The following is a 108,497-nucleotide window of genomic DNA, read 5'->3' as shown; positions in this document are numbered from 1 at the left end:
GCGGACAGATCATGCCACCCATTATGGGAGCTGGTGCCTTTGTCATGGCAAGCTTCACTGGCGTGTCCTACCTAACAATCGCAGCGGTATCGGTATTGCCCGCGCTGATTTATTTTATGTCCATCGCATTCTATGTGCGGATCACCGCAAAACGGCTTGAGCTTGCGCCCGATCCTGGCCCCGAGAAGTCACTAGGACAGGTGTTGCGCGAGAACGGAATCGCCTTTTTCGGTCCGCTTGGGGTGCTTGTGAGCCTTATGATCTGGGGATTTACCCCGTCCTATGCGGCTGGGTTCGCGATCGTGTCCGTAGTCGTCTTCTCATGGGTCACACCTCGCCCCATGGGCCCCATGGCAATACTGGAGAGCCTTGCACTGGGCACACGTAACATGGTGCTGACCGCCGTCTTGCTTGTTGCCATCGGAGTGGTTATCGCCGCTGTCACCATCAGCGGTGTAGGTAATACCTTTTCACTGATGATCGGCGCGTGGGCGAATAATTCCGTCCTGATCGCAATCGGCTTGATCGCGCTGGCCTCGCTGGTGCTGGGGATGGGCTTGCCTGTGACCGCGGCATATATCGTCGTCGCCACACTATCTGCGCCTGCGCTTGCCGATATGATTACCCGCATCGAGGTTATAAATGCCATCGCTGCAGGTGCTGTCCCCGAGAATATGCAGGCCATCCTCGCGATGGGTGCGCCGCAATATGCTGCTGAAATCGGTCTGCCCATGGCTCGTAGTCAGGCCGAGATAGTTTTTGAAGCCGCACCGCTAGAGATGCGGCGGACCATTGTTGAAAGCATACTCAGCCGCGACCTGGTCATAGCCGCCCTTCTAACTGCGCACATGATCATCTACTGGCTCAGTCAAGACAGCTCTGTCACGCCGCCGGTCTGCCTGACGGCCTTTGCCGCCGCCGCGATCGCCGGGAGCCGCCCGATGGCTACCGGCGTAACCGCATGGAAAATGGCCAAGGCCCTGTATATCGTACCGCTGATGTTTGCCTTCACGCCGCTTCTGACCGGGTCGCTATTCGAAAAACTACAAGTCACTGTCCTCACGTTGGCAGCACTTTATTGTATTGCGGCAGCCTTTGAGGGGCATATGGAAAACGCGGTTGGTGTGATGCAACGCATCTTGCTGGCCGGACTTTGTGGGGCGCTGATCTGGCCCGATCTTGACCCCATGTTCCAATGGACAGCCTTCGCGGTCTTTTTGGGGCTTTTGTTGTTTAACATTCGTAAAGCTAGCAAACCAGCGCGCGCTCCACTTCAGGCTGATCGGTCGTAAAACTGCGCCGCAGAGGCAGCTTTAGCTACGCATGACCTGACTATGTGCAATTCTATGCTGCACTTTGCCTGAGCGGCAGCTTTGGAAAAATGACGTACTACATGCCGAAAGGCAGCTGTGGGCCGACTGCCGCCGCTCGAGAATGGCATGGAGATCGGCCGCTTGCGTGAAATACTATATAAAATGAGGTAAATTCGTAAGTCACTTTTCGCCTCTGCGACAGTCTTGCATCAGCTGCGAAAGATCTGTGCGCGATGCAGCGCCCGGTAGAATGGTCGCTCTTGATTGCTGCCTATCAGAGGCGGTATCGCGGCGAGATCTTCCGAAAAGCCACACGACCGGCGTTGTTGCATGGATCCTACGGTTTCTGTTAGGAGGCCGTTTCCCTGATCGATTGGATAGCGTTGATGCCGCATAAATTCAATGACGGCCGCCGGCACAAGTTCGAGAAGAAGCGGTACCGCATTACGAACTGGGCTGGCTATAACGAAAGCCTGCGTCGGCGGGGCGATGTAACAATTTGGCTAAGCCCCGAGGTTGAAGCTGCATGGCGTGCAGAGCGCCGCAAGACACGGGGTGGCCAGCCAGTTTATTCTGACCTGTCTATTGTGACCTGCCTGACACTTGGCATCGTTTACAACCAGCCGCTGCGCCAGACCGAAGGGTTTGTAGGCAGCCTTGTGAAGCTCATGGGGCTGGATTTGCTGGTGCCCGACTACTCGACCCTGTCACGTCGCGGGGCCGGTTTGATCTTGCCGATGAAAGCGCGCGCGTCGACGGATGGCCCGATTCATCTTGTCGTAGATAGCACGGGCCTGAAGATATTTGGCGAAGGCGAGTGGCTGGAAAACAAGCACAAAACAAAGGCCAAACGCAAATCCTGGCGCAAGCTGCATCTTGGGCTGGACCTTGTCACCGGCGAAATTGCCTGCTCTGAACTGACCACCGATGATGTGGGTGATCCGACCGCCTTGCCAGAGCTTCTGGATCAGATTGACGGGGACGTGACACGCTTCATCGCCGACGGCGCCTATGACGGCGACCCGACCAGCGACTTGCTCGTGAAGCTGTTTGGGGTTGATGTCGAGATCACTATTCCGCCTCCCAAGACTGCAGTTCTCAGCGCCGAGGCTGTGGGCAATCCAACGCTGCGCGACCAGCGCATTGCCGCAATACGCACAGGCGGGCGTATGGCCTGGCAGGTGAGCAGCGGATACAATCAGCGCAGCCGCGGTGAAACACAAATGGGTCGCTGGAAGATGGTCATCGGCCCCAAGCTGAAAGCGCGCAGCTTTCCCAACCAGAAAACAGAAGCCAAGATCGGCACCCACATTCTGAACAAGATGACCGAACTTGGCCGTGCCAAGTTCGAAGTCGTCGCTTGACCAAATGAGCGGGTAAGGGCAAACTCAAACCATCGTAGGTCCGTGCAACAAGGCCGCCGCAAGGTGCTGAGCTGGCGGCTGTCCAATACTATGGATGCCGGGTTCTGCGTCGAGGCCTTGAAGGAGGCACTGGCCACCTATGGCCCGCCCGAAATTTTCAATTCGGACCAGGGCAGCCAGTTCACCAGCACCGATTTCACCGACGTTTTGAAAGACGCAAAGGTGAAGATTTCGATGGATGGGCGCGGCCGCTGGATCGACAACCGCATGATCGAACGACTGTGGCGGTCCTTGAAATACGAATGCGTCTTCTTGAACACCTTCGAAACTGGCCGGGAGGCGCGCCAGGGGATCGGCACCTGGATCGCTTATTACAATGAAGAACGCCCGCATTCATCCCACGGCCTGATGACCCCGGACGAAGTTTATGATAATCGCAAACCAAACATGAAACTTGCCGCGTGATAGGAAACCCATGCCAGAGCGCTGCGCGGCATAAAACTGGTCGAAAAACCAGGACCACCTCTGCCCCTCGATCAAGGACACCAGAAGAGCGTTGCGCCGGGTATCGCGGAGAGCGGTGAGGGATTGCGCAGCAAGCCCGGCCAGCCGCTTCAGCAGCCGCAGGTCTGTGGCCGTGAAGCTCCCCGTTTGGAGACACCCCAGCAAAAGCGCTCCAGCGGCCTCGCCTGAGATATTAAGAGGCACAATAATCGTCGAGGCGTAGTCCGTGATGCGGCCGGGAAACACCTTGCCCGGGGCGATCAATTGAAGCGTGCTTAGGCGCCGCGGTCGCACAATCAGACTGTTGGGGACCGGCAGCCCCAGACCGATATGTTCAGGTCGCGCCGAGGCCGTGATGCGCACCTCCGACCCCGAAGCCTGCAAGTAACAGGCATCAAAAACGCCAAAGGCACGTTGCAAGGTATTCAAAAAATCCTGTAACGCTTCTGCCGCGCTTGTTTTGCCCGAAAACACCGCCATAGCCTCTGACAGGATGGACTGTTGCCGCAGGGCGGCAGCTTCCCTTGCCCTAAGTTCTTCGGTTTCCGCAAGGGCGGCGCGAACCGCTTCGCTCTCGCGCATCAACCGCCTGTTGGCGGTGTAGAGTTCCCTTGCCTTGTCTTCGAGCAGGCTTTCGGCCTCTTGCCGGGCGCGACGTTCGCGATCAAACCGCGCGCGCGAAACCACTGCTTTTGGCCCATCTTCCGTCATGCATCGCGACGAATGTGGATGCGAAAGGTCGCCACTGTGCGCCCGTCCTCTGACCGGTCGCGCCGGGAAACGCAGGCGGATTCGCCGAAGTGATCGGTGCAGGATTCTATCAACCCATGACAGAACTCGGCCAAGGCACGCGGTGAGCGATAGGTCATGTCAAGTCTACCAGGACCATCACGCCGCGTGTTAAACGTCGGCAGATCGGCATCGGGATAAAGCTTTCGCACCTCGACATGGATGTCGTCTTCTATTGCCTCGAGCATGTCCAGACTGCCCTCTCGACCTTCGAAGAACTGCGGATAGTGGCGGGCGAAGCTTTGCATCATCCAATGACCAAACAGCCGCTGCAAAGCAGCCGCAGACAGTCCGCTATTCGCAGAAAAGCCACCAATCAGGTTAAACAACTCTTCGCAGGGATAGTTGCCGACCGATGTATAGGCTCCGCCCGACGGCAGATCTAGCGCCTCAATAACGCGATCAACTGCCTCTTCACCAAAGCTGTCCTCGGCCATGGCCAGAAGTTCGGTGAACATGATGCCTTTCATACCCTACCTCGCGATGACTGTGCAGGAGATCATAAGGTTGCCGTGTTCCGCCACGCCGCCCGTTGGGACACCCTGCTCTCCGAATGTGAATACCCCGATCCATGGCGCATCGCCAAGTGCAGTGTTCACGCCTGCACAAACGTCCTCCATCCGGTTCTTCACTGCCAGCATGCAACCGCCGCAATAGACGACAAAAGCGCCTGAAATATCCGTTCGGGCATTGTTGCGGGCCTGCCCCGCGATCCGGCCAGCGCGTGCGACCAAACTGTCGGACGTGCCCTGCATCTGCCAGATCCGATCTCCCTCGCTCAAATCCGCGAAAAGGTCGAGCGATCCGTCCGGGTTTGCCACCGCAGGATGGGCCAGCAGGTGAAACGGCACCCCGGCCACCTCACGGGTGACCCGCCCAAGCGGCCAGAGTGTTGCATCCGACAGGATCGAGACCGGCGCGTCGGTGACCATCGGGACGGCACCATCGGTCCAGCGGTGATAAACGGCGGACGCGGGCGCGCCGTCGATCTCGATCAACCGGCGGCCTTTGATGGCGGTGACGAGACCGCTCTTGCCGGTAGGGGCATAACCACTTTGATAAAATGAGGTGATCGGACGAGACGGGAACAGGACCGACACCACGACGCCATCACCATGAACGCCTTCGGGCCCGAATTGGGCCCAGGCACCGCTCACGTCATTATCGGCTGCACTTCCGCCGACAATGAGCGTGTCCAGCCCGACCACAGCGCGCACGCCTTCCAACACCTGTTCCTCGCGGCCAGGCGCGACCGTCAGCCAGACCATCTCTGGCACCTCGCCAAGCCGGTCGGCAGAGGCCAGCGCGGCCTGGGTCGCGCGGGTTGCAGCCGCACGGGCATCCTCACCCAAATCGGCTGAGCCCGTACCATAGCTGCCATCGGCATCCCAGACAGCCAGCCCGGCGACACCGCCGCCACTGTCGATGTTCAAACCGTCCTGCGTCATGATCCCGAGGCAAGATGATCCACCATGCAGCGCGTCACAACCAAGGCGCGCCTTGGCCAATACCTGCAGGGCGTCAGCTGGGGTGCCGACCCCGAAATGCAGCGCTACAAAGTCGGGCGCGCCACGATTGATCACGCCCAGACCGTCTGCAATCTCGGCGATGGCGTCTTTAGCCGAGTCTCCGCGCGACTGGGCTGTCTTGATGAACATATACCTCTCCTGTTTTTCACAGAATATAGCAATACAACCGGCCACGACCAGCGCGCAGCCGGACAGGAAACCAATCCTAAAGGATAGGTCCGGACAACACGGCAAGATGGCACAGACCTGTTTGTGCTCAGCGAAATTGATCCCCCGCTACTCGGCAGCGATGGCAAAGGGTGTCGGATGTTCGGCCACCTTTTGTGTCAAACGGTGTTCTTGCACCTCCAGCAAAACCAACGGCGCATTGTCGGGATTGCGTATCTGCGCCGCAACGCCCTGCTGACGCGAGACGCTGGTGCCTTTCGTTAGCGCCACGACCTCATTGGGGAACGAAACGAAAGCCCGGCCAGCAAGCACGGTCCAGCGCGTCTCAGGCGCCGAGGCTGGCACGGTCTTCTCTGTGCTCTGCGTGATCTGGACGCAGCGGCTGGCATACTGCATCCCCTCGGCTTCGGTCCGCGACCATTGATCTGCATCTGTGACAAACCCCTCGGCCTGTGCAGCCTCACGTGCCTTGAGGCGTGCGACTGCCTCCTTCACATCCTGCGCTCGGTCGCGGTGCGCGATCAGCACCGTGTCGCCCATTGCCACAGCGACGATATCGGTCAGGCCTACGCCCACGAGTTCCAGGCCGCTCACTTCACTGCGCAGCAGGCTGTCGTGACAGTCGATGGCTGTCACATCCCCATCGATGATAACTCCGCTTTCATCGCTGCTGCCTTCACGCCAAATCGCATTCCAATCACCCAGATCCGACCATCCTGCGGAAAACGGGACAACACAGAGGTTATCCGCCCGCTCCATCACCGCATAATCGACAGAGATATCCTCTGCCCGCGCCCAAGGGCCGGATGCGAGCCGCACAATGCCGTGCCGATGCGTCGCATCAGCCAATGCACAGCGCACGGGCAACATCAGGCCGCGCGCATGTGTTTCAAAGGCGGTGATCAGTGTTTGGGCTGACGCGAGGAAAATACCGGCGTTCCACAGATAACGGCCAGCGGCCAGCATCTGTTCCGCTCGCGCCGCATGGGGCTTTTCAACAAATCCTGCAAGCGACATCGGGCGCGGTGCGAAATCATCCGGCACCTCCGTCATTTCCAGCCACCCATAGCCGGTTTCCGCACGCGTCGGACATATGCCGAAGGTGACGATCTGTCCGTTGCGGGCCGGGCCCGCCCCGACCATAACGGCATCACGAAAGGCGCGTGCATCGGGGATCGCATGATCGGACGGTGCGATGAGCAGCAATGCGTCAGGGTCTGTTGCGGCCAAATGCAGCGCTGCGGCAAGAATGGCGGGTGCCGTGTTTCGCGCACTCGGCTCCACCAGAAAATCCGCTGGCACGACACCCGCCGCCACGGCCTGATCGCACGCCATACCGAGATAGGCCTCGGACGTTACGACCATGGGCGCCTCCCATCCAGGTCCTGACAGGCGCGTCAGCGCGGCTTGATAGAGCGTGTCTTGACCGAGAAGTCGGGTGAATTGTTTTGGCATGGCCTTGCGTGAGACGGGCCAGAGGCGGGTTCCGGATCCGCCGCACAGAAGCACTGGTGTAATCTGGGTCATGATTGTCGCCTTTCGGGGCTGATACCAAGTCTCGCGAAATCTGACTCTTCTGAGGGTTTTGGGATTCCCAAATCTATGAAGATCTGACTCAATGGCGTCAGATTTTCTGGGGAGGGCCTCTCTATGGGCGCAGCGCTCGCGTTACGGACAGACTACGACGGCATGAAGTTGAGAGAACTTGCGCGAAAGACAAAGGATGCCAACCAAGCCCGCAGGCTTTTGGCGCTGGCGGAGATCTATGATGGCGGTCGGCGCAGCGATGCTGCTCGGATTGGTGGTGTTGGCCTACAAATTGTCCGTGACTGGGTGGAGCGGTTTAATGCCCGCGGGCCTGACGGCTTGATCAACGGCAAAGCTCCTGGTCAGCAGTCTAAGCTTAACGATGAGCAGCGCAGGGCGCTTGCTGCAATTGTTGAGAGCGGTCCGACCTTATCGGTCCATGGGGTCGTCCGCTGGCGCCTGAGTGATCTGAGGAAATGGATTGCAGACACATTTGGGATTTCACTTCACGAGACGTCGATAAGCCGGGAACTCAGGGCGCTTGGTTATGTCAAACTCACAGCACGCCCGCGCCATCACGCGCAAGATACAGCCGCACTGGAGGACTTTAAAAAAAAGGGTTTGCAGCCGCAGTAGCAAAGCTCCGCGCACGGCTCCTGCAAGGCACTGTGATCGAAGTCTGGTTCCAAGATGAAGCGCGTGTCGGCCAGAAAAACAAGATCACGCGCCGATGGGCGAAGCGCGGTACGCGACCTTCCGCCCCACATGATCAGCGCACGAGTTCAAGCTACATCTTTGGAGCGATTTGCCCAGCCCTCGGGAAAGCTGCAGGTCTTGTGCTGCCAGCGTGCAATACCGAAGCGATGGCCCTGCATCTTGCTGAAATCTCCCAAACTGTCGCACCCAAAGCACATGGGGCTGTGCTCGTGGATCAAGCCGCATGGCACATGACTGACAAGCTGGTCATTCCGGACAACATCACCATCATCCCGATCCCCGCAAAATGCCCAGAACTCAATCCAGTCGAAAACATCTGGCAATTCATGCGAGACAACTGGCTATCAAACCTCATCTTCGAAACCTATGAAGACATCGTAGATCATTGCTGCAAGGCTTGGAACAAATTGGTCAGCATGCCCGACACAATCACCTCCATTGGAACCCGCGACTGGGCTCAAGAGTTCTGATCAATGCTGATTGGTATGAGTGTCGATCTGCACTCACCCTCGCATGGGACACGGCAACATCGCGAGGGCGCGGCAGGATGGACCGTTGGTGCGTCGGGACAAGCGCCCATCCGTCCGGATAGTTCGACCAATCCGACAGGGCGGTTCGACGTCCTGCTGCGGGTCTGTGCCAATGCATCGATTTCCGGCACCAAGAGTTATCAAAACCATACCAACGGAAAAACGACATGACCCTTCATGATCCCCAATCATTTATTCCCATGCATTGCTTCAAAGCTTACGACATTCGTGGACGCCTTGGCGACGAGTTGAACGATGGCATTGCCCGACGGGTCGGGAGGGCCTTTGCCGGGGTTCTGGCCGCGCGCCGGGTTGTTGTGGGGCGTGATTGTCGAGCATCGTCCTGTGCATTGCAGGCGGCGGTGATCGAGGGGTTGCTCGAAGCAGGCGTGGAAGTGCTCGACCTGGGGCTGTGCGGCACGGAAGAAATGTACTTTGCCACCAGCCATTTCGATGCATGCGGGGGGATTGAGGTCACCGCCTCTCACAATCCGATGGACTACAATGGCATGAAGATGGTCGGGCGCGGCTCTGCACCGCTGGATCCCGACACTGACATGAGAGCGATCCGGCATCTGGCGGAAACCGGAGCCTTCGCCACGCTACGCTCTGGAGGACACGTGATCGTCGCCAAGGATACAAGGTCCGCCTATGTCGAACGGGTTCTGTCTTTCGTCGATATTGCCGCACTGCGCCCGCTTAAGATTGTGGTCAATGCCGGCAACGGTGCGGCAGGTCCGACATTTGACGCGATCGCCGAAGACCTGAACGCGCGCAGCGCACCTTTCGATTTCATACGCTTGCACCATGCGCCCGACGGCCAGTTTCCCAATGGAATACCCAACCCTCTTTTGCCAGAGAACCAGCCAGTTACGGCAAATGCCGTGGTCGCCCATAAGGCGGATTTCGGTGTTGCTTGGGATGGTGATTTCGACCGGTGCTTTCTGTTCGATCACGAAGGCAACTTCGTGCCAGGGGAATACGTCGTTGGCCTTCTGGCGCGTATCTTTCTGGCAAAGGAACCGGGGACAACCATCATTCATGACCCGCGCGTGGTCTGGAATACTCTGGACGTGATCTCGCAAAGCGGTGGAAAGGCGCAGGTGTCGCGCACCGGTCACGCTTTTCTGAAGCAGGCGCTGCGCGATACTGGTGCGGTTTATGGTGGCGAGATGAGCGCGCATCACTACTTTCGCGATTTCATGGCCTGCGACAGCGGAATGATTCCCTGGCTCATGATCGCCGAACTGATCGGGCGCACGGGGCGCAGCCTTGCTGATCTGGTGACAGCAGCGCGCGTGTCTTTTCCGTCCTCGGGTGAGATCAACTTCCGCGTTACAGACCCCGCAGCCGCGATGCGACGCGTCGAGAACGCTCTTGTCGCTGATGCCGAGGAGGTCGATCGGCTTGACGGGCTATCGCTCAGTTTCGCCGACTGGCGGTTGAACCTGCGCATGTCCAACACCGAACCATTGCTCCGCCTCAATGTCGAAAGGCGCGGAAATGCCAATGCACTCAAGCTGCATATCGCGCAAATCAAGGCGCTGATCGAGGGCTAATACCAAGTCTCGCGAAATCTGACTCTTCTGAGGGTTTTGGGATTCCCAAATCTATGAAGATCTGACTCAATGGCGTCAGATTTTCTGGGGAGGGCCTCTCTATGGGCGCAGCGCTCGCGTTACGGACAGACTACGACGGCATGAAGTTGAGAGAACTTGCGCGAAAGACAAAGGATGCCAACCAAGCCCGCAGGCTTTTGGCGCTGGCGGAGATCTATGATGGCGGTCGGCGCAGCGATGCTGCTCGGATTGGTGGTGTTGGCCTACAAATTGTCCGTGACTGGGTGGAGCGGTTTAATGCCCGCGGGCCTGACGGCTTGATCAACGGCAAAGCTCCTGGTCAGCAGTCTAAGCTTAACGATGAGCAGCGCAGGGCGCTTGCTGCAATTGTTGAGAGCGGTCCGACCTTATCGGTCCATGGGGTCGTCCGCTGGCGCCTGAGTGATCTGAGGAAATGGATTGCAGACACATTTGGGATTTCACTTCACGAGACGTCGATAAGCCGGGAACTCAGGGCGCTTGGTTATGTCAAACTCACAGCACGCCCGCGCCATCACGCGCAAGATACAGCCGCACTGGAGGACTTTAAAAAAAAGGGTTTGCAGCCGCAGTAGCAAAGCTCCGCGCACGGCTCCTGCAAGGCACTGTGATCGAAGTCTGGTTCCAAGATGAAGCGCGTGTCGGCCAGAAAAACAAGATCACGCGCCGATGGGCGAAGCGCGGTACGCGACCTTCCGCCCCACATGATCAGCGCACGAGTTCAAGCTACATCTTTGGAGCGATTTGCCCAGCCCTCGGGAAAGCTGCAGGTCTTGTGCTGCCAGCGTGCAATACCGAAGCGATGGCCCTGCATCTTGCTGAAATCTCCCAAACTGTCGCACCCAAAGCACATGGGGCTGTGCTCGTGGATCAAGCCGCATGGCACATGACTGACAAGCTGGTCATTCCGGACAACATCACCATCATCCCGATCCCCGCAAAATGCCCAGAACTCAATCCAGTCGAAAACATCTGGCAATTCATGCGAGACAACTGGCTATCAAACCTCATCTTCGAAACCTATGAAGACATCGTAGATCATTGCTGCAAGGCTTGGAACAAATTGGTCAGCATGCCCGACACAATCACCTCCATTGGAACCCGCGACTGGGCTCAAGAGTTCTGATCAATGCTGATTGGTATAACCTATCCTTTCGGATTGGTTGCCTGATCCTTCCCCTCCAGCACGCATCCCTCTGCGGCGCAGCATGTTTATCGGACACCTGATAGAACCTCAGTGAGAGAAAATCAGGAGAAACGGCCCGATGACACGCCAGCAGCATCGCCAGAACGGCGGCCAGGACGCGGCCAAAGGGCCAGACAGCGTTCCGGCCACGGATGCGCTTGGTGGTGTTCATATCGCGCATGAGCGTCCCGCGCCCGAGACAGAGCCGCATGTCATTGCCCCGCTGATCTTGGCGCTGGCCGACGGCACCAGGCTGGTGGCGCGCAACTGGTGGCTCGGCGGCATCTCTGACGCGGTCCTTGCCGGACATGATCTGGCCGGTGCCAGGATGGAAATCCCGTTTCAGGGCATCGACGTGGGTTTCCCAGTTGCGCTCGAGGCTGTGGACGATGACGGCCCGTGGTTGTTCAAGAACCTCACCGGCCGCCAACGCGAGGCATTGGGGCTGTTCTATCAGAACCTCCTCACCGGAAAGATGGCCACGACGGGAGAGATGATCACCGCACTGGACACCCCTGTCGACTTAATTCCGATGGGCGAGACGGCGCAGGAACAGGCCGCGGGCCAGGCGCTGGCCAAACCCAGGCTGCTGCGTGTCATGTTCAATATCATTTGGTATGTCGGGCTTTTCTGCCTTCTCGTTGGCTTCTTGGGATCGTTTGCCTGGTCCCGCATCGAGGGCATCCCCCTGTCACATGCACGGGTTTATGCCGAGCGGCAGGAATTGCGCGCCCCTCGCGAAGGCTATCTGCAAAGGGCCGCTTCTGCCCAAAGGCACGTTGCCGAGGGCACGATACTGGCCCGCCTGCAGGATCCCGAGGTCGAGGCTGCGCTGGAAGATGTCCAATCCCGGATTGACGTGCTGGACGCCCGCATCACCGAGGGGCGAGAGCGCCTCACCCTTCACTTATCCATGCGTGAGGCGGTTCGCGAGACGCTCGGAAGGCTTTACTCCGATGCCGCCATGGCACGTTTCGATGCCGGTATTTCGATCCGCCCGGGCGACTACAACGATCAGCGGACAAGGTTGGAACAGGAACTGCGCGGCTTCGAGACCGATCTGGCCCGTGCAGTCTCGGAGATGCGCACCCTGCGTCAGCAGCGCACTTCAATGCAGATAACGTCCCCGACCGGGGGTCTTGTCGCCGAATGGTTAGCGGCAGATGGCCAGTATATGCGCATGGGTGATACGCTCGCGATCTACGAGACGTATGCGCCGAGGGTCATTCGGGGGTGGCTTGACGATCGGAGGGGCGGTTCGGTCAGGCCGGGCATGCGGGCCGAGATCAGGCTGCCAGAACGCGATCCGGAAACCCGGATCACCGGTCGCGTCACCACGGTAGAGGCCGGTGCGAACCCCGCCGAGCCGGATCGTTTCGGCCTCATTGTGACCATCGAGGCGGTAGGGCTGGATGCAGATGAAACCCGCGCGAGACTGCGCTTCAATGCGCCGACGGAGGTGGTCGTGAAACGTGGACTTCTGGCGCGCTGGTTCGGAACAGGGGGCTGATATGGACGCCCCACATGGCGACTACGCCTTTGCAAAGCATCTGACCGCGTGGCTGCGCGAACTTGGCGGCCCCGCGCCGCACGGGCTGGCCAAATGGACGCCAGCCTTCCTTGTGAACTACGCAGCCCTCTGGGGCTTGATCCTCGGGGTGGCGGTCCTGATGCCCAACCGGTTTTTCAAGCCGGACTTGCTCAGCATCACGATCACCCTTGGCACGCTGGGATTCTGGCGCTTCGGATGGTGGTTCACCCACGCGGTGCGCGCCGAAATCTATCGCCGCATAACCTGGCCGCCGATGCGGCGCCGGGCGCAGGCGCTCTGGGCGTCAGGCTGGCGCCCGCGCCGACTGCACATCCAGATGACAACCTATTACGAGGAACCGGCGATCACCCGCGCCGTCATCGGCTCGATCCTCAGCCAGGTGCGCCGCGAAGGTATCCCCACCTCTCTTTGGATCGGGACGGGCTCGGCCTATGACGAACTGGTCATACGCGACTATGTGGAAACCCACGGCGCAGACCTGCCAGCGGGCCTGATGGACCTGACCTTCGTGCGCCAGAACCAGCCCGGCAAGCGCATGGCCATCGGCCTGATCCTGCGCGGCATGTCGCGGCGAGGGGTAGATCCGGACGATCTGGTGATCTTCATGGACGGCGACGCCGTCTATGGCGGCGATGTGATGGAAAAGACCCTGTCAATGTTCGGCGCCGACCCAGAGCTGCAGGCGCTGACCACGGATGAAGAAGTCATGTGCTATGGCCCGCGCTGGATCGGGGCGTGGCTGGAAATGCGCTTCGCCCAGCGACGGCTTGCAATGCAGAGCCATGCCCTTGCCGGTCGTGTGCTGACCCTGACGGGCCGCATGAGTGTCTTTCGTGCCCGCTACATCGTTGACGAGAAATTCATCCGCACGATCGAGGCCGACCATCTGGATCACTGGCTTTGGGGCCGGTTCCGCTTTCTGTCAGGCGACGACAAATCGACATGGTACCATCTGCTTTCGAAGCGCGCAAAGATGACCTATGTGCCCGACGCCACAGTCTACACGATCGAGGTCATCAAGGGGTCGGGGATGGAGCGGATGGTGCAGAACTTCCGCCGTTGGTCGGGCAATATGCTTCGCAATGGCGCGCGTGCGATAGCACTCGGACCCCGTGCGATGCCGTTCTTCATCTGGTGGTGCATCGTCGATCAGAGGATCGCCATGTGGACGATGATGGTCAGCCCCTTGCTTGCAGTCTTTGCCACGATGATAGACCCAATTTATTTCTGGAATGTTCTGATCTGGTTGGTGGCGTCGCGGCTGGTTCTGTCAACCGTGCTCTACACCTACGCCCGCAAGCCTGATCTGACCTGGCCCTTCATCCTGTATTTCAACCAATTCATCAACGCGGGTGTGAAGATCTACATGATCTTTCACCTGTCAAAACAGAAATGGTCGAATCGCGGCAATCAGAGCGCCGGCGAAGGCACCGGTTGGAAGGAACGTTTCGCTCTCTTTCAACTTTTCACCGTGGCATCCGTTTTCGTGACCGGCCTCGCGGTCTATGCAGGTGTTCTGCCGTCGCCCTGAGTATAATGGCAACTTGTGCAAGTGCGACATCACGGCCCATTTTCGATGGGTTCTGTCGCAAATATTTCGTTCATGCGGGTAGCACGGCATGATGCTGCGCTGTAGGAGTTGATTTCACTGTGATAATTGGACGGTAACGATGATTGACTTCAAGGGCGCACATTACCCGAAATCGGTGGTCTTGTTCGCAGTGTTTTTCTATCTACGCTACCCTGTGTCCTATCGTGACCTCGAAGAGATAATGCAGGAGCGCGGTGTCGATGTTGACCACGCAACCTTGAACCGTTGGGTGGTCAAGTACTCCCCATTGATTGCGTCAAAAGCTCAGGCGAAAAAGCGCCCGACGGCCATCTCATGGCGGATGGATGAAACCTATATCAAGGTTAAGGGCAAGTGGATGTATCACTACCGCGCGGTGGATCGGAACGGCCAAACCCTTGATTTCATGTTATCTGAGCGGCGTGACAAGCCGGCGGCGCGGCGCTTCTTCCGGCGTGCAATCGGCAACAACGGCATCCCCGACCGCATCGTTATCGACAAAAGTGGGGCAAATCTGGCGGGCCTGGAAGCCGTGAATGTGACCCTCAAATTCACAGTAACTGGGCAGACCATCAAGATCCTGCAGGTCAAATACCTGAACAATATCCTCGAGCAGGACCACCGGTTCATCAAGCGCATCACAGGTCGAATGCTCGGCTTCAAGGCATTCCATTCGGCGTCTGCTACGCTTGAAGGAATCGAGACCGCGCATATGATCCGTAAGGGACAATTCGGCGCCAACGGCATGACCGCATTCCAGCAGTTCGCCCAGCTCGCAGCATAATTATGTCCAGCGCCAGCCTGATCTCAACCTGACTGAAAATTTGCGACAGAACCTTTCCCCTATGAACGCACTGTCGAGGAGGTTAGCATCACCCGGCGTGTGCGCAGGTATAGGCGGGAGATGTGAAATGGCTCATGTGATAATTCGCGGAAACAACGGCTGTCGCCATGAGGTCGATTTTGAGGATGACCAGATTACCGTCGAAGTATTTGTCAATGATCATAACGTGGAACTCGTCATCGAGGCGCTAGATGAAGACCGCCCCTGGCAGAAAAAACGCTTCGCGTTGGTCAACTTACCTCGTTCTGAATTCGATAGGGCCATGGCCGAAACAGCACGTAAAGGCAAATCGGCGATCAAGGTCGTTGAGTGAACGATAGGGCGAGCACCACGGAAGTTCTGGCCGGTCTGGTGGAGCGGGTGACATTCCACAATTCCGAGAACGGGTTCTGCGTTCTGCGCGTGAAGGCGCGGGGGCACCAGGATCTGGTGACCACCGTGGGCCATGCCGCGATGATCTCGGCGGGCGAATGGATCACGGCGTCTGGCATGTGGCTGAACGACCGCACCCACGGGCTGCAGTTCAAGGCGCATTTCCTGAAGACCTCCGCCCCTTCGACGGTGGACGGCATCGAGAAATACCTCGGCTCCGGCATGATCCGTGGGATCGGGCCCGTCTATGCCAAGCGGCTGGTCAAGGCCTTCGGCAAGGATGTGTTCGACATCATCGAGGCCATGCCCGAGCGGCTCCGCGAAGTCACGGGCATCGGCCCCATGCGTGCGAGCAAGATTACCGCCGGATGGGCGGATCAGAAGGTGATCCGCGAGATCATGGTCTTTCTGCATCAGCATGGCGTGGGCACAGCGCGCGCAGTGCGGATCTTCAAGACCTATGGCACAGACGCCGTGCAGGTGATGAGCGAGAACCCATATCGGCTGGCAAAGGATATCCGGGGGATAGGTTTCCGCACAGCCGACCTGATCGCCGAGAAGCTGGGCATCGAGAAGACTGCGATGATCCGCGTGCGCGCGGGAATTTCCTTTGCCCTGAGTGAAGCCATGGGCGACGGTCATTGTGGCCTGCCCCGGGCAGAGTTGATCGGGCTGGCAGGCAAACTTCTCGAAGTTCCTGCACCTTTGATCGAGAGCGCGCTACAAGAGGAACTGGCCGAAGAGACCGTGACAGCCGATCGTGTGGGCGAGACCGACTGTATATTCCTAACCGGGCTTTATCACGCCGAGCGGAATATTTCCGATCATGTGAAGCGCATCCGTTCAGGCGCCCTGCCCTGGCCTGAGATCGATGCGGACAAAGCCCTGCCATGGATCGAGCAGAAGACCAGCCTCACCCTTGCTGCCAGCCAAGCCGAGGCGATCCGGCTGGCGCTGCGCTCAAAACTCATGGTGATCACCGGCGGTCCCGGTGTCGGCAAGACCACGATCGTGAATTCGATCCTGCGCATCCTCGCAGCCAAGGCCGTGAAGCTGTTGCTCTGCGCGCCTACGGGCCGCGCGGCCAAGCGTATGACTGAGGCCACCGGGATGGAGGCCAAGACCATCCACCGGCTTCTCGAATTCGACCCGAAGGCCTTCGGCTTCAAGCGCAACGAGGAGAACCCGCTCGACTGTGACCTGCTGGTCATCGACGAGAGTTCGATGGTCGACGTGCTTTTGATGCAGTCGCTCCTTAAGGCCGTGCCCAGCACAGCTGCACTGCTGATCGTTGGCGATATCGACCAGTTGCCCTCGGTAGGACCTGGCCAGGCGCTGGCCGACATTATCGGCTCGGGCGCAGTGCCTGTGGTGCGCCTGACCGAAGTGTTCCGGCAGGCGGTGCAGAGCAAGATCATCACCACGGCGCATGCCATCAACTCGGGGCAGCTGCCCGATCTTGGCAAGCCCGATGGGGAGGCGGATTTCTATTTCGTGCCGGCCGCGGATCCCGAGCAGGCCGTGCCGCGCATTGTCGAGCTGGTGGCCAAGCGCATCCCGCAGCGTTTCGGCTTCGATCCGATCAAAGACATCCAGGTCCTCTGCCCCATGAACCGCGGCGGTGTCGGGGCGCGCTCGCTCAACATCGAGTTGCAGGCCGCGCTAAACCCGGCTGGAGAGAAAAAGGTAGAGCGCTTCGGCTGGACATTTGCGCCAGGCGACAAGGTCATGCAGATCGAGAACGACTATGACAAGGACGTCTATAACGGCGACATCGGCATGATCGAGGATGTCGATTTCGACGATGGTGAGGTTGCCGTTAATTTCGATGGCCGCACCGTGACCTTCGTCTTTGGCGAACTCGACACGCTGATTCCAGCCTATGCGGCCACTATCCACAAGAGCCAGGGATCGGAATATCCTGCGGTGGTTATCCCTGTCATGACCCAGCACTACGCCATGCTGCAGCGTAATCTGATCTACACCGGCGTCACGCGCGGCAAGAAGCTCGTTGTCCTCGTTGGCCAGAAGAAGGCGGTGGCAATCGCCGTGAAGAACGTTTCAGGGCGACAGCGCTGGTCGAAGCTGAACGAGTGGCTGGCATGATGAAACGTGCAAAACCAATCACATCACTTCTTCTCCCCGGCTTCACCTTTTGGCGCAATTTGAGTATCAGGAGGGCAAGATCAAAAGGACGTGGCATGAATAAAGAAGAGAAACGGCTGGATCGTTTGAATGAACTCCTGCATGCGCTGCCGGTCGATAACATGGCCATGACGCTCAGCGAACTCGACGGCTATATTACCGGCATTCTGGCTTGTCCTGAGATGATACCGCCATCGGAATGGCTCCCAGATGTATGGGGCGAAACCAGTGAGGCACATTTCGCCGATCAAGAGGCAGCGGAAGAAACGATCGGCGCCGTGATGACGCATCACAATTCCGTGGCGGAAGCCATGACCCGCTCACTCTTGATCGAGCCGATCTACGAGGTGGACCCAAACAGCGATGAGACGTTCTGGGAGCCTTGGATAGATGGGTTCACACGCGCGATGGAATTGCGGCCGGCTGCATGGGAAAACCTGTTCGACAGTGCCGATGAAGAAACTCAAACCACGATGATCTTCCTGAGGACGCTGCAGGACATTTACACCGGTAAGAGCAAGTTCACGGAAGACGAGATAGATGAAATCGACATTGAGGCACCCGACCTGATTCCGAACTGTGTCGCATCGATCCTGCACCAATCGCGCCCTGAACTGGCTGGCACGGTAGCTGCCAATCTTTCTGGCATGCCGCACAGGGCAGTACCCCGCCCCGGTCGGAACGATCCTTGCTCATGCGGATCAGGCCGCAAGTACAAGCTCTGCTGTGGCCGGAATTGAAAAATACTGAATTCAGGTTGCCGTTCTGCTCAAATCGAGCGTTCTCCTACCTACCACAAGGTTCCCAATGTGCGACTGAGAGACAATTAGCAGAGCAGGATCTGGCGGACATTCGTCAAAGGGGAAAAATCCTTCGCGGTTGCAGCATGATCGACGCGAAGGGCGGAAAGCCGACTGTGACCTTGCAGCAATGCAGTTGCAGCATCTTGAGAAAGCGGCCAGTCGCCTCCCCTCCGCCCCCCACCCCACAACAGCCGCAGTTGGCATGGAGCGGAGTTTGCAAAGTCGCGCGTCATTGCCGCGGTGCTCGGCCTTTCCAGAAAGTCCGCCAGCCGCATGGCGATGCTTCGAAGCTGCCGTTCGGGCTTTGCGCAGCATAATGCCGTTGGGTGGTGTTGTGGCGGGCGTAGCAATTATGCTGATTTTAATGCCAGAAGTCGTCAAGGTGATCAGATCGCGCTATTTGGCAAGCCCGGCCGAACTAGTCAGTTGATTGTGGCGCGGATGGTGATCGTCGCGGTTGTGTTCGCGTTGAGAACGCCATCCTCGATAAGCACCTGACAGCTTGGACTGGGGCAGCCGGGTGTGGTGAGCGTAGGTGGTCCGTCCCAATTGCTGCCCAGTTCAGCGGCCACAAAAGTTAGGTGGTTGGGCAATGTATCGGACAGCGTAATGGTCTCAGCCGCGACCGGGCCGGTATTTTCGACCGTGATCTCATATTCAATACAGGCACCGGGGATCGCGGCAGGCAATGCAGGCTCTGCCGGGGCGGTTGCGTTGAAATCATCGCAATCGCTGCCATCCTCGGAAAAGACCGAAACGGTTTTCGAGGCCTCCAGCACCGCCACCCCTAGCAGGGTGATCGTGACGGTATCGGTATGGGTTAGTTCGAACGCGTCCGTGACTGTCAGCTCAAAGGTAAGGATTTCGGACGGCGCACCATTCGCAGGCTGTGGGGGCGTGAAGCTGGGGCTGATTTCTGAAGCGTCGGACAAGGTCACGGATGTGCCCACAGTCTGCGCCCATTGATAGCTGACAATGTTCCCCTCAACGGTCGGTCCGTCGGGATCGGTCGTTCCACTACCGTCCAGCGTGAAGGGCTGAAAGGCCACCGCTGTCGCATCTGCACCCGCATCAGCCGTGGGTCGCGTGTTGATCAAGTAGCGCACCACGACTATGCCAGAACCGCCCGCGCCGGAGCGCGCAACATTACTCAGCCCCCCGGCACCACCGCCGCCTTTACCGTCAACACCGTCGATCGCACCCTCACCGCCGCCGCCGCCGCTCCCCCCGTCACCGCGAGGTGGACTAATCGCTGTGGCGTTGTTCCCGGTGCTGGTCGGCCCAGAGCCTGCACCGCCGCCGGCATAGAAAACTTCGTTGCCGGTTATGGAAGAGGCCAGGCCATCACCACCATTCGCAGCTGTGGCAGTATTGGGGGGCGAACCACCAGGCGCCCCGGCGCCGCCACCACCACCACCGCTTGGCGGACTTGCTGTGCCGCCATCATTACCTTGGTTCTGCGTTCCAGAAACATCACCCACGAGGACAACCGTGGTTGAGATAGTGCCTTGGCCCCCGCCTGACCCACCTGAGGTTGGCCCACCCCCATTGCCGCCGCCAGTGTTGCCTGAACCGCCGCTCCCACCGCCAATTGCCGTGAAGCCAAAAGCGCTTGAGTTTTCGCCGCTATTTCCGGCTGTGTGATTCGCAAAGATGGAAGCACCACCCTGCCCAACGGTAATCGCGTAAGAAACATCCGAAAGGGCGTTGATGCTCCCTTCCAGCATCCCCCCGGCGCCACCGCCGCCACCGCCGCCAAAGGGGCCAGCGCTACCACCGCTGCCGCCGCCGCCAACGATAAGATAATCGACATCCTGCAAGGGTTCTAGCGGCTCGAAATCACCGCTTTCAGTGAATACGTGTACGCAGTATTGGTTATCGCCAACTGTAATAAGAGATATGTCATCACCGCCAGTGGCAAAGTCCTCTGTACAAACAGCATCGGCCGCGGCGTTTTGCGGCAGCAGCAGGATGACACTGGTCAGCAATGCTGCAACGGTTGAGAATGACCCGACTGCGTTCATTTAAACATCCCCCGCAGGCTGTCAGCATCGAATTTCATGCGAAATTGCACGAATGGACCTGTGTCGGTGTGACCAAGCGCCGAGAAATCGGGATCGTGGAAGCCCGTGAAATTATAGCCCAGCGACAGCCAGCCATTCTCGAACGGCGTCAGCCCCAGTGACACACCCGCGCTATGCGACACCCGCCCGGTGCGCGCGGCATGCATGACGCTGCCATGCAGACCAATGTCGAATGTCTCGGACAGGTCGCGGCGATATTCCGCGCCCACAAGGTTCATCCAGTCCGTGACCGTGCCTGTGCGCAGTTTGGCCCGGTCATGTTTCAGCCCGTAGCGCAGGTTCAGAAATTCCGTGTCTGACAGGTACTGAGAGCGGTAAACCGAGGCAATCGCCGTGGTGCTGTCGATCCCGCCCTGCGAGCGTTGGCGCAATTCGCCCTGCAACAGCGTGATCGGATCGCGCGGGCCAGCCCGATGCGCGGCAGAGGCCAGTAGTTTCAGATCATGCCGCCAGTTTGCGCCACTGTTGCGGGTCAGACCAAGAAAGGCTTCAGCGCCCGCGCTCCAGTCCTCGGAGAGTTCGCCATCCATGCGAAAGCGCAGATTGGCGGTCTGGGCGTTGCGGGTGCGCCGCCATTCACTGTCCAGCCCCGCGCCCCAGCTGTCCTGCTCATAGCGCAGGCCACCACGCAGCGCGATGAAGCTTTCCGCAATATAGGGGTTGCCGATGGACTGGCCCATCGGCACGCCCGCCGCGCCCAGATCCCACTGGATATCGCCGCCCAGATAGGCGCTCAGCCCCTCATCAAGCGTGTAATCATGGTCCGCGCCCAGAAACAGCGCCTGCCCCTGCCGCTGGCCATTCCCGGCCCAGGACAGCGCCGTGCGGTAGCTGCGCCCCTCTTTCGGGGTGAATTCGGCGCCGAATGTGGCGCGGCGCGCCTCGATCCCGGTGGCGCGCTGGCTTTCGACCTCGAATGTGCCGAAGACCTCCCAGCGTTCGGTCAGCGCATAGCCAAAGCTCAGTTCCAGCTTGTCGCCCGCCCGCGCGCCATCGGGGCGCAGCGACACTTCCGTGCCAAGCGCTTGTGTCAGGCGGCCATCCTCGGACTGGCCCGTGCCGCGATAGACCAGTCGCAAATCGCGCGTTTGGTCGGCACCGCGGCCATGGATGCCGCGAAAGCCCAGCGACTGGGTGGTGCGTTCGCGCGCGCGGGTCAGGAGCACTTCGCCATCGCGTTTGCGCGTGGCATTGACGCGGTCATTTTCCGCTGTGGCGCGGCCCTCGATGAACCAGCCCTCGGATGGGGTGTCGGGATCGGCCCAGATCTGATGGCGCAGGCTGATCCCCGCCACAGTCGTATCAATCGCGCTATCGGATGCCGTCAGGCTGACATGCCCGCGCTGGCGGCGCAGATAGGCCGCAACCTGCGTGCCCTCGCGCTCGAACTCGGCGCGCACTTCGCTGCGCAGGCCGGTATCGGTATGGGCCGCGAAATTGCGCCGCGCATAAAGCACCTCGGCGCTGAGTGTCAGCTCATCTGTGGCCTTGTAGCTGAGATCAAACCCCATCAGCGTGATATTCAGGCTTTGGCCTTCGACCCGGCGGGCATGGACGGCAGTCGCCCCTGCACGCAGGCGGGGTGACAATTCGGCCTCGGCGCGGATACCCGCGATCAGCGCATTGCGCAGATCGGCATCGGCCTCGTAATCGATGACCAGCACATGGCGGTTCAGATCGGGCGTGAAGGCCGGGATGGGGCGGCGCAGGAAGATCTGGCCAGTCTGGTAGCTGAGCACATAATCCGTGCCCGCGACCAATATGCGGCTTTCCAGCTCCTCGGAGGTATCAAAGCGCGAGACCGTGACCAGCCGCACCGTCTGCGAATGCGGGATCACATCCGCGCGGCTAAGCTGATAGGGGCCGATCGTGCCATTCAGGGCTATGCGATCCTCAACCAGCCGGTTTGATGTCTGCGCGGCAAAGGCCATGACGCGCCAGTCCTCATCTTCAAACACCGCGCGCGCGCCTGTGACCTGCTGGTTGATCGCAATCCCGCCTGCATTCAGATTGGTGTTGAAATCCCCGATCAGGAATTCCGCCCCTTCCTTGCGCAGCCGCAGATAGAGCGGGAAGCGGCTTTGCGCGGCATTGCCCTGTGTGGAACGGTCGCCATAGACGATGTAATCGGCATCCGGGTCGATGCCGTAGAAATCGTCGCCATCCTGCGCGCTGTCATAGCGCAGCGTGAGCAACCATTCGCCCTTGATCACCCCTTCGGCAAAGAGCGCCACACGGCCAGAGAGCGCATTACCGATCTCGCCATCGCGGCGCATGTGCTCGCGGACGCGTTTATGCGCAAGTGTGCCTTCGGCCAGGCCCACCAGCACCCAGGGGCGATTTGCAGCAGAGATCGGCACCCGCAGGCTGAGATCGCGCCCTGTGGCGGGAACCGAGATGCGCGCCGTGCCCCCTTCGAGCACCGGGGCAAGCGCCACTTTGATGATCCCGTCATCCTCCACCGTGGCGGTGATGCGCGCTTGTGGCGCACGCTCGGATGCCGGGGAAGAGCGCCGCACCGGCCCTGTGGGTGCAAAGCCGAAAGGCTGTTCCACGCTGACAGTGACCTGCGTGCCGGGGCGGATCGGGATGCCGGAAGGGTCGGTCAGGCGCATGGTGACCTGCGGCTCGCTGCGCCCGTCGCTCTCCAATGTGCTGGCTGCGCGCACCAGTTCCAGCTGCGCGGGCCGCAACCCGTAAAGCACTTCGCGCGTGCTGGCATGCTGCGTCTGGCCGTCCGCATTGGTGATGCGCAGCGAGAGCGCATTGCGCCCCTCGCTGATCCGCACGGCGCGGTAGCGGATCATTTCCCAGCGGCCATCAGAGGACCGGATCGATGGTTCGCGCCGGATGCCCGGCACGGCTTCGTCATTGACCAGAAGCTCGGACGGGCTGCCTGCCGGGCGCAGATAGACCACATCGATGGCCTCTGACCGGGGCAGATGGCGCGCCGCCGGGGCCAGAAAGCCCGCGCCATGACGCGCAGCATTCCGGTCAAGCCAGTCCTGATCGAAGCGCAGCAGGGCCGATTGTTCAGGCTGTGCGGGTGGTTCAGGCTCGAAGAGGCTTTCGTCCTCTTCGTCGAATTCCAGATAAAACTCGACCCGTCCCATCATGCCGGGGCGCAATTCCACGAATTGCGAAATCGCACTGCCCGCGCTGCGGGTCGAGGCATAGCACAGCACCGGCCGCGCACCGGGCGGCAGGGTGGTCACATCCATCTGCACCACGCGCGGGCGGCGATAGATGTCGCGAAACGTGAAGCGCCCGTCACTGTCGGTGATTGCATATTCGCCGTTTTCCAACAGAACGCGGATGCCTGACAGATCATAGCCCGGATTTGGCCCATCACAGCCGCCTGCGCTGATCTGGCCAAGGATGGCCACCTGATCCAGCCGGAACGCATCGCGCACGCGCAAGACATGATCGTCGCGCATCCAGCGCGTGCCGGCCGTGCGGATTTCGCTGACCGAGCGCAGGTTGTCGCCCGGCTGTGCCGGTGGCACCACCTGCGCGCCATAAGTGATGGTCATGGTCTGCCCCGCAGCCACGGCAGGCAGATCATAGCGCAGCCGTTGCCCACCCGACAGAATTTGCGGAGTCACGGGCTGGCCATCGACCAGCAGCGTGCCGGACAGATAGGCCACCCCGTTCGGCAATGTATCGAAAATCGTCAGCACACCGGATTCAGAGGGGGTGACGGTCACGGTATATTCAAAAAATTCACCAATCGACGCATCTCCATGGGATGCCGTGCGGGTGATCTGGGCAAGCGCCAGAGCATCCATCGGAATATCAATGCGCAAGGGCGGGCCGGGCACCACATTGAACCTCTCCAGCCGAGAGCCGTCCACGATGACAGGCGCTATGTCCAGCTGGTCCAGATCCGCATCGCTGACCTGCGACGGGGCGCCATGCGTGTCGAAATCGCTCTGCGTGATCTCGATGCGATATGTCCCCGGCGCGACGTAAGGAAAGCGGTATTCACCAGGGGCAAAGTCATAGACCCGCCCGGAACTGTCGCTGACCTGCCCGCCCGTGACCAGCGTGGCCGGATAATCTGCCACCATGTCATCACCGAAGACAGTCGCAGGGGCACCGGTGGCCATGTCGATCAGCGTCAGCTCGATCCCGCTGAGTGGCGCGCCACTCTGGCTGTCAAAGACCAGCCCGAACGGGTCGATCGGGCCAACGCCGACATCGACTTCCAGATTGTTGATCGTGTTGGTGGTTTCCTCATATTGCGCGGTGATGACCGAAAATGCCTGTGTCGCAAGCTGCCCGTCGCCGCGGGGCGAGGTGTCATCGGTGGTGTTGATCCAGGCTGTGAAGATGCCGGTATCGGGGCCGGTTTCATAAAAGCGTAGCTCTTCGCGGTCGCCGGTCACCGCGTCGGTCAGGGTGACGACCACGGTTTCGACCGCATTCGGGTCCATGTTCAGCCCGGCATCTTCCAGCGTGAAGAAGACCGGCACACCCAGCCGGATACGGTCGGTGCGGAACACGCGCAGGGGCTGGCTGCGGTCAATGGGGGTGGGATCACCGGTCAGGGTCGAGCGGTCCACAGGTTCGGGCAGTGAATCAAACGCGTTTTGCCAGTAATCGCCTGCAGGAAAGAGGATGTTCTCGAACGGGCCATCGGTCAGGCCCTTGTCCAGCTCCCATGCGGTCAGCACGGCATCGGTCCGGGGCGGGCGGGCGACGGTAAAGCTGGCCTCGGGGGCAAGCCCTGCGCCCTGATCGATCCCGCCTGCCTGCCATGTGACATGGGCGGTGTTCAGCACCTCCGTCCCCATCGGCGTCTGCGCCGCGGCCATGCCGAGCGAGACCGTAGCGGCGCCAAGCGCGCCTATGGCAACTGAAAGCAAACGAAACATGGGACAAGGCCGATCAGTGCTGGATACAGGCGGCGCGCGGCGAACAAGGTGCCGCGCGCCGGGGGGCGTCAGTCGATGGTGACGCGGATGGTGAAGGATTTCGTTTCACCGGCTGCAAGCGTGGCCAACTCTGCGATGATGGACGTCACAGGTGTTCCATTCTCCGTAATCGTGAAGTCGTTTGGCGTGTGACCTGCATAAGTCGTGTTGGCCGGAATAACATCTGTGATCTCGAGTGTGCCTGCGGCCGTTCCCCCATTCTCGGTGCTGTCATTCCTTATTTCGATTGTGTATTCGAGACAGGCTCCCGGGATGGCCGCTAGGGGCGATCCGGTTGCGGTACCACCTGCGGCACAATCAAACGTACTGCCCGGCAGGTTTTCGTCCAGAACCACAACTGTCTTTTCTGCTACAATAACAGGCGCCGTGATCAGGATTCGGGTCTCGTCAGCGGCCTTGCCGTTGGTTGCTGGGTCGATCTCGCTTGATGTGCGCGTCGAGTCCGAGGCAGCATCTACAAAAACCGTGTTCACACCCGTCAGGCCTTGCGAACGATCCTCTACCACAGGCGTGTTGCCGACAGCGGTGGTCGCTGTCGCGGTCACGATGAAATCATCAAGCTGCCCGTCCGTGGCGCCGATTGGAACATTCGCAATGATCAAAACATAATACTCCTCGCCGGCGTTCAGATCACCTGCACTAAGGCCGTCGGTCACATTGTAAACCGTCCCGCCAGCAACAGTCCCGTCCGTGCTGATCATGACGTAATATTCGCCCTCGGTTGTCGTCGCCGTTTCGCTGTAGGTTAACCCACCTGCGACACCGATATTCCCGCCGTCAACAACGCCGATCACGAAGCCTTGAGTGTCGTTGCCCTCGTTCTGAACCCGATATGACAGGGTGACTTCTTGCCCAGGCACAGCGTTGAAGACGCCGCTGCCGGTCAGGGCGGCCACGACGACATCAACCTTGCGGTCAACATTGAATGTAACCGATGCCGCATCGTTCTGCGTTACGGCATCTGTATTTGCACCGCTGTTGTAGGTCAGGTCAATTGTGTTGGTCACAACTGTATTCGGCGCTGTCTGCGCCATCGCGCCGCCCGCGAACACGGCCAGCGCCGTGCTCAGGGCAAGAGTTCTGAAGGGATTGGGGATCATGGGGATACTCCTCATTTACACGAAGACGCTGTCCAAATCAGCGCAGGGTTACGGTATATTCGACGCTGAATTCCTCGGCAGGCGGCAGTTCCGGCAGTGTCAGCCGCAGCGCGCGCAAGTCATCGAGATCGGCATTCATGACAGTTTCGCCCTCAATTTCGACGAAAATGGGGCTAAAGCTCGTTAATTCTTCGGAACCGGCCCATTCCACGACCAGCCCCTCGGGGCCGATGAAGCTGTCGGGGTCCAGCAGCAATTCGGCGGCGACCTGCACGCCAAGCTGCAGGTTCACCGCGGGTTCTGCGGTCGGGTTGTCGACCGTGATGACATAAAGCACCTGATCACCGGGGGTGACGACACTGTCATCGAGCGCGATGCGCTGCATGACGGGCGCGCCCGCTTCATCCAGCACCAGCGCGCCGGTTTCGGTGCGTTCCGGTTCCAGTGTGAAGCCTGCAAGCGCGACCTGCACAGTTTCGGGGGTGTCAGGCTGGTCCTGCGCGGCCAGCGCCAGAGGAAACAGGCCTGCGGCCACAAGGATGGGGACCGACCATTTCTGACCGGAGGACAGGAAAGTGAGTGGCATAAACGCCTCCATAAGCACGTCGCCGCCAAAGCGGGGACAAGCACGGTCAATTCTGTCGGAGGCCTGCTCAAGCCTCTTATATTTTTTAGCCAAAAAAAAGATTATAATTTAATCTCTTTCGAGACTATAGTTGAAAAACCATAACGATCAGACTGGAGTTTCATGTGACAAATTGGCTACAGTATGCAGGCAGCACCCTGACGGGGCTGCTTGCGCTCTGCCTTGCGCTGATGCCGCCGTTTCCAGCCCATGCGCGCGATGGGCAGACCAGTTTCGCGGCCAATGATGTCGAATTCCTGAACCTGATGGGCAATCTGGAAGGACCGCGCGGTTTCGGCACGATTTCGGATTTCGCCCCTGCCCTGCCGGATCGCCCGCTGACCGAAATGACGCTGGCCGAAGTGCTGGACTATCAGCGCGAGATCCGTGCGCTTGGTACGATCTCCTCTGCCGTGGGGCGCTATCAGTTCATCTATCTGACATTGCGCGATCTGGTCGAGACCCACGGGATTTCGGACAGTCTGGTCTTTGATGGCGAGGTGCAGACCTATCTGGCGCGCTTCCTGATGCATCAATGCGGTTTTTTCGACCACGCGACACCCAATGTGCAACTGGCCAATTGCCTGGCAGGAGTCTGGGCTGCGTTGCCGCTGGTCAGCGGGCCAGAGCGCGGGCAATCCGCCTATGCGGCCGATGGGGTTAACAAGGCCTTCACCACGCCTGAAACCGTGCTCGATGTTCTGGGCCGTCGGTTCGAATGGTGACGGCAGCTCAAAGTGGCGCCAGCAGTAACCCTGCGCAACGAGGCGAATGAACCAGCCCCTTGGCCTGCACCAAGTACGTCAAGAGCAATGTCCTCGACTCGCCGCGCTTCCAGATTCGATTCCTTGCTTCTTATGCCCGTCCATGGGGCATAGCGACCGGCCGCTTCTTCTAAATGAAGCGGCGCAGCAATTTGTTCCCCTAACATCAACGTCGACCACTCGCTTCATGGCGCATCCCGTGTGACCATCCACAATGAGGCTGGTGTTGTCACATGCAGCGCAATTCCTGAGCGACCGCTTTGATGAACGACTATGTAGAAGGCCGACCGGCGGCTTAGGGCCGGGTGTGTCGATGGTCGACCTCGAAGAGTCGGCGGGCCATGCTGCACCGCCGCAGGGCGGCTTCGAGGCCGTTTCCCTGATCGATTGGATAGCGTTGATGCCGCATAAATTCAATGCTGGCCGCCGGCACAAGTTCGCGAAGAAGCGGTACCGCATTACGAACTGGGCTGGCTATAACGAAAGCCTGCGTCGGCGGGGCGATGTAACAATTTGGCTAAGCCCCGAGGTTGAAGCTGCATGGCGTGCAGAGCGCCGCAAGACACGGGGTGGCCAGCCAGTTCATTCTGACCTGTCTATTGGACCTGCCTGACACTTGGCATCGTTTACAACCAGCCGCTGCGCCAGACCGAAGGGTTTGTAGGCAGCCTTGTGAAGCTGATGGGGCTGGATTTGCTGGTGCCCGACTACTCGACCCTGTCACGTCGCGGGGCCGGTTTGATCTTGCCAATGAAAGCGCGCGCGTCGACGGATGGCCCTATCCACTTGGTGGTAGATAGCACGGGCCTGAAGATCTTTGGCGAAGGCGAGTGGCTGGAAAACAAGCACAAAACAAAGGCCAAACGCAAATCCTGGCGCAAGCTGCATCTTGGGCTGGACCTTGTCACCGGCGAAATTGCCTGCTCTGAACTGACCACCGATGATGTGGGTGATCCCACCGCCTTGCCAGAGCTTCTGGATCAGATTGACGGGGACGTGACACGCTTCATCGCCGACGGCGCCTATGACGGCGACCCGACCAGCGACTTGCTCGTGAAGCTGTTTGGGGTTGATGTCGAGATCACTATTCCGCCTCCCAAGACTGCGGTTCTCAGCGCCGAGGCTGTGGGCAATCCAACGCTGCGCGACCAGCGCATTGCCGCAATACGCACAGGCGGGCGTATGGCCTGGCAGGTGAGCAGCGGATACAATCAGCGCAGCCGCGGTGAAACACAAATGGGGCGCTGGAAAATGGTCATCGGCCCCAAACTGAAAGCGCGCAGCTTTCCCAACCAGAAAACCGAAGCCAAGATCGGCACCCACATTCTGAACAAGATGACCGAACTTGGCCGTGCCAAGTTCGAGGTCGTCTCTTGACCAAATGAGCGGGTAAGGGCAAACTCAAACCATCGTAGGTCCGTGCAACAACGCCCGCTTTATACCAAGTCTCGCGAAATCTGACTCTTCTGAGGGTTTTGGGATTCCCAAATCTATGAAGATCTGACTCAATGGCGTCAGATTTTCTGGGGAGGGCCTCTCTATGGGCGCAGCGCTCGCGTTACGGACAGACTACGACGGCATGAAGTTGAGAGAACTTGCGCGAAAGACAAAGGATGCCAACCAAGCCCGCAGGCTTTTGGCGCTGGCGGAGATCTATGATGGCGGTCGGCGCAGCGATGCTGCTCGGATTGGTGGTGTTGGCCTACAAATTGTCCGTGACTGGGTGGAGCGGTTTAATGCCCGCGGGCCTGACGGCTTGATCAACGGCAAAGCTCCTGGTCAGCAGTCTAAGCTTAACGATGAGCAGCGCAGGGCGCTTGCTGCAATTGTTGAGAGCGGTCCGACCTTATCGGTCCATGGGGTCGTCCGCTGGCGCCTGAGTGATCTGAGGAAATGGATTGCAGACACATTTGGGATTTCACTTCACGAGACGTCGATAAGCCGGGAACTCAGGGCGCTTGGTTATGTCAAACTCACAGCACGCCCGCGCCATCACGCGCAAGATACAGCCGCACTGGAGGACTTTAAAAAAAAGGGTTTGCAGCCGCAGTAGCAAAGCTCCGCGCACGGCTCCTGCAAGGCACTGTGATCGAAGTCTGGTTCCAAGATGAAGCGCGTGTCGGCCAGAAAAACAAGATCACGCGCCGATGGGCGAAGCGCGGTACGCGACCTTCCGCCCCACATGATCAGCGCACGAGTTCAAGCTACATCTTTGGAGCGATTTGCCCAGCCCTCGGGAAAGCTGCAGGTCTTGTGCTGCCAGCGTGCAATACCGAAGCGATGGCCCTGCATCTTGCTGAAATCTCCCAAACTGTCGCACCCAAAGCACATGGGGCTGTGCTCGTGGATCAAGCCGCATGGCACATGACTGACAAGCTGGTCATTCCGGACAACATCACCATCATCCCGATCCCCGCAAAATGCCCAGAACTCAATCCAGTCGAAAACATCTGGCAATTCATGCGAGACAACTGGCTATCAAACCTCATCTTCGAAACCTATGAAGACATCGTAGATCATTGCTGCAAGGCTTGGAACAAATTGGTCAGCATGCCCGACACAATCACCTCCATTGGAACCCGCGACTGGGCTCAAGAGTTCTGATCAATGCTGATTGGTATTAACCCTTCGAAGAGCCTTGACTAATTTGCCAAGGTGGCTATCGATGTTCAACTGAAGATTGAGTAAAGGAAGAATTTTCATGTCTAAGACAGGGTCAGTCGCCCCAAAAGAGCGAATCAATGTCAAATTTGTGCCTGCGACTGGCGGCCAGCAAGCCGAAGTCGAACTCCCGTTGAAAATGGTTGTTTTGGGGGATTTTTCTGGTCGCCCGGATGATTCGCCAGTAGAAACACGGCGAGCCGTAGAAATTGATAAAAATACCTTTGGCAGCGTGATGCGTGAAATGGGTCTGGAGCGCAGCTTTGAGGTGAAAAATGTATTAGCCGAAGATGACCCAGATGCAACGCTGCGCGCTTTGCTGAAATTTGATACGCTTCAGGATTTTTCGCCCGACTCGATTGCGCAGCAGGTGCCGGAACTTCGCAAGCTTGTTGAGCTTCGTGAGGCGTTGACCGCTTTGAAGGGGCCGCTGGGAAATATGCCGTCTTTCCGCAAGGCGTTGGAAGAGCTTGTGGACGATCCCGTGCGACGGCAAGAATTGCTGAAGGAAGTCGGTGAAATCCGCGATGCAAAAGATGGCCAGGACGAATAGGGATCTGGTATTTATGTGTAACCTGTTGATATAAGGATATGAAAGTGGACACCAAGACGTTTGTGGGTGCAGAAGAGATTGTGGCTGAGCATTCGCTGCTCGATCAGATTATGGCGAAATCCAACCTCAAGCCTGCCGATGACGGGTATGACGTAGCCCGCAAGGGTGTGCAGGCATTTATCGCGGAGATACTTGAGGACAACGTCACAGGGGAACCAGTTAACAAGGCCCGCGTAGACAGAATGATTGCGGAGCTTGACAGTAAAATCTCGGAGCAAATGGACGAAATTTTGCATGCGCCGGAGCTTCAGGAACTCGAGGCAACTTGGCGCGGCTTGAAACTTCTTGTGGATCGGACTGATTTTCGTGAGAATATCAAAATCGAGCTGATATCTGCGAGCAAGGAAGAGGTGCTTGAGGACTTCGAGCTTTCGCCGGAAGTACCCCAATCCGGTCTTTACAAGCATGTTTATGCTGCTGGCTATGGGCAATTCGGAGGCCAGCCAGTTGGAGCGATGATTGGGCTTTATCAGTTCAACGCATCTTCGCCGGATCTTAAGTTGCTACAATACTGTGCCGCGGTCGGTGCAATGGCACATGCGCCTTTTATTTCGTCGGCGAGCCCGCAATTTTACGGCGTAGAGAGCTTCCCGCAACTAGCAGAAATTAAAGAACTTTCGGCGATTTTTGAAGGTCCCAAATATGCGAAATGGCGGTCCCTGCGCGAGTCTGAGGACGCCCGCTATGTTGGACTGACAGCGCCGCGTTTCCTGCTACGCAACCCTTATGATCCTATCGAAAATCCTAGCCGAAGCTTTGTTTATCGAGAAAGTGTTGAAAGCGATCACGAACACTATCTTTGGGGCAATACAGCCTTGTTAATGGCTGAGCGCATTAACGACAGCTTCGCCAAGTACCGCTGGTGCCCTAATATTATTGGCCCTCAATCGGGTGGTGCGGTCCATGACCTTCCGGTTCATGTCTATGAGTCGATGGGGCAATTGGAGCAAAAGATTCCAACCGAAGTTTTGGTCACGGATCGGCGCGAGTTCGAGATGGCTGAAGAAGGGTTCATTACGCTTACGATGCGAAAGGGATCAGATAACGCGGCCTTTTTCTCAGCGAATTCGGTCCAGAAGCCAAAGCGATTCCCCAATACGAAGGAAGGAAAAGACGCTGAGACTAACTACAAGCTTGGCACTCAGCTTCCTTATATGTTCATCATCAACCGCTTGGCGCATTATATCAAAGTGCTTCAGCGCGAGCAGATTGGTTCCTGGAAGGAACGAAACGATTTGGAACGAGAGTTGAACGCTTGGATTTCGCAATACGTGGCCGATCAGGAGAACCCGCCGTCGGATGTTCGTTCGCGCCGTCCGCTGCGGGCCGCCAAAATTGAAGTGTCTGATGTTGAGGGTGATCCTGGCTGGTATCGCGTCTCGATGGCCGTACGGCCGCATTTCAAATATATGGGTGCCAATTTTGAGCTCTCGCTTGTAGGCCGACTAGACAAAGAATAGGGAGGCTTGAATGACGGCTGGTCTTGGAGGACAGCCAGTCAGAAGCAGGAGCCAGCCCAGATCTTTATTGGAGCGCCTCAGGGCTGATGACCTGAAAGTGCCCTTGAGAAGCCAAGATGCGATTTCGGATCGAATAACTTCGATCGAATCCAACTTGTTGCGGGTTCTAAATGGCCGTGCGGGAGAAAGCGCAAGCACTCCCGGCTTCGGACTGATTGACATGAATGATGCGGCGGTAGGCTCGAGGGATCTGCTTGCAGCCATTTCACGTGATATCAGCCGCGCCATCGCCGAAGGCGAAGCGCGGGTATTTGATGTAGAAGTCATTTTTGATCGCGCCGACAACCGCGGGATGGAGCTATTGTTCTCCATTCAAGCCAAGACACTGATCTCACATCGCAATGAACAGATCAGCATTGATCTTGTGATCAGGGAGGGGCGGCATTTCGCCGCTCGATGATAAGTTGAGCCTATCGCGCTATTTTCAAGACGAACTCGATCATCTGCGTCGTTCAGGCGATGCTTTCGCGCAGCGCTTCCCTGGGCTGACCAAGTATCTGTCGTCGCGGGCCACCGACCCGGATGTGGAGCGGATGATGGAAGGCTTTGCCTTTCTGACGGCACGACTGCGTGAGAAGATCGACGATCAACTGCCAGAGGTAACACAATCGCTGCTAATGCTGCTCTGGCCGAATTTCCTTCGGCCGGTGCCTTCGATGTGCATAATGCAGCTTGATCCGATCCCAGGTGCAATTTCCGAAGTCCAGACGGTCCCTGCCGGCGCAGAGGTGCATAGTATTCCAGTTGATGGAACCGTTTGTCGCTTTCGAACAGCTTGCCGCGCAGAGATTGTGCCAATGGCCGTTGAGATGGTGCGCCATGATGTTTCAAGGGCGGCTTCTGTGGTCACGCTTCGGCTGCGGACGCTGGACGAACAGCCGGTGACGGATCTGAACCTGCGCGTGCTGCGACTCTTTCTAGGTGGTGCCTCATATTCAGCGCAGACGCTGAACCTATGGATGCACCGCTATATGCGCAAAGCAACAATGGGCACAGAGGGCTTCATGTTAGGTCTTGATGCTGAAGCAATTCGCCCGGTCGGAATTGACCGCGATGATGCCGTTCTACCTTATCCTGACAACGCGTTCATGGGCTATCGATTGCTTCAGGAATTCTACACGATACCCGAGAAATTTTCCTTTTTCGACATTGATGTTCCCAGTCTACGCTTTCTTCCCGCGCGGACAAAGGAGCTGACCTTTGTTTTTGAATTCGAACGCCCCCTGCCTCCGGATGTTCGGATAGAGGCGTCGAGTTTTCAATTGAATTGTACCCCAGCGATTAATCTTTTCAAGCACAGTTCAGAACCGATCCGACTGGATGGAAGACGTACTGAATATGCGCTTTTGCCGGCGCGCATCGAAGGTTCGGAACTCGAGATATTTGAGATCGAAGAAGTAAATGGCTGGTTACCCGCACCCGATGGACGATCAAACGGCATTTCACGGACTTATGCGCGATTCGAAAGCTTTTCGCATGAGATGGAACGCGCCGATGACCGCCACGCCGTCTATTTCCGTGAAAAGGTTTCGCAGGGTTTTGCAGGCGCGGACCTGACCCGAACGCTCAGCTTCATACGTGAGGATGAGGCGCTGGAAAACCGAACAGATGAGACCATTTCAGTGTCGCTGGAATGTACCAACGGAGTTGCGCCAACCCATCTAGGCATCGGTGATCTGAACCGGCCGATGCGCAACCTGCCCTCTTTCGTGACACCACGCAATCTGACCCGTCCTTCGCCACCTTGCTACCCGCTGGTGGATGGGTCGTTGCAATGGCAGCTGATTTCTGCGCTGTCGCTCAACTACCTGTCGCTGCAGGACGCGCCCGCATTACGCAACATTCTAATGGCTTTTGACTTCCCCGCGCGTACCAATATGCAGCGCGAACGTGGCGCCAAGCTACGGTTGGAGGGCATTGAAACCATCGCTTCGGAGCGAGTGGACCGGCTCTTCAAGGGTTTGCCTGTGCGGGGCATGCGCACCCATATAGGCATGCGCGAAAGCCACTTCGAAAGCGAAGGCGAGATGTTTCTGTTCGCGTCAGTGCTTGCCGAGTTTTTCGCACTTTACGCCACTGTGAACTCATTTCACGAGCTACTTGTTCAAGGCGTTGAAAGAGGGGAGGTATATCGATGGCAACCCCGCATCGGCAACCAACCACTGCTCTAGTTGAGAGCCTCCTCCAAGACGGGCATTCATACGCCTTTTTTCGAGTGGTCGAAATTTTGCTACGTGATCTTGGTCACGATGTTGAGGAGCGCGCGCTCGAAAAACAAGCGCCCAAAGGGCTCAGATTTCGGGTTGCGCCGCATCTGGGGTTTCCTGCCGGGGATGTCGTCTCTGTCATATGCGAGAGCGATGAAGATAAAGATGACGAAGACGCCTGCTATAATGTCTTTGTCACCTTTCTGGGGCTTCACGGCACATCCTCTCCGCTGCCATCTCATTTTTTAGAAACTGCCGCGTGGAGCAGCACAGAAGAAGGTGTGCAAACGGCTTTCAACGATTTCTTCTCAGACAGGCTAATCTGGCTATTTTATTTGATTTGGCGGAAATACCGATACTACATTCGCTATTCCCCTGACGCGACTGATCAGTTCTCGGGATGGATGTTCTCGCTAATCGGAATTGGAAGCAGTGATGCGCGCCAGCGTGGTTCTGTACCATGGTCAAGGCTTTTGACGTATTTGGGCGTAATTGCTGCACGCACTCGTTCGGCGCCTATGATTGCGGGTGTCATAGCCCATGCCTTCGGTCTAAAAGCGGTCTCGATACGCGAGCTTGAGATGCGAACCGTCATGATCCCTGAAAGCCAGCTCTGCAGCGGCGGCATCATGAACTGCACGCTTGGCGAGGATATGAGCATCGGTGATCGGATCGCAGATGTCTCGGCCAAATTCACCATCGTGGTGCGCGATCTGGATTTTAAGCGCTGCCGCGATTTCTTGCCATCGGGAAACGATTTCGAACGTCTGCGTGAATTGGTGGATTTTTTGCTCAAGGACCAGATGGCCTACGACATTGAAATGCATTTATCCGAGCGGGAAACGCCCGAATTCGAACTGGGTCACATTGACCGTGGTCGATTGGGGTGGACGACGTTTTTGGGGAGCTCCGGTCAGCAGGGTCGAACCCCGATCGTGCTTTCGGCCAGAACATGAGGGACAGAACATGAGGATCAGACTTCGGGTCGAGAATGTGACCGCTGTAGCGCCCGGGCGCAAACTTGAAGCCACTCTGAGCCAAGGCGGCGGTACTATCGGGTCCGACCCTGCGGCGGATTGGTCAATTCAGGATTCGGATGGGTCGCTGCCACTACGCGTGGTGACGATCAATGTTGTGGATGATCAATTCACGCTGGAGGCTCTTGAACCAGAGCTCGTGCGGATCAATGGTGCGCGTGCGCCGATAGAGGTCAATCGTCCTGTCATCCTGCGCGACAATGACAAGATGAACCTGGGCGGCCTTCAGGTCACGATCCGCCTCGCAACCGTGACTGCCATCGAGGACACGCCCGAGCTGGAAAGCCTTGTTTCAGAAGAAAGTGAAACCCGGGACACGCTCGTTGTGGACGGGGTCAGTCAGACGGCAAGCGAGGGGTTGGATTCTGCGCCAGCGCCAGCCGCAGACCCTCTCCACTCGCTGGACAAAACGATGACGCCAGAGCACCGCAAAAATCAGCAGACTGATCCACTCGCTGTACTCGATGAATTGGCTTCTTATGCGGATCAGAAGCTACATCATAAGCGCTCTGTCAGCCCTTCTACCCAGCAATCAGATAGTCGAAGCGAGGTAAATTCCGCCGTGACCCTTCCCCGGATTTCGAAAGACAGCTACGGATTTGAAGTAGCTCCAGACGCCGAAGCCGCAAGCATGAATGCATTCGACCATGATGACCTGCCTGTCGATCATATTGCTCTGCGCCCGCTCTCACGCGCTCTCGGCCTGTCAGTAGCTGAAGTTGATGCGCTCGAAAGCACCGAGATGCTTGCGGAAATCGGGGCCTCGCTACGCGCCGCTGTCGAGGGACTGACGCGGATTTATGCGCGCCATCAACCCGGAAATTCCGTGCGCTTTCCGCTGACCACAATGCATCTGCATGCCATCGAGGATAATCCCCTGCGCTTCTCGCGCAGCAGCCAGGAGGCGATGGAAAGCCTTTTCATCCGGCGAGGCGCTGTGCACTTGTCGGCCCCTGCAGCGATTTCCGAAAGCCTCACGCATCTGTCGCAACATCAGGACGCGACCGAAGCCGCTGTGGACGAGGCACTTTCTGCGCTTTTCGCCGCATTGCAGCCCAAAGCATTGGAGCGGCGTTTCGCCGCTTACACGCGCGACGCCGGCCCGCGCCCTGGCCCCGAGCGCGATGCTTGGTGCTGGAATATGTTCAAAGCCTATACGGAAGAACTATCTTCGCAGCGCCAACGTGGACTGCAACTGCTGTTTTGGGAGGTATTTAGCTATGAATATCAGTCTCGAATGCGTCAACTCGCCCTGAAAGAAGATGATGGAGTTACCTCGAGCCCTACGGGGTTCGAAGAATGATCCGTTTCTTTCAAAGTGTTGTCCTGTGCATGTTGCTCGCGTCCTGCGGCGCACAAGAGGCCGTGCCAAAGATAGCGAAGATCATCCTGGATCCAGGCACGCCCGTTGGACCACCGTCCAAACAGCCCAGCAAGATTGCGCTGCATGCATACGCGGCCGCCGAGGTCAACAAGGGGTTTGACGAAGCGCCCTCTCCCGTCATCGTGCGGGTGTTTGCCTTGTCTTCGGATCACCGTCTTTTCGGGTTGGATTTTTTTTCCATCGCCGCTGATGCCGCCGGCGCCCTTGGTGTGACACTTCTTGACGAGCTTGACGAAAACATGCTGGCGCCCGACAGCTACAAGATTCTCGGGCCATATGAGCTGCCGGCTCGTACGCGGCATATTGGCGTGGTCGCAGAGTATATTGATATTGATACGGTCGTCTGGCGGGATTCGATAGATGTTCAGGCGGTTGGAGCAGATGACCGTCTGCTTCTATTGCTTTTGGAAGAAGAAATTCGGCTGTTAACAGAGGATTGATGAGCATGAGCGCGCGCAACAAGATTGTCTGGTCGAATGGCCTTTTCGTCAAACCGCATCATTTCCAGCAACAAACTCGCTATTTCGAGCAGCTTGTCAATCGCACAGCGTTGGGAGCCGAGCCGCATTTCTATGGCTTCACAAGTGTCGTGCTGAATGAAGATCTTTGCGCTCTGGGGAAGGTCGAGCTTCGCCAGGCCTCTGGCATCATGCCCGATGGCACAGTGTTTGATTTCCCGTCCGAGGATATACCGCCACCCATACTGGATGTATCCGAAGGCTTCATCGCCAATCAGTTGATCTATCTCTGTGTCCCCCTGAGTTCGGATGGTGGCGTCGAGGTGCAGGATGGCGGTGGCGAGGCTGCCACGACCGCACGCTATGAGATGCTCGAACATATGGCGCGCGACAATTCAGTGCAGGCGGGTGAGCTCGCTGCACTGAAGGTGGCGCGCCTGCGTCCTGTGCTCGCGCTCGAATCCAAGGATCTATCGGGCTATGTCAAGCTGTCCGTGGGACGAATCATCGAGAAGGGCGATGATGGGGCATTGAAGATTGAAGAGCATTTTGTGCCCACGATGTTGCATCTGGCCGCAGCCCCGAAATTGTTCAAGCAGCTTTACGAACTTGCTAGCGGGGTGGAAAATCGCGCCAAGGTAATCGCGCGCCGTGTTGGCAAGCCCGATCAATCGGGAATTTCGTCGGTCACGGATTTCATGCTGCTGCAATTGCTCAACCGGCTGACACCGCAATTGCGCCATTTTGCGCGTCATTCAGCATTGCATCCGCGCGCGGTGTTCGAAGCATTGATCGGGATGGTTGGCGATTTGGCGACCTTCATGACTGAAGAGCGGCTTTGCCCGGAACTACCCGCCTATAATCACGATCGCCCTGATCAATGTTGGCCGGCTGTGCTGGATCTCTTGCGGCGTCTCATTACTCGCTCTCTCGAAACCAGCGCAGACTTCATCAAGTTGGAGCCAAAGAAGCATGGCTATTTCTTGGCTCCGATTGCTGTCCCAGACCTTATAAAGGAATGTGATTTCGTGCTGGCTGTGCGCGCCGCCGTGCCGCAAGAGCGCCTGCAACGCGATTTTACTGCACAGTCCAAGGTCGCATCCATTGGACGCATCCGCGAGCTTGTGGCGAAACAATTGCCTGGCCTGCCGCTGCGGCTTTTGCCTGTAGCACCACGCCAGCTGCCCTATCATGCGGGCTATTCTTATTTCGCAGTGGATCGCAATACCCCTGAATGGCGTCAGATGGAACGTGCCGAAGGCTTTGCCTTTCATGTCGCGGGAGATTTTCCCGGGCTGGAAATGCAATTCTGGGCCATCAAACCATAAAGGAAACGACCCATGGAAAGCAAAGTGTTCCCGGGCTGGCCGCAACCTACCGCCACCGACGCTGACAAAGCGGACGATATGCGCTTGTTGGGGGATCAGCCAAATCATCCCGAATTACTTCCCGATCTGCGTCCCGGCGGCAAAGTCGCCAAGGAACGCGGCAACGATTTCGAGATTTCAACCAATGGCACCAATAAGCTTTTGGAAGCAGCGATGCCCATGCTCGGTGCGTCGATCCGCCTACGAGGCATGCGCCGCTGCGGTTCCGTAGAGGCTTTGCATGGCCAGGTGGTTATCGAAATCCAGAGCTTTGAGCGCATGATTGAAGGTGCCGGTTATGATTCTGCAACAATGATTGCCGCACGCTACATCCTCTGTGCTGTTGTCGATGAAGCCGTACTGTCGACCCATTGGGGGGCGGATAGCATGTGGTCGGAGCGTCCGCTTTTGTCAGTTTATCACAACGAGACCTGGGGCGGCGAAAAGGTCTTTGCTATTTTGGAAAGAGTGATGGCCGAAAGCCACCGCTTTTTCGACCTGATGGAACTGATTTATTACGCGATCTCTTTAGGGTTCGAAGGTAAGTATCACGTACAGCACAACGGGCAAGCCCGGCTGGATCAGTTGCTTGAGACGATCTACAAGCACATCGAAAAGCACCGTGGCGAACCACCCAAGCGGCTGACCGAACCCGAGCCTCGGATCGCATCGGTTGCCCATCTTCTGTCGTGGCGGATGCCTTTCTGGGCTTATCTCGTGATTGCTCTGTTCGCGTTGATTATTATTCATCAGGCGTTTGACATTCCGCTTGAGCGTGAGGTGGATCGCATCCGCGAGGTTCTGAAACAAACGCTGGCTACGACCAATGGGGGAGATAACTGATGCTGAGAATTTCCAAAGAACGTATCATCGAACGGCTCAACCCGCATACTCGTCAGGCCTTGCAGCGCGCGTCCGAACTGTGCATCGAAGCTTCAGGCTATGAGGTAACAGTCAGCCATTATCTGCTGGCATTGCTTGATCAACCGTCCAATGATGTGTCGCGGATGCTGAGCAATCTCAAACGCGACCCGTCTGTCTGGGCGACGAAATTGCGCCAATCACTTGAAACAATGCGCCGCGGTGCACGGGAATTGCCGCAATTCTCGCCCATGCTGTTGGAACTTTTGCAAGATGCCTTGCTGCTTACAACCGCTGATCTTGGCGAAGATGACATTCGTACAGGCGCAGTTCTGATAGCCTGCGCTCGCAATGCAGATCGATATTGCCATTTCTACATTTTTGCAGAGTTCGAGGCGATAGATCCTGCCGCTATGACTACGGGCTTTGCTGAACTGGCGCGCGGATCGGTTGAGGGGAAGTCTCCGCGAGAAACGGCAAGAAAAGCAGAAGGCCCGGCCCTGCAATCAGAAAGCGCCTTGCAGAAATTCGGCCGCAATATCACCGACGAGGCTCGTATTGGCAAGATCGACCCGGTTTTCTGCCGCGACGCTGAAATTTCGCTGATGACAGATGTTTTGTGCCGCCGTCGCAAGAATAACCCCATTCTCGTGGGCGATCCAGGCGTCGGCAAGACCGCTGTCGCCGAGGGGCTGGCGATGAAAATTATCGAAGATGATGTGCCTGAACCGTTGAAGGGCGCGGCATTATGGGAGCTAGACCTCGGCGCGCTTCAGGCAGGCGCCTCGGTCAAGGGAGAATTCGAACGACGGCTCAAAGCGGTTCTCGACGAGGTGCTGGGCAGCGCGGAAAAGATAGTCCTGTTTATCGACGAAGCGCACACGCTTATCGGGGGTGGGGGACAGGCAGGTGGATCTGATGCTGCCAATTTGCTCAAACCTGCACTGGCCCGAGGTGAACTACGCGCCATTGCGGCAACGACATGGTCGGAATACAAAAAATACTTCGAGAAGGATGCTGCCTTGGCACGGCGATTTCAAGTTATCAAACTTGACGAGCCATCCGTCACCCAAGCTGTGACGATCTTGCAAGGGCTTCGCCCCGCCTATGAGCAATTGCATGGTGTCTATATTTCGGATGCGGCTCTGCGCGCGGCGGCTGAGCTTTCGGCGCGGTATCTGACGGGTCGGCAATTGCCCGACAAGGCATTTGATGTTCTTGACACGGCATGTGTACGCGTCGCGGCAACCCTTGCGGCGACGCCGCTTGGGCTGGATGTGCTGCGCAAAAGGATCGCGATGGAAGAGCGTGCGGCTGAAAGCGCCGCGCGCGATCGTCGAGTGGCGGCCGAAGGTGCCGAAGAAGATGGCCCGGCCCGGATCGAATCCTTGGAGCGGTTGCGCGAAGAAACAGCGGCCTTAGAGTCACGGTGGGCCGAAGAAAAGACCATCGTCGCTCAAATTTTGGAAAAGCGCCGCACCGTGACCACGCTGGATGCCGCGCCCGAAGATTTGGCCATTGATGAAGACGAGGCACCGACTGGCAACGCCGCGACAGCGCCGTGCCAGCCGATGGACCCCGCCGTCACTGATCCCGAGACCCTGCGCGCAGAGATAAGAGACCTGAGCCGCGCGCTGGCGCAATTGCGGGGAAATGATCCGCCATTGGTGAATTTCGAGGTGAACGCCGCCTCTATTGGTCAGGTTGTGTCGGACTGGACGGGGGTGCCTGCCTCCAACATGTCAGATGATGACGCCGCGCGGGTTTTGCAATTGGGTGACGAACTGCGCGCCGTGGTGCGCGGGCAGGACGACGCGCTTGCAGTGATCCATGACCGGCTCAAGGCCGCAAGGCTGGATATTGTGCGCGCCAATACTCCGCGCGGGGTGTTTCTGCTGGTCGGGCCTTCGGGCGTTGGCAAGACGGAAACGGCTGAACAGGTGGCGCGGCTGCTTTATGGCGGGCGTCAGTTTCTGACAATCATCAACATGTCAGAATATCAAGAAAAACACACCGTTTCGCGCCTGATCGGCTCGCCTCCGGGATATGTCGGCTTTGGTGAGGGCGGTGTGCTGACCGAGGCGATCCGCAAGATGCCGTATTCAGTTGTTCTGCTCGACGAAGTCGAGAAGGCTCATCCTGACATCATGAACCTGTTCTATCAGGTCTTTGACAAGGGTGTGCTCAATGATGGCGAGGGGCGTGAAATCGATTGCAAGAATGCAGTGTTTTTCATGACCTCAAATCTCGGCTCAGAAGCTCTGATGCAAAACCGTGAAACGGTCGTCGGAGCATCGATGGAGGCGCTTGAAAAGGCGCTGCGCCCACACCTGGAGGGGCATTTCAAATCGGCATTGTTGGCACGCATGCGTATCTTGTGCTTCAAACCGCTCGATCACGAAACGATACGTGCCATAATCAAACTGAAGTTGATTACACAAGCGGCAAGGCTGGCCGAAGTGCGCGGGATAGAACTGATCTGGGATAATGCAACCGAAGATCAGATTGCAGGTCTTTGCGCTCATGCCGAAAACGGCGCACGCATGACGGATCAAGTGATCGAGCGATGGATCCTACCCCCGATCGCCGAAGAAGCGCTGGAACGCACTATAAAGCTGGAACCGCTGGAGCGCATTGAAGTAACCGCCCGTGACGGTGGATTTGAGGTGACTTTTCTGCCGCAAATAGCTGAACGGGTGCATTCTGATATCGCCGCACAGGTGGCTTGAGTGATGCTTGCCGCCGCGCCCACTCGTGAGCTGGTGATTGCTTTGTGCCATATGCTGGGCGCAGGCCAGTGGGATGCGCGGCTATCGCGAGCATGTGCAGCGCTGCTTGAGGGGTTTGGCGCAACGCGCGTGGTACTGTTCCTGACCGATGCGACGGGTCAAGCAGTGGAACTCGCAACGGCGAAGGCAAAAGGTGACAGTCACTATGTCCATCCTGCGCAGCGCCTGGACATTGGCACGGGCCACGCTGGCAGCTGTCCGCTTTCACAAGCCGCGCAAACCGGGCGGACGATTGTCATGTCCGAATGCCCCCACGGATATGACCTGACTCGCATTTCAGGGCTGGTGCCAATGCCGCAGAGCGGGCAGTCGCTGATTATCCAGCCTTTGCGCGGAGCCGAGGATGCGCGATTGATCGGGCTCGCGTTGCTGGCCCTGCCCGGCCCTGCTGGTGCGTTGCCCGCATATCTGAGGCTGCTGTGTCAGACATTGGCCGACAGTCTGGGACGCGGGCACGCGTCGCAGCGGCAAGCCCGCGATTTGACCGAGGCCCAGCGACGACTCGCGATCCTGCGCGCAGATGGCCAGATCAACCGGCAAGCCCATGACCGGACAATCCAGCAAGTTTTCCCCGGCACATCGACCCCGACGCGTGTGCTTCGAAACAAGCTGATGCAGGCTGTCGGGCAAGGCACGCCACTTCTTCTTGTCGGAGCAGATGGTGCCGGAAAAGAACGTGCCGCGCGGCTTTTACATCGCCTGTCGCGCAATAGGATTGGTAATTTCATCCATGTGGATTGCGCGACAATGGCGGGGTATCAGTTGGTGCGCGAATTGTGCGGCTACAAGCGTGGCGCTGTTCCAGGGATTGAGGGTGCAAGGCGCGGACTTCTGCGTCAGGCAACCCAGGGCACACTTTATCTGGACCGGTTGCACGAAGCCGATACCGACGCTCAGGTATTTCTGGCGCGACTGGTTGAAACAAACATGTTCCGCCCACAAGGGAGTGAGCGTGATATGCCGTCGGAGGCGCGTCTGGTTTTTGCTGCAAGTCCAGCCCTGTTTGATGCGGTCGAAGCTGAGCGTTTTATGCCGACTCTGGCCTATGTGCTGCGGCGAACTCTGGTAAGCGTTCCGCGCCTGTCTGAACGCGCGGGCGATATTGCCGAGATTACGTCTGAACTGTTGGCTGAGCAGGATGATGGGCCATTCTCGATCTCTCCGGAAGGGCTGGCATTTCTGGCAACGGCCAGCTTTCCGGGCAATCTGCGCCAGTTGGAGACGCTTCTGGCTGAGGCAGCATCCCGCGCAGGCAAGAGTGATATGGCACTTGGTGATACCGAATTGCGCTTGGCTTATAATCTGCGCCCCACGACCGAGGATACAAGCTTGCCGAGCGCGACCGAAGGCCTGCGCATGGCTGTGCAACGCTTTGAACAAGATATTATTCGCCGTGCACTTATTCGCACGGGCGGCGACCGTCGCAAGGCCGCCGAAATCCTTCACCTTCCAAAAAGAACACTGGCGGAAAAATGTCTCAGATACGCACTTTGATTCCCATTTGCCTTTGGCTGGGGTTGGGAGGCGTCTTTGCTAGCGCTGTAGCGTTGGCAGACGAGCCGATGAAATCGGCGCGCGCCTGTTTCGAGATTACCAGCCGACTGGCGCGACTGGCTTGCTACGACAAGGCGTTGGGTCGACACCCTGAGCCCGGTGATTTGGGGGGTGTCACAGCTTTTGCAGAGCATGACGTGGTTTCACCGGCGTTTGATCCCATGCTCGAAGCGCAGGAATATCTAGCAGGAAGCCTGATGCTGGCGGGGGATGTCGGGCTGACATTATTAGACCGGCTAACCGGATCACCTTTGAATGCTCAGCACATCGACGATCTGATGGGCGACGAAGGTGCCTTGCTCGAATTGCAAAAAACCGCCGATCTTGTCACTTCGATTGCTGCCGATGCATCGCTTGGGACTGCTGCGGTTCTCTTGGTCGCCTGTCGCAGCGGCATTACCGAAATGGAACTGCATTGGCCCCACCAGATTGAGGGCCGACAAGCGAATATTTCCTTGCAAGCAGGTGATGCGCCGCCAAAAACGGCTGTCATGCGCATTATCCGCAACGGGCATGTTCTGCAATCGGCGCGTGGGCTTGAGGCAATTCATCTGATCCGCAGCATTGCTGGTGCGGCGCGTGTCCAGATTGCCCCTGCCGAAATGGGGCAATCCGCATTTTTCGATTTGTCCCAATTGCGTCCCGCGCTGGTCTATCAGGCGCGTATCTGTTTCTGGTCGGGGTTCTGAAATGAGAAGTATTGTCATGCGCGCAGTGAAAGTTTTGCGCAAATTCCTACGGCCTCTGCCCCTTGCAGTGGTTTTGTCCTTATGTCTTGCGGCGTTAATTTGGCTTTTTGGCGCGCGGATGACTGTATTTGGTATCACCCCATTCGGAAATGAGGTGCTGCGCGGTTGGCTGGCACTGTTTCTGACCACTCTTGGCGTGATGCTGCTTGTGGTCTGGTTTATCAGCCTCTGGCGTGAGTACAAGGCCGAGCGCAGTGAGCGGGAGGCGCGCCCATTGACACCTGAGCAGCTCGAAACTCGGGCCATGCGCCAGGTCTTTGAGCGCGCGACATCAGTGATGGCAGGACGATGGGAGGGAGCAGGCGATCCGATCAATGGCCTGCCCTGGTATCTAGTCATGGGCGCGCCCGGTAGTGGCAAGAGCACAATGATCACAGCATCCGAAATGCGTCGCCCGATTGATCATGAGCTTGCCGCCGCCACAGCCGATTTGCGCGGCAGCGGTTCAGGGACGATGCTTGAGTGGCACGTGGCAGGCTCTGAAGCAGTACTGCTGCAATTGTCAGGGAGTGCCTTCGTGGCCCCTGAGACGCGTAGCCCAATAGAGCGCCATGTCTGGGCGCGCTTCCTGAAGGAGCTTCAGCGCGTACGTCCGCGCCGGCCGCTGAACGGGGTCATTCTGGTAATCGATCTGGCGGAGTTTTGCGAAATGGATACGACGGCGCGCGACGCCTATGCGACGTCCATCCGCCGAATCACCGATGAGATTGTCCGCACGATCGATACCCAGATTACTGTGCATGTTGTATTTACCAAGCTTGATCTTGTGGCCGGTTTTCTGGATTTTTTCGAGGATGCAACCGCTGCTGAACGCGATGAGCTGTTGGGTTTTCACTTCGACGCCAATTTCAGCAAGCCTTGGCTTGAGGTTTTCGACGAGGCATATGTCGATTTTCTGGAGCGGATGCAGGCGCGTTTGGCGCTGCGGATGAAAAACCTCAAGGGCGTGCTCAGCCGGCAAGAAGCTTTTGCTTTTGCGCGTACTTTCGTTGGCTTGCGGAATCCGTTGCGGAGCTTATTGGCAACAGCGCTTGACCCGGATCGCTTTTCAACCACACCACTGTTTCGCGGCATCTATTTCGCAGCTCCCATTCAGGAAAACGCTCCCCGCAATATCTTCTTGCAGGCGGTTGGTGCGCGCTATGCCTTGCCCAGCCCGCTCTATTCAGTTCCACAAGGGGCGCCGCAGCCCTATTTCGCCGCCCAGGTTTTGCCCAGAGCTATCATGCCAGAAGGCGGGTTGGCAGGTACCTCACGACGCGAGGATCGGAGTTTCGCACGGTTTGCCATGGTTCTCGGCGCGGCTTGTGTCGCTGGGGTTGGTACGGTTTCATTGTTCTGGTTCGGAAAATATGGAGAAAACCTTGCTCGCGCATCGGTCCTGCTTGAGCAGGTGGAGGAGTATTCAAGCCAGAAAATGAAATCAGGTGGGCCACTTGAACTGGAAATGCTGAATACGATCCGCGATGCCACCAACGCCTTTGGCGAATATCGCGACATCAGTCGCCCTGAGGCGATCCTGACACTTTACAAGGGTCTTGAACTGGGACCGCTCGCGGATGAAAGTTATCGTCAGCTGCTGCATCAGCGCTTTATGGTCCAGCTGACCACATCGCTTGCATTCGATCTGCGCGATATTTGTCCGCGTGGCTCGGATGCCCAGCTCGAGATTCTGCGGGTCTTGCGGATGCTGGAGTCACCAGATCGACGAAATCTTGATACGATCCAAAGTTACTTCCGCAATCGCTGGCGTGACAACTATCCGCAAAACGCTGAAATGCAGGAACGGCTGAACTCGCATCTGGTCTATGCACTCCAGATCGAACCGCAAAACTATGAGATTAATCAAGAGCTTGTGCGTGCAGCGCAGGTCGATCTGGGCATGATGACGCCCTATCGGCGCTTTTATTCCTCAGTTCGCGCCTTGGCCGAAAGCCAGTTGCCCAATGCTGTGGAATTCCGTTCGGCGGTTGGAGCGACTTTTGATATTGTCTATCGCGCCGATCCTGCGCTTAGCCCAGAGCGCGAGGTTCTGACCACTGGGCCAGCCAATGATGAACAGCGAGATGAATGCGGTCGCATTGCGGAAAGGATCGTTCCCACCGATCCCTTCGAGATACCGCGCTTTTTTACACGCGAGCAGTATCATGGTTTTTTTGTTCCTCAGGCCAGGGCCATCGCGCAAGTGGCGCTGGACGATCTCTGGGTGCTTGGTGTGGGCGACACTGCAAGCTTCTCTGACGCCGACCTTGACCAGATCACCGAGAATTTACGTGAGCTGTATGTCGAAGATTATATTCGTGCTTGGCGACAGGCTCTGAACAGCATGCAAATTCGTCCTTTTTCCGATCTGCGCGAAGCGGGCGAAGTTCTGCGTGGGCTTTCGGGGGTAGACAGCCCCATCCGCCGCATAGCTGCGCTGGTGGCCGACAATACCGTCATCTACCCACCCGAAACAGTAGAGCCCGACATAACAACAGGCGGAGCTACTCAACTATCCTTTGACAGTGATCGCCGTGCCGGCCTGCGCATCAACGAGGACTTCCGCGCAATTCACCGGCTTTTGTTGGGTGAGGAAGGCACAACACAAACCGATATAGGCCAGATCGAAGCCGCGCTGACAGATCTTTATGAATACATAAAATCAGTTCGCGACGCGACGCGCCCCAATGCCAAGGCACTGGAACTTGCGATCGAGCGGGCGAATTTGCGCGGCGCAGACCCGATCTTTGTGGTGCAACGTCTGGCCGAGCGCACCCCGGCCCCGTTCAACACCCATCTGCGCGATGTGGCGCGCGAAAGCTGGGAGGTAATCATGGCGGCGGCTACTCAAGAGCTGAACCGCAAATGGAATGAAGAAATTTATGGCGAATTTCAGCGCCTTATTGCCGGCCGGTATCCGTTCGACCGCGACAGCCCCGACGACCTGCCTTTGCAGGATTTCGAAGATTTCTTTGGTCCAACTGGCAAGTTGGAGAGCTTTTTCCGGACCGAGCTCAAGACCTTTGTCGATGAGAATACCGGTATTCCGCGCATAATCGATGGCCAATTTCTACCCATGGATCCGGATTTCACGGCGAATTTGCGCCGCGCGATCAATATCACTCAAACTTTCTTCGACAATTCGGGCGAGCTATCTGTTCAATTCTCTGTGCAGCCTATTGGAATGAGCGCCAATCTCTCTCGCGCGCAACTGAATTTCGAAGGACAGTTGGTCATCTCGACCCATGGCGCTGCGCGGCCTGTGAGGATAGTCTGGCCAAATGCCTTGAGCGGAACACCCAGTTCCCGCATGGACCTGTCACCTCTGACGCGTTCGGGTGCATCGACAAGTCGACAATATGACGGGCCATGGTCCTGGCTCCGGCTTTACGATTCATCGCAAAAATCGGGGCTGGCGGATAACTCGGTCGATATCGCATTCAGCACGGCGAATGGCCAATCGGCACAATTCCGTATTCGCTCCGAGGGGCAGGTAAACCCGTTCTTCAACAGCCCGCTGAGCAGTTTTTCATTGCCCGCCTATCTGCGCAGTCCGGAGGATGGGTCGTGATCAGACATTGCATATTCGTGCCTGTACTTGCCGGGATCGCAATCGCTGCGGCGGGGTGCGGACGAGACATTCCGCAAGAGCGCCACAGTTACGTGCGCGAGGCCACTGCAGTAGAGATCGCGGCACTGCGCGAACGTCAAGATCCCTTGAACCGAAGCCAACGCCAGCGCCTTGAACAAGGCGAGCAGACCGAGATTCGGCGGGCGCTGCGCTTTGCCGAACTCGTTTCTTCTAGCGATACGGCATTTGCGGGGGTTGGCTTTGTCCCAGGCGGAGAGATGGGCTACGCAATTGCACGCGATGGTGCTGGCGGTCTTTTTCCCAGCACGCAAGCAACCCTTCCGCTTGAAGCGATTGCAACACGGCTTGACCGGGTCATTGCCGCAGGTCCGCGAGGACACACCCTCGTTGGCGTGACCAATGCAGGCACGCTGATGGCGTGGAACACAGAAAACACCAGCCAACAGGTAGTATTACGCCCGCAGCAGAGTACGTTTTCGCAGATTCGTACCTTTGACGTTCAAGCATTATCGGGAACGCACCGTATTGCTACCGCTGTCGAAGGGGGGCGGCTGGAAATATGGGACCTGAGATCGGGCGATCGCGTTGACATGACGCGCTTGACAGATGAGCAGCCTCGCCTGATTGCGCGTGGTTCAAGACCCGGCCAGGTGATTTTTGGCACCAATACAGGCGAGGTTCGTGTTTGGCGGGGTGGCTCGGGCTTTGGTTTGCTGTTCGCAACAAACGGACCAATTCTTGATCTCGAAATTGACCCGACGGGTCGGTTTGTTCTTGCCGCTGCCAAGGATGGCACAGTGCATCTGCGGCGCTGCTGCACTTCGGGGGCGCAGCAAGTTGCCGCCTTCCCCTTTGCTGCGCGCGAGGTGCTTTTTTCTCCTGATGGCAGCCAAGCTCTTGCGCTACCTGCGCGGGGCGCACCGCTGCTCATCGATACAGCAACAGGCGAAGCTCTACGGCTGGCGGTCGCAACGAGACTTCGCGGACATGATCCACAGTTCCTGGGTGCGCACGGGGGCTTTGCTATGCGATTGGGAACCAATGGTCTTGGCATCTGGACCTTGCCTGACCGCCTTGCCCCAGCACAGTTCCTCCCCAGAAGCGCCCCGGGACATGGCGTCGTTGCACATGCGATCTCTGTGAAGCATGATTTGGTGATACTCGGTACAGGCAGCAATCGCGTGGAGTACTGGTCGCTCTCACGCAGGGTGTATCTGAGCGATGCAGTGCATTCTGACGCCGGCATTTCTGAGATCCATGTCGACCCGAGCGGGAAGCGGGTGATGGTTGCCTTTGCAGACCGCAGGGTGATTGCATTTGATATCGACCCCGCCCAATCAAGTCCGATCCGGATACAGTCAAATGCGCGTTGAACGGTTATTCTTAGAAACCTGTGATTTTGGCGACCCAGACGCCATTCCCGAAGGTGCATTCTCGCGCCTGGAAGATGGGTTGATGAAACGTGGCACGCTTGCAGCCGATACAATCGACTGGAAGCAGATGCGTGCAGATGTGAAGGCCGTTCTGGATGCCTGCCTGCATTTGCAGGCATTCCGCTGTCTTGCTTTCGTCGCAGTGCAGAGCCGCTCGGATGCTGACCTGATAACAGCGATTAAGAGCCTGGGACGGGCTTTCATGCCAGAGGTCTGGCCTGGCTTGCACCCAACCGGCCCCAAGGCAAACCGCCGCCGCCAGCAATGGGCAATTGAAATCCTTGCCGCTATTCACGACGCATTGGAGCACAATTTTACCGCGCAGCGTGCCTTGGACCCAGCCCTTGTCACCGAAGCGCAGTTGCTGGCAAAGGCCGCGAAAAGCTCTGGTCATGATGTCGCGGCCCTTGAGGACCTCCTTGCGTCACTCCACACCGCCCAGAAACGCGAACGGAGTGCAAAGCCGGTCACGGTTCACGAGCAGCCTACCCTTCTGACCCGTGATCTTGATGCGCGTGGCCGTGCCGAGCTGCGGCGTGATCTGCGTGCCTTGGCCGAGCGCATCACCCGCTTCGAGCCTGACGCCGCGCTGGCCTATGAAATGCGGCGCTACGCCGCGTGGTTGGAGTTTCGCATCATCCCGCAGCTCAATGAAGCGGGTAATCTGGACCAACAGCCAATGCCCGCCAATATCGTTGATGAGTTCCGCGCCTATGCTGAACGTCCGAGCGATACCGCCTTGGCGCGATTGGAAGAGCGTTTGTATAACAGCCCTGACTGGTTCGAAGGCCATCAGCTCGCCGCCCGCATGGCCCAAAACCTGGGCTACTCGCAAGTTGACGCCGCGATCACGCAAGCGGCGCGTGATCGCCTCGCCGCGCTGCCGGAGCTTTTGACGCTTCACTGGGCCAATGGGACACCAGTTGTAGGCGAACCGTTAATGCCTTGGCTGCGACCATCGCAAGTAGAAAGCACAACCAAAGCAAGGCCTGAAGCTGGCGTTGACTCGCCCGAAAACCACGTCGCGCAAGCTGAAATTGAGCGAGAGCCTGACCTCGAGAGCAAGATAGCAATATTGGAGGATGTCTTGCCGCAGAGGAGTTTGGGTCGTGCCCGCGCTTTGGCCAAGCTGAATCTGGCAATGGAGCTCGCCAAGTCTGGTTTGCGTAATCATGCCATACTTTTGCTTGGCGAGATCGGGGAGGTATTGTCTGATCCGACCCTCGCAAGCTGGGACAGCGAGCTTGCCTCAGAAGTCGGCAAAAAGCTTAAGGAATTGGCACAAACGTGACAGGTTGTTGTGAGGCGGGGGTATGTGTGCGCCAGGCAGAGTTGTTAGAAGTGATTCGAATCACCTAGCGGTGTTCGTGCTATTCCCCCTATAGTTCAATGGCTAAACTACCGCCTTTTTGGGCTGTTTTTTGGGGTAGCATAATACCTGCGGGCGGAAATCCGCCCGGAGGGGTCAAAATCGGGCGGATTTTCGCCCGACCAAGCGGTCGAAAGTTTTGCAATATCGTTTTATTACAGCCGCTTACAGGATGTGCATTTTTTTGAAGATTTTTGTTGATTTTGCTCAAACTTCTGCACGACCGTTTTGGCTCAGCGTGCATCCAAACCCGCGATGCGACTGATGTAGCGTGTTTATAAGGAGACTTCCCATGCCAATGCCGGCGTATCTGACCATTGAAGGCGAAACCCAGGGCCTGATCACCCAAGGGGCGACCACATTTGATTCCATCACCAATGAATGGCAAGCAGGCCATGAAGACGAGATCATGGTGCAGGCGTTCTCACATGCGGTGATCACACCGCGCGACCCGCAGTCGGGCTCACCCACGGGCACCCGCATCCACCAGCCCTTTACCTTTACTTGCACGCTGAACAAATCGGTGCCGCTTTTGTACAACGCGCTGGTCACCGGCGAATTGCTCACCAAGGTCGAGCTGAAATGGTACCGCACCCAGGCATCCGAGCAGGTGCATTTCTTCACCACCGCGCTGGAAGAGGCTTTGATCGTCGATATCAATTGCGACATGCCACATTGCAAGGACATGACCTCCAAGGATTACACCCAGCTTGTGCAGGTCAAGATGACCTACCGCAAGATCATGTGGGATCATGTGGTCGCGGGCACATCCGGCTCTGATGACTGGCGCAATCCGATCCAGGCCTGATCCATTAGCCCCGGGGCCACGCGCGGGCATGCAGCCCAACTGCGCGGCCTCGGGGGCACAAAAGTGTCTGTAACGAGTGCCGCCCGATTACACGGGCGGCTGGGTACCCCTTCAGCCCTGTCCGTATTTCAGGCAGGGCTGAAGGATTATCTTACTTAAACCGGCCCCAATCCCTGCCAGATGGGATATTGCGGGCCCGTCTGCATTTGGAAGCGCGCCATGTTCAAACTCGAGATCACAGATGACCGCAGCCCCGAGCGGCGCAAGCCTGATCCGGTGGTCGCGCGTGAGGGGGTGTTCTCTCTGATCGAGCCCGAGGCGTTAAGCCCCGTTGAAGCCGCCCGCCCCGAGACCCTTGCCGTAGCCGCCACCAAACGCAACGCCCGCCCCGCCCGATACTGGCTGCCCGAAGATATCCTTAAATACGTAACCCGCATCTACGCTCGCTTCTCAAACCCGTTCCGTCCCAAACGTCAGGATAACCGCGACCGTACAGGCGGCCGCAAATGACATCTCTGTGGTGTGCCCTCCCTTTAACAAGCTGTGCGCGCGATGACCGCCACGCCTTTGACAGGGTGATCGAGGCGCTGCGTGCGGATTTCACAGGCGTGGCAGCCATGACCGTCAACGATGCGCATGTCCGGCGGCTTTATCAGCAAGAGGTGACACGCCTTGCCCGCGCATTGGAGCAAGACGCCATCGCAGGGCGATTGAGCTGGCAGGCAGCAGCGCAGCGGGCGCAAGCCCTGCGTAATGATGTCATGTCGTTGATGCGCGGGCGCACCTCGCCTGTCGGGCGGGCTTTGGCCGAATATATGAAGCGTAACGGTCTGACCCGCGAAACATTGCTGGCGCGGTATAGTGAACGCCTGTTTGGTCGGGGCGCATCCTTCACAAGCCTTGATGCCGCACAGCAGGCGCGTGTCCATGCCGAGATTGTTGCAGCGGCGGGTCGTGCCAATCCGCAGGTCAACGCCATGCTCGCGCGCTGGTCACAGATCGGTCGCGGTGTGATTGTGGTGTCTCTGGCGATCTCGGTCTATACTGTTGTTGTGGATGATGCCCCCGGAAAGGCCGCGCTGCGCGAAGGGGCGCTCTTGGGAGCTGGCATTGGCGGCGGGGTCGCCGGTGGCGCGGCGGCGGGGCTGTTATGTGGCCCGGGCGCGCCGCTTTGCGTGACTGTCGGGGCGTTTGTGGGCGGAGCTCTCGCGGCCTTTGGCGTGGGGGCGATGTTTTGATGCGCGATGTTACGCCGAATTTCTGGCTGGATCAGTCAGATGGGGATGAGGATACGCCCGCGATCCTGCGCAGCACGATGACCGCCATCGATCTGCCCATAACGGGACGCTACATCGACCAAGTTTGGCAGCTGGGCAACGCGCAGGAATATCTGGCCTTCGTCACCCATGGTGTGTTGCACGAAGAGCAGCTGAGCCTGTTATTGATTGGTGAGAGCAGGCTGCAAGAGCAGATTGACATTTCACAGCCCCTCGCCGGGACGCCGCCGAAAATTTCTGCCTCGGTGACACAGGATCATGCGTTGGAATTCCAATTTCCGGCGGACCGTAAATGGCGCCTGAAGGTGCGGGCGCTTCCGGCCTGGCACTGGCCTTTGCAGAGCCCCCTGATTACTCGTCAGCCCAGATGGCGCGGACGGCTAAAATTGACAGCATAGAGGAGATTTCATGAGCTTATTTGAGCAGCTTTCCAGCCTTGCGCAGCGGTTTCTGGATCAGGATCAGGATCTGGCCTTCGGGTTTGAAGCGGCGGCGGGGCGGTTCACGGTTGTGGGGTTCTCGGTGCAAGAGGCGATCAACACGCCCTTCGAGATCGTTGTGGATCTGGCCTCATTGGACCCTGATATCGATCTGGCAGCCCTGCTGGATGCGCCGGCCTGTCTGGGATTGTATAGCAAATACCAGGCCCCGCGTCATTTCCACGGGATTGTCACAGATGCCATGCGCGGCGATAGCGGGTACCGGCGCACCTTTTATACGCTGGTGCTGCGCCCGAGCCTGTCGCGGCTCGATCATGGCTCGGATTGGCGCATCTGGCAGGATATGACCGTGCCCGAAGTGGCCGCGCAATTGCTGTCCGAACAGGGCGTCACGGATGTGGATTGGCGGCTGGCTGAGACCTATCTGCCGCGCGAATATCTGACCCAGGCGGGCGAGACCAACCGCGCGTTCCTGGAGCGCATTCTGGCCGAGGAAGGGATTTTCTACGCCTTCGCCCATTCGCCCGACGGCCATAAGCTGATCGTGACCGATGCGCCGCTGGCCATGCCGATGATCGCCGATCCGGTGCTGGCCTATAATGCCAATCCCGGCGGGCAGTCGCGCGGGGTCTGGGTCAGCCGCTTCAGTCAGACCGAGCGGCTGCGCGCCTCGCATTATGCGATGGAGGATTACACGTTCCACAACCCCCCCGCCGGGATGGGCACGCTGGCCGTGGGCGAGCGGCTGGACGGGCTGAAAGGGCGCTACGAGCATTTCGCCTATCCGGGCCGCTACAAAGACCCCGCCAGCGTGGGCAACCGCTTCACCCGCCACAGGATCGAGGCTGAGCGGGTCGATGCCACCACTGGCGCGGGTGAGACGAATTGCCTGCATTTGAACGCAGCCTTCCAGATGACGCTGGCCGCCCATACTGACCCGCGCGCCAATAGCCGCCACCGGCTGCTGGCCGTGTCGCATTCGGGCCAGCAATCCGCCGCGCTGGAAGAAGACGCAGGCGACGCGCCCACGACCTATTCCGCCAGCTTCGTCACCAAGCCCGGACATCTGCCCTATCGCCCCGCAGTGCCGCGCAAACCGGTGGTGGACGGGCCGCAAATGGCCGTGGTCACCGGCCCCCCCGGAGAAGAGATTTATTGTGACAATTTTGGCCGCGTGAAGGTCCAATTCGAATGGAATCGCCACACACCTGCCGACGAGCACTCCAGCTGCTGGATCCGCGTCAGCCAGAACTGGGGCGGAGGCGGCTGGGGCCATATGGCCATCCCGCGCATTGGCCAGGAAGTCATCGTGGATTTCTTCGACGGGGATGCCGACCAACCCATCATCACCGGCCGTACCTACAACGCCCGCAACCGCCCTCCTTACAAACTGCCCGAACACAAGACCAAAATGGTGATCCGCTCCGATACCCATAAAGGCAGCGGATTCAACGAGCTCAGCTTCGAGGATGAGGCCGGGCGCGAAAACATCGCCCTGCACGCGCAAAAAGACCAGACGCTGAAGGTTCTCAACAACCGAATGAAACGTATCGACAATGATCAGATCGAAAGCGTCGGCAGCAATAAAGCCATCGAAGTAGGAAGCAATCATCAGGAGAAGATCGGCGGCAGTATGAACCTGTCGGTCGGCGGCGGCCCCCTGGGCCTGTTCGGCCTGCTGGGCGCGGTGGCGGCGGCCGGTGGTCAGGACGCATTGGCTGGGTCAGAAGCGGTCGGTAATCCGATCATCTCGAAGTTCGTCGGGGCTCTGGCCGCAGCAGGGGCCGCCGCCGAAGTCGCCACGCTGGGCGGCAATGCCGGATTCTCCGGGGCGGGCGGGAACCGGCGCGAAGCCGGGGCGGCGCAAAGCTCTGCCGGGTCGACCCTTGGATCCCTGCTGTCTTCGGTCATGCCGATGTCGGGCATCAAGACAACCATGGTCGAGAAGCTCGTCTCGGACACCATCGGCCTTGCGCGCACCGAGCAGATCGGCGCCTACAAGAACACCAGTGTGGGCCACACGATGACCGTGCATGTCGGCAAGGAGTTCATCATCAACGTCGGCAAATCCAAGTTCGTGATGGATAGCGACGGCAATGTCACGATCATCGGCACCAAGTTCAACTTTGCCGCCTCTGGCCATGTCCAGATCAACGGCAAAATCATTGATCTGAACTGAGGGCACAACGATGAGCACCCCCAAGGAAGGTAGCCGCGATATTGGCGACGGGATCATCATCTCGCTGTCGCCCGATGTCTGCCTGACGCCGGTTGGCAGCAGCACGGTTCCGGTGCCCTATTCGGTCTTCGCCTATCAGTCAGACGACGCCAATACCGCCGCAACCGTGCGCATGACCGGCAAGCGCGCGCATAACATGGGGTCGGTCGTGACCGCGACCAAGGGCGACGGGCCGGGAACGTCGGGGGGGGTAGTCTCGGGCACCGTGGGCGCGGCTTGCCACCCCAAAGGGCATTCCTCATCCGTCAATATCCAGGGGAAACCCGCAATTATGAATGGTGATGAATGGTACATGAACAACAAGAATACCGTCGGCAAACTGACCTATGTTCTGAACACCGAAACTTTTGAGGCCACGCCTGCCGTCGCGTTGTTTTTGAAACAATCCTCCGAACAAGGCAGCTTGCCGGAAGATGGTGATGCGCATGGTTGATGCCGCAATTCCTCGTCCTGCCAGGATTCCCTACCCTTCCATTGCTGAAATTCGCGATGCAATAAGTAACTATAATCGTATAGCGCGGACACCAAGTATCGGTCGGCTTTCAAGCTTGGCGGGTCGTTTGACCGGTGCAATAGGCATGACCCTGATCCCGAATCCTGCGGGCCAAAATTCTGATCTTGCAGACCCGTTTCAATGGCTTTCGACCGGGCAGCTTAACTGGGCGACAAGCGTGGCAGAGTCATTGGGCCTTTCCGGGCTCGCCCTTCAGCAGGGAATGGCGCAGATGCAACGCCACCTCGGCGATGCGCTTGGGCTGGAACAATCGCGGCAGATTGCCGAAGGTTTGTTGCAACAACAGCTGGAGTTTCAGGGCCTTCCATCACCAGAAGCACAAGCAGAAGCCAAGCGGCAGCTGGATGAGCTTCTTGCTAGGCCGAAGCCAGAACCTGAGAAAAAGCCTGGACCACCCGGACCACCAGTGGTGCCAGGGCCCGGTCCGCAAATTACGGAACGCAAAAAGGATGACCCCTGCGAAGTTGGCCCCTATTCGCGAATGTCGCGCAAATGCGCGGCACGCGGAGGGCAGGCGCATCATATCGTGCCTGATTTCACCTTGCGCGCCGGGCCCCGCCCAGCCCTCTCTGCGCTCGATCCAACCCGCCTGCCCAATGCGCCAACACTTGCGCAAGGGATGGCGATTTGTTTGACTGGGCATGCGCGCGCAACGGATCGTACTGGAGAGCACTATGCCGCGCATAGGGTTACTGATCTGGCGATAGCCGAAGCCGGTCTAGCAAACACCGCCCTCCCCGGAACGGCGACTTGGGAAGATGTTCGCAAAGCCTCGCTTGCCGGCATCAAAGCTGCCAAGCGAGACTGCTTGCCTGCAGCAACGGCCGCGATTGATGCGCAGTTTGCTGGTATGCCGGGCAATCAAGCCTTGCGCGCGGTGATAGACTACCGGACGTTGCCACAGGGAACGAGAGATTTGTTGCAAGCCGGGCACCGATTGTAATGCTGCCGAAAGGAAAATGAGATGAGAAAGAAGAAAAAGCTGAGCTTTTACACCGGGGCGGCGCTGAGCGCGGACAGCTTCGCCACTTTGGCAACCTTCGATGGCCGCGGGCATCCGGCAGAGCCGGGCGGGGATTTCAGCTTTGATACCTTTGATCGCAAGACTGGCATGTGGCGGCATGTGAGTGATGGAAAGGATCACGGCGAGGATATCGCAGCGTGGAGCCCCGGGGGGCGCCCTCAGGCTGCTGCGATTAATCGCCTTGGCGGTGTTCTATTCGATGATCTTCCCATTCGGCTGGAACAGCCTTATCCGGACGCAAGAAGCCGTGGAGCCGCGATTGGTGTAATCAACAACCGGCTTTATGCCATCGGAGATGGCGGTCATTTCTTCTGGCGTGACGCAGACACCGGCTGGACCGTCCTCGACCCTGAATTCTTCAAGGCTGATGCGTTTTCAATGTCGATAAGCAAGCTACAGAGAAAACTCGGGGGGCTGTCTCCAGACATCTCTTTCAGAGATCTCCCGTTCGAAGAGGAGCTTAGGATCTCCGACATATATGACGAATACACCGCCACCTTCTACACGATCACCGGCACCGGGCATGACAACTTGTATCTCGCCGGGCCCGATGGTCGGATGCTGCATTTCGACGGCCAGCGCATCAGCAAGCTCGACAGCGGTGTGAAAAACCCGCTGACCAGCGCGCGCATCGCGTCCGATGGCACGGTCTATGTCTGCGGTGCAAGGGGCGGATCGGTCATTCTTGCGGGCGACAGGAATCGGGGCTTTGCACCTGTGCTTCAGATGCCGGAAAGCCGGTTCTATCCCTATAAAATGGCCTTCCTCGGCCCTGACCTTTATATCGCCGATGTGTCGGAAAAGACCGGCGGGCTTTACAAGCTGACAGATGGCCAATTGACCAGGGTATTGGTGCCCGGCGCCGCCGATCCCGTCCCGGTCTGGCAGGTGGACGTGGCAGACGGAGTTCTCTGGGCGCTGGAGGCAAAGGCGCTGAACCGGTTCGACGGCACGACCTGGGACCGTTTCGAAAGCCCGTTTGTCTGATGCTGACCGACAACGCCACCCCCTTTTCCGCGATCGGCTTTGAACAATGGCACCGCGACGGGCCGACGATGGCGGTGGTTGCGGTGCGGGGCAGCTTTCTGGTCGGGCCGGGTGGCGCGCTGGAACTGGCCGAGACCCAGCAGATCGTTCTGGCCGATGAATTCGCGGGTGATCCGCAGAAGTCACCTCTGGTGCGGCTGTCCGATCTGGTGCCCTTCAAGCCCGGAACGGATGTCACATTCCTCGGTTCGGCCCATGCCCCACAGGGGCAGCCCTTGGCCTCGATCTCTGCGGCCCTGAGCATCGCAGGGCGTCGGGTGGAGATTTGCGCGACCGGACCGCGCCAGTGGCGCGCTGTGCAAGACAGCTGGATCCTGTCCGAGCCGGAACCGGTAGATGTCGTTCCGGTTTGTTACACTCTGGCCAGCGGCGGGCGGATCATCGGCGATCCGGAGGGGACGGTCGATCCGCGCAACCCCATCGGCCCGGGCCTGATTGATCCGGATGTCACCCCGAGGAACCGGGACTTTCCTGCCCCGCGTCTCTTCAACAGCCGCGATCCCCTGCATGACGATTTCGCCCGGCCGCCCCGGCCAGCCGGGCTTGGCCCGATGGCCCCCTGGTGGGCCGCGCGGCAGAACCATGCCGGAACCTATGACGATGCGTGGAAGGACAAGACCCACCCGCGGTTGCCGGCTGACTTTGACTACCGCTTTTACAATTGCGCCCATCCCTATCTGATCTTGCCCGGCCATTTGTCGGGTGGCGCGCTGCTGGAACTGGAAAACCTCAGCCCCGCGGGGCGGGAACACATTGTCCTGCCCGCCGAGGTGCCTGTCGCGCGCTTCAGCTATACCGATGGCCGCGAGGTCGAGGTCGCGTTGAACTTCTTTGGTTGCCGCCCGTGATGCAAGAGTCTTTTGACCGTTTCTGAGCGTGTGATCGATTGCGTGCTTCTTTCAGGCCTATTCTGAGCGGCGTTTCCAGAAGCCGCGGCCGGTATGGTGATCAGCGGATAGGGTCCAAATCTTGGGGAAGCGCTTTTGGCGCAAAGTTCAACTATGGTTTTCCCAATCCAGATCTATTCGATCGTTGCGCCCATTCAGGTCATTGCACTCTCACACTCCCCTTGGCACCGACGCTTGCAGGTTAAGACATGACACTCATGCCGCGCCCACCAGCGCCGGATCTCTGTAATCCTCATTCTTCGTCAGCATCGCCCAAATCTGGCGAGCCATCTTGTTCGCCAGCGTGATGCCCACCAGCATCTTCGGCTTCATGGCCACTTTCCGGCCGAGCCAGCTGTCATCTGGAATCGTATGACGCGCCCGACCAATGATCCGCGACATCGCCCCGATGATCAGAAGCCGTCGGATATCGACCTGGCCCATCTTGGATAACTTGCCCAATCTGCTCTTGCCACCAGTTGATTTTTGCAAAGGCACCAACCCCAGCCAGGCCGCGAAATCCCGCCCGCAGGAGAACTGCGCCATATCCGGCGCAAACGCCTCCATCGCCAGCGCAGTCATCGGGCCGACCCCTGGCATCGTTTGCAGACGCCGCGCCACGGCGCTTTCTTTCGCGAGTTGCCTGATCAACTTGTCCTTCGCTGTGATGCGTTCTGTCTTCTCAGCAATTTGCGCCAGCAGGTCCTGGCACTCCGTTACGACAAGAGCAGGAAGGTCGCACTCAGGCGCCTCCAACAGTTCGGCGATCCGTTTCACATGGCCAAATCCCACAGGGAATGTGTGCCCGTATTCATAGAGCGTTGAGCGCAAAGCGTTCACCAGCTCAGTGCGCTGATTTACAAGTCGTTCGCGCGCCCGAAATACGACCGCGCGTGCCTGCTGCTGTTCACTCTTCACCGTCGTGAAGTGCATCTCGGGACGCTGCGCCGCCACCACGATCGCCTCTGCGTCATTCCGGTCATTTTTATGGCGTTTTACAAACGGCTTTACGTACTGCGCCGGGATGATCCGCGCCTCGTGGCCCAGCTCCATCATTTGCCGCGCCCAGTAATGCGCGCTCCCACAGGCTTCAAAGACCACAACGCAATTCGGCGCGTCCGCCATGTAGCGCCGAAACTGCAATGGCGTCAGCTTCTTGCGATCTCTCACATGCCCTGTCATCGACGCGACGTGCAGATGAAAAACTCGCTTTGCCAAATCTACCCCGATCATTGTATCGTACATCTCGCCGTCCTTCTCTATTTCTGTGGTCTATAACACCACTCATGTTGGCACTTTGATGCCTCTCGGGGAAGGGCGGCAACCATACCATCTTGGACGGGGTCCATCTGGATTTCCGCGATGAAACCCGACGGATGGATCTGACCTGGCGTGGCTGGATCGATACGTGTCCATCCTTCTATCGGGCTGACCTGAAGCTGATGACCCGTGCCGAGATTGAGGAGGCCAAACTCCCGCAGGTCTGCGAGGAAGGATTGAAAGAGCGCGACTGACGGTCTTGTTGTGCAGCCCCTGGCGGGCGAGTTATACCAAGTCTCGCGAAATCTGACTCTTCTGAGGGTTTTGGGATTCCCAAATCTATGAAGATCTGACTCAATGGCGTCAGATTTTCTGGGGAGGGCCTCTCTATGGGCGCAGCGCTCGCGTTACGGACAGACTACGACGGCATGAAGTTGAGAGAACTTGCGCGAAAGACAAAGGATGCCAACCAAGCCCGCAGGCTTTTGGCGCTGGCGGAGATCTATGATGGCGGTCGGCGCAGCGATGCTGCTCGGATTGGTGGTGTTGGCCTACAAATTGTCCGTGACTGGGTGGAGCGGTTTAATGCCCGCGGGCCTGACGGCTTGATCAACGGCAAAGCTCCTGGTCAGCAGTCTAAGCTTAACGATGAGCAGCGCAGGGCGCTTGCTGCAATTGTTGAGAGCGGTCCGACCTTATCGGTCCATGGGGTCGTCCGCTGGCGCCTGAGTGATCTGAGGAAATGGATTGCAGACACATTTGGGATTTCACTTCACGAGACGTCGATAAGCCGGGAACTCAGGGCGCTTGGTTATGTCAAACTCACAGCACGCCCGCGCCATCACGCGCAAGATACAGCCGCACTGGAGGACTTTAAAAAAAAGGGTTTGCAGCCGCAGTAGCAAAGCTCCGCGCACGGCTCCTGCAAGGCACTGTGATCGAAGTCTGGTTCCAAGATGAAGCGCGTGTCGGCCAGAAAAACAAGATCACGCGCCGATGGGCGAAGCGCGGTACGCGACCTTCCGCCCCACATGATCAGCGCACGAGTTCAAGCTACATCTTTGGAGCGATTTGCCCAGCCCTCGGGAAAGCTGCAGGTCTTGTGCTGCCAGCGTGCAATACCGAAGCGATGGCCCTGCATCTTGCTGAAATCTCCCAAACTGTCGCACCCAAAGCACATGGGGCTGTGCTCGTGGATCAAGCCGCATGGCACATGACTGACAAGCTGGTCATTCCGGACAACATCACCATCATCCCGATCCCCGCAAAATGCCCAGAACTCAATCCAGTCGAAAACATCTGGCAATTCATGCGAGACAACTGGCTATCAAACCTCATCTTCGAAACCTATGAAGACATCGTAGATCATTGCTGCAAGGCTTGGAACAAATTGGTCAGCATGCCCGACACAATCACCTCCATTGGAACCCGCGACTGGGCTCAAGAGTTCTGATCAATGCTGATTGGTATTACTCTATGAAAACCGCAAGCATCATAGGTGCCTACCACGATTGCTGAATGACCGCTTCGGTGACGTCAGTTCGACAGGCTGAACGTCGGCAAAGGGCCGTCACCGTCGCCCAAGCCGTCCCAGTCTCGCCAGCTGTGCCAGCATCTGCGACCCCGTTCCTGGCGCGCTTGGCCCACCAACTGAGCCTGTCTGCCCCATGCCTTGCCTCACGGGCATTTGCTGCACGCCAAAGAACTGCCGCGCCCGGATGGCTGCGTATTCTGCGCCACTGGCCCCGCCGATCAGGTAGCGGTTGTAGGCTTGCTGGCTTCCCATGGCGGCGCGGGCGAAGCTGTATCCGCCGCCGAGACCGCCGGAGAGGGCGGGCATCATGATGTTGCCGGAGATCGCGCGGACGATGAAGGGTGTTGCGATGATAAAGCCCTTGGCCATGAGGACCATCATAAAGAAGGGTATGAGCGCGCCGATGTTGGAGGCGCCTTCAGGATCGCCAAGCTCGCCGATGAGAGCCGATGCAACCCCGGTGATCGTCGCGAAGACTCCCGCGATGACGATGGGATAGAGCGCAAACGAGATCAGCGCGGAGAGCCAGCGCGCAAAGTAATCCTTGGTCACCTCGAACAGGGTCAGGAAGATCATCACCGGAGCGATCCCGATCAGGAGCGCGATCATCAGGCGGGAAGCCACGAGGATGAAGGCGGCCAACCCGCCGAGGATCGAGAGCAGAAGCACACCGACGATGTCGAGCATGGCACCGGCCATCCAGTTCAACTCGGATCCAGCGGCATGGCCTTGTTGCACGGACCTATGATGGTTTGAGTTTGCCCTTACCCGCTCATTTGGTCAAGCGACGACTTCGAACTTGGCACGGCCAAGTTCGGTCATCTTGTTCAGAATGTGGGTGCCGATCTTGGCTTCTGTTTTCTGGTTGGGAAAGCTGCGCGCTTTCAGTTTGGGGCCGATGACTATCTTCCAGCGACCCATTTGTGTTTCACCGCGGCTGCGCTGATTGTATCCGCTGCTCACCTGCCAGGCCATACGCCCGCCTGTGCGTATTGCGGCAATGCGCTGGTCGCGCAGCGTTGGATTGCCCACAGCCTCGGCGCTGAGAACTGCAGTCTTGGGAGGCGGAATAGTGATCTCGACATCAACCCCAAACAGCTTCACGAGCAAGTCGCTGGTCGGGTCGCCGTCATAGGCGCCGTCGGCGATGAAGCGTGTCACGTCCCCGTCAATCTGATCCAGAAGCTCTGGCAAGGCGGTCGGATCACCCACATCATCGGTGGTCAGTTCAGAGCAGGCAATTTCGCCGGTGACAAGGTCCAGCCCAAGATGCAGCTTGCGCCAGGATTTGCGTTTGGCCTTTGTTTTGTGCTTGTTTTCCAGCCACTCGCCTTCGCCAAATATCTTCAGGCCCGTGCTATCTACGACAAGATGAATCGGGCCATCCGTCGACGCGCGCGCTTTCATCGGCAAGATCAAACCGGCCCCGCGACGTGACAGGGTCGAGTAGTCGGGCACCAGCAAATCCAGCCCCATGAGCTTCACAAGGCTGCCTACAAACCCTTCGGTCTGGCGCAGCGGCTGGTTGTAAACGATGCCAAGTGTCAGGCAGGTCACAATAGACAGGTCAGAATAAACTGGCTGGCCACCCCGTGTCTTGCGGCGCTCTGCACGCCATGCAGCTTCAACCTCGGGGCTTAGCCAAATTGTTACATCGCCCCGCCGACGCAGGCTTTCGTTATAGCCAGCCCAGTTCGTAATGCGGTACCGCTTCTTCTCGAACTTGTGCCGGCGGCCGTCATTGAATTTATGCGGCATCAACGCTATCCAATCGATCAGGGAAACGGCCTCCTAACAGAAACCGTAGGATCCATGCAACAACGCCGGAAAGTTCCTACTCACTGTTTTTGCTGGACTTTCTGAGCTTGAACGCAACATCATCAATGAGCGTACCGAGGAAGGGCGGGCCTCCGCCAAAAAGCGGGGCGTGAAGTTCGGACGCAAGCTGAAGCTGACACCACATCAACAAGATCAGGTCAGAGCCATGCTCAAAGACGGTCAGCCCATCCGGGCCATCGACCGCCACTTCAACGTCGGCGTCGCTACAATCGACCGCATCAAGCGTAAAACCGAGCTCTCATGAAAATGTGGCCGTTTTTGACCACCTTCGTGCGTACAGGGCCTCGTTGCCGAGCTGCCCAGGTGCGGGCGATAGCCCGCACCCAGGGCAGAGAGGAAACGGTGAGGTCTCCAGCTGGAGACCCTTCTTTTGGTTTTCCGCGTTTCGCGGAGTCGTTGGGTGCGCCGGGGTTCCCCGGCGCACCCAACCCGTCGCCACCGACTGTCGAGGGGCGAAAAGGCCCTGCGCTGATAAGCGTTTAGCGCGTTCAGCAGGGGGTACTTCCTATGAGGCACGGGGTTCGTACCCCCTGGGAAGGGTCAAGATCGGTCTGGATCGATGGGTGGTTGCCGGACTGGGCTCATAGGATACCGGTATTGCACAAGTACTTACACATTTATGAAACGGGTTGCGAAAAAGTAAGCCAAGAAAGCTACTTACCATGGTTATGTTAGGACTCAAAATCCCCAGGCTTCGGCCGTGTGGGTTCGAGTCCCACTGCGGGCACCAGCGGCTGCACGGACGGGCCGTGGCACGCCTCTCTCGCGCGTCTTGCGCATTCTGTGGGACGGAGGCAACCCGCCGGGCGCCCGCTCCATGCCGGCACCCGTGCGGGAAGAGACATTCGGCCGCAGGGCAACCAAAACGGCTATTGCGGATATTCGGGAGTTTCTTCTATCATCCCGTGATGTTGTATAGGGGCTGGAATGACACAGACGGATGGGTGGGGGCGAAACAATGTCGCCTGGCAGAAAGATATCGTCGGCACCTCGATCAAGCCCCACGTCATCGAAACCCGGGCGCACTACGCGCGGGCCGAGGCGCTGAAATCGTTCTTCGCCGCAAAGAGCGCAACCGATTTCTATTTCGAAGAGGTGCTGAACAGCTTCATAGCGCTGGCTCAATATCCCCTGAATTTCGCGGTCTTCCGGCAAAACCCGAACGGCTCCCTCTCGCTAGTGGTCCATTTCTGCTCGGACAAGCGTCACGAGGCGGCTTTCGTCGAGACTCTGGAGAATCTGAAGCCCTGCACCGAACCGGGGCCGAACCAGAACGTTTTCCGGCTCTTCCCGCACGTCCTTGACAATCCGGCGTACCATGTAGCGGTCTTCCACATGGAAACGAAATCCTCGAGCTTTCGCCTGGTTCCGGCTTCTATGTCGGTCTTTCCAGTCTGGACCAGGGACGATGCGGCGTTTCGGGCGGATCCCCCGTTGATCGACACGCCGGAGCGCTACATCGCAAGCTGCGCGGACTATTTCTTTCAGTTCAAGTGGGACGTATTCGGGCAGGAGTTCGTGCATGGCGCCGGCTCATACCTGAAGACATCTCTCGAACGGCTCCAAAACGAGCAGAAGACTTGGGCGCAACGCAACGCGGAACTGGAACGCGTTTTGGAAGCGATCGGCGGGCGCGCTGGACGCGGCGAGGCCGATACGTGGAAGACGGAACTCGAACGTACCTTCGGCTCGGTGCTCCTAAACAGCACTGCCGGGATCGATCTGGCCTCGAAAATGATGCGTACTGCGGACTGCCAGAAGCCCAAGAGCCTGCAAACGCTACCAAACATGTTCGTGGCCTTCCGGGTGTTCTGCCGCAAGCCCGGAGATTACCGGCACGACATCGACGGCAGCGGCTACCTCTACGACACCTCCATTCTGGTTCCACACCAGATCAGGCACACTTTTTCCACTGTGCTCAATACGCTCAAAGCGGCCGGATGCGAGGCCGGCGATAGCAGGGCGAGCGATTTTGCCAAGGCCTTCGAAGGCCCGAACAGGTCGCGGCGGCTGTTTCGCAACATCGTCGATACCGGCGGCGAGAGCTTTGCCAATCCCAAGGTCCTCGCCGTGATCGACCAGGAATTCTGGCGGATAATCAAAGCCAAGGGTGGTCTTGGAAAATGCATCAATATCCTCGCCTCCTGGGTCGGGAGCGAGGCCCGGAGCCTTGTCGACCCAGTCTACCACACCGGCCTGATCCACACCAACCCGCTGTTCCAGGGCGGCGGGCTCGACCGCCTGGGCGACCTCGACGACCTGGATATCCAGAACTGGGAGGATATTCCCGAGCCCCTGCGCCACGACGCGCTCCGGGTCGCGATCTTCTACTACATGCTGAGCGAAACGGTGGGATGGGGCGATAAGGGCAAACCCTTCGATCCCGAACGTCTGGTCGCCATCCTTGTGCCGATTAAGATGCGGGGGGCGGTCTGGGGAGTCTCGATCCACGGTGCCTATGCCCCGCCGCGCGATCTGACCTTCACCGATGAGCGCTACTGGCAGGCATACTTCAAGTTCGCGACCGACCACCGGCACAAGAACTACCAGCTCTTCGACCGCTATCTCTGGGTACTGGCGCAGGAAAAGGTCTCGGACCTGTTCAAGGAACATTACTTAACGAAAGAAGGCCGCATCGATCCGCATACGGCGATCAACAAGATCAACAGAGGCCTGCTCGGGATTGAGACCTTTTCCCCCTTCGGCTTCCCCACATTCTCGGTGACCACGGCGAAACGCCCCGACGACAACAGTGTGGAAGTCAACCCGGAGCAGAAGAACTCCCAGGCATGGATTTCATGGGCGATCCAAGATAACCGGCTGTTCATGGCGCACCAGCCCTGGGACGGGAAGTCTTCGCGATCGTTCCAGGATGTGGTGAAACACGGCGCATTGCGCTCGTTACACGGCTACGCTTTGCGCGAAAAGGAGCTCAAAAGGAGATGAGCCATTGCCAAAGCGAGCTCAAGGGAGCATTAAGGTCTCGTTCTTCGAATCCTTGGGGCGGAATACGCCACGCCGGGGTGAATGATTCTATCGCGAGAGGACCGACATGCCGAATCCAGACCTTGCCGTGCCATCGGCCAAAACGCAGGAAACGAGGGAGGGCGAGGTAGGCGCGGATGCGGATCGGGACGAGGGGCTAACGCGCAACCGGGATCGGGACCGGGCGCTGCGGGCCGTCGAAGACCTGATGAGCTTTGGCCAAGATATCGGTAACGAGGTCAGCCGCCTCATTTCGACCGTCGAAATGATGCATATGAGTGCCTCGGTGCTGCGCGAGCTCAACATCATGTTAAGCACCCTGAGCACCATGCGGTTGACCGACGATGAAATGCGAACCCTCAACATCATCATCAGCGCGGTGAACACGGCGCGGCTGAGCGGCACGAACGGTGATCTGCTGTCGCAGCTCGGAACTGTGATCTCGGAGCTTGTCGGCACGAACGCTAACGACAGGGCCGCCGCCGCCCACGGGCCGGAAGGCGTGCCGCTGCTGGAAACCGCGCCGCGGCATACCTACCGCGGCGTTCGCAAGGACGGCGACCCTTATGCATTCCTGCTCAGAACCTACGGGCCGTGGCTGCAGCGGGGTATGGAATGCCTCGACCGGCCGACGCTGAATGACCTCGACCCGGTGCTGCTCAAGGCGCTCCAGCAGCGCTTCGCCCGCAGCAAGGAGCCGGACCTGCCGGCGCTGTCGGAGATATTCCCCTCCAAGCACGAGGCCGAACGCAACCGTTTGAAATACATGTACCAGGCGGCCTGACCCGCCCCCGAGTTTCTTCCACACATCGGGCGAGCTGCCGCGCCGAATCCGGTGCGGTGGCCTGGTGGCGCCCTGCCGGCCAGCATGCATTTGCACGGACCTGCCGGGTCCCCGCGTGAGTCGGGCCGGCGCGCGATGCTGTGTCCCACGCAATGCGAGCCGAATTTACCCCCTCTTGCCAAAATTGCGCGTGTCGCTTGCCTGTGGATGCGGCGCCGGGACTTACGATGGCTGCATTTGAGACCTCGAATGAGGAAAGAATACGAACAATAGGGTGGAGAGGTCTGATGTGCAGTCTCACAGCCTGAGGCTGACCCGGAGCAGGTGTGCTTTCGGGACGGGTCTCCGCAGCGCGCCCCGCAAATTTGCGTAAGGACCGTCTATATCCTTGGAATATCAAGCCGAAACAGGGGCCATGAGAGACAGAATTTGTCAAAAATAATGGATTTACCATCATTCAGCTTCAGTACGTACTCATTCGCAACTTTAATGTTGCTTTTTTACTTAAATCATACGTAACATAGATCATTCGTGTCTCGGGGGCGAGTCGGGTTGATTGGCAGCCAAGCGGCCCCGAAGGGAGTGGTGCCCATGTCCAACGGCGACCTGAAAATCCACATGATCGAGCCGGGGGCGATCGCCGCCCTTGGGGATGCCCCCGCCTTGGCGACCACTAGCGCCACGAAACTGACCCGCGTAGACCTTCGCCGACCCGAGGTCCAATCCGAGGATCCGGTGCTGGCGACCGCCACGATGCGCTACTGGTTTCCCGAACCGCCCGCGCCGGGGGGGCGGGAGCCGGAAACGGAGCCGGCGCAGCAGCGTCCGGAACCGGAACGAGCGAAATGGTTCGACCGGCTCAGCCACATGGCGGCAAAAGTGTTGCCTATCTTCGCGGTGCTGGCGCCAACGACTGTCGTCCTCATCGTCAGTTTTTACTACATCGACTGGCGGACGCGCTGGATCGTGAGTCTGCAGACCCACGGTGCCAATGCGCCGCATTTCGAGTTGAAATGCAACCTTCTGGAAATGCAGGCTTCTCTCACCGGGGATGACCGGCTGCAGGAACAACTGGCCGCGTTCCGCTGCCCGGGTGCCTATTCGAGCGGTCGTCCGCTCGAACCCGCGCGCACCTCTTCGCGGCCATTCCACATCGCCACCCCCGGTCCCCACGAAAACGCCGATTCGGCCGAGCGGTAGTGCGCCGCCACCCCATGTCACAAGGAGTACCCCTATGAGTCTTGCCCCCAAATCCCGGGCCATCGGCCCCCGCAGCAGCATCGCTGCCCGCATTCCGAGTATCATCTTCTGGTCCTTCTCGACGGCGCTCACCGGCTCCGGTGTCTTTTTCTCGCTGCGCCCGTCGATGCCTGACACCGTTTCGGCCCTTGCCATCGCGCTGGTGACGACGAGCGCGCTGACCTTCGGCGCTTTCAACCTCTTCCACTACGCCGGCGCCCAAGCGGGTAAGACCGAGAAGCCCGGCGCCGGGCTGGCGAGCCATGTTGACATCGACGTTAAGCCGCGTTTCCGCGAACTGGCGCTCGCCGCTGGCCTCGCCGTGATCCTGCTGTCGAGTTGGTTCTCGTTCAGCTCAATGGTGTACATGCGCTTCGGCCCGGAGCTACAACGCGCCATGAACGACGAGGTGCAGGCGCCGCTGATCGCACCGATCCGTGACCTCGAAGCATCGTTCGCGAAGATCGAGATCGATGCCCGGCGGCTGGCCGACGTGGCGGGCGCGCGCTCGGCGGTCGAGGCGCGCGTCGGTGGGCAATGCGTCGACAGCCGCCCGGGCAACGGCCCTATCGCGGCGCTAATCGCGAGCCACGCAACCGCCACCGCCGCGATCGCCGCAGATGCGGCCACCCTCCGCCAGCAGGCCGGCCAGGCGCTCCGAGCCATTCGCGGCGCGAGCGAACAGGCCGCGGTCGACGGCGCCTACCAAATCGCGCAGGGTGTCCTTTCCGACCCGGCGCGGCTGTCGATCTTGGCCTCCGCCGAGGCGCTCGAGGCCGGCTACAATGGCGGCGGGTTCGTTCAGGACGGCCGGCAGATACTCTGCCCGCGCGGTGCCCCGACGATGGTGCCCGTGCTCGACACCCTGCTTGACTCGGCACGGGCCAATGTCGCGTTGCCGGTCTCGCCGCCGGTGTTCCGCCAGGCCTCGCTCGTCGATTCCGCGATGTGGCAGTTCCGTTCGGCGCTGAGTTTCGGGGCCAACCGCATTCCCGACGTCGGCGGATGGTATTTGCTGCTGTTCGGCCTCGTGGCGCTGGCGCTCGACATGTCCGGCGCCGCCACCGCCCACCTCGCGGGGCGGCTGCGTGGCGGCAACCTGACTGCGGACGAGATCGGCCAACTCGAGACCACCGAGGCGATAATGGAGAACTTCATCTGGGATACGCCGGAGAGCTACCGGCGCAACGGGTCCGGCAATGTCGTCGAGGCGTTCTTCAACTCGGTGCTGGTCATCCCGACCGAGGAGGATAGCCGCGAGACCGCCGAGATCATCAGCGCCCTGCGCCGTTTCGCCTCGGCCTACAACCTGCGCGCCGACGTGACCCGGACCGCGCGCCTGCTCGCCGACCTGCCCGACCAGATGCGCTATCTTCAGCGCCGCATGCGCCGTCGCGGCTTTGACGGCGAGCTGATCGACATCTACACCGCATCGCTGGAGGACTGGGAGCTGATCGAGCGGCATCGGCGCGAACTGCGCAAGATCTTCGGACGGGCGGCGCGGATCGAGACGCAGCGGTTCGACCTCGCGCCACAGCCGGACAACGTGATGAGCCTGCACGCCCACGGCTGAACGCCACCGGCGCCGACAGGAGCAGCGGCCGGCCAAACCGACGGCGAGCGCCCTGGCCGCTCATAGCCCTCCGCCACCAGCGTGAACCAGGCGGGGCGGGCATTGGCGGCGATCTCGCGCGCCTCCGCGGGATGGCTGCGCGCCAAGTCGAGGCGCTCTTCGTCATCTGTCGCTTCCGGAGCGAGCGGCACGTAGTGCTCCCAGGGGCGGAACACCGAGTTGTAGAAGTTCCCAGCCGTCTTACTCCTTCAGCACCAGCGCGCCGAGGTTGGTGGCGATGAGGAAATTGTAACCAGTGTCGTTGCCGGCTAGGGAGAGGATGTAGCGGTGGCGCGCGAATCAGTCCTTGGCCGCCCGCACGGTGAGGCCCCATCGGAAGGTTTCTTCGTAAAACCAAGTTAACAAGGAACTTTTAGCGAACTCTTTTCAGGGAGAACGCGAAATACATGAAACTTATCAACACTTTATTCCATCACGGCGATAATGGAGGATTTCCAGGAGTTGAGTCCGCGACTCTGCCAGTCCACAAAACGCTCGCTTTAGAGGCGGCTGCCTCGGAAGCGGGCTGCGCCCTAGAAAAGGCCCTCATGGCGTCCCTAAAACCGTCTCTATTTCCTCAGCGTCCCAAAATTCATCGCCGCCGTTTGATGGACGTGCCCCCAAAAGCGATGTTTCTTATATGTTCTCCCTTAGCGTGGTTTTACGAAGAAACCTTCCGATGGGGCCTATCAGACTGAACTGGCCGATGGGGATTGTCTGTCTCCGTCAACCACAGGACTCCCAAAGCCCTTCCAAACAGACTAGGCGGTCAGAGCCTTTATGGAGTAATTATTCAATATGAGTAAAATTAGGATCGCAGGCCCGAACCTGCCTGAGCAGCTCAAGCAGGTTGTGGACTACAGAAAGTCCGGCTTGAGCCTCAATCACGTGGTCGGATGTCCCTTAGATTGCGGCTACTGTGTTCGGCACCTTTTCGGCAACTTTGACATGAAGAAGCCGCATCTGGTGATGCCCGACGAGCAAGCGGTCGATGCATTGATTTCTCACTGGGCGTTCCGAGCCGGTACAACGCCGATACAGATATTTAACCGCGCAACTGATCCCTTTCTTCCTGGAGTCAAGGATCACCTGTTCGCGTGCCTCGAGGAGCTTGACCGACGCGGGTTCAGCAATCCCGTTTTGGTAATCACCCGATGGCATGTCCTGCCAGACGATGTCGAGCGGATGAATGGCCTGAAAAATATCAAGCTAACCGTGCTGGTCACATGGTCCGGCATTGACGACAAACGTATAGAGCCCGTCGACAGCGCGATTGCCGAGGCATCGATCCGAACCTTGGCACTGCATGCCAAACGCCTGCGCTGCATTCTCTATTGGAGACCAATAATTGCAGGCGTGAATGATGGCCCGGACAATCTCGCCCGAGCAAAAGAACTCGCTGGAGTAGCTCATGCTACTGTTTTTACAGGTCTGTTCTACCGCGAGGAAATCAGGAGCTACTTTGCTTCGATAGGTGTGCCTGATTTATATGACGATGCCGCACGGAGAAAGATCCTGCCGGAGCAAGTGGAGGCAAATATTCTCGAAGCTTTCGACGGGACGCCAATCTTCCGAAAGACCTCATGCGGCGTGGCGTATGTGCACGGCGTAGCAGACTACAACGGTCACTTTGGGATCCGCGAGATCTGCGACATTTGTCCTTTGCATCAGCGTGAAATTTGCGCTGCCGCTCACAAAACACCATCCGCCGATGTTGTTGCGAGATTGGCCGACGCGGTGGGATTAGACGCCGCTACTGTGACTATCGATGGGCGGCGGGTCGAGGTCGCGGGAAGCGCTGAACAGCAGAGGTATTTCATGCAGCATACTTTGAACTACCAGGTGCATGACCGCGCTCAACCGCATCATTATGGCCGACACGGAAAGGCTGACTTGGGATGGACCTAGCTCTGGAAAGATTCTGGGTTATGGATGTCGAGGGAAATGGTGCATCACCACCGGAGATCGTGGAGATCGCGCTGGTGGGTTTAGCCCATCTAGAGTTACAGTCCAAGCAGATGGAATGGCTCGTTCGTCCCCAAGTGCCCATCTCCCCGGCCGTGACACGTATTCACGGGATCACTGACAGCGATGTGGCCGACGCCCCCGACATTGACGACATCGCCGATGATGTAATGACTTGGACAGACGGAGCCCGCATCATTGGGCACAACGTCAGAGTCGAGCTGGACGCCATTTCAAACGCGATTCCAGACTGGCAGCCAGCAATGGCCATCGATACATTGAAGTTGGCGAAGTCGGTTTGTCCAGGCCTACAGTCGTACGGCCTCGAGAAACTGGGTCAACATTTCGAACTTACAGAGCAGGCTTCACGGATAAGCGGGAAGAAACATCATTCTGCGCTTTACGACTCTGTCCTCACCGCCTTGCTATTCATTGAGCTGGTGACGTCACTTCCAGAAGAACGAAGGAATTCGGTACTAATTGACTGCGATCTGTTGAACCCATCGCAAGGAAGTCTGTTATGATGAAAAGGCCATTCAAAATAGGAGTTGCCGGTACCCATTCGACAGGCAAATCCACTCTCGTTTCACTGGTTCGACGTGCATTCGAACGCGAAGGTCTGAGAGTTGGGCAAGTTGAAGATTTGGCAACGCGTGCGCGAGACTTAGGTTTCCCAATCTTGATGCATCATACTTATGAGAGTACGTTGTGGATCATGGCCGAATGCATGCGGCAAGAAGCTGAGCTGGCACTGTCGAGCGACGTTATAATCGTAGATCGCCCTGTTCCTGATGCACTCGGGTATTTGTGGGCGGCCTTGGACTTATCCGGGCGTTCGGAGGATCCTCGTCGTTTGCAGGAGCTTGAAGCGATTGCTGTGGCGCATGTGGGCGACTACGACCTGTTGGTTTTGACAGTGCTCGACATTTCGCTTCCGCTTGGGCCGGGTCGCGATAGTGGCACGATGTTTCGTCAGGCAGCGGCAGACAAAGTGAGCGGCATTATGGACCGCTACGCTCCGAAGGCGATCAAAATGACCTCCAAAAATTCAACCGGCGTGGCAGAAGCACTGGTCCGCGCATGCCTTGAGGCCCGCCACTGAATTTCTGCGCTTGACGGCGAATCCGGACAGCGGCTTCTTGATTGATATCATGCATACATATGATAATGTTCTGTATCATACATAAGATGAGGAAATCGTGGGAAAACTGAGCTGGAACAAGTTTACGGCCGACCATCCGACCGCGCCCGCCTTTACGACGACTGTAAGCTCGTCCCTACCCAAAGCTGCGCCATTCTTCGATAGGGATGGGAACAAGCTCCCCACCCCTTATGGTCTTCTGGTCGAATGGCTAAAGGCTAATCTTGCTGGCGACTGGACTAGTATGACCAAAAACCGCTTGGTCATTGTCAAGGCTGTAGAACATACGGACGCTGCAATGATCATGAAGCGGTTTCCCGCAATCGGTGCAGCGAAGAAGACTTCCGCTTCAGCCAGCACAAGTCAAATCAATTACACGGATCATGATTATGGAAAGTTAGCGGTCGAGATGGGGTACAAGCTGTCATGACCGGAGGCGGACTTGTAATCCCTTCGCCAAATTTGACGGTGATTGTCCCAAAATCCCCCGCGCATATTGCAAAAGGCTGACCGAAAACCACGGCTTAAGGCGTAGATTCCACCACTTCGTTGCCTCCCACCAACCGCAAGATGATCGTCCGTGAGCTGAGGACGGGCGTCCCACTGGAATAAGAGACGTGCTTGCCTTCTTCAAATCGGTGTTGTGTCGCGCCTGAAAACGCCTCCAGAGGCAGAGGAAACCGCGCGCGGGGGTTGTGAAATACCTGCAGTTCATCCGACCAGCGTTCGCCACTGTCTGCAACCACCTCCTCGCTGAACAGAGTTCCAATCACCGCGTTGGGATTGGGATCAAGACGGAAGCCCATACGCATATATTTGTGATCGTCGGGAGAGTAGCCAGCATCGACACCCATCCTGTCGAACTTCGCGAGCGTTCCAGCATTCGAAAACACCACAGCTGATATGTTTTCGGCCCCCTCAAGATCAAAGAAGCCTGTTTCAATTGTTTTGGTTTTGTAAATGTGCCCGTCAAGATGGTATGGTTGCCGCCCTTCCCCGAGAGGCATCAAAGTGCCAACATGAGTGGTGTTATAGACCACAGAAATAGAGAAGGACGGCGAGATGTACGATACAATGATCGGGGTAGATTTGGCAAAGCGAGTTTTTCATCTGCACGTCGCGTCGATGACAGGGCATGTGAGAGATCGCAAGAAGCTGACGCCATTGCAGTTTCGGCGCTACATGGCGGACGCGCCGAATTGCGTTGTGGTCTTTGAAGCCTGTGGGAGCGCGCATTACTGGGCGCGGCAAATGATGGAGCTGGGCCACGAGGCGCGGATCATCCCGGCGCAGTACGTAAAGCCGTTTGTAAAACGCCATAAAAATGACCGGAATGACGCAGAGGCGATCGTGGTGGCGGCGCAGCGTCCCGAGATGCACTTCACGACGGTGAAGAGTGAACAGCAGCAGGCACGCGCGGTCGTATTTCGGGCGCGCGAACGACTTGTAAATCAGCGCACTGAGCTGGTGAACGCTTTGCGCTCAACGCTCTATGAATACGGGCACACATTCCCTGTGGGATTTGGCCATGTGAAACGGATCGCCGAACTGTTGGAGGCGCCTGAGTGCGACCTTCCTGCTCTTGTCGTAACGGAGTGCCAGGACCTGCTGGCGCAAATTGCTGAGAAGACAGAACGCATCACAGCGAAGGACAAGTTGATCAGGCAACTCGCGAAAGAAAGCGCCGTGGCGCGGCGTCTGCAAACGATGCCAGGGGTCGGCCCGATGACTGCGCTGGCGATGGAGGCGTTTGCGCCGGATATGGCGCAGTTCTCCTGCGGGCGGGATTTCGCGGCCTGGCTGGGGTTGGTGCCTTTGCAAAAATCAACTGGTGGCAAGAGCAGATTGGGCAAGTTATCCAAGATGGGCCAGGTCGATATCCGACGGCTTCTGATCATCGGGGCGATGTCGCGGATCATTGGTCGGGCGCGTCATACGATTCCAGATGACAGCTGGCTCGGCCGGAAAGTGGCCATGAAGCCGAAGATGCTGGTGGGCATCACGCTGGCGAACAAGATGGCTCGCCAGATTTGGGCGATGCTGACGAAGAATGAGGATTACAGAGATCCGGCGCTGGTGGGCGCGGCATGAGTGTCATGTCTTAACCTGCAAGCGTCGGTGCCAAGGGGAGTGTGAGAGTGCAATGACCTGAATGGGCGCAACGATCGAATAGATCTGGATTGGGAAAACCATAGTTGAACTTTGCGCCAAAAGCGCTTCCCCAAGATTTGGACCCTATCCGCTGATCACCATACCGGCCGCGGCTTCTGGAAACGCCGCTCAGAATAGGCCTGAAAGAAGCACGCAATCGATCACACGCTCAGAAACGGTCAAAAGACTCTTGCATCACGGGCGGCAACCAAAGAAGTTTAACAGTTCGAATTGTAAGCTCGCCTTTATCAAAGCTCCACTCCATGCGTTGCCCAAATAGATAAAGCCATAGTGCTTCTTGAGTGTAAGTCATTGACCCGATTTCGCCACCACCACCGGGCTTGTGAAAATCAGCCACGGCAAGAACGAATGGCTTGCCCGCCCCGGGACCGCGCTCCCAGTAGCTCTCGCCTCCGGCGCTACGCTTCCTGAGCTTGGCGGTCAGCGCGCCACCAAACTTCATGGGCATATAGTTCGCAAGGAAGGCTTTCATCTCTTCGGGCGTATTTGGATTAGGGTGGTCCGCGAGCACGCCACCCATGGACGGAGCGCAAGTTGTTGCCTCCACGGTAAACTCACCGCGTGGGGAAACGATGTGGAAGTCAGGTGCCTCTGGTTGCGTAACGTCATAGCCCAATTCACGAAAAGTAGCCCAAAGATAAAGCTCCCAAAGGCGCTGGTCGAACTGTTTAGTTTGAAATTCCTTCACAAAATGTGGATCACTCGGCGCTAACCAAGGTCCAAGTTCCTTGAAAACGGCCCGCGCGGGCGCGCGACCAGGAGATTCCAGCAGTAGCTTAAAGTTGGGGTGGAGGTCCTCTGGCTTGCAATTCGCCGGAACGGACAAAAGGTCTGTCGGATGGTTGGTTTCGTCGCCTTGTGTTCCCAGCAGCGCGAGGTCGTCCTCTGTTACGGCCTTCGCGATCCGCTCACGCAGCGCGACAGCGGCGTATGCTGCGGAACGCAGGTTACAGTCAATTTCCGCTGATCGGAAGCGGCCGTTCCGGTCTCGCACCAAGAGGCACCAGTAGTAATCATCATCGGTTACGTCACGGGCGACTAGGCCGATAACTCGCTCATCTAGATCAGCCCAGTAATCAACCTCTTCATACAGATAGGGTGCGGGCGATTTGCGGGTCCCGATCGCAAGAAGGTTGAAGCGCGAAACTGAAATTCGCTTGCTTAGCTTCTCACGCTCCAAACGCAGATTATTCTTTGCCTTCGCCTCACCCATGATAGCCCTCTTTTTGGCCAATCGCATTATTATTCATGTTACCCTACGGACTGTCTTCTGGCTAACCTTGAAAAGTGCAGCAATCTCTGGGACCGAACGCATCTCCACATCACGCATCCGTTGCACCTCAACCTTCTGGCTTGGTGAAAGCACAGGCGGCCTGCCCCCAACCCGACCCCGTTTCCGAGCTGCCTGTAGTCCTTCTTTTGTCCGCTCGACGATCCGCTCGCGCTCAAACTGGGCAATAGAAGCGAACACGTGAAATACCAGCCGACCGGCAGGTGTGGTCGTGTCGATATCTTCTCCCAAGGACCGGAATCCTGCGTTGTGGGATTGGATCAGGTCGACGATCTGCAGGAGGTCCTTTAGACTGCGAGCGAGCCGGTCATACTTTGTAACGACGACCACATCTCCAGCCCGAAGTTCTTTAAGTAGTCGGTCCAACTCCGGACGAGCTCGGGCGGTTCCAGTAATCGTATCTGCGAAAATCCGTTCTGCCCCAGCGGCGGTGAGGGCGTCGTTCTGGCCTTCGAGGTTCTGGTCCTTGGTCGAGACGCGGGCGTATCCTAAAATCATAGACAAAAACCTCCCAAAACATAGTTAGTTTTGACAGGGGGTTTTGTCTCGGTCAAGCCGTTGAAATGCCGTAGGTCCGGGGAGGGCGGTCAAAAACGACCGTTTTTGACTAGGCCGTTTTGGCAAAGGGGTTTTGTCCACCGAGAGGGCTCATTGATTTCGTTCAATCTCTCAAAAACGGCACTTGCAATTCAAGTACTTGCCCAACTTCCACGTAAACCCCATGTTCTGAATGTGGGAAGTAGTCAGCCACCGCTCTTAAACAGCGGCCAGGAGGACCGTTAGACCCAAGAAAGGAGTAATCTCTTGACCAAACTTTTGAGTTCGGGGGCTGTGATCAGCGCCTCAGTCGGGTTTGGGCACACAGTTGGTGACTGCCGCGGGTAAATCCGAGTTGCTCCGCAAGGACTCTCGTCCTGGGCTCAGAAGTCGTCAAAAGACCTTTCTTGGGTACTTCTCACACACCCTCTTCGTTTTCCCTTTTCAGCTCACTTTTGACAGAACTCATACGTTTGTGTCGCCGGCGTAAACGACCGTTTTTGTCCTACCATTTTTGACCAAGGGTTTTTGTCCTGGCTGACTGGCAGCAATGCGGGACCTTGCGGACGGTCGCGCAATAATCGTTTCTGCGCATTTAAATAACGCCGATCCAGCGCGACAGCCCTTCCAGCGCGTCCAGATAGATCAACCCCGCCGCGCCCGCCGCCGTGCCGATGACCTGCCACAGAACCCAGCCCAGCCCGGCCAGCGCGATCAGCGGCAGCCACCAGATCGTGGCCTGCGCCAGAAACCCGCCCACTGCCGCCGGGTGGCTGGTGGGGGCGGCGGCGATCCAGCCCGCCACGGCGCGGCGGGGGCGCTGGAACAGGAACCAGCCCTGCACCGCCAGTGCGGCGATCAGCAGGTGCAGCGCGGTGGGCAACAGGGTGGAGAACAGGATCAGATAGAGCCACCAGTAATCCCCCGGACTGGCGCGCAGCCCGGCGAACAGCGCGGCCAGATCATAGATCGGCGCGGTGCCGATGGCGTTCAGCGCCGCGATCACGGCGACCATGGTCGCGCCAAGGGCGAGGAACAGCACTGCCCCAAGCGCAAGGTCGATCAGCCCCCAGAGCGGCGCCCAGCGGGTGGCCAACCCCTTGCGCGACAGGGCGAGGGTGAGGGCATAGGACAGCGCGTCAAAAAGGCCGTTGATCAGGGGCAGGACGGCGAGGAAGATGAAGACGGCCTTGCTGTCTACCGGCAACGCCGAAAGATCGAGGAACAGCACGATGGCCAGCAACCCCAGCGCCCAGAAGCCCCCCAGCAGTGCCAGCGCCCACCCTCGCCGCCCGCGCGACCACAGCCAGTCGACTGCGACTGCGACTGCGACTGCGCCTAAGACTGCGAATGCGACTCCGACTACGACTGCGACTACGACTGCGAATACGCCTGCGGATGCGAATACGATTGCGATCAGGGGCAGCCATTCTGCGGCACTTCGCCAGAACCGCCGCGGGCTGGCTGACGCCAGTGTCAGACCCACGAAACCCCCAGTCAGGATGACGAATTGCCCCAGCACCAGCGCCCGCTCGGGCCAGAATTCCGCCGCCGGAAACACCACCACCCCCGCCCCCAGCACCGCATCCCCGCCCAGAAGCCAGGGCAGGATCAGCGCGATCAACGGATAGGCCACGGCGATCAGCAGCGCGCGGTCCAGCAGCCGCCATGTCAGCGCGCCGCGCAGCAGGTGCCAGATGGCGGTCGTCTCGGGCGGCGGGGCCTCGGTTCCGTCCGGCCCCGCGCGCATCCGCCCCACCCGCCGCCAGACCCAGTCGTTCAGGGGCCGGGCGACGTAGAGATAGACCTGCGTGTAATGGCGCGTTTGCAGCGTGCCCGCCAGATAGGCCCGCCCGCCCGGGCTGGTCTGGGCCAGCAGCGCGATCATCGCCAGAACCAACCATAAGACCCATGCGACAGCGGCAAAGGGATGCAATCCCGACCAATGCGTGATCAGCGCCCCGGCAAGCACCGGCCAGATTACAAGCGGAATTACATAGGCGCGCGGTTCATCCATGGTCAGATTGGTAAATACCTGACCATAAACTACAAGTTTTGTTTTCCCTGACCGTCCGCTGTGGGCTCTTTCGCGACAGTTGCTCTGGACAAAACCCAAGCGTTTCTGTCCAAAGCGGAATCGACCGTATTTGTCCCGCCTATTTTGACCAATGGTTTTTGTCCTGGCTGACCGTCAGCAATCAGGACTGATCAGAAGTCGAAACCCTGGCGTAGATGGCGGCGCGCTGTCCCAGTTGAACCCCTTCGGATTTTGGCCTTGCAAGCCGTTGATTTTGCTGGTGCGGATTTTGTCCTTAACAGACTAATGGCTATTTGGGACAAGCGCAATTCAAGTCAGCCTTGATTGCGCATCTCCATCTTCTCATTTTGGGGGCCAAGTGGTATCCGTATAAGACACAGGCAAACGCAAGGAAACGCGTCCATGCCTGCATAGTGTCTTTTCCACCTTGCGACAAAGGGCTCGGCGGCATGAAAATTCGATCAAACGACGAGCTGACTGCGGCGCTTTCTCGAATTGACGCGCTTTGGGGCAAGGAACCCGGAACGCCTGGTGGTGACGAACTTGACGCTCTGACTCAACTTGTCGAACTCTACGAGAGCGAGCATTTTCCTTTCCCCGCAGAGCATCGCGGTATCACAGCGGCAACGAAGCTATTGTGACGGGCCGCTTTGCGGTCATTCAATACATCTCCGCAAAAACCGCTCGCATACGCAGCATGATCGACGTGGAGGGCCGGAGAGCGGTCTGATCGCGCCGCCGAATTGCGTCTGCAGAATTGTGCGAAAGCAGTCGGTCGCTGATGTGGTTCCTCTCGACCGGCTCGATACTTGCAGCATTTTTTACCTCAACTTTCAGAGGCACTAATGCCGAAACCCCAAGCGCGCATCCGCGATTCCGCCAACTGGCCGATCTGGGCGAATTGCCTGACCTGATTGGCTGGATCGACGGAAGCTGAGGCGCTCATGGGTATTGCCGCAGGTTGGGACTGCCCGGCTTGGGAACCGGTACTCGGGCAGTCCCTGCACCGCAGTTTTCGCGCTACAATCCCGCCAGCTTCTGGCGGCGCATCACGATCAGCCCATAGGCTGCAGCATAGATTGCCACCACAATCAGCCCGACCCAATGGATCTCGAACGGGGTGAAGAAATAGGCGCCCACCAGCGCCAGTTGCAGCATGAAATGCAGCGGGTAATAGCCGCGATCCCCCAGCGCAACGCGGGTCCAGCCCAGATTGGCCGAGTAAAGCCGGATCAGACTGTCGAGCGAGTTGATCACGAAGACGATGCCCACGCTGATCATGAACCAGTTCAGCCAGACCGGGATTTCAATCGTGTTCTGGTGATAGATAAACAGCACACTGAACCAAAGCCCGATAGGAATGGCGGGTAGAAACACCATGGACAGCGCCAATTGCCAGATCGGCATATTGCTGACAAAGCGCGCTACGAACTGGCCGATCATCAGACTCCAGGCGAACCACCAGAAAAGATAGAATTCGTGATAGTCCGAAATCGGCGTGGCGAAGCGCGGCAGATGCGCGAAATAATTGCTCAGCAGACCCAGATTGACAAAGAGCGCATCGAACCCGATCCCGCTATAGGCAAAGGCCACGACCGCCAGCGCGGCGAAGGCCAGCACGCCGAAACCGTAGGTCGAGACGATAGCCAGCCATTTCATGAACCGCAGATCGCCCGATGAGGTGACGGCGAAAGCGATCACGCCGATTGCGATCAGCCAGATCGCCGCCTGCGACAATTCGGGTGCATAGCCGGGCAGGTTGATCATGAACAGATAGCAGGTAAAGGCACAGGTCGCGATGATCGTCAGATTGTAGACCCATTTGATCACACCGATCTCGAAGAGTTTCAGACGCGGCTCCAGCGCGACAAAATAGAATGTCGTCACGAAATACATCAGCCAGACCAACGGCCCCCACATGCCGAACTCGACCGCAAGTGCATTGGAGAAGGCATAGACCGAATCTGCCTCATAGACCGGAAATTCCGACAGGGGCAGCATCACAAGACCCATATCCAGACCGGCAGTGAACAACAGCGCGATCAGCGTCAGCAGCCCCACCGGCGTTTCCCCCTGCACCCGCAGGCGGGGCCATCGCAGCAGGACAAACAGCGCGCAAGCCAGCACGCTGAGATAGGCAATGGTAATGATCAGTGTCATCCGGGTCTCCTCCCCTTCGATATTTACTGTTCAAAGCATCTGGTTTTCTGGTGATTTGCGCCCGCATCGCATGGGGCGTGTCGGGAATGTCGATCCGACATTCCCCAAGTGGCCTGCCGTCTGACGTCAAGATCGCCTGACTGCGCCAGCTGAACAAGCGTTTTTCGCCCTGAGCGGCGTCTGTGGTCGCGCAGCCGCCCATAGACCGACTGCCGGAATAGCCCGTCGAGCCGGTGGACAGTGTTCTTCCCGGTGCGGCTGTCGCGCAGCGCCGCTGATGCAAAGCTGGACAGGCCAAGCGCATCATCAAGTTCGCGCCTCACCAGAAGTCCGCCGTCTGAGCTGAGCTGCGTGCCGCGAAATTCCAACCGCACGCGAGGGTCGAAATCCACCCGATAGGGATCAGGAACAGGCACAGAACCAATGGAATGAAGCGCATGCGGAAAGCCCTCCCCAGCTTTTGGAGCGATAATTCGGACGGTCGAAATTGGAAAACATATGTTGCAGGCAGCGGTTTCCCGCCGCCCGCCTTGGAGTTTTGGCCGGACCAGCTTGGTTTTGAAAGGCCAGAGTCCCGATGACAAAGGCCACGATGGAAAGCCCCGAAATCAGAAACACCTGGCCATGGATATCCAGCCCGAAGGGTCGGATATTGTTCTGTCCAATCTGGTAATTGGTCTGGATGATTTCTGCGGGCCCATCGGGCTGACTCAGAGCGTCTGAACTTTCGTGTTCGGCCATTGTGTTCTCCGTGTTGATGCGGGGTATTCAGAATGAAGTCTGCATTGGCGGAAAAATCAAAGGCTCGGCCATTACCCAGAAATTGTCTGGCGGAAAGTCGGCATCAAGCCGGCAAGGAGCCGCTTCAGGCGACATCGCGAAGATAACTGAATTGTGATTGCTTCAGATCGGTTCAGCGACGCGAAAGGGTGCGAAAGCGACCGTTGGGTAGTCAAATGAAGCCGGGAAACGTTCGTGATCTTGCGGCACAGGCGCTCGACTGGCGGCTTCGGTGAATGCCGCTATGCAGCATGATTCGACAGCGACCGGCAGCTATGGGCCGGCCACGTCGCCGCACCCGAATCGTTGTCGTGAGCGTAGCGTCAAGGGCGAACGGCCGGTGTGGGCTCGAAGCCGCCTTGCGGCGGTGCAGCATGCGAAACGCGGTCCGACCGGCAGCTGTGATGAAGGTTTTCTGACGCGGGTCGCGGCGGAACACTTCGCGCTGGCGCAACCCCGACCCGCGTTGGAAAACCTCGCAAGGAGGAAGCCGCGGGGGTCTTGGCGCAGTCTATGGGGAAAGTGCGCGCACGATTGGGGCGACGGCTGTGTCAGGAGGCCGGCTGAAGGTGCGCGTGACGGTTGAGCCGGTTATTGAAGCGATCGAATATGCTGGTATTGCTGTGCCTATTGCCGTGTTTGCCGTGGGTCTTTGCGCTGAAAAGTGATAAGCGCATACGGGCTGCGCCGGGTCTGCGGGGTGCAGCCGGTGGTTGTCTGTGGCGTCTGACAGGCGGTGTGTCATGCGGCCTGTTCCCGTGGTGGCGCGCGCGACATCGGCTTTTGCCCACGGCGGAAGATCTCGATGACGCGCATAGGGCCGCCGCAGCAGGGGCACGGCTCGCGCAGTGTGAGAGGGATGATCTCTGTTTCAGGTTGCGCCGGTGTCGCCTTGTCGGGGTGCTGAACGCAGAGCATGGCGCGGATTTTTATGATGTTAGAGGTGGTCCTGGTTTTTCGACCAGTTTTATGCCGCGCAGCGCTCTGGCATGGGTTTCCTATCACGCGGCAAGTTTCATGTTTGGTTTGCGATTATCATAAACTTCGTCCGGGGTCATCAGGCCGTGGGATGAATGCGGGCGTTCTTCATTGTAATAAGCGATCCAGGTGCCGATCCCCTGGCGCGCCTCCCGGCCAGTTTCGAAGGTGTTCAAGAAGACGCATTCGTATTTCAAGGACCGCCACAGTCGTTCGATCATGCGGTTGTCGATCCAGCGGCCGCGCCCATCCATCGAAATCTTCACCTTTGCGTCTTTCAAAACGTCGGTGAAATCGGTGCTGGTGAACTGGCTGCCCTGGTCCGAATTGAAAATTTCGGGCGGGCCATAGGTGGCCAGTGCCTCCTTCAAGGCCTCGACGCAGAACCCGGCATCCATAGTATTGGACAGCCGCCAGCTCAGCACCTTGCGGCTGTGCCAGTCCATGATGGCGACCAGATACAAAAACCCGCGCTGCATGCGGATATAGGTAATGTCCGTACACCACACCTGGTTGGGACGCGTGATGGGCAGATCTTTTAGAAGATATGGATAAACCTTGTGTTCGGGGTTTTTCTTACTGGTCTTGGGTTCCTGATAGATCGGCACCAAACGCATGAGCCGCATCAGCCGTCTTGCGCGATGGCGGCCGCATTTGTGACCCTCTCTTTGCATATGACGCGCCATCTGCCGCGAGCCGTACCATGGCGTTTTCAGGAATTGCTCGTCGATGATCTTCATGAATTTCAGGTTTTCCGCGCTTTCACCGCAGGGCTGATAGTACAGCGTCGATCGGGCGAGCGACAGCAGTGTGCATTGCCGCCGGACACTCAGTTTGGGATGATCTTTCTTCACGGCTTTTTGCCTCCAGTCCCGAGAATGAGCCTGGAGGCATCCGCCAAAAAATCCCGTTCCACTACCAATTGGCCAATCTTGGCGTGCAGCTTCTCTACATCCTTGCCGGAAATCACTGGTTCACCAACCGGCTTGGCGTCAAACGACTGCGCCATCTTGGCAATTGCCGTGCGTTTCCAGCCGTTGATCATCGTCGGATGTACTTCATATTTCTTCGACAGCTCTGCCGTCGTCAACTCTTCACGGATCGCTTCCAAAGCAACCTTCGCCTTGAATTCTGCCGTGTAACGCTTCTGTTTCGCCATATCGATTGTTCGTCCTTCTTCAGTTGCCAGAGCTTAGCAACTGGTCCGAATTTCCGCGACCACCTCTGTTGGCCTTGCGTTTTGAACTGGCCAGCAGGCCGTAATGGCGGATGCGGTGGAAGCCATCTGGCAGGACATGGATCAAGAAGCGGCGGATGAACTCGGGCGTGGCCAGCCGCATGACCTTTTGGCGGTCGCCGGATTTGATGCGGTAGTTCTTCCATCGGAAGGCGACGGCATCGGCATTGGCGCTGACCAGGCGCGCATTCGAGATGGCGACGCGATGGGTGTAGCGGCTGAGATAGGCCAGCACGGCCTCCGGCCCGCCGAAGGGTGGCTTGGCGTAGACGACCCATTCGGATTTGCGGAATGGGGCGAGCCATGCTGTGAAGGCATCTGCTTGCGCCAGCCGTTCGAGATGGCCGAAGAACGTCAGCTGACCAGCCCGGTGCAAATCCATCAGTCCCTCCAGAAACAGGCGTCGGAACAGCCGCGACAGAACCCGCACATGCAGGAAGAACCCCGGGCGGCAAGCGACCCACTTGGTGCCGTCGGGCGACAACCCGCCGCCCGGAACGATCATGTGGATGTGTGGATGATGGGTCAGCGCTGATCCCCACGTGTGAAGGACGCTGGTCATGCCTACCCGCGCGCCCATACGCTTGGGATCGGCCGCGATGGTCATCACCGTTTCTGCTGATGCCTTGAACAGCAGGCCATAGACCGCCTTCTTGTTCCAATGGGCGATCTGCGCAATCTCAGCTGGCAGTGTGAAGACGACGTGGAAATATTCCACCGGCAGCAGGTCCTCGGCGCGCGCCTCCATCCAGTCGCGCGCCGCTGGCCCCTGGCACTTGGGGCAGTGCCTGTTTTTGCAGGAGTTGAAGCTGATGTGATGATGGCCACACTTTGCGCACCCGGCCACGTGCCCGCCGAGCGCTTCGGTCCGGCAGGCTTCAATCGCTGACATCACCTTCAACTGGGACAGGCTGACATGCCCCGCATTGGCCCGCCGCCATGCAGGACCATAGGCACGGAATATGTCAGCGATCTCCAGCTTGGGCCGAGGCACGCCCCTTCGGCGTGTTCTAATCCGGCGTCGGTGTCGGCGGAGCCAATTGGTCTCCGAGCTGGGCCAGCGCCTCGAAGGGGCTGACAGTATCACGTATCAAGCGTGTCGCTACATGGGCGTACTTCTGGGTCGTGGTCAAACTGGCATGCCCAAGAAGCACTTGGATCACCCGGACGTCGGTGTTTGCTTCCAGAAGGTGGGTGGCAAAGCTGTGGCGGAGTGTATGCAGAGTGGATGCACCAGTGACGCCCGCTAAGTGCTTAGCGGTCAGAAAAGTTCGGCTCAACTGACGCGGTGAGATCGGATTTATCCGGGGCTTACCCGGAAAAAGCCAGCCTGTAGGCCGAGCCTCGCACCAATAGGCGCGCAACAGCTCAAGTAATCCGGGTGATAGCATCACCTTCCGGTCTTTACCGCCTTTGCCCTGCTCGACATGGATCAACATACGATCGCTGTCGATATCTCTGATCTTGAGGTTGCATACCTCGGCGGCCCGGAGCCCGGCACCATAGCTGATGCTGAGTGCCGCGCGATACTTCAGCCCGGGCCCGGGAGCCGCAGCCAACACCGCAGACACGTCTTGGACGCTCAACACGTTGGGCAGTCTTCGCGGCTGCCGCCGGAACTGCATGTGCTGGTGCATGTCCTCTCGCTTGCATGTGGTGCCAAAAAGAAACCGCAGCGCCATGATACGAGCGTTAAATGTCGGGGGGGCGATGCCGAGCTCTGTCATATGCAGCTGATACGCCCGCAGTTCCTCAGGCGTCGCCGTGTCGGGGGATCGTCTCAGAAAAGCCGCGAAGTCCTTGATGGCCCGGATGTGGGACTTCTGGGCTTTGTCGCCCATCCCGCGGATGCGCATGTCTTCTATCATCCGCTGGCGCAGCGGGCTAACTCTCTCTTCTGTCATGGAAACCTCCTGTCTGATGATTGAGAAGACCCCAATCATCAGACAGGTCGGTCAGATCGCAAAATGCGCAGCGTTCTGGGCGTCACGCGCCATCAGCGGCAAGCACCAATGCCGCGGAGCGGCTTCGTCCGTGAGGCTGCGACCTGCCGACTGCACTTGCAGCATCTCAACTTGGCCGACCGTCCGGTTTTGGGTGGCTTGAGCATGGGCAAGCCCCGCGAGCGGGGCCGGGCTGTTGCTGCTTTGCCCTGAGCCTTCAAGGTGCCTACTTTCTACACCAAAACAGCCTACCTCAATTTGAGCCACGCCGAGGCCGCGTCGTGCGCCACGCCCGCGCTATCACCTTCCAACTGGCCGAGGTTGCCGTCACCGGCCCGATGGTTCGCGCCATCCTCACCGCCATCCGCCGATTGCGAGCACCACCGCTGTGCGCGTGAACGCAAACCAGGCCGTAACTAAACGAACCGGCTCGACAGGTCTGTCTCAAGCGCTGAAAACGGGGGCGCTGGGTCAGGATGCTGCGGGCTCCCGGCCCGATCCGCTCAACTCTGGGCGCTTTCGCGACCTCCTGCAACACGCGGTGCGGAAAACGCTTGATCAACTGGGAAAATCAGGCGATCTTGACGTCGAACGGCATGCGACTTGGGGAATATCGGTGGGAAGTAGAGCATGATGTTTTTGCGAAATATCTGCCTGACGGCAGCGGTGCTTGCAGGCACAGGGACTACAGCGGTTACAGCTGAAGCTACGGATGCAGCCGAGATGTTTTCCGCCGAGTGCGCGCAATGCCACGGCCGGACGGCGCGCGGCATGGCCAGCTTCCCAACACTCCGAAACATAAGCGCGCCCATGCTTGCGGAAAAGCTTACAAAATACCGCGCGGGTGAAGCGATCGGTCCCAATTCGATGCTGATGTTTCCAGTTGCACAGAATCTCACAGACGAAGAGATCGAACTCCTGACAACCTACATCGCCGATACCTTCAATTAGATCCTCGGCTTGATCGACCGTTCAGAAAAACGCGTTTAAGCCGAACACAGGCCTAGTGCCTGATAGACAGAGAATTGTTTACATGCTGTTTTTGTCATTGAGATGACAGAAATGATTCACCGGTTTACTCCCCTTTAGCATAAACTGTGCTGGTGCACGCTTGGGAGGGCCTGCACAGAATCATGGGAGGAACCTTATGAAACGATCACACTTCACCGCGCCAACATGTGCCGCTATCCTCTCGATCACGTCTTTGGGCGTGACCGGGACTGCCGCTCTTGCACAAAGCGCCCCGGATCTGGACTATGAGACAGTCCTGACCGACCTGGACAACCCGTGGGACATGGCATTCTTGCCTGACGGCACCATGTTCTACACAGAAAAATGCCTTGGACTGTCGGTCTTGTTGCCTTCGGGCGAGACGAACGCGCTTCTGGGGATGACCGGAAGCGATGGGTATGCGTCCACTGCAGATGACCTGTTTTGCGAGGGACAGGCCGGGATGATGGGCATCGCGCTTGACCCTGAATTTGATGACAATCGATTCATCTATGTCTACTCGACCTCGAGCATGCAGGCGCCGGGCACGAACCGCCTTATGCGCTTCGTCGTCAGTAACGATCTGAGCGACGTATCCGATCGTACGGACCTGATCGAGGATGTCCCCTACAAGCCCGAAGCGTCTGATCAGCCATTTGGTGGCCCAGGTGCGCATAACGGCGGACGCGTGCGCTTTGGCCCGGACGGATACCTGTATCTGACGACCGGCGATATCCACGGTGCCGAAGTGCCACAAAGCCCGACCCTGCTGGGCGGCAAGGTGGTCCGTATCGACCGCGATGGCAACGCCGCCGAGGGCAATAACGCCCCCGAAGGTTTTGACGCGCGCATCTATACCTATGGGCATCGCAATGTTCAGGGCATCGCGTTTCATCCTCAAACCGGTCAGCCAATCGCTGCCGAACATGGGCCCTGGCACTCGGACGAAATCACGGCGCTGGTGCCCGGCGGCAACGGCGGCTGGGATCCGCGGCCCAATCGTGCCGGCCGGGGCGACTGCCCAGATGGCTATTGCGGCTATGAGCCGGTGCAAATGGAAGCCATGGAACCGGCCGAGCGCGCAGCCTACATGCCTATGACGGATTTCGACAGCTTCCCTGACGCGATGCCACCAGCCTGGACCAATAACGGGTTGTCGCAAGGCATGACCGCAAATGTGTTCCTTATCGGGGACCATTGGGGGGGCTGGGAAGGCCACATGGCTGTCGGCTTTATGGGTATTGGCTTTGGCGGAACCCCAGTCGGGCAACGGATCGATCTGATTGACATCGCCGACGATGGGCAATCAGTCAATGATGTGACCGAGATGCCGCTTCCCATGGGGCAAGGTCGCTTCCGCGCATTGGTTCTTGGGCCGGATGGCGCGCTGTATGCCGCGATTGATGAGGGCGATATCTATCGCATCATGCCGAACTGAGCTGGTTTACTGCCGACAGCCCTGCGCCGCGTTTGCGGCGCAGGGAACTAAATTATTTTATCCCGAGATAGATCGCATCCCTGACAGCGAACTGGGCGCCGCACGGGTCTATCTGGGGGTAGGAATCATTGGTTTAGGAGTTGGTTCGTAACGCGAAGCACACTCCATCACGGTTTGGGTGCTTGATGAAAACGACAGTACCCCACGTTTTCTAATTTAAAACTCGATTTATCGTCGCCGAAAGCGACGCTGATCTAGTCAATTTAACTGTCATATATATGCTGTATTCGACGGTTGGAGTTGTCTGGCGGTAACTAAATTGCGAGCGCTGTTTTCTAAACATAAACGTAGGTCGAGGTCGGTGCGGCGACCGGCCGCTTTCATAAAATCTTGCGGGTGCAATGCCACACCGTCGTCAGGCGGCTTATCGCCCTGCACGTCTATCACCCGACACATGCCGCGCCCTGCCTGACCGTCCGCAATGAGGCTGGTGACTGACAGCTTTTGCCATATGCTCAGCGGCATTGCTGCAAATTCACGGGCAGCTTTTCATCCTGCCTGCCGATCACTCTAAATATGCTGCACCCTGCATGACCGTCTGCAATGAGGCTGCCTGCTGCCCACTGCACCTGCAGCATTCAGAGTGGGGGCGACCGTCCGCTGAGGGCTCGAAGCCGCCCTGCGGCGGTGCAGCATGGCCCGCCGACTCTTCGAGGTCGACCATCGACACACCCGGCCTATAGCCGCCGTTCAGTAGCAATGTATGCTGCGATGCAGCTTCTCGAATGCGGCCATTCATGTTGCGTGCCTCATTTTATGATCATTGATTTATGTGGCTCGGGGCGGACACCCAGGATCACTTCTGCCCGCTCCCGCCCCCGGCATTCGCCCAAACTTGCTTAAACGCCTCGAATATCCCGCCGCATCCGCCGCAGCAGCGCCGAAACAATCAGCCGATGTGCCGGGGCGACCGGGATCATGTAAAGCCGCCCGAACAGATTATGCACCTTGACCGAAGAGGTGATCGTCAGGCGCTGGCCATGGGTGGTGATGCAGGTCACGACATCGAGATGCCGGTCACGTTCGCTGAGCGTCAGGATTTCGGGTTCGATCCTTTCCACCTCAAAGAAATCCAGCTTGTCGCCGACCTTTGGGGCCTGATCCATCCGCCCGGAAAACCCGCCGATCCGCTTGACACCGAAGCGCGCGGAAATCGCATCGCGGATGCGAAAGGCCAGCGCGACGCCGGGCAAAGGCTGGCGCATGGCCAGGGTCCAGCCCTCCAGCGCGGTCATGGGATGCGGCAGGTCAATGCCGCGGGCATCGTGGAAATCGAGCATTTCGCGCGGGGCGACCAGATCGGCCTGCATCAGTTTGCCCTTTCGCGGCTTTGGCCAAAGCGCGTCAGCGCCGGGATGGACAGAAAGATCACCCATTGCGGCATGTCCAAGACCGTGCCGAGGCGTGTAAGGCCGTAAACCAAAAACAGCGCGGCAAAGCCGATCTGTATGCCCGACAAAACGGTTTCCAGCACCGGGTCATGCCGCCTCGCCAGCACCCACAGCCCATAGGCCAGCACGATCAGAACCACCGTCACCGCATGCCACAGCACGGCGGCAATGGCGGCAAGCCCGCTATCGGCCAAGGTTGCTTGCAAAGGAAGGTGGACATCTGCCCCCCCGGCAAAAACATGGATCAAAACGGTGGCCCCCATCAGGGCGGCGGCAAGGCGGGTCCAGAGCATCGGGGGCCTCCATACGGTTGCGTATGGATTAGTCGCCGCCGTTGACCTTGTCAATACGGAAGCGTATGGTTTTCCTATGACACCGCATCCCCGCCCCCGTCTGAGCGCCGAAGACTGGCTGATGGCCGGGTTTCGCGCCTTGGCCGATCGTGGCCCAAGCGCCCTGCGCGCCGAGGCTCTGGCACGCGACCTTGGCACGACAAAAGGGTCTTTCTATTGGCATTTCAAAGATTTGCCGGACTATCTGGCCAAGCTGATCGCCCTTTGGGAAACCCGCGCCTTTGGCGATATTCTGGCCTCGCTTGACCCTGACCTGCCGCCGCGTGGACGGTTGGAACAATTGTGCTTTCTGGCGGCCGGTTGCCGCGACCCGTCGTATGGTGGTATCGCGCTGGAACCTGCGCTGCGGGCCTGGGCGCTGTCGGCCCCCGATGTGGCCGAGGCCCTGAAACGGATGGATGCCCGCCGGATAGAGGCGCTGACCGATCTTTGCGCAGGGTCTGGCATCACCGACCCCGCCGCCCCCCGCGCCCTTTATGCCTTGGCGGTGGGGATCGAGGCCCTGGCCGATGACGCGGGCACCGAGGCCATGCGCCTTTTGCTGCGCGGGCTTTAATGTTCTGCACCTGACACAAGAGGCCCAACGACAGAGTCGAGCCCATCAGCGACATTCGGGAAGGCCGCAGCATGGGAGGCCCTTTCGCACATGCTGCATCACAGCTTCACCAAACCGGACATCCCCATGTCATATTTCGTTGCGCAAATTCGGGACTGAAGGAGTGCCTTATCCGCTACTTCCAATTAGCGCGCTGCTTATACTATCTTTGCTTGAGGCACGTCGGACACCTATGTGTCACCAGTAGAGGATTTTTTTCATTCCGACCGATGATAGCGTTGCTTTAATGCCTGCGCGCAGCTTTCCAGTCGGTAGGTGCCTCACCAGTCACGCGACGAAACTCACGGTTGAAGTTGGATTTGGTTATGAAGCCCGCATCCAGCATCGCCTCGGTCGCATTCGCGCCTGTACTCAAGGCATCGCAGGCCGCCTTGATGCGGTGCGCGTTGACATAGCGCGAGATATTTTCGCCAGTGACCAAGTTGACCGCCACGGACAATCGCTTGGCGGGCACAGAAAGGCGGCGGGCCAGTTGCGCCAGCGTCAGGTCCGGGTCGCGCCATGGCCGGCGTGTTTGCATCAACTCTTGCAGGCGGGCAAACAGCACATGGTCGTCTTCGGAGGGGGCGGGCGCGGCAGGCCCGGCATCTTCGCTGCGTCCGGTCACATGCTCGACCCCAAGCACCAGAAGCCCGGTGCCAAACAGCAAAGCCGAGGTCGCTATATCCAAGATCAGCGGCACATGGGCCGCATGGCCGAGGGCAATCACGGTTGCGATGCCCAGATCACTGAGCGCCGACAATGCCAACGCCATGGCCACCCCTGCCCAGACCAGACGTGGCATGCCCCCTTGCCCCAACTGCCCACGCGGCAGGTCGGGGCCGATGCGCATCACCGACACTGCCAGCGCGACTGCGTAGCCAGCATAGGACAGCGGAACCAGCGCCTCGAGCATCAACGAGTCTGCCCATCGCAGCATCAGTGCCAGTGCAGGGCCAAGCAGGTGGATCGCATCACGCCATTGCGGTTGTTGCCCCAGCCCATCCACTTTCCAGGCCAGCCATGCCAGTGCGGGCAAGACCATGGCCGTTACCGGCTGGATCAGACGCGCGCTACTCATGCCATAATGCTGCGCGAGTGTGATCACCACACCTTGCAGTGCCAAGCCGCCCAAGAGCGCCGCCACCCAAGGCACGCGCGCACCCTGCACCAACAGGCGCAGGAATAGAAATCCAAGAATCAGGCTGGATACCAGCGGCAAAGGAAGCGTGATCATGCGGGTTGGGTAGTCCTGAAACCGGTTTTGCACAAGCTGGAACCGGATCGAGGACGCGCATCTGCTGGGGCTGCGCCATGGTCGGGGCACAACAAACACACAGGAGAATGCCATGAGACTCGCCGCCTTGATCACCACATTTGCCATCCTGCCAGCAGTCCTTTCAGCCCAGACCGTTGGTCTGCGCGAAAGCACAATGCCCGCGCCCCATCACGACCGCGATATGGGCTATGCGGTGTGGTATCCTGCCATTCAGGGCAGCGCCTCTGCACCCTTTGGTGGCAATCCCATTTTTGAGCCCAATATGGTCGCGCTGAATGCTGCTCCCGCTGATGGCCGTTATCCTTTGGTCGTGTTATCGCATGGGTTGGGTGGGCATTACCGCTCGCTTGGCTGGCTGGCCGCAGGGCTGGCGCAATCGGGAGCGGTGGTGGTGGGCGTGAACCACCCCAATAGCACTGTGTTCGACTTTGACATGCAAACGGGGCTGGAACACTGGACGCGCGCGCAAGACCTGTCGCGCGCGCTGGATGATCTGCTTGCCGATCCCGTGCTTGGCGGGATGATCGACCCGGGCCGGATTTCTGCCCTCGGGTTTTCCTATGGCGGCTGGACAGCACTCAGCCTGGGCGGTGTACGTGGCAATCTGGCAGGCTATATTTCCCATTGCGACACCACCCCGTCGCGCCATTGCGCAGATATCACCCGCGCGGGCAGTGATTTGCGCATGCTGGACGCGGCCCTCTGGGATGGGGATCATGCCGACCCGCGCATTACCCGCGTGGTGGCGATTGATCCCGGCCTGAGCTTTGGCCTGAACGCCAGGGACGTGGCAGGACTGGACGCTTCCACGCTTCTGATCCAACTGGGCGCGGGTGCGGACAGGCTGGATGCAACTGATGTCTCGGCTGATGGCAGCAATCTGTCAGGGCTTTTGCCGCAAGCCGATCTGCTGGAAATCGCGCCTGCCGCGCATTTCTCGGTCTTGCCGCTCTGCACTGCGCAGGGGGCTGAAATCCTGGAAGAAGAAAACGACGATCCGGTATGCACCGACCCCGAAGGCGCGGATCGCGCCACGATCCATGCGCAGGTGCTTGCCGCGACGCGCGCGCATCTCTGGCTGGAATAAGCAATGGCCTTGGGTGATACCCGCTTTCGCCCAAGGCGGTACCGCGCTACAGGTCAGTGATTATATATCCCGACATTCAAAACCCCAAGAAGATGATGACAAACAAAAAACGCTTTGCTTTATTGGCCGTGCTGATTGCAGGGGTGGCGGGCGCCGTGCTGTTCGGTGACGCAACACTGAAACGCGCGAGCTTGCTGATGACAGCCAACCCTATCGCATCAACCCCAACCGAGATTGCCCGCGGCGCAGCTTTGTTCACGCAACATTGCACTGCTTGTCACGGGGACGATCCGCACACCCGCGCGCCAGATGTGCCGGATTTAACGCAACTGAACCGCCCTGCCTCCGTACTGGCGATGCGGATTACCTATGGCGTGGGCGACGGTATGCCCGCATGGGACGGGGTTCTGAGCGCGCATGAAATCTGGCAATTGGTCACCTATGTCCAGACGCTTCAACAACCAGGCGGTGGCTGGCGAGGCGGGCGCGCAGGTGGCGGGTAGCGCAGATAACTCGGGACAGCCTTGAATGGAGGTGTGGATCACCCTTTCTGTCGCGGCGGCTGCGTTTCAGACGCTGCGCTTCATGCTGCAAAAGCATCTGAGCATGGGTCCACTCAGCGCAGGCGGCGCAACGCTGGCGCGGTTTTTCTATTCTTCACCATTTATCGTGGCGCTTGCGCTTGGTTATCTGGCAATCGGAGGCTTGGGACTGCCCGACCATATGCCGATCTTCTGGGTCTATGCCAGTATAGGCGGGCTTGCCCAGATTCTGGCGACATGGTGTGTGGTGGCGCTGTTTGCCGAGCGCAACTTCGCAGTTGGCATAACCTTCAAGAAAACCGAGGTCATCCAGACCGCGCTCATGGGGTTGGTCATTCTGGGTGACCGGATATCCCTGCCTGCACTCGGGGCCATCGTTCTGGGGCTGGTCGGGGTCCTGTTGCTGTCCGACACACCCGGCCTGCAAGGGAGCTGGTGGCGGCGACTGAGTAGTCGCGCGACCGTGCTGGGGCTGGCATCGGGCGCGTTTTTTGCCATCTCGGCCGTCGGTTATCGCGGGGCCACGCTGGAAATCGCCAGCGACGATCCACTGATGCGCGCGGTACTTGCACTGTGCGTGGTGACGCTGCTGCAAGCGGTTGGCCTGTCGCTATGGCTGATGTGGCGCGAACCCGGGCAGCTTGGTCAGGTGATCGCAGCACGGCGCACAGCGGTCTGGATGGGCGTGACGGGGATGGCGGGCAGCCTGTGCTGGTTCACGGCATTCACGCTTGAAAACGCGGCCTTGGTCTTTGCGGTCGGGCAGGTGGAAGTGATTTTCTCGCTTTTCGCCGCCGTGCTGTTTTTCGGCGAGCGCATCACTTGGCGCGAGAGCATAGGCATCGCTCTGATTTCCCTTTCAGTGATCGCGGTCGTGGCTTTCCGATAGGGGCAGCATTCGCCTCGCGCCCTTACCCAATTGCGTGCAAGGCCTCGACCTCGAATAACATGGCATCACTGGCAAGTTTCGACAGCACCAGCGTTTCCACGGGCAGCGTTTCGCCGAACATACGTATGACGGCTTGGATCGGGACACCCAGTTTCGCCATGTCATAATCGACCACATAGGCCGTCAGTTTCACAACCTGATCGGGCGCGCGCCTAGTCCTGCGCAGCCGTCAGGCTGCTAGTTCAGCTTGAAAACGCAACGGCGGCATCGGCGTTCCCGGCCCAAAGCTGCCGGTCGGGATGAAGCGAGGTGTTCACCGAAGCAGCCGCTCGGAAAATTCGAAACATTTGCCTAGGCGACACACGCGGCGCAAGTCAGGCGCCACGTGCTTTACCCTTCAGAACCGTCTGGTTACGCTCAGTGACAGCTGCAGACGGTCGTAATTGTTCATGTCGATGTTGCTCTTGTTATCCTGGTAGCTCACGCTTCCAAGCAGTGACAAGCCCTGCACCTGAGGCAGATCATAGGACATATTAGCAGAAATCCGCCGCGAGATGTCGTGCCGGGCAACAGTCTGTGCCGCCTGAATGCCTTTGAACTTGGTGTCGGTATACGACGCCGTCACGCTTGCGCGTATCCCCTGCTCACGAAACACATGCTGATATCCAAGATAGGCCCCGAGCACCGTATTCGTGTGGATATCTAGTCCTGATATTTCACGTCCATACTGCAGACCCAGGGCTATATTGCCGTTTTCTGTCGGCTGATAGTTCAGCGACGGATTGAAGGTATATGCAGTCAAGTTGCGATCACTGTTGCCCCGATAGCGCTTTCGCAAAACCGAAGTGTCGAGGAAAACCTGCACCTGTGGATGCGCGGCGAATTGCAGACGCGGTGCAAGACCGACACTCTGGGTATGCCAACCGCCTTGTTCATTGAAGCGCTGAATATCAAAGGTGATCGGAACAGACAGGCCGACCCGCTCCCCTATTCTGAAGCTCGGGCCGGTTGACGCCGAAAGGTTCGTCGTATCGTAAGCGCTAGATTTCGAGTGCTTTGTGTAACTGAGATTCAGGTTTGTACGCCAAGTAATTCCACTGTCCAATTGGTGCTGATGGCTTACACCAGCGCGCAGAAAGAATGCGATATCCTGCGTTTTTTGTGCATCGGACGACAGCGTGAAGGGCAGACCATACAGAAAGACCGTGTCATTTTCCGGGCCAGCATTCACGTTACTATCGGATGTGAACCCTGCAGTAATATATGCGCTCCAATTCTTCTGCGGACCCTGCGGCCTCATACGGGGATCCGCTTTGGCCGCGTCAACCTGTGCGATGAACATCCCGATATTCTGGCGCACTTGCTCAGGTGGGTTGCTGTCTTGCACCGCCACCAACTCAGCACGGGACGCGTCCAGTTTACCTTGACGAAATAAAACTTCGGCCAGTTCCAATCTGATGCGCCCAGCCCCAGGTTCACGCTCCAAGGCAGCGCGGAAATACTTCTCTGCTCTGGGCAGGTCACCTGCCTGTTTCGCCGCCATACCCAACAAGAAAAACTCCTGCGTTGTCGCAGTAGTTGGGTCGTGTGCGGATTCCAGCAGATGAAGCGCCTGCTCGTATTGATCGGCGGCCATCAATTGTTGGGCTTTGGCAAGTTGGGCCTGGGCGATGGCGGGAATGGGTGCAGTGCATGCAAGGAGAATTGCGCAAACAGATGCTGCGTAGAAAGTTTTGTCCATTTTAGTCATTGCCTTACATTACTGCTGAGCGCGGAAAATACCATTGGCACTGGACCCATCCATATGATCCAGTTGCCATCCTCCGCCGACTTCTTCGGCATTTGGTCCAGCAAAGCCACCGAAGATATTACCATCGCTCACGTCTGCACCGGAGAGCCCGCTTCTGAAGCTGTTTGGGTTATCACCGCTGCGGTTTATCGGAGCATCAAACGCTGCATCGGCCCATGACGCATTGTTCCCATCGCGCAGGTTCATTGAACCTGTAACACGGTCATTCCCGAAGTCTGCGCTAAGATTGATATCGCCCGTAACTCGACCATCCGCCATTCCATCACCCGCACCGGCGACAGACCCGCGATAAGATGCTCTTCCTGAGGCGGGCAGATTTGCGGTTGGCTCGTAGGCCAGCCAATTTTCGTCCATCTCCACCAGGTTTCTATCAACCGCAAGAGCTGCTGGGTCAATCGCACGATCCCATGTCCCCCAGTCCATATAGCTAAATGTGGCGGACGCATCATGATCACTTACAGCACTACTTCGAATTATTCCAACACCTTGGCCCCCAGCTGCTACGCCAGCTTGAGCGCCTAAACCGCCGCCGACGCCTGATTCTCCAGGGGTCCCGCCTATAGAGGGCGATCCTCCGTCTGCATCGCCTACGCCTGGTCCCCCGCCGACGCCATCGCCTACGCCTGGTCCCCCGCCGAAGGATGGCGAGTCTCCAGCATCCCCATCATTAGGAAACGTGAACCGCGGGGTCCACTCACCTTGTTCACCGACCACAATACCAGCAGCGGCGCCCTGGAAATCTGAAAACCAAAACGTCCCGCCAAATTCATTCGCTGTGGGTCCGAACAAGAGCACATTCACCTCGCCGATGGGCTCTGTTCCCAAAAGGTCGCGAATATCTGCGTTAAGGCTCCCTGACTGAAAATTTCCTTGAAGTGTCATATTGTAAAACAAAGTTCTGCTGTGTCGGTCATTCAGGCCATAACGGATAACCGGGAAAAATTCACCAATTACAGACCCAGACGAAAAATCTGCTTTGAGGTTAATATCGCCTGACACAGCATTGTGGTATACCGTTCCGGTCTCGCTAATTGCATAATCGCCGAATATGTTACCCGACCAAGATGCAGACCCAGTGCGATTTGCAAAATGATCACTTGGTGTGGCATCACCCATCACCCACCAGCGATGCTGGAAAGTATGTACTTCGCCGGTGCTAGTGTCAGTAATTTGTCGGCCCAAAGCGCGCGTCGCAGAATATGATAGATGACTCATTTCTGAAAATGGACCCGCGACAGTGAAATCGAAATTGCCATCATCAGATAATAATCTTACTCGATCGACTGAACGATTTCCGCTCGCTGACGACGTGAGAGTGAACGTTGAATTTAAGTTGCTCGCGACGCCTGAAATCGCGCCGCGTGATATTTGCGGTGGCGGTGGCGGGTTGAAGTCTGGTAGGTCAATTACAGGGACAGCGACATAGAAATTGTTGTCAATGCTCCACCTGTCCCTATCAGCCTCCCACACGCTCTTTACATTCCATGGAATTCCAAAGAAATATTTGATTTGATCATTATCTGATGCTACTGCGTCGTATCTGCGAGGCGCTCGATCTGACAAGCTAGTCCCGTTCCAGTTCAGTCTGTATTCACGGAAAAGATATTCGTTTTGAGCGTCATATGATAAATCATATTTTATGATCGCGGGATCAAAATACTGCTGTAGCAAAGCGTTCCGACCCGTTGCAGCTGCATTTAAGACGCTCTCTGTTGAAGTCAAAATTTTTGTTGGTTTTTCAAGAATTTGTTCAAGAAGACCTGCTCCTGACATATCGACTATAGTATCAATACCAAAATCCTTTAATGCTTTCGGCATTTCTTCAACCATCAAGCCCGCGACAAACATTAGCTTGTCACCCAGAGAGTCTGTTGTCGCAAACCTTGAAATATTATCACTTGTAACAAGTTTTTCTGTGACTGATTTAAGGGCTTTGTCAAAAATATCATCTGCCGAATCGTTACCAAGCGCAGCCTTCAATTTCAAAACAAATACTTGTGCTGCAACTGATAGATGCGTGTGGAAAATAGTTTCTGGTGTCCCTATTGCATAACTTATTGACCCTCCCGCTGGAAATGTCTGAGCAAAATAGGAACTTTCGTATGTTGCCTCCCTGGTATTGTTAAAAATACCTGATATGCTAGATGTCATATTTGAGCTATACGACCCTTCGTCAACAATCGCCCTGATATGACTAGGTCCTAGAAGGCCGAGGATAGCCCCTTGCGTCGACCCAAAATCGGCTTGAGTTCTTGGTGGAATTATAATCTGATCAACAACAGCGCCTGATGCGTCATGAATGTAGGCAATTACAGCTTCTCGCCTTTGTGTGTTAAAGACGATCTTTCCATTCTCGACGAACGCATTCACACCGCCTCCAGCAGTCACCGCCGCAAACTGAGCTCCAGTTTCGGTGCTTGATCGGAAGGCGATTTCGCTGTGAGACGAAGAAGGAGCAACGCTGATGTATAAAGATATACAGAAAACAAAAATTGGTTTGATCTTCAATTTCATTTCTTCCCCAAGACTTAATCCGACATTCCCCAAGCGGCATGCGATCTGAGGTCAAAATTGCCTAAATTAGGCCGTTGATCAAGCGTTTTTCTGCCTCCGTGCTGCGGGAGGTGGCGAACGTGCCCGGCGGCGGGCGGATCGGGCCGGGATCGGCGCCATACGCAGCGAGTGAGTGATGCTTGACGGTGGCAGAAGAAGGCTCGAGTGCGAGCGCACAATCGGGCAGGTAACCCTCCCTTCATTATTTGTGCCGCTACCGCGTTGGATTGACGCGACAAGCACCGAACTTGGTGAACGACCGGCAGCTTTGGCAGTATGCTGCAGATACAATGCCGCAAGATCACAGGCGGCTGTCCGCCCTCAGCGGACGGTCGCCCCCACTCTGAATGCTGCAGGTGCAGTGGGCAGCAGCCAGCCTCGGAGCAGTCATTGCAACGGCGCTCAAACCACCACATAAAGGGACTGTGCTTCTCAGGTGGCTCATTTGGGGAGCTCAGCGATTTCTTGATGGTTGATAAATACGGATACCCATAAATAGATGGAAAAAATTTTTCACGTATTCGTAAGTTCTACTTACAGCGATCTCATCGATGAACGAAAAAAGGTAAGCGAAGCAGTCGCGAAAGCGGGCTTTGTTGCAGAAGGTATGGAGATTTTTCCTGCGTCTAGCCAAAAGCAGATGGACTTCATCGAGAGAGTTATCGACCGCTGTGACTACTACATACTGATTGTTGCGGGACGGTATGGCTCAGTCTCAGAGGACGGCTTGAGTTATACCGAGAAGGAGTTTCGCTATGCAAAATCGAAAGGCATTCCGGTCCTCGCATTCTTGCGAGGCAAAGTAGATGAGTTACCGAAGGCAAAAACGGAATCTGATGCTGAAAACCAATTGAAGCTCGATAAGTTGGTCACCGATTTGAAGTCAAATGCACTGGTGGATTTTTGGTTGAACCCTGATGAGTTGTCCACAAAGGCTTTGGCGGCGCTAGCGCAAGCGCGTATCTCTCACGAAGGTGTTGGGTGGATTAGAGCCGATCAAGCGGCGGGGCTTGATGTTCTGAATGAGGTTAATGACCTACGCAAAGAGAATTCCGCGTTGAAAAAAGAGGTGGCGGAGAACCGAAGACCTGCGATTTTTGATGATATTCCTTTGGCAGGTTTAGATGAAGGCTATGAGTTCAAATATAAAAGAAAATGGGGCGGTAACCGTCAAAGCAGCGGAGTTGTGTCGCTTACATGGCGCGAAATTCTGGCTGCTGTCGGCGCAAGCTATCGTACGGCATCAAACACGTCTGGTCTCTCGTCAGGGCTACAGCGTGCTATCATTCGAAAATGCGATCTAGGCAACCATGTGTCGATTTCAGTCGATATGGAGGACAAGGAACGTATCCTGATGCAAATGGAAGCACTTGGGCTAATGACAGCAGGAACTTACAACCTAAAGGGAGGCGGCAGTGCTATCTTTCATAAATTGACGAATGAAGGAGTGGCCAGAATGCTTAGAGAAAACGTCGTAAAAACTTCTGTAGAGTAGGAGTTATTTTTCAGCCTCTAACTCTTGCCGTGACGCGCAATTCATAACCCACGCACCACTAACCGGGTATCAGAAAACCGCTAGGTCAACGACCTTTTTGTGTCTTGTCACCACGACTTTGCAAAGACCGCTTTCTGCCAACAGCCGCCGCTCGACGATGGCATGGCGACCGGCCGCTTTCATCAGAGGCTTCTGATGCCATACCGCAACATGGCAGGCGGCTGTAGCGCATTGCGTTGGATTATCCGTGAATGCTGCGCGACACGCGAGTGAGCTGAAACGTTAGAATGGAGGGGCCGCACGCTCTGTGATCAGCGCACGTGCAGTAACCCTTTCGCGGTGTATCATGTATAGTCCGGCGCTGATGATGATAGCGATGCCGGTTAGCGTAAGCGCATTGGGGAAATCGCTGAATACCCAGTAGCCCAATAAGGTTGCCACCGGCAGCTCAAGATATTGCAAAGGCGCCAGCGTAGCCGAGGGCGCCAGAGACAGCGCATAGGTCATCATCATATGGCTCATCGTGGCGAAAAACCCTACGCCCAGAAGCCACAACCACACAATTCCTTCCGGCCAGACAGGATCCAGAAACACCGATCCTGTGCCTTGGGCCAGCAAAATGAATGGCAGGCAGAGTAGACTGGCGATCAGGCCAGTGTGAAACTGTAATGCCACGGGATGGACACGACGCGACAGTCCTCTTGTCACAAGGATATAAAACGCGAAGGCAATCGCAGTGCCCAATGGAAATAACGCCACTGCGCCAAAGGCGACGAAGCTGGGCTGGATTACGAACAGGACCCCCACAAAACCCACAATTGCCGCTGCAACGCGGCGCGGACCAACATCTTCGCCTAAGTAGAATTTTCCCACCAGAAGCACGATAAACGGAGCGACAAACACGATTGCCAGGGCGTCAGCCAGAGGCATGACCCGGATCGCTGCAATGAAACAAAAGGTAGAGACCAACAAGAGAACCGCGCGCAGCAGCAGGGCAGGCAAATGCTTTCGCGGCACCCTCAAAGAAAGACCCATGACCCAGACAAAGGGTGCCATTAACATACATTGAATGATAAAGCGGGCGGCCGTGATCTGGCCCACTGGCACGCTGCTCGATGCCAGCTTGGCCGCAACGTCCAGTAAAGGGGCAGTCACACAGAAGCCCAACATCAACGCAACACCGGCTAGGATGCGATCGGTAGACGCAATTTCGGAAGCGGCACTGGTCATAAAATCCGCTTAGGGGCTCGCCCCGCCCGCGTCTATCCTGTTTGCGACCATCGGTTGCGTCAAAGGGCGTATCATCAAATCCGCTGGTCAGGTGGTTCGGAGTCAGTGCCCATGCCAAAAGAAATATGCGATGGACCAATCGAGGTTACTGACGCGGGTGCTGCCTCAAGCTATAGTGTCGTATGACCTTTGCATTCTACGATCTTGAGACCACTGGCATCTCACCCGCATTTGACCAGCCCCTGCAGTTTGCAGCCATTCTGACGGATGGTGAATTCAGGGAGATCGAGCGGGTCAATCTGCGCTGTCGCATAGCCCCTCACATTATCCCATCGCCCTGGGCGCTGGCAGTAACGGGGGTGCGCCCGGCCCAGCTGATCGACCCAAGTCTGCCGAGCCTTTTTGAGTTCACACAAGAGATTGCTGCGCTGATCGAACGATGGTCGCCTTCAACCTGGACTGGCTTCAACAGTATCCGCTTTGACGAGGAGATGCTGCGCCAGGCTTTTTATCAGAACCTGCAGGCCGATATTTTCGCCACCCAGTTCAATGGTAATACCCGATTTGATATCCTAACCGCGCTTTACGCGACCTGGCATAAACAACCTGACCTTCTCAAATGGCCCGTGGATGAAGCCGGCCGCGTGCGCTTCAAACTGGATATGGTCGCGCCCCAGAACGGCTTTACTGCACATAATGCGCATGACGCGCTTGGAGATGTCGAGGCGACACTCCATCTTGCAAAGTTGATCGCCGGGCGCGCGCCAGAATTATGGGCGGAGCTGTTGGGCAACTGTACTAAGTCAAAGGTTCAAACGCGGCTCGAGACATTCCAGCCGATGGCGTTGGTTGAGGGGTCACGCAGCGGAGGGCCGCGCGTCACTCATGGCTGCTTTTGTGGATATTCGAAGGGTAACCAGAATGAGGCTGCATTTTTCGATCTCGATGCCGCCGACCCGACAGAGCTGATTTGTGCCGATGATAACACGCTTTTGGCTGCGATCACTACTTCCCCCAAGGCGATTCAGACTGTCGCTGTGAACAAAGCCCCTGCACTGCTGGAAGTCAGCGACCTCAGCCCTTTGCAGATGCAGCGTGCAGAGGTCATCGCAAAAACGCCAGAATTTCGCGTAAGGGTCTCCCATGCGCTCGCAGCACGGTTTCCAAAAGATCCTGACACGTCCGCGCCACAGGTTGAAAAAAGAATATTCGAGGGGGCGTTGTTGCACGGACCTACGATGGTTTGAGTTTGCCCTTACCCGCTCATTTGGTCAAGCGACGACCTCGAACTTGGCACGGCCAAGTTCGGTCATCTTGTTCAGAATGTGGGTGCCGATCTTGGCTTCTGTTTTCTGGTTGGGAAAGCTGCGCGCTTTCAGTTTGGGGCCGATGACCATCTTCCAGCGACCCATTTGTGTTTCACCGCGGCTGCGCTGATTGTATCCGCTGCTCACCTGCCAGGCCATACGCCCGCCTGTGCGTATTGCGGCAATGCGCTGGTCGCGCAGCGTTGGATTGCCCACAGCCTCGGCGCTGAGAACCGCAGTCTTGGGAGGCGGAATAGTGATCTCGACATCAACCCCAAACAGCTTCACGAGCAAGTCGCTGGTCGGGTCGCCGTCATAGGCGCCGTCGGCGATGAAGCGTGTCACGTCCCCGTCAATCTGATCCAGAAGCTCTGGCAAGGCGGTCGGATCACCCACATCATCGGTGGTCAGTTCAGAGCAGGCAATTTCGCCGGTGACAAGGTCCAGCCCAAGATGCAGCTTGCGCCAGGATTTGCGTTTGGCCTTTGTTTTGTGCTTGTTTTCCAGCCACTCGCCTTCGCCAAATATCTTCAGGCCCGTGCTATCTACGACAAGATGAATCGGGCCATCCGTCGACGCGCGCGCTTTCATCGGCAAGATCAAACCGGCCCCGCGACGTGACAGGGTCGAGTAGTCGGGCACCAGCAAATCCAGCCCCATCAGCTTCACAAGGCTGCCTACAAACCCTTCGGTCTGGCGCAGCGGCTGGTTGTAAACGATGCCAAGTGTCAGGCAGGTCACAATAGACAGGTCAGAATAAACTGGCTGGCCACCCCGTGTCTTGCGGCGCTCTGCACGCCATGCAGCTTCAACCTCGGGGCTTAGCCAAATTGTTACATCGCCCCGCCGACGCAGGCTTTCGTTATAGTCAGCCCAGTTCGTAATGCGGTACCGCTTCTTCTCGAATTTGTGCCGGCGGCCGTCATTGAATTTATGCGGCATCAACGCTATCCAATCGATCAGGGAAACGGCCTCCTAACAGAAACCGTAGGGTCCATGCAACAACGCCGTTTCAAGCGCACCAATAATATTAAAAGATTCGATAAAGATAATTTAATAACTAAAGATATTACTCAACGACTTATGGGCAAAAGATAACTTCAAGCTTGCGTGATAATCAAATCTGATAATGCGGCTCTTGCGCCACGGTTAGTGGTCCTTGATGCTGAGCAGTTCAAAATTGGCAAAACAGCAAAAGCTGTGTGTACAGGTTCGGGCGAAATCCGTGTGAGGCGGTTGAAAGTTTGTGACGGTTTTGTGCATGCGCATGATGGAGCGCGCATATGAGTTTCGGGGGCGAGTGCTTAATCGTCAGAGTGTATCTGGTAGTGATGAAGTTTTAATGAAACGCGAAGATTAAGAAGCATGAAGCGGTGGCGAGGTGAAGCTATGACGATGAAAATTAAAACAGCAAAATCAATCCTCTAGCTAATTGAGATTAATCCACCCTAAGGGGGTTTAAGAATCGTATGGGCGAGACATTATATTGTGATCGGTTAACCAAGACATGGTGTGATTTCCAAATGTTTTGTTGCGATTGAACAAAAAGACTCCCCTCAAGCGAAATTGGTAAATTGGTCAAGTGTGGACCAGCGCTTGATCTAAATGAAAAGACGCGAAGTAATAATGAATATTCCGGCAATAGAAACTTTGGGCAACCGACGGCGCACAAGAAGCGTATTGGCTTTTGTCGTAGCATGCGCTCTGGCCTCTCATGCGGGTGCGACAAAGTTTGACAATGCTTCAGCAGACCGTGGGCATTCGCTGAACAGCCAAGAGCGCGCGCCCCAGGTCGAAATTGTCGCGCGCACATCCAATCGTGGATTTTTTGGCATTAGGTCTGACATATCCACCGAAACAGATAACGGTCTTGTATCGACCACTGGTATTGCGCAAGGCGGATACGGCTTTCGCGGCAAACCCGACATCACGAAGCTGGCGGATTTCGCAATTGTTTCCATGGGAACAGAGTCCATGGAGCGTACGAAACCTGTGTCTGAGCGTTGTCACGCGACACACGACAGCACAAAGAATTCGATGACGGGGCGGCATGTCATCGTCTTGGTCGCTGACTGTCCGCCGCACACGCGCTCCGGCGTGGACGGCTCGTAAGATTCAGGAAAACAAAAAGCCATAGTGCGGCTGCAATCGAGGAAACAGGCAATGAACAACAAGACAAGTTTCGAGATCATGCAAGAGCGGGATTATCGCGGTGGTCGGATATTCAAACGCAACAAACACGTTTTGACATCACCGGCCTTTTGTTCGGTAATCGCGCTTTCGGTGGCGATTGGCGGAGCATTGCCTGCGTTTGCTCAGGTAAACATTGGAGTGAACAACACCACCGGTTCCACTACAGCGGTGGCGATAGGTAGAAATAATGCAGCGCAGCAGGATAATACGACGGCGATTGGTCGCGATAATAGTGTTACATCGAACAGCTCGACGGCGGTTGGGGTCGGTAACACAGTGTCCGGAGATTTCTCGGCGACGTTTGGTCGGCGCAACGACGTGTCGGGTAGGCTCTCGACGGCGATTGGGGCCAATTCTACCGTGACTGGGGACAACTCTGCAGCTTTTGGCAACCAGGTTAACGTTGCGCATAATTTTTCTACAGCTATTGGGTTCGGAGCAGCTACAACCGATGATAACCAGATCGTTCTCGGCACCAGCGCAGACATGATCACCGCTGCGGGCGTTCTCGCTGCCGGTGGCGACGAAATCGATGGTCAGGACGTCCTGCAGGTCGGAACCAGCGCAGAACGCTTGGTTGTCGTCGATGCAGATGGCAATCTCAAATCGGTGGACACAATATCCTTCGACACACTGGATGTCGGTGATCTCGAAGTTGACGGCACACTGGATGTGGCGGGTGTTGCGACTTTCGAGGATGACGTGAATGTCTCGGGCAATCTGGCTGTCTCCGGCGATACCGCGCTGAACGGTGATCTGGATGTGGCGGGTGTTGCGACTTTCGAGGATGACGTGAATGTCTCGGGCAATCTGGCTGTCTCCGGCGATACCGCGCTGAACGGTGATCTGGATGTGGCGGGTGTTGCGACTTTCGAGGATGACGTGAATGTCTCGGGCAATCTGGCTGTCTCCGGCGATACCGCGCTGAATGGTGATCTGGATGTGGCGGGTGTTGCGACTTTCGAGGATGACGTGAATGTCTCGGGCAATCTGGCTGTCTCCGGCGATACCGCGCTGAACGGTGATCTGGATGTGGCGGGTGTTGCGACTTTCGAGGATGACGTGAATGTCTCGGGCAATCTGGCTGTCTCCGGCGATACCGCGCTGAACGGTGATCTGGATGTGGCGGGTGTTGCGACTTTCGAGGATGACGTGAATGTCTCGGGCAATCTGGCTGTCTCCGGCGATACCGCGCTGAACGGTGATCTGGATGTGGCGGGTGTTGCGACTTTCGAGGATGACGTGAATGTCTCGGGCAATCTGGCTGTCTCCGGCGATACCGCGCTGAACGGTGATCTGGATGTGGCGGGTGTTGCGACTTTCGAGGATGACGTGAATGTCTCGGGCAATCTGGCTGTCTCCGGCGATACCGCGCTGAACGGTGATCTGGATGTGGCGGGTGTTGCGACTTTCGAGGATGACGTGAATGTCTCGGGCAATCTGGCTGTCTCCGGCGATACCGCGCTGAACGGTGATCTGGATGTGGCGGGTGTTGCGACTTTCGAGGATGACGTGAATGTCTCGGGCAATCTGGCTGTCTCCGGCGATACCGCGCTGAACGGTGATCTGGATGTGGCGGGTGTTGCGACTTTCGAGGATGACGTGAATGTCTCGGGCAATCTGGCTGTCTCCGGCGATACCGCGCTGAACGGTGATCTGGATGTGGCGGGTGTTGCGACTTTCGAGGATGACGTGAATGTCTCGGGCAACCTGGCTGTCTCCGGCGATACCGCGCTGAATGGCGATCTGGATGCGGCGGGTGTTGCGACTTTCGAGGATGACGTGAATGTCTCGGGCAATCTGGCTGTCTCCGGCGATACCGCGCTGAACGGTGATCTGGATGTGGCGGGTGTTGCGACTTTCGAGGATGACGTGAATGTCTCGGGCAACCTGGCTGTCTCCGGCGATACCGCGCTGAACGGTGATCTGGATGTGGCGGGTGTTGCGACTTTCGAGG

86 protein-coding genes and 7 pseudogenes (1 of these 93 cut by a window edge) are annotated in these 108,497 nt (G+C 57.8%); 63 read left to right on the top strand and 30 right to left on the bottom strand.

The features are described 5' to 3' along the window. From BD293_RS20890 to BD293_RS20880, 3 genes and pseudogenes are all read left to right on the top strand, one after another. On the top strand, nucleotides 1–1,292 hold a 1,292-nt coding region (locus tag BD293_RS20890; RefSeq protein ID WP_142085619.1), incomplete at its 5' end, for a TRAP transporter large permease subunit. 407 nt (nucleotides 1,293–1,699) lie between these two features. Beyond that, entirely contained in the window at nucleotides 1,700–2,677 is a 978-nt protein-coding gene (locus BD293_RS20885) for an IS5 family transposase (protein WP_142084769.1), read from the top strand. 57 nt (nucleotides 2,678–2,734) lie between these two features. Next, a pseudogene (locus BD293_RS20880) lies at nucleotides 2,735–3,142 on the top strand (transposase); the annotation flags it as partial. Here BD293_RS20880 and BD293_RS20875 read toward each other — a convergent pair. The 4 genes from BD293_RS20875 to BD293_RS20860 form a co-directional block, all read right to left on the bottom strand. Beyond that, the gene (locus tag BD293_RS20875; RefSeq protein WP_142085617.1) at nucleotides 3,071–3,892 is read right to left on the bottom strand and encodes a GAF domain-containing protein; all 822 of its coding nucleotides are present in this window, start codon (nucleotides 3,890–3,892) and stop codon (nucleotides 3,071–3,073) included. The pseudogene BD293_RS20880 and the gene BD293_RS20875 sit on opposite strands and share 72 nt — an antisense overlap. Further along, complete coding sequence (locus tag BD293_RS20870) at nucleotides 3,889–4,428, bottom strand: heme NO-binding domain-containing protein (protein WP_246086166.1); 540 nt, start codon at nucleotides 4,426–4,428, stop codon at nucleotides 3,889–3,891. The genes BD293_RS20875 and BD293_RS20870 overlap by 4 nt, the downstream gene beginning before the upstream one ends. A 15-nt stretch (nucleotides 4,429–4,443) precedes the next feature. Continuing rightward, nucleotides 4,444–5,628 (bottom strand): FIST signal transduction protein, encoded by a 1,185-nt coding sequence (locus BD293_RS20865; RefSeq protein ID WP_142079294.1) that lies wholly within the window; start codon nucleotides 5,626–5,628, stop codon nucleotides 4,444–4,446. Between the two features lie 147 nt (nucleotides 5,629–5,775). Continuing rightward, nucleotides 5,776–7,194: a mannose-1-phosphate guanylyltransferase gene (locus BD293_RS20860; protein WP_142085615.1), complete on the bottom strand. Its 1,419-nt coding sequence runs from the start codon at nucleotides 7,192–7,194 to the stop codon at nucleotides 5,776–5,778. A 123-nt stretch (nucleotides 7,195–7,317) separates the two neighbouring features. On the opposite strand from BD293_RS20860, the gene BD293_RS20855 reads away from it, so the two are divergent. The 9 genes from BD293_RS20855 to BD293_RS20815 all read left to right on the top strand — a co-directional run bounded on the left by BD293_RS20855 (nucleotide 7,318) and on the right by BD293_RS20815 (nucleotide 18,448). Continuing rightward, a protein-coding gene (locus BD293_RS20855; protein ID WP_142079576.1) for an IS630 family transposase occupies nucleotides 7,318–8,381 on the top strand; the annotation gives its coding sequence in 2 pieces (ribosomal slippage) (nucleotides 7,318–7,803 and nucleotides 7,806–8,381; 1,062 coding nt in all). Nucleotides 8,382–8,608: 227 nt separating this feature from the next. Next, complete coding sequence (locus tag BD293_RS20850; protein WP_281286723.1) at nucleotides 8,609–10,000, top strand: phosphohexomutase domain-containing protein; 1,392 nt, start codon at nucleotides 8,609–8,611, stop codon at nucleotides 9,998–10,000. 101 nt (nucleotides 10,001–10,101) lie between these two features. Then, nucleotides 10,102–11,165 (top strand): IS630 family transposase gene (locus tag BD293_RS20845; protein ID WP_142079576.1). Its coding sequence is split into 2 segments (ribosomal slippage): nucleotides 10,102–10,587 and nucleotides 10,590–11,165, totalling 1,062 coding nucleotides; the frame shifts between segments, so codons are not numbered across the junction. Nucleotides 11,166–11,304: 139 nt separating this feature from the next. After that, nucleotides 11,305–12,735: an HlyD family secretion protein gene (locus BD293_RS20840; protein ID WP_142085613.1), complete on the top strand. Its 1,431-nt coding sequence runs from the start codon at nucleotides 11,305–11,307 to the stop codon at nucleotides 12,733–12,735. A 1-nt stretch (nucleotide 12,736) separates the two neighbouring features. Beyond that, nucleotides 12,737–14,308: a glycosyltransferase gene (locus tag BD293_RS20835; protein ID WP_142085611.1), complete on the top strand. Its 1,572-nt coding sequence runs from the start codon at nucleotides 12,737–12,739 to the stop codon at nucleotides 14,306–14,308. Nucleotides 14,309–14,447: 139 nt separating this feature from the next. Next, nucleotides 14,448–15,131 (top strand): IS6 family transposase, encoded by a 684-nt coding sequence (locus BD293_RS20830; protein WP_142085608.1) that lies wholly within the window; start codon nucleotides 14,448–14,450, stop codon nucleotides 15,129–15,131. Between the two features lie 127 nt (nucleotides 15,132–15,258). Continuing rightward, a complete protein-coding gene (locus BD293_RS20825; RefSeq protein ID WP_142085606.1) occupies nucleotides 15,259–15,504 on the top strand; it encodes a hypothetical protein in 246 nt (81 codons plus the stop codon). Continuing rightward, a complete protein-coding gene (gene recD2, locus BD293_RS20820) occupies nucleotides 15,501–17,669 on the top strand; it encodes an SF1B family DNA helicase RecD2 (RefSeq protein WP_142085605.1) in 2,169 nt (722 codons plus the stop codon). Before BD293_RS20825 ends, recD2 begins: the two co-directional genes overlap by 4 nt. Beyond that, a complete protein-coding gene (locus tag BD293_RS20815) occupies nucleotides 17,666–18,448 on the top strand; it encodes a UPF0149 family protein (protein ID WP_246086429.1) in 783 nt (260 codons plus the stop codon). Before recD2 ends, BD293_RS20815 begins: the two co-directional genes overlap by 4 nt. 485 nt (nucleotides 18,449–18,933) lie before the next feature. Here the strand turns inward: BD293_RS20815 and BD293_RS23390 are convergent, their stop codons facing one another. The 4 genes from BD293_RS23390 to BD293_RS20790 form a co-directional block, all read right to left on the bottom strand. Further along, nucleotides 18,934–20,535, bottom strand: coding sequence for a glycine-rich domain-containing protein (locus BD293_RS23390; RefSeq protein WP_170207275.1), 1,602 nt, complete (start codon nucleotides 20,533–20,535; stop codon nucleotides 18,934–18,936). Next, a complete protein-coding gene (locus BD293_RS20800) occupies nucleotides 20,532–25,472 on the bottom strand; it encodes a hypothetical protein (RefSeq protein ID WP_142085602.1) in 4,941 nt (1,646 codons plus the stop codon). The genes BD293_RS23390 and BD293_RS20800 overlap by 4 nt, the downstream gene beginning before the upstream one ends. 68 nt (nucleotides 25,473–25,540) lie before the next feature. Then, nucleotides 25,541–26,632 carry a DUF11 domain-containing protein gene (locus BD293_RS20795; RefSeq protein WP_170207274.1) on the bottom strand — a complete coding sequence of 364 codons (1,092 nt, stop codon included), beginning with the start codon at nucleotides 26,630–26,632 and terminating at the stop codon, nucleotides 25,541–25,543. A gap of 37 nt (nucleotides 26,633–26,669) precedes the next feature. Next, nucleotides 26,670–27,218 (bottom strand): hypothetical protein, encoded by a 549-nt coding sequence (locus BD293_RS20790; protein WP_170207273.1) that lies wholly within the window; start codon nucleotides 27,216–27,218, stop codon nucleotides 26,670–26,672. Nucleotides 27,219–27,382: 164 nt separating this feature from the next. Between BD293_RS20790 and BD293_RS20785 the strand changes: the two genes are divergently transcribed. From BD293_RS20785 to BD293_RS20655, 27 genes and pseudogenes are all read left to right on the top strand, one after another. After that, nucleotides 27,383–27,982 carry a lysozyme family protein gene (locus tag BD293_RS20785; RefSeq protein ID WP_142085596.1) on the top strand — a complete coding sequence of 200 codons (600 nt, stop codon included), beginning with the start codon at nucleotides 27,383–27,385 and terminating at the stop codon, nucleotides 27,980–27,982. A 439-nt stretch (nucleotides 27,983–28,421) separates the two neighbouring features. Beyond that, nucleotides 28,422–29,398: pseudogene (locus BD293_RS20780) on the top strand (IS5 family transposase). 163 nt (nucleotides 29,399–29,561) lie between these two features. Next, a protein-coding gene (locus BD293_RS20775) for an IS630 family transposase (protein WP_142079576.1) occupies nucleotides 29,562–30,625 on the top strand; the annotation gives its coding sequence in 2 pieces (ribosomal slippage) (nucleotides 29,562–30,047 and nucleotides 30,050–30,625; 1,062 coding nt in all). A 97-nt stretch (nucleotides 30,626–30,722) separates the two neighbouring features. Next, nucleotides 30,723–31,235 (top strand): type VI secretion system contractile sheath small subunit, encoded by a 513-nt coding sequence (gene tssB, locus BD293_RS20770; protein ID WP_142085594.1) that lies wholly within the window; start codon nucleotides 30,723–30,725, stop codon nucleotides 31,233–31,235. A gap of 44 nt (nucleotides 31,236–31,279) precedes the next feature. Then, nucleotides 31,280–32,755, top strand: a complete 1,476-nt coding sequence (gene tssC, locus BD293_RS20765) for a type VI secretion system contractile sheath large subunit (protein WP_211841100.1) — start codon at nucleotides 31,280–31,282, stop codon at nucleotides 32,753–32,755. 10 nt (nucleotides 32,756–32,765) lie between these two features. Then, nucleotides 32,766–33,215 (top strand): type VI secretion system baseplate subunit TssE, encoded by a 450-nt coding sequence (gene tssE, locus BD293_RS20760; protein WP_142085590.1) that lies wholly within the window; start codon nucleotides 32,766–32,768, stop codon nucleotides 33,213–33,215. Between the two features lie 4 nt (nucleotides 33,216–33,219). After that, the gene (tssF, locus tag BD293_RS20755; RefSeq protein ID WP_170207272.1) at nucleotides 33,220–34,986 is read left to right on the top strand and encodes a type VI secretion system baseplate subunit TssF; all 1,767 of its coding nucleotides are present in this window, start codon (nucleotides 33,220–33,222) and stop codon (nucleotides 34,984–34,986) included. Then, nucleotides 34,950–35,978, top strand: coding sequence for a type VI secretion system baseplate subunit TssG (gene tssG / locus BD293_RS20750; RefSeq protein WP_142085586.1), 1,029 nt, complete (start codon nucleotides 34,950–34,952; stop codon nucleotides 35,976–35,978). Before tssF ends, tssG begins: the two co-directional genes overlap by 37 nt. Nucleotides 35,979–35,988: 10 nt before the next feature. Continuing rightward, nucleotides 35,989–37,362 (top strand): type VI secretion system-associated FHA domain protein TagH, encoded by a 1,374-nt coding sequence (gene tagH / locus BD293_RS20745; protein WP_142085584.1) that lies wholly within the window; start codon nucleotides 35,989–35,991, stop codon nucleotides 37,360–37,362. Next, nucleotides 37,359–37,883: a type VI secretion system lipoprotein TssJ gene (tssJ, locus tag BD293_RS20740; protein WP_142085582.1), complete on the top strand. Its 525-nt coding sequence runs from the start codon at nucleotides 37,359–37,361 to the stop codon at nucleotides 37,881–37,883. The genes tagH and tssJ overlap by 4 nt, the downstream gene beginning before the upstream one ends. A 5-nt stretch (nucleotides 37,884–37,888) precedes the next feature. Continuing rightward, nucleotides 37,889–39,229: a type VI secretion system baseplate subunit TssK gene (gene tssK / locus BD293_RS20735; RefSeq protein ID WP_170207271.1), complete on the top strand. Its 1,341-nt coding sequence runs from the start codon at nucleotides 37,889–37,891 to the stop codon at nucleotides 39,227–39,229. A 12-nt stretch (nucleotides 39,230–39,241) separates the two neighbouring features. Beyond that, a complete protein-coding gene (gene icmH, locus BD293_RS20730; protein ID WP_142085578.1) occupies nucleotides 39,242–40,111 on the top strand; it encodes a type IVB secretion system protein IcmH/DotU in 870 nt (289 codons plus the stop codon). Then, entirely contained in the window at nucleotides 40,111–42,858 is a 2,748-nt protein-coding gene (gene tssH, locus BD293_RS20725) for a type VI secretion system ATPase TssH (RefSeq protein ID WP_142085576.1), read from the top strand. Before icmH ends, tssH begins: the two co-directional genes overlap by 1 nt. Nucleotides 42,859–42,861: 3 nt before the next feature. Then, entirely contained in the window at nucleotides 42,862–44,412 is a 1,551-nt protein-coding gene (locus BD293_RS20720) for a sigma-54-dependent transcriptional regulator (protein WP_246086431.1), read from the top strand. A 68-nt stretch (nucleotides 44,413–44,480) separates the two neighbouring features. Beyond that, the gene (locus BD293_RS20715; protein WP_170207270.1) at nucleotides 44,481–45,161 is read left to right on the top strand and encodes a type VI secretion system-associated protein TagO; all 681 of its coding nucleotides are present in this window, start codon (nucleotides 44,481–44,483) and stop codon (nucleotides 45,159–45,161) included. 1 nt (nucleotide 45,162) lies between these two features. Further along, complete coding sequence (gene tssM, locus BD293_RS20710) at nucleotides 45,163–48,774, top strand: type VI secretion system membrane subunit TssM (RefSeq protein WP_142085570.1); 3,612 nt, start codon at nucleotides 45,163–45,165, stop codon at nucleotides 48,772–48,774. Beyond that, nucleotides 48,771–50,168: a WD40 repeat domain-containing protein gene (locus BD293_RS20705; RefSeq protein WP_142085568.1), complete on the top strand. Its 1,398-nt coding sequence runs from the start codon at nucleotides 48,771–48,773 to the stop codon at nucleotides 50,166–50,168. Before tssM ends, BD293_RS20705 begins: the two co-directional genes overlap by 4 nt. Before the next feature lie 82 nt (nucleotides 50,169–50,250). Then, nucleotides 50,251–51,519 carry a type VI secretion system domain-containing protein gene (locus tag BD293_RS20700; protein WP_170207268.1) on the top strand — a complete coding sequence of 423 codons (1,269 nt, stop codon included), beginning with the start codon at nucleotides 50,251–50,253 and terminating at the stop codon, nucleotides 51,517–51,519. A 370-nt stretch (nucleotides 51,520–51,889) separates the two neighbouring features. Further along, a complete protein-coding gene (locus tag BD293_RS20695) occupies nucleotides 51,890–52,405 on the top strand; it encodes an Hcp family type VI secretion system effector (protein ID WP_142079274.1) in 516 nt (171 codons plus the stop codon). A 219-nt stretch (nucleotides 52,406–52,624) separates the two neighbouring features. Then, nucleotides 52,625–52,915 carry a hypothetical protein gene (locus BD293_RS20690; RefSeq protein ID WP_142085564.1) on the top strand — a complete coding sequence of 97 codons (291 nt, stop codon included), beginning with the start codon at nucleotides 52,625–52,627 and terminating at the stop codon, nucleotides 52,913–52,915. Further along, nucleotides 52,912–53,643 carry a hypothetical protein gene (locus BD293_RS20685; protein WP_142085562.1) on the top strand — a complete coding sequence of 244 codons (732 nt, stop codon included), beginning with the start codon at nucleotides 52,912–52,914 and terminating at the stop codon, nucleotides 53,641–53,643. The genes BD293_RS20690 and BD293_RS20685 overlap by 4 nt, the downstream gene beginning before the upstream one ends. Further along, a complete protein-coding gene (locus BD293_RS20680; RefSeq protein ID WP_170207267.1) occupies nucleotides 53,643–54,080 on the top strand; it encodes a hypothetical protein in 438 nt (145 codons plus the stop codon). The genes BD293_RS20685 and BD293_RS20680 overlap by 1 nt, the downstream gene beginning before the upstream one ends. Nucleotides 54,081–54,090: 10 nt before the next feature. Then, a complete protein-coding gene (locus BD293_RS20675; protein WP_142085558.1) occupies nucleotides 54,091–56,301 on the top strand; it encodes a type VI secretion system Vgr family protein in 2,211 nt (736 codons plus the stop codon). A 10-nt stretch (nucleotides 56,302–56,311) separates the two neighbouring features. Then, nucleotides 56,312–56,794 carry a DUF4150 domain-containing protein gene (locus tag BD293_RS20670; RefSeq protein ID WP_142085556.1) on the top strand — a complete coding sequence of 161 codons (483 nt, stop codon included), beginning with the start codon at nucleotides 56,312–56,314 and terminating at the stop codon, nucleotides 56,792–56,794. A gap of 145 nt (nucleotides 56,795–56,939) precedes the next feature. Continuing rightward, nucleotides 56,940–57,818: a hypothetical protein gene (locus BD293_RS20665; RefSeq protein ID WP_142085554.1), complete on the top strand. Its 879-nt coding sequence runs from the start codon at nucleotides 56,940–56,942 to the stop codon at nucleotides 57,816–57,818. Between the two features lie 21 nt (nucleotides 57,819–57,839). Further along, nucleotides 57,840–58,886, top strand: a complete 1,047-nt coding sequence (locus tag BD293_RS20660) for a hypothetical protein (protein WP_142085552.1) — start codon at nucleotides 57,840–57,842, stop codon at nucleotides 58,884–58,886. Next, nucleotides 58,886–59,794, top strand: coding sequence for a DUF2169 family type VI secretion system accessory protein (locus BD293_RS20655; protein WP_142085550.1), 909 nt, complete (start codon nucleotides 58,886–58,888; stop codon nucleotides 59,792–59,794). Before BD293_RS20660 ends, BD293_RS20655 begins: the two co-directional genes overlap by 1 nt. A gap of 255 nt (nucleotides 59,795–60,049) precedes the next feature. Here the strand turns inward: BD293_RS20655 and BD293_RS20650 are convergent, their stop codons facing one another. Continuing rightward, nucleotides 60,050–61,078, bottom strand: a complete 1,029-nt coding sequence (locus tag BD293_RS20650) for an IS110 family RNA-guided transposase (protein WP_142085525.1) — start codon at nucleotides 61,076–61,078, stop codon at nucleotides 60,050–60,052. A gap of 89 nt (nucleotides 61,079–61,167) precedes the next feature. On the opposite strand from BD293_RS20650, the gene BD293_RS20645 reads away from it, so the two are divergent. Both BD293_RS20645 and BD293_RS20640 read left to right on the top strand, forming a co-directional pair. After that, nucleotides 61,168–61,347 (top strand): hypothetical protein, encoded by a 180-nt coding sequence (locus BD293_RS20645; protein ID WP_142085549.1) that lies wholly within the window; start codon nucleotides 61,168–61,170, stop codon nucleotides 61,345–61,347. Nucleotides 61,348–61,482: 135 nt separating this feature from the next. Then, a protein-coding gene (locus tag BD293_RS20640; RefSeq protein ID WP_142079576.1) for an IS630 family transposase occupies nucleotides 61,483–62,546 on the top strand; the annotation gives its coding sequence in 2 pieces (ribosomal slippage) (nucleotides 61,483–61,968 and nucleotides 61,971–62,546; 1,062 coding nt in all). A 117-nt stretch (nucleotides 62,547–62,663) separates the two neighbouring features. Here the strand turns inward: BD293_RS20640 and BD293_RS20635 are convergent. Further along, a pseudogene (locus BD293_RS20635) lies at nucleotides 62,664–63,353 on the bottom strand (TrbL/VirB6 family protein); the annotation flags it as partial. 54 nt (nucleotides 63,354–63,407) lie between these two features. Beyond that, a complete protein-coding gene (locus BD293_RS20630; protein WP_142085547.1) occupies nucleotides 63,408–64,385 on the bottom strand; it encodes an IS5 family transposase in 978 nt (325 codons plus the stop codon). A gap of 70 nt (nucleotides 64,386–64,455) precedes the next feature. Between BD293_RS20630 and BD293_RS23385 the strand changes: the two are divergent. The 10 genes and pseudogenes from BD293_RS23385 to BD293_RS20585 all read left to right on the top strand — a co-directional run. Further along, nucleotides 64,456–64,545 (top strand): annotated as a pseudogene (locus BD293_RS23385) (recombinase family protein); the annotation flags it as partial. Nucleotides 64,546–64,554: 9 nt separating this feature from the next. Beyond that, nucleotides 64,555–64,710, top strand: coding sequence for a helix-turn-helix domain-containing protein (locus BD293_RS23250; protein WP_170207266.1), 156 nt, complete (start codon nucleotides 64,555–64,557; stop codon nucleotides 64,708–64,710). 683 nt (nucleotides 64,711–65,393) lie between these two features. Continuing rightward, complete coding sequence (locus BD293_RS20620; protein ID WP_142085543.1) at nucleotides 65,394–67,412, top strand: hypothetical protein; 2,019 nt, start codon at nucleotides 65,394–65,396, stop codon at nucleotides 67,410–67,412. Nucleotides 67,413–67,518: 106 nt separating this feature from the next. After that, nucleotides 67,519–68,235: a hypothetical protein gene (locus BD293_RS20615; protein WP_142085541.1), complete on the top strand. Its 717-nt coding sequence runs from the start codon at nucleotides 67,519–67,521 to the stop codon at nucleotides 68,233–68,235. Between the two features lie 591 nt (nucleotides 68,236–68,826). After that, a complete protein-coding gene (locus tag BD293_RS20610) occupies nucleotides 68,827–69,435 on the top strand; it encodes a hypothetical protein (protein WP_142085539.1) in 609 nt (202 codons plus the stop codon). Between the two features lie 34 nt (nucleotides 69,436–69,469). Next, complete coding sequence (locus tag BD293_RS23245; protein WP_246086426.1) at nucleotides 69,470–71,047, top strand: hypothetical protein; 1,578 nt, start codon at nucleotides 69,470–69,472, stop codon at nucleotides 71,045–71,047. Between the two features lie 987 nt (nucleotides 71,048–72,034). Further along, nucleotides 72,035–72,994, top strand: a complete 960-nt coding sequence (locus BD293_RS20600) for a radical SAM protein (protein ID WP_246086425.1) — start codon at nucleotides 72,035–72,037, stop codon at nucleotides 72,992–72,994. After that, on the top strand, nucleotides 72,985–73,575 hold the full coding sequence (locus BD293_RS20595) for a 3'-5' exonuclease (RefSeq protein WP_142085533.1): 591 nt from the start codon (nucleotides 72,985–72,987) through the stop codon (nucleotides 73,573–73,575). The genes BD293_RS20600 and BD293_RS20595 overlap by 10 nt, the downstream gene beginning before the upstream one ends. Continuing rightward, nucleotides 73,572–74,153, top strand: coding sequence for an AAA family ATPase (locus tag BD293_RS20590; protein WP_142085531.1), 582 nt, complete (start codon nucleotides 73,572–73,574; stop codon nucleotides 74,151–74,153). Before BD293_RS20595 ends, BD293_RS20590 begins: the two co-directional genes overlap by 4 nt. 97 nt (nucleotides 74,154–74,250) lie before the next feature. Continuing rightward, nucleotides 74,251–74,622 (top strand): hypothetical protein, encoded by a 372-nt coding sequence (locus BD293_RS20585; RefSeq protein ID WP_142085529.1) that lies wholly within the window; start codon nucleotides 74,251–74,253, stop codon nucleotides 74,620–74,622. Between the two features lie 94 nt (nucleotides 74,623–74,716). Here BD293_RS20585 and BD293_RS20580 read toward each other — a convergent pair whose 3' ends face one another. Then, the gene (locus BD293_RS20580; RefSeq protein WP_211841099.1) at nucleotides 74,717–75,202 is read right to left on the bottom strand and encodes a hypothetical protein; all 486 of its coding nucleotides are present in this window, start codon (nucleotides 75,200–75,202) and stop codon (nucleotides 74,717–74,719) included. Nucleotides 75,203–75,254: 52 nt separating this feature from the next. On the opposite strand from BD293_RS20580, the gene BD293_RS20575 reads away from it, so the two are divergent. Next, nucleotides 75,255–76,283, top strand: a complete 1,029-nt coding sequence (locus BD293_RS20575) for an IS110 family RNA-guided transposase (RefSeq protein WP_142085525.1) — start codon at nucleotides 75,255–75,257, stop codon at nucleotides 76,281–76,283. 229 nt (nucleotides 76,284–76,512) lie between these two features. On the opposite strand, the gene BD293_RS20570 is transcribed toward BD293_RS20575, so the two are convergent. The 3 genes from BD293_RS20570 to BD293_RS20560 form a co-directional block, all read right to left on the bottom strand. After that, on the bottom strand, nucleotides 76,513–77,577 hold the full coding sequence (locus tag BD293_RS20570; RefSeq protein ID WP_142085523.1) for a hypothetical protein: 1,065 nt from the start codon (nucleotides 77,575–77,577) through the stop codon (nucleotides 76,513–76,515). A gap of 33 nt (nucleotides 77,578–77,610) precedes the next feature. Continuing rightward, the gene (locus BD293_RS20565; RefSeq protein ID WP_142085521.1) at nucleotides 77,611–78,153 is read right to left on the bottom strand and encodes a recombinase family protein; all 543 of its coding nucleotides are present in this window, start codon (nucleotides 78,151–78,153) and stop codon (nucleotides 77,611–77,613) included. Between the two features lie 634 nt (nucleotides 78,154–78,787). Then, entirely contained in the window at nucleotides 78,788–80,209 is a 1,422-nt protein-coding gene (locus BD293_RS20560) for a hypothetical protein (protein WP_142085519.1), read from the bottom strand. Between the two features lie 470 nt (nucleotides 80,210–80,679). On the opposite strand from BD293_RS20560, the gene BD293_RS20555 reads away from it, so the two are divergent. Then, complete coding sequence (locus BD293_RS20555; RefSeq protein WP_142085517.1) at nucleotides 80,680–80,871, top strand: hypothetical protein; 192 nt, start codon at nucleotides 80,680–80,682, stop codon at nucleotides 80,869–80,871. A gap of 379 nt (nucleotides 80,872–81,250) precedes the next feature. Here BD293_RS20555 and BD293_RS20550 read toward each other — a convergent pair whose 3' ends face one another. From BD293_RS20550 to BD293_RS20520, 7 genes and pseudogenes are all read right to left on the bottom strand, one after another. Then, nucleotides 81,251–82,390 carry a BCCT family transporter gene (locus BD293_RS20550; RefSeq protein ID WP_142085515.1) on the bottom strand — a complete coding sequence of 380 codons (1,140 nt, stop codon included), beginning with the start codon at nucleotides 82,388–82,390 and terminating at the stop codon, nucleotides 81,251–81,253. Between the two features lie 191 nt (nucleotides 82,391–82,581). Further along, a pseudogene (locus BD293_RS20545) lies at nucleotides 82,582–82,815 on the bottom strand (transposase); the annotation flags it as partial. Continuing rightward, complete coding sequence (locus BD293_RS22980; RefSeq protein WP_211841104.1) at nucleotides 82,793–83,131, bottom strand: hypothetical protein; 339 nt, start codon at nucleotides 83,129–83,131, stop codon at nucleotides 82,793–82,795. The gene BD293_RS22980 and the pseudogene BD293_RS20545, both read right to left, overlap by 23 nt. Nucleotides 83,132–83,911: 780 nt before the next feature. Further along, nucleotides 83,912–84,112: pseudogene (locus BD293_RS23640) on the bottom strand (IS91 family transposase); the annotation flags it as partial. Between the two features lie 59 nt (nucleotides 84,113–84,171). Beyond that, a protein-coding gene (locus BD293_RS20530; RefSeq protein WP_246086208.1) for an IS3 family transposase occupies nucleotides 84,172–85,307 on the bottom strand; the annotation gives its coding sequence in 2 pieces (ribosomal slippage) (nucleotides 84,172–85,040 and nucleotides 85,040–85,307; 1,137 coding nt in all). Nucleotides 85,308–85,374: 67 nt separating this feature from the next. Then, nucleotides 85,375–86,379: pseudogene (locus BD293_RS20525) on the bottom strand (IS91 family transposase); the annotation flags it as partial. A 16-nt stretch (nucleotides 86,380–86,395) separates the two neighbouring features. Then, nucleotides 86,396–87,289: a tyrosine-type recombinase/integrase gene (locus BD293_RS20520; protein WP_142085513.1), complete on the bottom strand. Its 894-nt coding sequence runs from the start codon at nucleotides 87,287–87,289 to the stop codon at nucleotides 86,396–86,398. A gap of 669 nt (nucleotides 87,290–87,958) precedes the next feature. On the opposite strand from BD293_RS20520, the gene BD293_RS20515 reads away from it, so the two are divergent. Then, nucleotides 87,959–88,279: a c-type cytochrome gene (locus BD293_RS20515; RefSeq protein WP_142085511.1), complete on the top strand. Its 321-nt coding sequence runs from the start codon at nucleotides 87,959–87,961 to the stop codon at nucleotides 88,277–88,279. A gap of 196 nt (nucleotides 88,280–88,475) precedes the next feature. After that, entirely contained in the window at nucleotides 88,476–89,756 is a 1,281-nt protein-coding gene (locus BD293_RS20510) for a PQQ-dependent sugar dehydrogenase (RefSeq protein WP_142085509.1), read from the top strand. 899 nt (nucleotides 89,757–90,655) lie between these two features. Here the strand turns inward: BD293_RS20510 and BD293_RS20505 are convergent. Both BD293_RS20505 and BD293_RS20500 read right to left on the bottom strand, forming a co-directional pair. Then, the gene (locus tag BD293_RS20505; protein ID WP_246086424.1) at nucleotides 90,656–91,192 is read right to left on the bottom strand and encodes a DUF2867 domain-containing protein; all 537 of its coding nucleotides are present in this window, start codon (nucleotides 91,190–91,192) and stop codon (nucleotides 90,656–90,658) included. Then, a complete protein-coding gene (locus tag BD293_RS20500) occupies nucleotides 91,126–91,500 on the bottom strand; it encodes a nucleoside/nucleotide kinase family protein (protein ID WP_170207264.1) in 375 nt (124 codons plus the stop codon). The genes BD293_RS20505 and BD293_RS20500 overlap by 67 nt, the downstream gene beginning before the upstream one ends. Nucleotides 91,501–91,576: 76 nt before the next feature. Between BD293_RS20500 and BD293_RS20495 the strand changes: the two genes are divergently transcribed. After that, complete coding sequence (locus BD293_RS20495) at nucleotides 91,577–92,116, top strand: TetR/AcrR family transcriptional regulator (RefSeq protein WP_170207263.1); 540 nt, start codon at nucleotides 91,577–91,579, stop codon at nucleotides 92,114–92,116. A 283-nt stretch (nucleotides 92,117–92,399) separates the two neighbouring features. Here BD293_RS20495 and BD293_RS20490 read toward each other — a convergent pair whose 3' ends face one another. Beyond that, nucleotides 92,400–93,506 carry a helix-turn-helix domain-containing protein gene (locus tag BD293_RS20490; protein WP_170207262.1) on the bottom strand — a complete coding sequence of 369 codons (1,107 nt, stop codon included), beginning with the start codon at nucleotides 93,504–93,506 and terminating at the stop codon, nucleotides 92,400–92,402. Here BD293_RS20490 and BD293_RS20485 point away from each other — a divergent pair. From BD293_RS20485 to BD293_RS20475, 3 genes are all read left to right on the top strand, one after another. Continuing rightward, complete coding sequence (locus BD293_RS20485; RefSeq protein WP_142085501.1) at nucleotides 93,505–94,521, top strand: alpha/beta hydrolase family protein; 1,017 nt, start codon at nucleotides 93,505–93,507, stop codon at nucleotides 94,519–94,521. The genes BD293_RS20490 and BD293_RS20485 overlap by 2 nt on opposite strands. 92 nt (nucleotides 94,522–94,613) lie before the next feature. Beyond that, nucleotides 94,614–95,024 (top strand): c-type cytochrome, encoded by a 411-nt coding sequence (locus BD293_RS20480; protein ID WP_142085499.1) that lies wholly within the window; start codon nucleotides 94,614–94,616, stop codon nucleotides 95,022–95,024. Between the two features lie 25 nt (nucleotides 95,025–95,049). After that, nucleotides 95,050–95,952: a DMT family transporter gene (locus BD293_RS20475; protein ID WP_142085497.1), complete on the top strand. Its 903-nt coding sequence runs from the start codon at nucleotides 95,050–95,052 to the stop codon at nucleotides 95,950–95,952. A gap of 22 nt (nucleotides 95,953–95,974) precedes the next feature. On the opposite strand, the gene BD293_RS22850 is transcribed toward BD293_RS20475, so the two are convergent. The 3 genes from BD293_RS22850 to BD293_RS20465 all read right to left on the bottom strand — a co-directional run bounded on the left by BD293_RS22850 (nucleotide 95,975) and on the right by BD293_RS20465 (nucleotide 100,276). Next, nucleotides 95,975–96,145 carry a hypothetical protein gene (locus BD293_RS22850; RefSeq protein ID WP_170207261.1) on the bottom strand — a complete coding sequence of 57 codons (171 nt, stop codon included), beginning with the start codon at nucleotides 96,143–96,145 and terminating at the stop codon, nucleotides 95,975–95,977. A 204-nt stretch (nucleotides 96,146–96,349) separates the two neighbouring features. Then, nucleotides 96,350–97,693: a surface lipoprotein assembly modifier gene (locus BD293_RS20470; RefSeq protein ID WP_170207260.1), complete on the bottom strand. Its 1,344-nt coding sequence runs from the start codon at nucleotides 97,691–97,693 to the stop codon at nucleotides 96,350–96,352. Between the two features lie 18 nt (nucleotides 97,694–97,711). Further along, the gene (locus BD293_RS20465; RefSeq protein ID WP_142085493.1) at nucleotides 97,712–100,276 is read right to left on the bottom strand and encodes a transferrin-binding protein-like solute binding protein; all 2,565 of its coding nucleotides are present in this window, start codon (nucleotides 100,274–100,276) and stop codon (nucleotides 97,712–97,714) included. 538 nt (nucleotides 100,277–100,814) lie between these two features. Between BD293_RS20465 and BD293_RS20460 the strand changes: the two genes are divergently transcribed. After that, nucleotides 100,815–101,810: a DUF4062 domain-containing protein gene (locus BD293_RS20460; RefSeq protein ID WP_142085491.1), complete on the top strand. Its 996-nt coding sequence runs from the start codon at nucleotides 100,815–100,817 to the stop codon at nucleotides 101,808–101,810. Nucleotides 101,811–102,092: 282 nt separating this feature from the next. Here BD293_RS20460 and BD293_RS20455 read toward each other — a convergent pair whose 3' ends face one another. Then, on the bottom strand, nucleotides 102,093–103,040 hold the full coding sequence (locus BD293_RS20455; RefSeq protein ID WP_170207259.1) for a DMT family transporter: 948 nt from the start codon (nucleotides 103,038–103,040) through the stop codon (nucleotides 102,093–102,095). A 182-nt stretch (nucleotides 103,041–103,222) separates the two neighbouring features. Here BD293_RS20455 and BD293_RS20450 point away from each other — a divergent pair, with 182 nt between their 5' ends. Beyond that, nucleotides 103,223–104,287 (top strand): exonuclease domain-containing protein, encoded by a 1,065-nt coding sequence (locus tag BD293_RS20450; protein ID WP_142085489.1) that lies wholly within the window; start codon nucleotides 103,223–103,225, stop codon nucleotides 104,285–104,287. 24 nt (nucleotides 104,288–104,311) lie between these two features. Here BD293_RS20450 and BD293_RS20445 read toward each other — a convergent pair whose 3' ends face one another. Continuing rightward, nucleotides 104,312–105,289 (bottom strand): IS5 family transposase, encoded by a 978-nt coding sequence (locus tag BD293_RS20445; protein ID WP_142085487.1) that lies wholly within the window; start codon nucleotides 105,287–105,289, stop codon nucleotides 104,312–104,314. A gap of 684 nt (nucleotides 105,290–105,973) precedes the next feature. Here BD293_RS20445 and BD293_RS20440 point away from each other — a divergent pair. After that, entirely contained in the window at nucleotides 105,974–106,459 is a 486-nt protein-coding gene (locus tag BD293_RS20440; RefSeq protein ID WP_142085485.1) for a hypothetical protein, read from the top strand. Between the two features lie 567 nt (nucleotides 106,460–107,026). Further along, nucleotides 107,027–108,497, top strand: partial view of a beta strand repeat-containing protein gene (locus BD293_RS20435; RefSeq protein WP_246086423.1) — the start only. 2,642 nt of this gene lie beyond the right edge of the window; 1,471 of the gene's 4,113 nt are visible here — the first part of the coding sequence; its start codon is at nucleotides 107,027–107,029; its stop codon lies off the right edge, out of view.

The sequence above is a fragment of the Roseinatronobacter monicus genome, assembly GCF_006716865.1.
In the GTDB taxonomy this organism is placed as follows: domain Bacteria; phylum Pseudomonadota; class Alphaproteobacteria; order Rhodobacterales; family Rhodobacteraceae; genus Roseinatronobacter; species Roseinatronobacter monicus.
This window is presented reverse-complemented; position numbering and strand designations above follow the sequence as displayed.

Bases quoted from the DNA above. Each gene is read 5' to 3' on its own strand.
- BD293_RS20550 (WP_142085515.1), bottom strand. From the start codon at position 82,390: ATGACACTGATCATTACCATTGCCTATCTCAGCGTGCTGGCTTGCGCG.
- BD293_RS20560 (WP_142085519.1), bottom strand. From the start codon at position 80,209: ATGGATGAACCGCGCGCCTATGTAATTCCGCTTGTAATCTGGCCGGTG.
- BD293_RS20595 (WP_142085533.1), top strand. From the start codon at position 72,985: ATGGACCTAGCTCTGGAAAGATTCTGGGTTATGGATGTCGAGGGAAAT.
- BD293_RS22980 (WP_211841104.1), bottom strand. From the start codon at position 83,131: ATGGCCGAACACGAAAGTTCAGACGCTCTGAGTCAGCCCGATGGGCCC.
- BD293_RS20465 (WP_142085493.1), bottom strand. From the start codon at position 100,276: ATGAAATTGAAGATCAAACCAATTTTTGTTTTCTGTATATCTTTATAC.
- BD293_RS20800 (WP_142085602.1), bottom strand. From the start codon at position 25,472: ATGTTTCGTTTGCTTTCAGTTGCCATAGGCGCGCTTGGCGCCGCTACG.
- BD293_RS20720 (WP_246086431.1), top strand. From the start codon at position 42,862: ATGCTTGCCGCCGCGCCCACTCGTGAGCTGGTGATTGCTTTGTGCCAT.
- BD293_RS20850 (WP_281286723.1), top strand. From the start codon at position 8,609: ATGACCCTTCATGATCCCCAATCATTTATTCCCATGCATTGCTTCAAA.
- BD293_RS20675 (WP_142085558.1), top strand. From the start codon at position 54,091: ATGAGCTTATTTGAGCAGCTTTCCAGCCTTGCGCAGCGGTTTCTGGAT.
- BD293_RS20500 (WP_170207264.1), bottom strand. From the start codon at position 91,500: ATGCTCTGGACCCGCCTTGCCGCCGCCCTGATGGGGGCCACCGTTTTG.
- BD293_RS20570 (WP_142085523.1), bottom strand. From the start codon at position 77,577: ATGGGTGAGGCGAAGGCAAAGAATAATCTGCGTTTGGAGCGTGAGAAG.
- BD293_RS20630 (WP_142085547.1), bottom strand. From the start codon at position 64,385: ATGCCGCATAAATTCAATGACGGCCGCCGGCACAAGTTCGAGAAGAAG.
- BD293_RS20475 (WP_142085497.1), top strand. From the start codon at position 95,050: ATGGAGGTGTGGATCACCCTTTCTGTCGCGGCGGCTGCGTTTCAGACG.
- icmH (WP_142085578.1), top strand. From the start codon at position 39,242: ATGGAAAGCAAAGTGTTCCCGGGCTGGCCGCAACCTACCGCCACCGAC.
- BD293_RS20615 (WP_142085541.1), top strand. From the start codon at position 67,519: ATGCCGAATCCAGACCTTGCCGTGCCATCGGCCAAAACGCAGGAAACG.
- BD293_RS20485 (WP_142085501.1), top strand. From the start codon at position 93,505: ATGAGACTCGCCGCCTTGATCACCACATTTGCCATCCTGCCAGCAGTC.
- BD293_RS23390 (WP_170207275.1), bottom strand. From the start codon at position 20,535: ATGAACGCAGTCGGGTCATTCTCAACCGTTGCAGCATTGCTGACCAGT.
- BD293_RS20555 (WP_142085517.1), top strand. From the start codon at position 80,680: ATGAAAATTCGATCAAACGACGAGCTGACTGCGGCGCTTTCTCGAATT.
- BD293_RS20655 (WP_142085550.1), top strand. From the start codon at position 58,886: ATGCTGACCGACAACGCCACCCCCTTTTCCGCGATCGGCTTTGAACAA.
- BD293_RS20445 (WP_142085487.1), bottom strand. From the start codon at position 105,289: ATGCCGCATAAATTCAATGACGGCCGCCGGCACAAATTCGAGAAGAAG.
- BD293_RS20520 (WP_142085513.1), bottom strand. From the start codon at position 87,289: ATGACAGAAGAGAGAGTTAGCCCGCTGCGCCAGCGGATGATAGAAGAC.
- BD293_RS20565 (WP_142085521.1), bottom strand. From the start codon at position 78,153: ATGATTTTAGGATACGCCCGCGTCTCGACCAAGGACCAGAACCTCGAA.
- BD293_RS20515 (WP_142085511.1), top strand. From the start codon at position 87,959: ATGATGTTTTTGCGAAATATCTGCCTGACGGCAGCGGTGCTTGCAGGC.
- BD293_RS20440 (WP_142085485.1), top strand. From the start codon at position 105,974: ATGAATATTCCGGCAATAGAAACTTTGGGCAACCGACGGCGCACAAGA.
- tagH (WP_142085584.1), top strand. From the start codon at position 35,989: ATGAGGATCAGACTTCGGGTCGAGAATGTGACCGCTGTAGCGCCCGGG.
- tssG (WP_142085586.1), top strand. From the start codon at position 34,950: ATGGCAACCCCGCATCGGCAACCAACCACTGCTCTAGTTGAGAGCCTC.
- BD293_RS20460 (WP_142085491.1), top strand. From the start codon at position 100,815: ATGGAAAAAATTTTTCACGTATTCGTAAGTTCTACTTACAGCGATCTC.
- BD293_RS20815 (WP_246086429.1), top strand. From the start codon at position 17,666: ATGATGAAACGTGCAAAACCAATCACATCACTTCTTCTCCCCGGCTTC.
- BD293_RS20840 (WP_142085613.1), top strand. From the start codon at position 11,305: ATGACACGCCAGCAGCATCGCCAGAACGGCGGCCAGGACGCGGCCAAA.
- BD293_RS23245 (WP_246086426.1), top strand. From the start codon at position 69,470: ATGAGTCTTGCCCCCAAATCCCGGGCCATCGGCCCCCGCAGCAGCATC.
- tssM (WP_142085570.1), top strand. From the start codon at position 45,163: ATGAGAAGTATTGTCATGCGCGCAGTGAAAGTTTTGCGCAAATTCCTA.
- BD293_RS20865 (WP_142079294.1), bottom strand. From the start codon at position 5,628: ATGTTCATCAAGACAGCCCAGTCGCGCGGAGACTCGGCTAAAGACGCC.
- BD293_RS20715 (WP_170207270.1), top strand. From the start codon at position 44,481: ATGAAATCGGCGCGCGCCTGTTTCGAGATTACCAGCCGACTGGCGCGA.
- tssE (WP_142085590.1), top strand. From the start codon at position 32,766: ATGACGGCTGGTCTTGGAGGACAGCCAGTCAGAAGCAGGAGCCAGCCC.
- BD293_RS20700 (WP_170207268.1), top strand. From the start codon at position 50,251: ATGAAACGTGGCACGCTTGCAGCCGATACAATCGACTGGAAGCAGATG.
- BD293_RS20495 (WP_170207263.1), top strand. From the start codon at position 91,577: ATGACACCGCATCCCCGCCCCCGTCTGAGCGCCGAAGACTGGCTGATG.
- BD293_RS20665 (WP_142085554.1), top strand. From the start codon at position 56,940: ATGACCCTGATCCCGAATCCTGCGGGCCAAAATTCTGATCTTGCAGAC.
- tssH (WP_142085576.1), top strand. From the start codon at position 40,111: ATGCTGAGAATTTCCAAAGAACGTATCATCGAACGGCTCAACCCGCAT.
- BD293_RS20870 (WP_246086166.1), bottom strand. From the start codon at position 4,428: ATGTTCACCGAACTTCTGGCCATGGCCGAGGACAGCTTTGGTGAAGAG.
- BD293_RS20450 (WP_142085489.1), top strand. From the start codon at position 103,223: ATGACCTTTGCATTCTACGATCTTGAGACCACTGGCATCTCACCCGCA.
- BD293_RS20455 (WP_170207259.1), bottom strand. From the start codon at position 103,040: ATGACCAGTGCCGCTTCCGAAATTGCGTCTACCGATCGCATCCTAGCC.
- BD293_RS20795 (WP_170207274.1), bottom strand. From the start codon at position 26,632: ATGATCCCCAATCCCTTCAGAACTCTTGCCCTGAGCACGGCGCTGGCC.
- BD293_RS20490 (WP_170207262.1), bottom strand. From the start codon at position 93,506: ATGGCATTCTCCTGTGTGTTTGTTGTGCCCCGACCATGGCGCAGCCCC.
- BD293_RS20575 (WP_142085525.1), top strand. From the start codon at position 75,255: ATGTACGATACAATGATCGGGGTAGATTTGGCAAAGCGAGTTTTTCAT.
- BD293_RS20590 (WP_142085531.1), top strand. From the start codon at position 73,572: ATGATGAAAAGGCCATTCAAAATAGGAGTTGCCGGTACCCATTCGACA.
- BD293_RS20470 (WP_170207260.1), bottom strand. From the start codon at position 97,693: ATGGACAAAACTTTCTACGCAGCATCTGTTTGCGCAATTCTCCTTGCA.
- BD293_RS20695 (WP_142079274.1), top strand. From the start codon at position 51,890: ATGCCAATGCCGGCGTATCTGACCATTGAAGGCGAAACCCAGGGCCTG.
- BD293_RS20790 (WP_170207273.1), bottom strand. From the start codon at position 27,218: ATGCCACTCACTTTCCTGTCCTCCGGTCAGAAATGGTCGGTCCCCATC.
- BD293_RS20480 (WP_142085499.1), top strand. From the start codon at position 94,614: ATGATGACAAACAAAAAACGCTTTGCTTTATTGGCCGTGCTGATTGCA.
- BD293_RS20835 (WP_142085611.1), top strand. From the start codon at position 12,737: ATGGACGCCCCACATGGCGACTACGCCTTTGCAAAGCATCTGACCGCG.
- BD293_RS20685 (WP_142085562.1), top strand. From the start codon at position 52,912: ATGACATCTCTGTGGTGTGCCCTCCCTTTAACAAGCTGTGCGCGCGAT.
- BD293_RS20620 (WP_142085543.1), top strand. From the start codon at position 65,394: ATGACACAGACGGATGGGTGGGGGCGAAACAATGTCGCCTGGCAGAAA.
- tssB (WP_142085594.1), top strand. From the start codon at position 30,723: ATGTCTAAGACAGGGTCAGTCGCCCCAAAAGAGCGAATCAATGTCAAA.
- BD293_RS20860 (WP_142085615.1), bottom strand. From the start codon at position 7,194: ATGACCCAGATTACACCAGTGCTTCTGTGCGGCGGATCCGGAACCCGC.
- BD293_RS20885 (WP_142084769.1), top strand. From the start codon at position 1,700: ATGCCGCATAAATTCAATGACGGCCGCCGGCACAAGTTCGAGAAGAAG.
- BD293_RS20650 (WP_142085525.1), bottom strand. From the start codon at position 61,078: ATGTACGATACAATGATCGGGGTAGATTTGGCAAAGCGAGTTTTTCAT.
- BD293_RS20660 (WP_142085552.1), top strand. From the start codon at position 57,840: ATGAGAAAGAAGAAAAAGCTGAGCTTTTACACCGGGGCGGCGCTGAGC.
- BD293_RS20600 (WP_246086425.1), top strand. From the start codon at position 72,035: ATGAAGAAGCCGCATCTGGTGATGCCCGACGAGCAAGCGGTCGATGCA.
- BD293_RS20510 (WP_142085509.1), top strand. From the start codon at position 88,476: ATGAAACGATCACACTTCACCGCGCCAACATGTGCCGCTATCCTCTCG.
- tssJ (WP_142085582.1), top strand. From the start codon at position 37,359: ATGATCCGTTTCTTTCAAAGTGTTGTCCTGTGCATGTTGCTCGCGTCC.
- BD293_RS20670 (WP_142085556.1), top strand. From the start codon at position 56,312: ATGAGCACCCCCAAGGAAGGTAGCCGCGATATTGGCGACGGGATCATC.
- tssK (WP_170207271.1), top strand. From the start codon at position 37,889: ATGAGCGCGCGCAACAAGATTGTCTGGTCGAATGGCCTTTTCGTCAAA.
- BD293_RS20825 (WP_142085606.1), top strand. From the start codon at position 15,259: ATGGCTCATGTGATAATTCGCGGAAACAACGGCTGTCGCCATGAGGTC.
- BD293_RS20505 (WP_246086424.1), bottom strand. From the start codon at position 91,192: ATGGGTGATCTTTCTGTCCATCCCGGCGCTGACGCGCTTTGGCCAAAG.
- BD293_RS20690 (WP_142085564.1), top strand. From the start codon at position 52,625: ATGTTCAAACTCGAGATCACAGATGACCGCAGCCCCGAGCGGCGCAAG.
- BD293_RS20680 (WP_170207267.1), top strand. From the start codon at position 53,643: ATGCGCGATGTTACGCCGAATTTCTGGCTGGATCAGTCAGATGGGGAT.
- BD293_RS20830 (WP_142085608.1), top strand. From the start codon at position 14,448: ATGATTGACTTCAAGGGCGCACATTACCCGAAATCGGTGGTCTTGTTC.
- BD293_RS20875 (WP_142085617.1), bottom strand. From the start codon at position 3,892: ATGACGGAAGATGGGCCAAAAGCAGTGGTTTCGCGCGCGCGGTTTGAT.
- BD293_RS20610 (WP_142085539.1), top strand. From the start codon at position 68,827: ATGTCCAACGGCGACCTGAAAATCCACATGATCGAGCCGGGGGCGATC.